Here is a 98,760-nt window from a genome sequence, read left to right as displayed (position 1 = left end):
CTACGGCTCGGCCGGACGGCCCTCGGTCGCCAAAAGCGACCGCATCATTCCGCTGCTGGTGCCCAAGTCGGGCGGCTAAGTATCACTGCCGAGACAACCTCCCATGTTCAAAGCTCCCCCAAACCTCCGCGAGAATGGCCAAGACAAATTGGCGCCTGGGTAGGCGCAAGCAGGGCAACCTAGAAATGTTCCCCGGCCCGGAAAGGTCCAACCCTGGTTCCGGCTGCTATCAGATAAGCGGTCGACCAGCCGATCAGCAGAAACCCATTGATCCCTTCAAGGGCAGCCAGCATGCGCCAGCCATTGGCTGGGACGATATCGCCATAGCCAATGGTCGAAAACGTGACTGTTGAAAAGTACAGCGCAGTCTCGAAATCGGGAAGAACGCCTAACAGCCTGTAGCATCCCGCCCACAGCCATATCTCCGCGGTGAGCACCGCAAACAGCCCCATCACGACAGTAATCATGGCGATCACCCGGCCCCGGCTGCCATGCATGCGGAAATGCACGACCAGCTTGGCCATTGCCCTCGTAATCGCCATCAGGCCGAAGGTGTGGATAAGCACGGTCAGACCGATGATGACCGTACCCGTTGCGAGATCCGCAAACATCGGCTCAGGAAGCGCGAGCCGGGTCCGGCCACCGCCAGCCGCTGACCTCAGGCATATCGGCTCCATGTTCGACTATGTATTGCTTGTGTTCGATCAGGCTGTCGCGGAATGCCTGCTTCGCATACGCAGCGGTCGAGCCCAGCGAGCCGACGCGATCGATGACATCCATCGCCAGATGAAAGCGATCGATGTCATTGCGCACGGCCATATCGAATGGCGTCGTGGTGGTGCCCTCCTCCTTGTATCCACGAACATGCATGTTTTCATGGTTGGTACGCTTGTAGGCCAGCCGATGGATCAGCCAGGGGTAGCCGTGATAGGCAAAAATGATCGGGCGGTCCTTGGTGAAGAGTTCGTCGAAGTCGGCATCCGAGAGACCGTGTGGGTGCTCGCTTTTGGGCTGCAGGGTCATCAGGTCGACCACGTTGACGACGCGAACCTTCAGTTTCGGCAGGTGCGTGCGAAGCAGGTCCACCGCGGCCAGTGTCTCCAGGGTCGGCACATCGCCACAGCAGGCCATCACGACATCGGGATCATCGCCACGATCGTTGCTGGCCCATTCCCAGATGCCAACGCCGGCGGTGCAGTGCTTGATTGCCTGGTCCATCTCAAGCCACTGGGGTTGCGGCTGCTTGCCGGCGACAATGACGTTCACGCGGTTCCAACTGCGCAGGCAGTGGTCCGTGACATAAAGCAACGTATTTGCGTCTGGCGGAAAATAGACGCGAACGATATCGGCCTTCTTGTTCACGACATGATCGACGAAGCCCGGATCCTGATGGCTGAAGCCGTTATGGTCCTGGCGCCAGACGTGGGACGTAAGAAGATAGTTTAGAGACGCGATCGGCCGCCGCCAGGCAATCTCCTTCGAGGCTTTGAGCCATTTGGCGTGCTGGTTGAACATGGAATCCACGATGTGGATGAAAGCCTCGTAACACGAAAAGAAGCCGTGCCGCCCGGTCAGCAGATAACCCTCGAGCCAACCCTGGCAGGTGTGCTCGCTCAGGATTTCCATCACCCTGCCTGTCGGCGAAAGGTGATCGTCATAGCTGAGTGTCTCGGCGTCCCAGGCTCGATCCGTCACCTCGAACAAATCCTGAAGTCGATTAGACGCCGTCTCGTCGGGACCAAAGACCCTGAAATTGCGCCACTCCGCATTGGCCTTCATGACATCGCGCAGGAAGGCGCCGGTAAGCCGTGTCGTCTCGGCTTCAGAGCCGCCTGGGCGCGCGACCGTCACCGCATAATTCCTGAAATCCGGCAATTGCAGCGGACGCATCAGCGCGCCGCCATTGGCATGCGGATTGGCGCTCATGCGTCGTTCGCCGGTCGGCGCCAATGCGGCTATCTCGGCACGTAGACGGCCGGCCTCGTCGAAAAGCTCCTCGGCGCGGTAGCTGCGCAGCCATTCCTCGAGCAGGCCGAGATGCTCGGGCTTGCCCATGGTGAACGGCACCTGGTGCGAGCGCCAGAACCCTTCGGCCTTTTTCCCGTCCACGGTCTTTGGTCCTGTCCAGCCTTTCGGCGATCGCAACACGACCATCGGCCAGATCGGCCGCCTCACCTCGCCGCCTTCACGTGCATTTCGCTGGATCTCGCCGATGTCGGCAAAGGCGTCGTCGAGCGCTGCCGCCATCTTCTGGTGCATATCGGCGGGTTCATCGCCTTCGACGAAGATCGGGCGATAGCCATAGCCCTTGAACAGCGCCTCCAATTCGGCAGGACTGATGCGCGCAAGGACGGTCGGGTTGGCGATCTTGTAGCCATTGAGATGCAGGATGGGGAGGACCGCCCCGTCACTGGTCGGATTGAGGAATTTGGTTCCGTGCCAGGAGGTCGCGAGCGGCCCCGTCTCGGCCTCCCCGTCTCCCACCACACATGCGGCAATCAAGTTCGGATTGTCGAAGACGGCGCCGAATGCATGCGACAGGGAATAGCCGAGTTCTCCACCCTCGTGAATCGAGCCTGGAGTATCGGGGGCTGCATGGCTCGGGATGCCGCCCGGGAAGGAGAATTGCCGGAATAGATGGCGCATGCCGGCTTCATCCTGCGAGACGTTGGGATAGAGCTCGCTGTAAGTACCCTCCAGCCAAGTGTTGGCGATCACACCGGGCGCGCCGTGACCCGGTCCCGCAATGAAAAGGACACTCTCGTCGCGCTCCTTGATGATCCTGTTCAGATGGACGTAGATGAAGTTGAGGCCAGGTGTCGTGCCCCAGTGGCCCAGAAGGCGCGGCTTGACGTCCTTCATGCTGAACGGCTCGTGGAGCAGCGGGTTGTCGAGGAGATAAACTTGTCCGACGGCCAGATAATTGGCCGCGCGCCACCAGGCATTCATGAGGTTCATCTGTTCCGGCGACAGAGACTTGGCACGCGCTCGGGTTCTGTTTTCGCTCGTCATTTGCGTTCTCCGTAGACACAATAGCCAGATGAACATGACCGTTGAGAGTCGGTTCCACTAAGGTTCGCCATTTGTGGAACTCCGTCCCGCCGATCGCCTTGATGTCGGTCAAGGATTGCAATTCGCGAGCCGGGCAGGTCGCGCATTAGGAGATCGAGACGATGGCTGACGCGATCCTGACGCTGAATGCCGGTTCATCCAGTCTCAAATTCGCATTGTTTGCTGACGATGGAGATCGCTTGGCCCCGGCGTTTCGCGGCGAGATTGAGGAAATCAACACCAGCCCGCGACTGAAAGTAACGGGCGAGGCTGCGGCCGTGTCGGCCAATCAGACCTGGCCCGACGCCGCCGGCGACTTCCAGTCCCTGTTGGAAAAGGTTATCGATTGGATTGAAGGCCATGCCGCCAACTATCGCGTCGTAGTGGTTGGCCACCGGATCGTGCATGGCGGGCCCGACCATTTGAGACCGGAGCTGGTCACTCCGGATCTTCTGATGGCGCTGGACGATCTGACCCCACTGGCGCCGCTGCACGAGCCGCAGAACATTGCGCCGATCCGAGCCATTGCCATGGTGCGTCCCGCCCTGCCCCAGGTAGTGTGCTTTGACACTGCCTTCCACCACACCATGCCAGCAGTGGCTAAGCGCTTCGCGCTCCCCCGTGAGTTTGAGGCAGCGGGCCTCAGGCGTTACGGCTTTCACGGCCTTTCCTACGAATATATTGCAGGTCGCTTGTCAGAGATTGCTCCGCAATTGGCCAAGGCGCGCGTCATCATCGCGCATTTGGGCAATGGCGCGAGCTTGTGTGCTTTGCGCGGAGGCGCAAGCGTCGACACCACGATGGGGTTCAGCACACTTGACGGCCTGATCATGGGAACGCGACCCGGCAGTCTCGACCCCGGCATTATCCTTCATCTGCTGCAACAACGGGGCATGGGCGTGAGCGATGTCGAGGATCTGCTCTATCGCCGGAGTGGCCTGCTTGGCGTTTCCGGCGGCATCTCCAGCGACATGCGCAAGCTGCTCGCCAGCACCGACGCCGCCGCTGCCGACGCGATCGAACTGTTCTGCTACCGGATTGCGCGTGAATCCGGAGCGCTGGTCAGTTCACTCGGCGGCCTGGACGGCCTGATCTTTACGGCGGGCATTGGTGAGCACGCGCCGCGCGTGCGCGAACTCGTCTGCCGGAGGCTGCAATGGCTGGGCATCGAACTCGATCTGGACGCAAACGCCCGCAATGACGGGAAAATCAGCACGCCGGCAAGTCGTGTCGAGGTTCGCGTGGTCGCGACCGACGAGGAAGCGATGATTGCCCGGCATGCTTTAGAGGCGATCCGGCCCGACTTTCATGCGTAGCCAAAACTTCGACTATAAGGCGGCTTGATTGCCGAGCTGCTTTGTGACCAGCACCAGCGTAGGGTCGTCCGGGTAGGAACGAACGACAAAGCCCATATTTCGCTCAAGCTCGATGGCGTCGTGATTGTCTCGGCTTTCGATCGACTCGATCGCTGCCAGACCGCTCCTCTCCGCCTGCTTGGCGACAAAGGACAGCATCTCCCATCCGATGCCGCAGTCCCTGTAGTCCGCGCGCACCGAGACGGCGACTTCGCCACGGCGGCCGTGCCGGTCGCAGGCCAGCATGGCCGTCGTGACCGCGAGCTTGCTGCCGGCGATAAAGCCGATATAGGTCTCGGTCGTGCGATGATCGACATCGATCATTGCATGGATCTGTTCGGGCCTGACAGCTTTTTGGCCAGACAGGAAACGGAAGTGCAGATCGTCATTGCGAACTTGATGGAAGAGTTGATCGAGAACGGCCTCGTCGCGTGCACCCGCGGTTCGCACATGCAGTTTGAGGCCAGTGCGCGTGGTGATTTCCCAAGATTGAGCGTCCATTTGAATAGCCTTTCGGTAGCGACAGCGCCCTTTGCAGATGGCGCGATAGAACCTCCCATAAGCCACCGCAGGCTTCGCTGCCTTGAGCTAGCGCAAAAGACAGGACCTTGGGTAGAAAGTTCCCTCTCAAGCCGAAGCCTGCCTCGAAGTCGATGCGCATGCGGCTCTCTTATGGTCTGGCGAACCTACCGACCAGGACGAGGACTAGCGCCATCTCCAACCCGGTTTGTAGACTCTCAGGTTCGGGTTCGCACGCCGCCCGAGCGTCGGCTTGCGATCGTCGTCAGCACCGCGGCCGCTATGATAACGGCACCGGTCGATGCCTGCACGTAAAAGGACGGAACCTGCGCCAACGTCAGCAAGTTGTTGATGACGCCGATCAGGAGCCCTCCGCTAATGACTCCGATGATCGTCCCACGTCGGGCCGGCGATGCAGCTCACTTTTAAGATGCCAGTGATGTAAAGGAGCTCAAGGATTGCTTTGAGGAACTTCCGGGGTGACGGGCGCACACTTGGCCAAAATTGTCTAGCAGAAGGTTGTCGACACGGCCCAAGGTGCCGCGGCCAATATCGATGGCGATGCAAGCGCCCGCTGCATGCCGTCAGTGGCTGAGCTTTGACCCAACATATAGTACCAGACCGGCCGAAGAGAGTCATTCTTAAGACTTGCATGGCATGCTCTTGGGGTGGACGAAGCAACAGAAACTGTCTCGAACGCGTCAAGCGTGACGACCTTCCGGCACGGCAAGGGCGAGGCGCTGCTGCACAATTTCGTAGAAAACGCCACGATCCCGACCTTCCTTTTCAATACTGACGGGAAGATCGTTTACGCCAATCGAGCCGGAAGCCATGTTCTTGGGTACGGGCCCGACGAATGTGTCGGAATCCACTTCACGACAATCGTTCATTCCGACGACCTGGCGACAGCGCGCACGCAGACCGAAGATTTGATTGCCGGAAAGATCCATGGATATCAGGCAGAGCGACGGTATATCCGCAAGGACGGCAAGATCATTTGGGCTTTGACATCCGTGTCACTGATGACTGGCGACGAGGATCAGGCTCGTTACCTCTCTGTACAGGCGGTGAATATCGACGGCCGAAAACGCGCTGAGGCCGCACTGAAGGAAAGCGAACGCCGCCTGCAAGTGGCGCTGGACGCCTCCCAAATAGGGGTGTTCGAGGGCGACCTGGCAACTGGGGAGCTGTTTTGGGACGACAGGGCGCATGACATTTTTGGCATTCCGCGCGAGCGGAAATCCCTTCACGCCGCCGATTGGGAGAATGCCCTACACCCCGAAGATGCAGCAAAGACCCTTGAGGCGATGTCACGCGCCATCAAGGAGAAGGGGACATTCAACGCGAAATTCCGCATCATCAGGGCCGACGGTGAAATCCGCACTCTTATGTCGCGCGCGACTTACTTTCAGGACGATCGCGCAACACCAAAATTCATCGGCGCAAACTGGGACATCACCGACGAAGTCGCCTTGGAACAGAGGCTCAAGACGGCAAAGGCACTTGCCGAGGCTCGCAACGTCGAACTGGAAGCCGCCAAGGTCCGGATCGAAACCCAGGCCCTCCATGATGCGCTGACCGGCCTCCCCAACCGGCGGTACCTTGACCAAATCTTGAACCAGTACCGCAACCGGTCGCGACTCCCAGGCGATGGTTTGGCATTGCTCCACATCGATCTGGATCGCTTCAAGCAGATTAACGATACGCTGGGACACGCGGCCGGCGATGCCGTGCTGGTTCACGTTGCCCGGCTTCTAAATGCCAAGGTCGGAGGGCAGCATTTCGTCGCGCGCGTCGGTGGCGACGAATTCGTCATAGTCTGTTTCAATGATGCAGACGCCCATCGCCTCGCCGGTCTTGCCGATCAGATCATCACCGAGATCCGACAGCCGGTGCCATACGAGGGGCACTTCTGCCGCTTGGGCGCAAGCATAGGAATTGCCCTTGAGACGGGCGCGGACTTCGATGCGCTTCGCGTGCTGATAAACGCCGACATCGCGCTCTATCGGGCTAAGGGTCGCGGCCGCAACCGCCATGAATTCTTTTCAAAGGCACTGCAAAGTGAAATTGAATCGACCAAGCATATGGCCGACGAAATTCTCAGCGGTATCGAGCGGGGCGAATTCCACCCCTATTATCAGCCGCTCCTCAACGCGACTTCCCTCGACATCATTGGGGTCGAAGCGCTTGTGCGCTGGCATCATCCTACGGAGGGCATCTTAGCTCCGATCCGGTTCCTCAGGATCGCCGAGGATCTCAATGTCTTGGCTGCGATTGATCGCAGCATCCTGCAGCAAGCAATGCTCGATCTCGACCAATGGCAATCCCAAGGCATTGCAGTGCCGACCGTATCGGTCAATGTCTCGTTCCGACGCCTGAGCGATGATCGCCTAATTCCAGGCCTTCGCGAACTCAATATTAGGCCGGGCGCAATTTCGTTTGAATTCCTAGAGTCAATTTTCCTCGACGAATTTGACGATGGGGTCGCATGGAATATCGATGCAATCAGGGATATGGGCATTGGCATCGACATAGACGATTTTGGCACCGGCCATACATCGATCGTCAGCCTGCTCAAGCTCAAGCCGCGCCACTTCAAGATCGATCGTCAGCTTATCAACCCCATCGCGCACATGCCGGAACAGCGGCGCCTGGTTGCCTCCATCATCGACATAGGACGGTCTCTTGGCATTAAAGTCGTCGCCGAGGGCGTCGAGACGATCGAGCAAGCCCGGATTCTGAGAGAATTGGGCTGCGACATCCTGCAGGGATACGCCTTCGCCCGGCCGATGCCCGCTGACCAACTGGTGAGCTGGATCGCCGGGGAAGGATGGCGAAAGGCCTCGTAGGCCCGGTACGCAGACGCTAGGTGGGTTGGCCTTCCTAGGCTGCAAGTCGCACGGGGTCGGTTGTTGGATGTCAGCCCTGGAAACGGATGGATGTCCGCTTTATCGGCACCAAGGAGACGTCTTTGCGACCTGATCGTGGTTCTGGATGGTTCACCAACCATGTGAGGTTCATAGAAAGTCGAGACTGCCTAAACGGGTCTTCATCAATACTTCACCATGGGGAAAACCTGTACGGAACCTTTCTGATTGCTGCGGACTTCTGGGATTCACTGTAAATTCGAATGAAGAGGTCCCCGCATGAAAGTCACCGCAGCAGGCATCGACCGCATTAAGATTGGCAATGCGGACGCGAGCGGCCAAGGCGCGCATTTCGTCGTTTGGCTTTATCTTCAGGTCGACGAGGGCGGTACACAGACCGGTCAGGAACTGGTGGTGTCGGTGCCGTACGATGCGCAGATGACGTTCGACGATCTCGCTACCCAGGCTTTCGAGAAGGCGCACGCGATGCTGCGCGCCTGCTGCGAAATAGATGAGGCCATGTGGTGGAAGCAGTTCAACCGCAGCCTGGCGCCGCTGCCCGAATGGACGCCCGGCGCCCAGTGATTGGCAGACGCCCGAACCAAGCACGGGATTGCCCGAACGCTGACCAATGCGAATCGCGGGGTTCGACTTCGCATCGTTAGCTTCTGGCGCACGAGGACCTTCAGCATTGTCACCTGAGATGTTGGTTCCGGCGGAGGCAAAGCTTGCCTCAATGGCCGACATGCATCGCGAAGCAGCCGTTCGCTTACGCTCGATTTCAAATCAAGCCCCGTCCAGATTGGATGTCTGAAATGGGGCCGACGAACGAACCCGCTGCGCGGGATGGGCGCGTGGGGGTGAGGTAGAGATCACGAGCCGGACGTCGCGCTCGCATTGAGGGTGGTTCGGCAGCGGCAGAGCATCACGGGCTTCTTCAACAAGGAGCCTGACTATGCCCTATCCTGTTCTTGATGCACCTATCAGTCCACTGCGTCAGCGGCTGATCGCCCACATGAACATGCGGCGTTTCTCACGGGAGACGCAGCGCAACTATCTCCGCGACATCGGACGCCTGGCGACCTTCCTCGGCCGGTCGCCGGATACAGCGACAACCGACGACCTGCGCCGGTTCCAGGTCGAGCAGCAGGATGACGGTGTTCCCGTGCCGACGATGAACAGCATCGTGTCGGCGCTGCGCTTCTTCTTCACGCATACGGTCGATCGTCCCGATCTGGCACGCAAGCTCGTTCGTCTGGCGCACCCGCGCAAGCTGCCGGTGGTACTGAGCCGCGACGAGGTCTCCCGGCTGCTCAATGCCACCACGTGTCTCAAGCACCAGGCCCCGCTGTCGGTCGCCTATGGCGCGGGCCTGCGCGTGGCGGAGGTGTCGACGCTGAAGGTCGCCGACATCGACAGCGAGCGCATGCTGATCCGGGTGGAGCGCGGCAAGGGCGGGCGATACCGCAACGCCATGTTGTCGCAAGACCTGCTCTTGTTGCTGCGCCAATGGTGGAAGGTCGGACGCCAGCAGGGCGTGATGCATCGCGACGGCTGGCTGTTTCCGGGGCAGCATGCGATGAAGCCGATCAGCACCCGGCAGCCCTATCGCATCGTCGTCGAGGCAGCGCAGGCCGCCGACATCGCCAAGCGGGTCGGGCCGCACACGCTGCGTCACAGCTTCGCCACCCACCTGCTGGAGGACGGCACCGACATCCGGATCATCCAGGTCCTGCTCGGGCACGCCAAGCTCAATAGCACCGCCTTCTACACCAAGGTTGCAACCCGCACGGTGCGCACCGTCACGAGCCCGCTCGACAAGCTTGGCCTCTTCAAGCCGGAAGCGATCTCACCCGACGGCTGAGCGTGCGCGCCTCGATCGAGGTCGCCGACATCTTCCGCACTGTAGGGCCCGCCTACCGGGCCGCCCATGCAGGGCATCTGACACTGCAGCAGCTCAAGGTCATGTCGGCGATCGAGCACTGCCGCACCGCGGCCCTTGGCGGTCACGTCGAGGCCTGCGAGGACTGCGGCCAGTGGCGCATCGCCTACAATTCCTGCCGCAACCGGCACTGCCCGAAGTGCCAGGGTGCGGCCGCGCGGACATGGCTTGCCGAGCGCGAGGCCGACCTCTTGCCGGTCGGCTACTTCCACGTCGTGTTCACGCTGCCCGCCGAGGTCGCCGACATCGCCTTCCACAACAAGGCGCTCGTCTACGACCTGCTGTTCAAGGCGGCGTCGGAGACGATGCTGACGATCGCGGCCGATCCGAAGCATCTCGGGGCGCGCATCGGCATCACCGCAGTGCTCCACACCTGGGGCTCGGCGATGACACACCATCCGCACGTGCACATGATCGTGCCGGGCGGTAGCATCGCGCCGGGCGGAAGCCGGTGGATATCGTCGCGTCCGGCCTTCCTGTTGCCGGTGCGCGTGCTCGGCAAGCTGTTCCGCCGCCTGTTCCTCTCCCGGTTGGTCGCGCTGCACGACGCTGGCCGGCTCGCCTTCTTCGGCGCAATTGCTCATCTCGCGGAACGGCGGGCATTCCTGCGCCACCTTGCTCCCGTCCGGAAGAAGCGCTGGGTGGTCTACGCCAAGGCGCCCTTCGCCGGCCCGGAAGCGGTGCTCGCCTACCTGTCGCGCTACACGCACCGGGTCGCGATCTCGAACAGCCGCCTCATCCGCCTCGACGAGAGCGGCGTCACCTTCCGCTACAAGGACTATCGTCGCGAAAGCGCCGACCGGCAGCAACTCATGACGCTCGCGACCGACGAGTTCATCCGCCGCTTTCCTGCTCCACGTGTTGCCAAAGGGGTTCCACCGCATCCGGCACTGCGGCCTGCTTGCCGGCTCTGCTCGCAAGGCCAGCGTCGCGCTTGCTCGTGAACTCCTCAACGTAGCCGTACCGTCCGACGATGACACCACGGACGAACCGGACAACTTCCGCCCGCCATGCCCCTGCTGTGGCGGCCGCATGATCGTCATCGAGGTGTTCGAACGATGGAGGCAGCCGCGCGGACCGCCACACGGTTCCCGGTCGACCGGGAGCAGCACGCCATGACCCGGCATGGAATGGTTCAGCCTTCAGCTGCGGGCACTCAGCCGCCGGGTGATGATCGACTCCGACAGAGCCGCGCCCAGCCGCCCACCGTTCCGGCAACACCGCACGGAGGCGCAACGAAGCGGTCTGTCCGCACTCACCCCAGAGCTCCCCGACGGCGGTCGCGCCATCGCCGACATCTGCCGAAATCCGAAATCCCCATAGCCATCACCTGTGGCCCGCGGGTTCCTTCTTCGGGGACTTTCGTACGCCTGCCGGCGCCCGAAACTCTTCACGTTTGCGGACCGGCAGCTTCTGGCGCTGGGAAGTGAGAGCGGACGTTAAGGTCACAGGGTGAGATGGCCGGAGTTGACCCAAAGACGACCTTAGCATCCAGCAAAACGAACAGCGGTTCAGTCGCATTTTAGACACTCTGGTGGCTCGGATTTGGCCGTCGGTAATTCGGCCGTCATGGCGGAGGGAATCGAACTGGCGCCCCAAAGCGCGTCGAAGCAACGTCAGTTCGCTCCTTGGCAGTCAGCCCATGTAGCGGCCGATGGCCATCATCGTGATCGTGACGGCCAGCATTGCGGCGATGACACGGCTGACGACCGTCACCCGGTTCAGCAGGCGCTCCAGACGTAACGTCCTCTCCTCATCGTGCTGCTCTTGTGCAAACCGAGCCAGCTGGCGGGTTGTCGGGGCAATTGCAAGAACGGCTAGGATGATACTTGCCTCGGCCAAATGACCACCCACCGAGTACCAGACCGCCGGTCCGGTGAAATCTGTGCCGGCCCAAAGCTCGGCGTAGAGAGCCAGCCCGGCAATCACCGAAATAAAGCCTGCGACGAGCGATGCTGTCATAAACCAGGACTTGGCCAGAAAGCGGGCGGCAATGGCGGCGCCGTCGGTGCTGCCCTTTCTCAGGGCAGGTAGGAGAAAGAAGCCCAACGTGACGGTTCCACCCATCCAGAATGCGCCGAAGACGATGTGGATGGCCCGCAGAAGGGCGATCATAGAGTTGCTCAAGGAAGCTTCCTGTACAAGTATTGGATTTGATACCATTCGCGATCAGGCGGACCTGGCGGGAAACCAGATCCGCCTCCAGACCGGTCGGTCAGAGTAGCTTGCGGCCATCGTAGGGCTGATCGGGCATAAACTCGCCAGCCACGGCCCGTTCATGCAGCTCCCAGGCCGATGCACCAGCCTTGCGCGCGGCCACCAACTTCTCGGGATCCACGAACGCAAGGTTGGACTGCGCATTGCGCAGGTGCTCGGTCGCGATCCACTCATCGCTGTAGTTGTTGACGTTGAGCTCGACGCTGTTCTGGTCCGGGTCGCAGTAGTAGAGCACCATCTGGATGCCTTGGTCGGCCGCCATCACCGGCAGGATGCCTTCTCCCTTCAGGCGGATGTAGGTGCCGAGGAGGTCGTCAAGCGTGTTGTAGGCAAAGGCCACATGCTGGATTCTGGCATGGCGCTTCTTGTCAGGGTCCACCTCCAGGTCCGGCATCTCGAACATCGCAATGCGGTGGTTGCAATCGTCATTGCTGACGAACGCGGCCGAAAACCACGGGCTGTTCTGCGGGCCGTCGATTCGCGCGCGGTGGTTGACCGTCATGCCCACCACCTTGCGATACCAGTTGATCATTTCGTTGAGATTGGAGGTGGTGAGGCCAAAGTGCTGGAGCTTCGGGTGGGCGATCTGTTCGGTGTTCATGGTCGTTTCCTTGGTTGTTAAAGATACGCTATCGTTGCATTTTAGGATGCAGGTCGCCCATCGGCAGGAGGCCCGGCGTGTTGTGCTCTGCATTCCCGGCCGGCAATCGCCGGCAGGGCCGCAGTCCTTGTCAGAGTGTCCGGAGCGCCTCCACGACCGGCAGCCGCGCGGCCCTTAGGGCGGGAAGCAGCCCGCCCAGAAAACCGATGGCGAGAGCCCAGCTGATACCCTGCAGCATCAGTCCTGGTGTCACTGTGAGACGGAACACCAACTGGGTGAAGTTCCCACCCAGGGCGTTGACGCCATGCCCGTTAAAGAGCAGCCAGGCCGTAACCGCTCCCGTCACGCCGCCGAGCAGCGAGAGCGCCATCGCCTCGGTCATGACGGAGGCGACGATCGGCACGCTACCGAAGCCAATGGCCCGCAACGTGGCGATTTCCCGGCTTCGCGCGCTCACCGCCGAATACATGGTGTTGAGCGACCCGAACACGGCGCCGATCGCCATGATGCTGCCCACCATGGTCGCGATCAGCGTCATCATTTTGGTCAGGTTCGCCGAGAGCTTGGCCAGGTATTCGGTCTCGCGGTGCACTTCGACCGAAAGCTGCGGATTGGCGATCAGGACGGCCTCGAGTTGCGGCATCGACCCCGGCGACTCGAGCTGGACCGTCACGCTCTGAAAGAGCGTGTGCTGGTAGGCTTCGAGCGCGGTCTCGGCGTCGGTGATGATCTCGGATTCATGGGCGTCACCGTCGCTTTCGAACGTGCCGACGACGGTCCACTCTTTGTCGCGCAAGGTAATCTGGCTGCCGACGTCGAGCCCTGCAAACTGGCGCTGGGCGCTCTTGCCGACCACCAACTCGTGCAGCCCCGGCTTGAACCAGCGGCCTTGCACAAGCTTGAGCTCCGGCCGCAGGGCGAGCCCCTGTGAACCAACGCCGCGCAGCGTGACGTTGGCGTCGGTGCCGCCGTTCCGCATGGGGCGGGTCAGGATCAGCACCACTTCCGGGGAGCCGAGGGTCAGTCCCGAGGCGCCACGACGGATGCCCGGCGCGTCGAGGATCATATTGACCGCATCGCGCGACAATGTGCTGGACAGCTCCGTGTCAGACCCGCCACGGAGGATGATGGCGCGGTCCTCACGGCCGGCATGGGCCATGGTCGAGCTCAGGCCGGTCACCATGGCAAGGACGGAGACAACCACGCCGACGACCCCCGCCACCCCGAGGATGATCACCAACGAGCTCCAGAAGCGCGTGGGCAGCGTCTTGAGGTTCAGGATAGTTACAGCAATTGCTTGTCTGAGCATGATCAGCGTCCTCCCAGGGCATCGACGAGATTGAGTCGCGCGACCCGCAGGCCGGGCAGCAATGTGGTCACCAAGGCGAGCAGAACGGCATAGAATAGCCCGAGCGCGAGTACGCTGGCCGGAAGGTGGGCAACGCCCACGACGCCTTCCAGGAGCGGAAATGCCGCGACTGAAGCTGCAAGCCCCAAGCCGGCCGCGACGAGCGAGAGCAGCAGGCCTTCAGCTACGACCAAGGCGAGGACCGTAAGGTTCGGGAAGCCGATGGTCTTGAGGATCGCGAATTCCGGGATCCGCTCGCGCACCGACTGCATCATCGTGTTGCCGGTCAGGAACAGGAGGGCAAAGAACACCGCCCCGATGATGGCGCTAACGATGAAGTTGATGTCGCCGAGCTGTTTCAGGAACGACTGGGTGAACTCCTTCTCCGTGACGGTCTTCGTCTCGTGGTCGGAGTTGGCGAACAGGTCATCGATGGCTTTGGACACCGCGCCGGCGTGCGCGGGATTGTCGATGTGGACGCTGTACCAGCCGATCAGGCCCTTATCGAAACCCCGGGCCTCGTCGAAATAGTCGTTGTTGAAAAACAGCCGCTGCTCCTGCGAGGTATCCTGAGGGTTTTCGAAGATGCCGACGACCTGGAATTCCCAGTTGGACGTGCCGTCCGCCTTGGTCCAGATCGTCGACTTGATGGGGATGGTGTCGCCGACCTTCCAGTTGTAGGTCTCAGCCAGCTTACGGCCGATGACCGCCCCGGTGCGTGTCTTTTGCAGCGCCTCGAGCTGCGCCTTCGGCAGGACGATCTCGGGGAACAGGTCGAAGTAGGTGGCTGCGTCGACCGGGAACGAGAAGATGCTGTTCTTGGTGTCCTGGTAGTAGCCGCCAAACCAGCTCGCGACGGTGATGCCAGTGACGCCCGGCACCGATGCGATGCGCTCGCGGTAAGCCAGCGGCAGCTGGTCGGCCATGTTGACCTTGCCCTGGACGATCAGGCGATCGAGGTGCGCGCCCTCCACACCACGGCTGAAGGAGGCGTTGACGCCCTGCAGCATGCCGAAGAGCAGGAACGCGACAAGGATGGAGAGCAGCGTGAACAGGGTGCGCAGCCTCTTGCGCATCAGGCCCGCCCAGATGAGGGGAAGGTATTTCATCGAGCCAACTCCGTCTTGGCCAGCTGGCCCTTGTCGACATGCAACTGGCGGGTCGCCGTGTCAGCCGCCCGCTGGTCGTGGGTCACCATGATGATGGTCTTTCCTCGGCGGAAGGTGAGCGCGCGCAGAAGTTCGAGCACCTCGGTCGCGGTGTCGCGGTCGAGGTCACCCGTGGGCTCGTCGCAAACCAGGATCGGCGGGTCGGAGACAAGCGCGCGCGCGATTGCGACGCGCTGTTGTTGGCCGCCGGAGAGCTCCGACGGCTTGTGGCGGGCGCGCTCTGAGAGTCCGACGGCCTCAAGGGCTGCAGCGACCCTTGCGCGGCGCTCTGCCTTTGTGAGCGACAGCAGCAACAACGGCAGCTCGACGTTGGCCTCCGCGCTCAAGGCCGGCATCAGGTTGTAGAACTGGAAGATGAACCCGATGTTGGCCGACCGCCAGCGGGTCAGTTCGCTACCGGACATCTGGTCGATTCTGTGCCCCGCCACCGTCACGGCGCCGGAGTTCGCGTGGTCTATTCCGGCGATGATGTTCAACAGCGTCGATTTGCCGGAGCCCGAGGGTCCCATGATGGCAACGAATTCGCCTTCCGGAATGGACAAATTGAGGTCGTGGAGGACCTCAACCGTCTCCCCGCCGCGGCGGTATGCCTTGACGACATTGACCAGTGCTATGGCTTCAGTCACTTGGTGATCTCCTGATTTCATTGTTCGGTTTTGACTTTGAGTCCGTTCGACAGCTTGTCGAGATTGGTAACGGCCACGGTTTCGCCGGCCGTGAGCCCGGACTGCACGATCTGGTTGCCGGCTGCCTGCGCCCCCAGCTTCACTGTGCGCCGTTCGGCGTGATCGTCGCGCACGACAAAGAGGACATTCTCGCCGCCGCTGGACAGGATGGCTTCGGAAGGAACTGCCACGCCGGACGGCGGAGCCTCTTCGGGTTGGGACTTGGCGTCGGCCAGAAAAGCCACCTTGGCGCCTATTTCCGGCAGGATCCGCGGGTCCTTGATGTTGAACCCGACCCGCACCCGCACCGTCGCCTTGGTGCGGTCGGCCGTTGGCACGACCGCGATGACATGGCCCGGGATCTGCCAGTCCGGATAGGCGTTGAGGGTGACCTTGCAGCCCTGGTCCGGACGAACACGGTTGATGAAGCTCTCGTTGACGTCGACCTCGACCTCGAGGGAGTCCATGTCGACAATCGTGGCGACGCCGGTACGTGTGAAGCCGGAGCCTGCCGACATCGGCGAGATAATCTCGCCGGCCTGGGCGGCCTTGACGGTCACCACGCCTGAAAACAGCGCACTGATTACCGTGTCGTCGAGGTTCTGCTGGGCAACCGCTACTGCCGACTGCGCCACAGCTACCGCTGTTGTGGCGTGATTGTAGGTTGCCTTCGCGGTCTCGAACGCCTCCTGGCTAGTCAGTCCCTTCGCAAGCAGGGCCCTGCTACGCTCGAATGCCGGTCGCCCGTCAGTTGCCGCGATAGTGGCCTGATCGAGTGTCGCCTTGGCCTGGTTGAGATCGGCAATGGCGTTGGAATCGTCCAGGTGAGCGATCACCTGTCCGGCCTCGACATGCATGCCTTCATCCACGAGCACATCCCGCAACCTGCCGGCGACCTTCGGTCCGACCGTGGCCGCCCTGCGGGCAACCACGTAGCCGGTGGCATTGAGGAGCGCCGTCCCTGCGGCCACGCCGCTCTGTTGCGCAAGTGGCTGCGCGGTGGCGACGCGGACGGAGGTTGTCTGCTCGAGCAGCGACGCGCCGGGCAGTTGCTTGCCCAGAAGCACGGACCAGCCCGTGCCCGCCGCCACCGCCAGAATGGCCGCGCCAAGAGCAATGGCGGTCCAACGGACAGCCTGACGCGGTGGCGTTGGCGGCGTCGGCGCCGCGCGATCGATGCGCAGCGCGTCGAGGAGATCAATCTTATCGTGTTTCATCGTTCGGACTCCTTCACCGGATGCCCGGCAGCTTGATTTCTTGGACCTGGCGGCAGAGCGAAAGCGAACCGAACTGCCGTTGCTCTCAGGGGCGACGTTGGTGCGGTTCCACCAGCCCCGCCGAGCGCCTGGAGCAGTGCCGCCGTGTCGCTGTAGCGGCGCCTTGGGCCTTCAGGGTGTCGACATCGGCTTCCAGGCCCGCAGGGCATTTCAGCATTGCGTCAGGTCCTATTTTTCGAGGCACCGCCATAATGAAACGGTTCCGTTGCATTATGGCTAACACGCATTCGGAGGGCCGTCAACAAAAATGCACGGTACCGTTCCTTTTCATTTACAACGCTTCTCCAGCGGGCTACAAAGGGCGTTAGGACACGGCGGCGACGTGCCGGCGTCAAAATGAAGATTTTGAGAGGTGATGATGGCGCAGGGGGTAGAAGGGGCAACAACGGCTTACGACGTGCGTCTGGGGCGACCACCACGTGATCTTGCGCACGAGGTCGACGAACGCATCCTCGATGCCGCCAAAACCGCCTTCCTTCAGTACGGGCTCGCCGGTGCGAGCATCGATGAAATTTCCCGGCTCTCGCGTGCCGGCAAGCGGACGATATACGCGCGTTTTCACTCCAAAGAGGAATTGTTCGCCGCGGTCGGGATGCGCAACGCGGCAACCGTGGTCGCGCGGTTCCAGGACTTTACACCATCCGGGTCCACTCTCCAGGAACGGCTTGTGAGCGTAGGGCTCGCCGTTCTTGAGCGCCTGCTCGATGATGACAATATCGCTTTCATGCAATTGTCCGCGGCCGAGGCCCGCCGGTTGCCGCAACTCTCAAACTTCGGACGCCAGGCCCGCACCCAAGGCGTAAAGACGATCATGGATGCGCTCGGGACTGTGGCTCGCTCCGACGAGATTCACGAATTTCCTCGTCTTGCCGCGGCCCTTCTTCCCTCAAGCGGTCGGTTCTTTGCGGATCTCGTTGTGGCCCGCCCGCTGATGCGCGCGCTCTTGGGCGAGCCGCTGGAAAAGCTGCGTGCGGAGCTACCCGCTCACGTCAGGGACGGCGTCGCTTTTTTCCTGGCAGCCTGCCGCCAACCGTTGGGCCGCGATGAACGGACGGCCACCTAAGATCAACCTATAAAGATGACGAGGCGACTCTAAGCGGCAATCTTCTTAGGGCGCGATTTCCATGAGCTCGAACCGACAGGCGTCCGTGAACTCCCGGAGAAAATCGTAGCGGGAGCCGTTCGGGTTATTGGGGTCGGGGGCATCCAGAGACGGGCAGCGATAGGCCAGCCCTATGGTTCCCATGACCCGGTCTGCCGCCTTCAGCGTCGTGTCTGATGCAAATAGCCGCAATTTTCCCAGTATGGCGTAAAGCTCGAACAGCGGGACAAATGTCTTGGGTTCGCCGACGACTGCATCGGCGTATCTCTTGGCGGCTTCTTCGATGAACTCCCCAAAGAGCTTCTCCCGCCGCGCATGCTCCTGCAGGAAGCGCTGGCTTCGGTTCTGCGAGGCCTGCGTTAGCCAAGTGGCGGCGATCGAGGCCATGGCACCAATGGAGGAGCCAGCCAGCGCAGAGACGGCGGATATATAAGCAGGGTTCATTCGGGGCTTCAGCATAATGGAACGATATCGTTCCATTATCTAGTTCGCATCTGGGCGACAGTCAAATAAAATGCAGGGACATCAATTCTTTTCAGCAGTAACTATCCGAATGCAGATCTGGGGCGCCCCCAACGAGGCGCAATCGGGGCCTTCACCGTGATCGCCGGCAATGTCCGCTTTCAGGCTGTGGCAAATCCGCTCTCTACGGCCGGCATCAGGCGCAAAACTGCCACATCGCGTGTCGAATTGCCCGCAAGTCTCATAATTCAAGGCTGAGCGTCTTAATCCATTTCAAGCCATGGTCGGTTGCGGCCCTGGGCTTGTATTCGCATCCAACCCAGTTCCGATAGCCAAGCCGTTCAAGCGCTGCAAACACGGCGAGATAGCTGATCTCGCCTTCATCGGGCTCGGCACGGCTCGGCACCGCCGCAATCTGGACGTGGCCGATCTTCGGCAAGTGACGGGAAAGTCGAGTCAGCACATCGCCTTGGCTAATCCCGACATGGTATATGTCAAACATGATCTTTAGGTTCGGCGCTCCGACTTGATCAAGCATGTCAGCGGCTTCCTCGATCGTGGAGTAAAAGTAGTTCGGTTTGTCGCGCTGGTTGATTGGCTCCAGCAGGATCGTCAGGTCTGGGGCAGCATTGGTGGCGAAGACAAGATTCTCGATGAACACTTGCTTTCCTCGCGCTCGTTGGTCCAGCGGAACGACGCCAGCCATCGCGTGGATCGAGTTCGCGCCGGCTTGGCGCGCATAGCCGGCGGACATCGCGAATCCCGTGCGAAATTCGCTCTGGCGTCCATCGATGGCGCCCAGTCCGAAATCGCCCTTATCGGTATCGCCCAGCGGCGTGTTGATCCCGAGAAGAGTTAGGCCGTGATTGATGCAACGCTGCTTCACCAATCCCGCTGGCGTCTCGTAGGGCCAATGCAATTCGATGGCTTTGAATCCAGCCGCCGCTGCCGCGTCGATGCGATCCACGAGCGGGCGGTCGGGCCACAAGAATCCTAGGTTTGCGGAGAAGCGGAGCATAGTCGATCCATCATTGGACGAAGTGTCCTGGGTTTTTGAATCCGAACGCTGTCTTGTTGATCAGGGTTTCATGGTCGCTGATTAGGATGGCGTTCGTGGCGGCCACCGGATCCGCCATCATCAGGCATCTTGCGTCGACCAATTGGAAGCGCGGTTTCCCGTGGACCACGCCCCAACGCTTCCCCCGTTGTCTTCACGAATGAGGTCGCTGCCCTTGGCACCGATCATAATCGATGCAGCATTGGTATTACCGCCAATCAGCTTCGGCATGATGGACGAGTCGATAACCCGCAATCCCTCGAGGCCACGAACCTTGAGCCTCGGATCGACTGTCGCGAGCTCGTCAACTCCCATCCTGCAACTGCCAACCGGATGGTAGTCGGTCTCAGCAGTCTGCCGGACGAAGTCGAGGATCTGCGCGTCGGTCTTGACGTCGGCTAAGGGGGCGTAGGGGCGAGACACATAGGGCCTGAATGCCTTGGACTCCATGATTTCCCTTCCAATCCTAACGCAAGCGATCATCTTGTTGGCGTCAATAGGGTCGGCCATGAAGTTTGGGTCGATCAGGGGAGCATCTAACGGGTTCGACGAGGTAAGTCTGACCTCGCCGCGGCTGACCGGCCGCATGTTATTATTGTGCAGCGTGATGCCATTGCCGGGCAATTTGGTGAACCCGTGGTCGATGACCCACGCCGGCAGGAAGTGGACAGAGATATCTGGCTCCTCGAGCCCAGCTTCGCTCTTGGTATAAGCGACAGCCTCGCATCCCGACGATGTGACCGGTCCTGACCTGAAGAGGAGATAGCGGGCGCCGTGAATATATTTGTAGGGGAAACGCGCCGCGTCATCGTAGGTGAGTTTAGTGGTCGCGTGCCAGATGGCCGCCGCGTCGAGATGGTCCTGCAGGCCTTTGCCGACACCGGGCAGGTCGTGCACTACTGTCACGCCGGCTTGCTTAAGCTCACTTGCCGGACCGATGCCGGAAAGAAGGAGGAGCTTGGGAGAATTAAAAGCTCCCGAGCTGACGATAACCTCGCGCGTCGCGCTCACCCTTGTGGTGCGGTTGTCATTCCCGACCAGTTCGATTCCCACGGCACGCCCTTTCTCAATGATGATCCGCGAAACGAGGGTGTTCGCGTAAACGTCGAGATTCGAGCGGGACTTGCGCGCCGGATGTAGGAACGCGCGGGCGGAGCTCATGCGCCGTCCGTCTTTCACGGTGTATTGGAAGTGACCGACACCGTGCTGGGTAGCACCGTTGAAATCCTTGCTGCGCGGTATGCCGACCTCCGTACAGGCTTCGATAAAGGTCGCGGTCAGAGGATTAAGGTAGGTGAAGTCGGTGACGTTTAGCGGGCCGTCGTTGCCGTGATATTCGTCGTGCAAACGGGTATTGGCTTCAAGGCGTTTATAGACCGGCAGAACGTCTTGGTAGCTCCAACCTATGCAGCCATCCTCTGCCCAACGGTCATAGTCCTGATGGCTGCCGCGTATATAAATCATGCCGTTGATTGAACTGCTACCCCCGATCGCTTTGCCCTGTGGGATGAACATTTCCCGATTGTTCAGGTGCTTCTGAGGGGCCGTACGAAACGCCCAGTTGTACTTGGTGCCTTCGATCAGGCTTTGGATGCCGGCAGGCATGTGGATCATCGGCGACAAGTCTCGGCGACCGGCCTCCAGGATCAGGACCCGGACATCTGGATCCTGGCTTAACTCGCTTGCGAGCACACAGCCTGCGGAGCCTGCGCCGATGATGATGTAGTCATAGTCTTTACGCATCTTGCGCACCAATCGTTCGGGCGAGGAGGTGGCAATGGCTTAGCGCCATTGCGCGATGAAGAGATGAACGGCCAACCCCGTTTGGAGCTGGCCTGGAGAGTGTGGTCGCTTCAGGCTGTTACCAGCCGAGGCCGCGCTGGATCCGCACCTGGGATCGGACGTAGGTCGGCGATCTGGGCTGCACGCCAGAGGCGATCCAGTTCAGCCGCCTGCATGCGCAGTTGCGGCGAACGCACCACCGGGCGGGAAATCGCGCCCACCATGTAGGCCACTTCCTTGTAACGGGTGTGCAGGTCCGCATATGGGAAGCCATAGATCGCATGGTTGAGCGGCGCGAGACGACGATGAAGGGCCTGCGCATTTAGCAGGTCGCCCTTTTCAACAAGACGCAGCATTTCCACGCACTCGTAAGGAGCGAGTGCCGCGAGCCCGGACAGGATGCCATCGGCGCCTGTCGAGAGGTTGTGGAAGAAGGTGGACCCGACCGAAGGCAGGCAGATGATCTTCTTCTTGAGAGATTTCAAGGCGTAGTAGTCACGATCATAACGTACGCAGTCCGCGGCCTGCGCCATCTTCACTCCGACCACTTGGTCGATCTCAGACGCCATCTTGATCAATGCTTCATGGGGATAGGAAAGCTGGTCGCCGGAGGCCAGCTGGAACAGCAGAATGGGCATGTCCAAGCCTTCCGCGACCTCCTTGTGGAAGTGGAAGGCGTATTCGGGGCTATGGTTAGCGTTGTAAGCCGAGAGGTAGGGTGAGCAGACCATGACTGCGTCGGCGCCCGCTTCCCGTGCCTCCTCGCCTCGACGTATCGTTGCCGGTGGCGCCCAATCGAATATCGCCGCGACGACCGCCTGACCGGGGCGGATGTTCTCCTTGTGCATGGCGACTGCGCGCTTACGCTCCTCTGTGGTCAGCGCAGGGGACTCCGCGGCAAATGCGTTGACGACAAAACCCTGGATCCCGGGCACCGATGCCAGGTCACGCGTGCGCTTGGCCATTTCGTCCCAGTCGACGTCAAGGTTGTCATTGAAAGGCGTTATATTGGCGATCAGCACGCCACCATCAAGCTTCATGGTTTCCTCCTATTCCGTGAGGGCGCCGACAACTTCGGCCGGACCCGAGACGATCTTCTTGGCAAAAAGGCGTTCTACATCGGCGTCCGACAAACCCATTTCATGCAGGATTTCGGAGGTATGTGAGCCGACTTCGGTCGAGAGCGTATGAAGTTCCGGCACCTGGCCATCGTAGCGTAGGGGATGGTTGACGAGCGTTGCCGTTTTCCCGTTGACCTCGACCTCGCGGAAGACGTTGTTAGCGGCGATCTGCGGATCGGCGGCAACAGCCTCATAGTCCTGGACGATCCCGTACCATACGCCGCGCGCATCGAAGGCTTTTGACAGATCGTCATACGTCCAGCTGCGAACGGCTTCGGCAACCGCCGCCGCCAGCACGTCACGGTCGTCGTAGCGATCTAAGTGTTGCAGCGCCCGCAGGGCATCGCTGTCTAGCGCCTCGGCGACGTTAGAAATGTCATTGGTCGGGATCACGACCTGGGCGTCGGCGATACGATAAACGCCGGTCGGAGCTTCGTGGAACCAGGTGATCAGATTTTCCTGGCGGTCGAATGCCTCTGTTCCGGGCCGGCTGGACATGTAGTTCGTGAGTGGCTCTGTTTGGAGGTCCAGGCCAGAATTCAAGAGGCTGCCTTGAACGTGGGTGCCCTTGCCCGTCTGCAGCTTCTTGATGTAGGCGGCCAGAACGCCCATGGCGAGCAAAGCGCCCCCGTGCTGATCGACGATAGCGCACCCTGCCGCCGTCGGACGATCGTGTGGGCCAGTGGCGGAAATGAAACCTGAACGGGCCTGGATGATCAGATCTTGCGCCGTTCGGCCGACCATGGGTCCATTCAGGCCCCAGCCCGTGCCGCTTGCGAAGATGATATCCGGCTTGCGCTTCTTCAGGTCCTCATAGGACAGGCCGAGTTTGTCCATGACGCCGGTGCGGAAATTCTCTACCACGGCGTCCGCCTGATCGATGAGCTTGAGAACCAGCTCCTTGCCCTCGGCCGACTTCAGGTCAACGGAAAAGCTTCGCTTGTTGCGGTTGGCCGCCAGGAAGAACCCGCTGACGCCGCCGACGAACACCTTGGCGCCGGACCAGCTCCTCTCGAATGGGCCCTTAGCAGGTTCGATCTTGATGACGTCGGCCCCCATGTCCGCCAGGTACTGGGTCGCAGCCGGCCCCTGCAGAAAGTGGCAGAAACTGACGATTTTCATTCCTTGCAGAAGCATTTGTGCATTTCCTTGTGCAGTAAACGGTAGTTCTAGGCCGCAATGACAGGGGTCGCAGCGCGTCGATCTTGATGGTCGGCGATGTTCTGTTGGGTCGCGGGGTCAAACACGTGGATCTCTTCAGTAGCGATCGACAGGTTGACGGCTTGAGCCGGTGACAGGCGCCGGAATGGGTCGACACGGGTCACTGTCACCTGCTTCTCGCCGAGACGTACCTGAACGAGTTGTTCCGAGCCAAGAAGCTCGGTGATATCGACGTTGCCGGATGCGAAACTGCTCGAGCCGGCGCCATCGATAACGATATGTTCAGGACGCAGGCCGAGAAGCGCGTTGCCACGTAGTGACAGAACTGCCGCTTTCAAACGATCCGGCACAGGCATCTTAAGGTCACCGGCCGTGAAGAACGAGCGGTCGCCGATCGAGGTAATTCCTACCTCGATGATGTTCATAGGTGGCGAACCGATAAAGGTAGCGACAAAAATGTTCCTTGGGCGGTGGTAAATGTCTTCGGGTGTTCCGGCCTGCTGGACCTCGCCGTTGGCCATCACAACGACGCGATCGCCGAGCGTCATGGCCTCGATCTGGTCGTGGGTGACGTAGATAGACGTCGCGGTGATACGGCTTTTGAGCCTTTTCAGCTCCTGCCTCATTTCCAAACGCAGCTTCGCGTCCAAATTTGAAAGCGGTTCGTCGAACAAAAAGAGTTTCGGATTCCGGACAAGGCAGCGGCCGAGCGCAACGCGCTGTTGCTGTCCACCTGATAACTGGCGGGGTTTGCGGTCCAGCAATTTTCCGAGGGCCAGTACATCGGCGGCGCGTCTGATCTCGCTGTCCACCTGCGCTTTCGGCATGCCGCGGTTTCGCAGTCCGAAGGCCATGTTGTCGTACACGTTCATGTTCGGATACAGGGCGTAGTTCTGGAACACCATGGCAACGTCCCGCTGGGCGGGACTGAGGTGGTTGGCATGCTGCCCCCTAATAGACAGCTTGCCGGACGTGATGGTCTCGAGGCCCGCGACCATGCGAAGGGTAGTCGTTTTGCCGCAACCAGACGGCCCGACCAACACGACGAATTCGTCGTGCCCAAGCGAGAGGTCGACATCCTTCACGACTTGAACGGCGCCGTACGATTTGTTTATTCCGACGAGTTCCACGCCCTGCATCGGCTTCCTCCTTCGCGAACTCAATTGCGCTTGACTACATAGGGCGGGGGTTGTAATCGATTACAAGCTGATTGTCTAGAGGCCGTCCATTGCCATTTCTCGATCGTATTTCTTTCAACCACGCAACATTCGGACCAGAGGCGTCGTTCCGTACGTTTTTGGAGACCGTTGCTGAGACAGGTGCACGAGGTGTCGGTATATGGACTGAACGGCTTGACGGCCTGTCGCCTACTGCGGCGGGTGAGCTCATCCGAGACCACGGGCTCGCGATCAGCGGCGTGAACCGCGGAGGCTTCTTTACAGGTTCGACAAAGGAACAACGCGACGCCACCATTGAGCGAACTCTGCGCCAGATCGAGGCGACGGCGGAATTGCACGCCGACACTCTGGTCATAGTTCCCGGCGGTCTGCAGCCCGATCTGAAGGATATTCGGGTCGCGAGGGATCAGGTGAAGGATGGAATAGCCCGCGTCGCGCCATTCGCGCGGGATCATGGCGTCCGTCTAGCAATCGAGCCATTCCATCCAGCTTTGTCGGCGCTGCGCGGCGTAGTGAACACACTCGACCTAGCTATGAACCTGTGTGAGGTTCACGGCGGCCACGTCGGGGTCGTCACCGACATTTTCCACCTGTGGTGGGATCCTGGTGTCTATCAAGCCATTAGCCGTGCCGGCACGCGCATATTCGGGCATCATCTCTGTGACTGGAAACTGGACGCCGTCGATCCGGTCGCCGACCGAGCGGTGATGGGCGACGGAGTTGCTGACATCCCGGGGATCACGGCCGCAGTAATGGATGCGGGCTACTCCGGCTGGATGGAAATCGAGATATTTTCCAAGAATGACCTATGGACCATGGCGCCGTCAGCTATTGCCTCGCGATGCCTCGAACGGGCGCGGGAGTGTCTTGATGAGGCGGAGAAGATGCGAAAAATTTGACCTTTCGGGCGCTGTCGCCTTTGAGTGGGCGATCGTTCGAAACGTGATGAGGTCGCTATGAGCGGGAGTGTCGCAGGGAAAATGGTGCGCAAGAGGGCGCCAAGGAACAACGGGGGGCAACAGCAACCTCGTTTGGCCGACGTCGCTAAGGCGGCGCGGGTAAGCACGGCCACGGTTTCGCGCGTCATGAATACGCCTGAGATCGTGACCGAAGAGATTAGGGAGCGGGTGCACAGCGCGATTCAGAAGCTCAAATGGGTGCCGAACGCGACAGCCAAATCGCTCAGGACGAGCCGCACACACACGGTTGGGGCAATTATGCCCACCCTGGATCACCAGAACTTCGCCCGGATCGTCCAGTCCCTCCAGACAACCATGGCGGTCGAGAAATATGAGCTGCTGGTGGGCGTCACCTACTACAACCGAGAGGTCGCGACACAGCAGGCCCGCGCGATGGTCGACAAGGGGGTGGAGGCTCTCGTCCTTGTCGGCGCCGATCATCCTGATGAACTGATGCAGCTGCTCGAGGAGAAAGGCATCCCGTTCGTGCTGTTGTATGTGGCGCCGGGCAGCGCGCCAGGCCGCAATGTCATCGGCTACAACAACTACCAAGCCTTTGTGACTATGACCGAGCACCTGCTGTCACTGGGCCACCGCACCTTCGGACTTATAGCCCAAGATACCTCTTTCAACGATCGAGCGCGCGCCCGTCAGGAAGGTGTTCGAACGACGCTTGCTGAGCAGGGCATTGCCATCCGTCCACGCCATTTCATTGAGGGCGAATGGAAATTCGAGGACGGCATGAAGGCCTTCGAGAAGATAATGCGCACTGATGATCCGCCCTCGGCCATCATCTGCGGCAACGACTATCTCGCTATTGGATGCATGCTCAAGGCGCGCGAGATGGGTATCGACATCCCTGGCGATGTCTCGATCACCGGATTTGACGATATCGATTTGGCGCGCCTGCTGCAGCCTGGCATCACGACCATGAAGGTTCCTGACGAACTGGTCGGTGAAATGGCTGGCCGATTTTTCATCGACGTTCTGCGTGGCAAGGGCGGGCAGCTGGGAGAGGTGCCGGCACCGGAACTCATCATGCGCGGGTCCACCTCTCGCCCGAAACCGAATTAATCAGGAGCACTACAGATGGTCTATAAACTTGCCTCGGATTTGGACCTGGGACCGCGCTTGCCGATCGGAATGGTCGGCGGCGGCCGGGGATCGTTTTTTGCACCCTATCACCGTGCGGCGCTTCGCCTCAGCGGCCGCTGGGAGCTTGTCGCCGGGGTGTTCTCGTCTGAGCGTTCTAGGTCGCTCGAAGCAGGCACCGCGCTCGGCGTGGCTGCCGATCGCAACTATGAGACAGTCGCGGATCTCGCCCGAGCCGAAGCGGCGCGCAGCGATGGCATCCGGGCGGCGTGCGTCGTCACGCCTAACCATCTGCATTTTGATGCCTGCAAGACCCTGATGGAAAACGGCATCGGCGTGATCTGCGATAAGCCGTTAGTAAATTCTTTGGAGGAAGCACGCGAATTGCAGCGGCTCGCCGCGCAGACCGGCGTCTTTTTCGGCATGACATACACCTATTGCGGCTACCCGATGGTGCGTGAGGCTCGCCAACTCGTCGCGGAGGGCGGGATTGGGCGCGTTAGGTTCGTGTACGTCGAGTATCTGCAGGAGTGGCTCGCCGACAAGCCGGAGAAACTCGGCGCAAAGGCCGGCGGCTGGCGAACGGATCCACAAAAAGCTGGACCGACAGGCACGCTCGGCGATGTTGGCACCCACGCCTTCAACCTCGCGGAATTTGTCTGCGGCGCGAAGGTCAACCAGCTGTCGGCCAATATGACGAGGATCGTCGAAGGTCGTGCGCTCGACGATAACGACATTGTGCAGCTGCGTTTCGACGCTGGCTTTTCGGGGCTCCTATGGGCGACCCAAGCTGCGCCCGGACATCGCAACGGTCTTCGTATTAAGGTCGTAGGGTCCACAGGGTCGGTCGAGTGGCGACAGGAAGCTCCGGAAACGCTTCGTATCGGCGAACTCGGCCAAGCAGACCGTACACTTCACAGGGGTCAGCGGATCATGACTGCAGCCGGGGCGACGCAAACCACACTCCCCGCCGGCAATCCTGAAGGCTACCATGAGGCACTCGCCATCCTTTACAGCGACTTTGCGGATGCCATCGAGGCACCTGTCTCAGTCCCTCTATTTCCGGCACCAGGGTTGGAGGAAGGTGTGCGTGGGGTGGCGCTGTGCGACGTCGCCATCCGCTCAAGTTCCACCAACGGAAGCTGGCTTCCATTAGACAATCAAGATTCTCATTGACAATGCTATGTAATCGATTACAGATACCGCCGACGAAACGGGTGATCCTGGTCCATGAATGCACATCCTTCCACGCTATACGCTCTTCCCGACTCGCCCCGCGATTTCAGCCTGCTGATAGACGGATCGCTGATACCCGTATCCGACCGCGAGCCGATTGACCGGACCAGTCCGGCGCATCGTCGTCTGGTCAGCCGGTATCCCAGAGCAACCACTGCCGACACTGATCGTGCTGTAGAGGCTGCCAAAACGGCCTTCCAGAAGACCGACTGGGCGACCATGCCGGGCGCCGCACGCGCAAGATTTATCCTCGAGGTCGCAGAACTGATCCGCGAGCACAAAGCTGAGCTCGCTCAGATCGAGGCTTTGGAGGGCGGCAAGCCCGTGTCTGCGATCGAAGGCGAAATCGACGTCTCGGTCGATCTTTGGGAGTATGCCGCGACCTTGGCGCGCCATGCCTATGGCGACACTTACGATACCCTCGGAAAGGACACGATGGGGTTGGTTTTGCGCCAGCCGATTGGCGTCGTGGCCATGATCACTCCGTGGAACTTCCCGCTTCTTATCCTAAGCCAGAAGCTGCCTTTCGCGCTGGCTCTCGGATGCACCGCTGTGGTCAAGCCGAGCGAGCTGACATCGGGCACGGCCCTGCTGTTGGGCGAGCTTCTTCAAAAAGCCGGCCTGCCTGCCGGGGTCGTCAACATCCTCGCCGGCGCCGGCTCTACGATTGGCATGCAGCTGTGCTCGCATCCCGACGTTGCGATGGTCTCGTTCACCGGTTCTACAGAGGTCGGGAAGACAATCAGCAAGGCCGCAGCGGACACGCTCAAGCGCGTCTCGCTCGAGCTCGGTGGGAAAGCCGCACACATCGTCTTTGCTGACGCTGATCTTGAGGCGGCTGCCGACAAGGTCGCGTTCGGCATCCTTCACAACGCGGGCCAGTGCTGTGTGAGCGGCACTCGGCTGCTCGTGCAGCGCTCCGTAGCAGAGCAGTTCAGCCAAGCCGTGGCTGCTCAGATCAAGTCCGTTCGTGTCGGCGATCCGCTGGACCCGGCCGTGAAGGTCGGCCCGGTCATTTCCAAGCAGCAATACGAAACTATCGGCAGCTACATCGCGATCGGCAAGGAAGAAAACGCGACCTTGATGTTGGGCGGCACTCAGAGCCTGCATTACGGCGGCGTAGATGGCTATTTCGTCGAGCCCACGATCTTTGCTGATGTCAGCCCAGATATGCGCATCGCGCAGGAAGAGATCTTCGGGCCGGTCCTTTCCATCATCCCGTTCGACACCGTCGACGAGGCGCTCGATATCGCAAACAGCACGATCTACGGCCTTGCGTCCGGCGTGTGGACCTCGAACCTCGACACGGCTTTCAGATGCGCGCGGGGACTGCGATCGGGGACCGTCGAGGTCAACACGTACATCGCCGGTGCACCTGAGCTACCCCTGGTGGGCCACCGTCAGAGCGGCGTGGGGCACGAGAAGGGTCGCTTCGCGATCGAAGAGTTCACCGAACTCAAGACGGTCCAACTGCAATTCGGCCCGCTGACCGATCGTTGGGTCTCCAAGGCTAACTCAATATGAAGAGCGCTGCGGCGCGAAAAAAGGAGGAGTGAACATGCACTGGAATGTCAACAGACGTTCGTTATTGAAGACAAGCGCCGCACTAGCGGCCACGGCCGCATTCTCAGGACTTGCCGGGCGGTCTGCGATGGCCGCCGACAAGCTCGAAATCTTCTCTTGGTGGACGTCGGGTGGCGAGTCAGCGGCTCTCCAGGCCCTGATCGACGGCTTCAAGGAGCACTATCCTTCCACGGAAATCACGAACGCTGCCGTGGCCGGCGGCGGTGGCACAAATGCACTGCCGGTGCTCCAGGCGCGCTTGGCTGGCGGTACCCCACCCGACACTTGGCAGGGCAACAGCGGCACAGCCTTCTTCAACTCCTATGCCGATCCCGGCTACATCGACGACGTTACGGACCTTTATAAGTCCGAGGGATGGGAAAAGACCATGTCGCCGGGCGTCCTCGACCTCGTCCGAAAAAATGGAAAATACTATGCCGTGATGGTCGGCGCTCATCGCTGTAACGAAGTGTGGTTCAACAAGCCTTTGCTGGCCAAGAACGGCGTCGAGATCGGCGACTCCCTGTCGTTCGACCAGTTCTTTGCCGCGGCCGAGAAACTGAAGGCGGCCGGCGTGAATGCCCTCGCGGTCGGCGACAACGGCATCTGGGCCAACATGCGGATGCTCGAGAACACATTCAACGGCGTGCTCGGCTATGACCAGACCGTGCAGCTTTGGGATGGGAAGCTGGCCTTCAACTCGCCGCAGATGAAGGAGGCCTACAAGACCCACCTTCGCATGCTCGATTACCAGAACCCGGACCACTCCGCACTGAGCTGGGACCAGGCCGTCAAGAAGGTGATCGAAGGCAGTTCCGCCTTCACCATGATGGGCGACTGGTCATACGGCGAGTTCGCCAAGGCTGGCGCCAAGGACGGTGTGGACTTCGGCTGGGTCAGCCATCCCGGCACGGAAGACATCTTCATCATCGTCACCGACGGTTTCCCGATTGCCAAGGACGCGCCGAATCCGGAGTCGGCCCGCAATTGGCTGAAGGTCATGGGTGACCCAAAGGTCCAGCTGGCCTTCAGCCTGAAGAAGGGCTCTGTCGCCACGCGCCTTGACGTCGACAAATCCACCCTGCCTGCGTATCTCCAGTGGTCGTTCGAGAAATTCGCGAAGAATAAGTTCACGGGCTCCAGCGTCAACGGCGAGCAGGTGCCGTCATCGTTCAACCAGAGCTCCTTTGATGCTTTGACTACCTTCGTGGTGGACAAGAACATCGATGCCTTCGCTGATAATATGCAGGCAGCGTTCGACGCTATTCCCAAGACGTAATGTCGCCGGGCCGAGTCCCTGTCTCCACCGGGACTCGGCCCCCCGCATTCCAGCAGCAACGACGCGAACAGTGCGGAACCCTACATATGAGCACGTTTGATACTTTCACGTCCGAATTCCAGGTTGCGCCGGGAAGACCCGCGCACCGGTGGACCGCCGTTGGCGAGAAGCTGCAGACTGCACTGCTGATCGCTCCGGTCATCGTGTCGACGCTGGTCTTCGTTTACCTCTTTATTATTCTGACCGTCCTGATCTCACTGTCGGACTGGTCCGTGGTGAATTTGGGCGGCGGCTTCAGCACGCCGTTGCTCAAGAACTATCATGCGCTTTTCGCCAATCCGCGTTTTCAGATTGATCTGCGCAACACCGTCATCTTCACCGTGCTGTTCCTAACGGGCTCTGTCGGCCTGGGGCTCATCTTGGCGCTCCTCATCAACCGCAACTTGCCCGGCAAAGGTTTCTTCCGCTCGGTCTTCCTGTTCCCGTATGCCATCTCGTTCATTGTCACGGGGGTGGCGTGGCGCTGGATCTTCAATCCGGAGACAGGCGTGAACGTCCTGATCAACCTGACGGGCATCAACTCGGTGCTGGCTGCGGCGGGCATCGGTCCCTTCAAGCCTGGCTGGCTGACCGACCCCACTGTCCTTGCCCCCCTGAACGACACACTGGGCGGCATCTTTCCTTTTCTTGGGACCATCCAGCTTAAGCTCGGCATCCCCGTGGCCTTGATCGCAGTCGCGATCGCCGCATCATGGCAACTCGCTGGCTTTGCCATGGCGACATTTCTTGCGGGGCTTGCGACCATCCCTTCGCATATCAAGGAGGCTGCGGCGATCGATAATGCTAGTGGATGGACCTACTTCCGGAAGATAACCTGGCCCATGCTGGCGCCATTCACCGTGATCAATCTGGTGATCCTCGGCCACGTTTCCCTCAAAATATTCGATCTGGTGTACGTCATGTCCGGTCCTGGGCCGGGCTTTGCGACGGACGTGCCAGGCATCTTTGTTTTCGAAACCACTTTCCGTTCCTTGAGATATGGCGTCGGAGCCGCCGGCTCGGTGGTCATGCTCGCAATGGTGGCGGTGATTGTTGTCCCGTACCTGATCCGCACAATGCCGGAGGACAAGTGATGTCAGCGCACGCACTTCAGACAGGGCAAGACAGCAACATTGCGCAGGTAGTCCGCCGTGGGCTCACGTATGCCCTCCTCATTGCGCTCTCGGCGTTCTTCCTAATGCCGGTCTACATGTTGTTCGTGAACGGCCTTAAATCTGCCCGCGATGTGTCCGTGTCCGACATGTGGTCGCTGCCCCGCACCATAGGCATCGGGGGATTTGCCGAGGCATGGGAGAAGCTCGGGCCGTCGTTCCAAAATAGCTTGATGATGACCGGGACCGCGACGATCGTCTCCTGCCTGATTGGCTCGCTTACCGCTTACATCCTGACCCTGTGGGGCGTGAGGTTCTCGCGCTGGATCACGGTGCTCATCATCTTTGGTATGTTTATCCCGTACCAAAGCATCATCATCCCGCTGACTTTCTTGGCGCAGAAGCTCGGCCTTTACGGGACCATTGCCGGACTGATCGTCGTCCACGTCATCTACGGGCAATCCGTCAATATCCTCGTGTTCGGAAACTACTACAGGACCATCCCGAAAGCCCTTATCGAGGCTGCAAAGGTCGACGGCGCCGGCGTCTTGAAGACCTACTTCAAGATCATTCTTCCACTTTCGGCACCTGGCTTCGTCGTGGCCGGCATCTTCCAATTCACGAACATCTGGAATGACTTCCTGTTCGGCGTGATTCTGGTACCGAACCCAGCGGCCCAACCCGTGACCGTCGCCCTGTCGAACCTGTCCGGTAACTATTCGGTCGACTGGAACGTGGTCATGGCGGGTGCGATCGTCGCGGCTCTGCCCACGATCCTGATCTACCTGGTGCTTGGCCGCTACTTTGTGCAGGGCCTGACGTCCGGCTCGGTAAAATCGTGAAGGATGCCGACATGCCAGGAATCGCAATTGTAACGGGCGGCCGGCGCGGGATCGGCCGTGCGATCGCTCAGTGTCTTGCGCGACGCGGACAGGGCGTACTCGTGGTCGATCTTGAGAACGACGCGTCCGCCGAAGACACGGTGTCACTGCTCAAGGAAAGCGGCGTCCCGGCCGCGTTCATGGCCGCCGACGTTGGCGACGAAGCGCGCCACGAGGCCATCCTGAACGCGGCCGGTGAACTGGGGACGCTCACGACCCTAGTGAACAATGCGGGAGTATCTTCCACGGTACGGGGAGACATGCTCGACCTTCCCGTCGAAAGTCTCGACCGTGCGCTGCGCATCAACCTTCGGGCACCTTTTCTGCTCAGTCAGGCGTTCAGTAAGCGGCTGATCCGGACCAGGGCCGCCGACACACACTTTTGCTCCATCGTGAACATCACGTCGGTCAACGTCGAGATCCTCGGCGTCAACCGGCCCGACTACTGTATCACCAAGACTGGCCTCTCCATGGCGACCCGCCTCTTCGCGGCGCGCCTCGCGGAGGAAAAGATCCATGCATACGAGGTAAGGCCCGGGATCACGACGACGGAAATGACCCAACCTTCACGCGAGAAATATGATCGCGTGATTGAGGAGGGCTTGGTTCCCATGCGCAGATGGGGCGAGCCGGAGGATGTAGGTGAAGCGGTGGCGAGCCTCGCGTCCGGCGCATTCAGGTTTTCAACTGGCGACGCGGTCTGGGTGGACGGCGGCCTCCACCTGTACAGGCTCTGACATGGACCAGCATCTGCTCGAAGAGACACCAACCGATGGAGTATTGCTCCTGCGGCTCAACCGGCCGCAGCGCCGGAACGCGCTCACGAAGCAACTCGTGGTTGATATCGCCCAGGCGCTTGCGAAGGCCGCGTCCTCCGGCACCATACGCGCGGTAATTATCACCGGCGACGAGCGTGCATTCTCGGCCGGAGCCGACATCCTTGAGGTGAACGACAGAGGCATTGCTGCCATTCTCGATGAAGAGAGGTTGGCGGCGTGGCGGGCGATCGAGACTTTTCCGAAGCCCTTGATCGCGGCGGTTCGTGGTTTTGCCTACGGCGCCGGCAACGAACTCGCGATGATCTGTGACCTTGTGGTCGCGGGAACCAGTGCGCAGTTCAGCCAACCGGAAGTCAAGATCGGGGGTATGGCTGGTGACGGGGGTACGCAGCGGTTACCTCGCCTCGTGGGCCGGCAGGTCGCCACCAAGATGCTACTGACCGGCGCCCCACTTTCAGCCCAAGAGGCCAAACAAGCAGGATTGGTCTGTGACGTAGTCGGGGACGACCTTGTCGTGCAGACGGCGATCGAGCTGGCAAATGTTATTGCTGCCAACGCGCCGCTCTCAGTCACCGTGACCAAGTCGCTGATCCGGCGTGTTGATGAGGGGGGATTGTCTGACGGTCTTCGCTGGGAGCGCGATGGCCTGCTTAGGGTCTTTCAGTCGGAAGACCGGGTCGAAGGCATGACGGCATTTGCTGAAAAGCGCCGTCCGACCTGGTCCGGGCGCTAATCATACGGGACGATGCCATGCATGTTTTGATCATCGGGGCGGCCGGCATGATCGGTCGCAAGTTGAGCGATCGGTTAGTCAAAGAAGGAGGGCTGGGCGGAGCCGCAATCACCCAGCTCTCCTTGGTTGACCTGGTGCCGCCGGTGAGCGTGGCACTCACCGGCGCAGCGGTAGATTGCATCACTTCGGATCTTTCGCAGGCTGGCGCGGCCGCAAGCTTGGCTGCGTCACGCCCGGATGTAATCTTCCATCTGGCAGCGATCGTCTCTAGCGATGCGGAAGCGAATTTCGAGAAGGGCTATCGCATCAACCTTGATGGCACCCGGTTCCTTTTCGAAGCGATCCGACTCGAAGGCGAGAAGCGTGCATACCGTCCCCGGGTCGTCTTCACATCTTCGCTCGCCGTCTTTGGCCAACCGTTGCCTGACGAGATTCCGGATGACTTTGTCCTTGCGCCGCTTTCCAGCTACGGGACACAGAAGGCGATCTGTGAGCTGCTTTTGGCGGATTATTCCCGGCGCGGCTTCTTCGACGGTATCGCGCTTCGTCTCCCGACCATTTGCGTCCGGCCCGGCAAGCCGAACAAGGCGGCATCAGGCTTCTACTCGGGAATCATCCGCGAGCCGTTGGCTGGCCACCCTTCAGTGCTGCCTGTGCCGAGAACGTTGCGGCACTGGTTCGCAAGCCCGCGTTCCGCTATCACCGCCTTGGTCCATGCCGCAGCGATCGACCTCAAGACGCTCGGAGCACGTCGAAGCATAAATCTCCCCGGCGTATCGGCGACAGTGGGCGACCAGATCGACGCGTTGCGCCGCGTCGCGGGGGACGGCGCGGTGGACCTGATCCGAGAAGAGCCAGACCCCACCGTCTTCGAGATCGTGTCGTCATGGCCTCGGGGTTTCACTGCAACCCGCGCGAAGGATCTGGGCTTCGCCGCCGAAACCTCGATGGACGAGATCATCCACGTTCATATCGAGGACGAGCTCGGCGGCACCTTAAACTGAACAGACTTCACTTCGGATATCTGGGAAATTTCATGCTTCTCGGCTGTATAGCAGACGATTTCACCGGTGCGACCGACCTGGCGAGCATGCTCGTCGAGGAAGGGATTAAGACCATCCAGTTCATCGGCGTGCCCACCAAAGCGCACCTGGACGCCGCGCGAGGCTATGATGCAGTTGTTGTCGCCCTGAAGTCGCGCACCACGCCGGTCGCCGAAGCGGTCGCCCTCTCTCGGCAGGCCCTGGATTGGCTGCGCGAAGCAGGTGCAGAGCAGATATTCTTCAAATACTGCTCGACCTTCGACTCTACGCCGGACGGCAATATCGGCCCGGTCGCGGACATGCTGGCCACGGAAATCGGCGCGTCGATTACCGTGGTCAGCCCGGCTCTGCCCGCAAACGGCCGGACAGTTTACAAGGGTCATCTGTTCGTCGGGGATCAGCCCCTTGACGAGTCGGGGATGCGCGATCACCCACTCACGCCTATGACCGATAGTAGCCTGATACGGCTCCTGGCGGCGCAAACGCCTGCGAGAGTTGACCTCGTCGATCACGGAACGGTGCGGCAGGGGAGAGGGGCCATCCGCGCTCGCCTCGACGCCATGGCCGACATCGGCGTTCGGTACGCGGTCATCGATGTGATTGTCGACGCCGACTTGGTTGAAATTGGAGCCGCCTGTACTGGATTGAAGTTCGTCAGCGGCGGTTCCGGTCTTGGCCTCGGTATCGCTCGCAACCTGTCGTCCAAGGGTTCTGGCGCGTTGAGGGTGTCGATCACCGGACCAGCTGCCGTGATATCCGGCAGTTGCTCGCTGGCGACCAATCGGCAGGTGGCCCTCATGCAAGCCAAAGGCCTGCCGACGTACCGGATCGACCCCATGGCCTTGGCGAACGACCCGGATGCAGTGGTCTCCCATTTTCTGGACTGGGCTGCGCCGCAGTTGGGTGACGCGCCCATATTGGTCTACGCAACTGCTACGCCGGATAAGGTACGCCAAGTCCAGCAGAAGTTGGGAGTTGCTGCCTCAGGGCAGCTGGTCGAGTCTACACTGGCGCGCATCGCGAAAGAGCTTGTGGAACGTGGTGTGCGCCGGTTGATCGTCGCGGGTGGCGAAACGTCTGGCGCTGTTGTAGGGGCGCTCGGGATCGACGCCTTGGCGATCGGCGCGACGATTGCCCCGGGCGTGCCGTGGACAATCGCAGATGTTAACGGTTCAAAAGTGGCGCTGGCGCTTAAGTCCGGAAATTTCGGCCCGGTTGATTTCTTCTTATCAGCTTGGGAGAAACTGTCATGAGCAGTGTTGTGCCATCTCGCGAACGGGCTCTCACTAACGCCCGCGACGGCATCATGAGCCATGCCCAGAGCCTGTTCACACGCGGCCTGACTGCGGGCAGCAGTGGCAATCTCAGCGTTCGCGTCGAGGGCGGCTACGTCGTAACGCCTACCAATGCTTCTCTTGGAGCTTTGGACCCGGCACGGCTCAGTGTCGTCGACTTCGAAGGTAAGCTGGTGGAGGGCGACGCTCCTTCCAAAGAGACCGTGCTCCATCTGGCCATGTACGGCGCGCGGCCGCAATCTGTGGCGATCGTTCACCTTCATGCGACACACTCCGCGGCGGTGTCGTGCATGTGCGGTCTACCGGAAGATGACTGCTTACCGCCGCTAACACCGTACTTTGTTATGAAAATCGGCAAGCTGCCATTGCTCAGGTATCGCAGACCTGGTGATCCCGCACTAGCCCCTGACATCCGGGCAGCCGCCACGCGCGGCCCGGCCGTTCTCCTCGCAAACCATGGTCCGCTGGTCTCCGGTAAAAGTCTTGAAGCGGCGGTTTATGCGATCGAGGACCTCGAAGAGACCGCCAAGCTTTTTTTGCTTTTGCGAGGGTCAGAGACTCGACCCCTCAATGCTGACCAGATCGGGGAACTCCGGGCGACTTTCGGCGAGCCCTGAAGGTGTTTGGTCCCGGCATTTGCTGGAGCGGAGTTTGAAACGTCCGGTTGTGAGACCCACGCCTTGCAGATGAACTCGTAGGGTGTGAGACCTTTGAGGGTCTTGAGCCTGCGGGCGAAGTTGTAGGCGGCGACGAAGTCGGCGAGATGGGTCCGGAGTTGTCGTGGCTCTCGTAGGAAACCGGAAGAACGCTGAGTATTGCAAGACACTCGAAGCACAGCTGGTGGATACTGCGAATTGGCGATTATTCGTGCCATGATTCGAGCCGGAAAGACGGGCTGAATCCGCCCTTAGGCGTTTGGTCGTGGGCCAGAGCCGCTTTAGGTCGTCGAAGGCATCATCCCGGACCGGCTAAACGCCACGGCGCCCTGCCGCCCATAAGGTTCATTAGAATTAACTAATTGTAGACCGCGCTGTCTCAGAATAGGACAGCGCGGTCCTGTTGCCGTACCGCGCCGGCGGCTCTGGCTTTCAGGCAACCCTACCCCAGGGCCGGAGCCGCCACGTTCTATTTAGCAGTAAATCGCTGAAGCAAGCCCTACCAAACATCGTTTCCGAAGTGCTTCTTCGATCCATCGACTTTTAACATTCGTCCTTCGATGGGTCACCGAGCGAGCCGCTTCTCAGTGTGACAGCAAGCAAACCTATTTCGGCTTCGGTGAACGCTATCTCATAGCGTTGTTTGGAGTTTCTTGTGTAGATATCATCGGCGATGATGGAAATCGTGACGGTATTTTCGCAACCTGCAATTCTTCAGTTTGCAGCGGCTCAGAGTATATTCTCTTTGGGGAACCTGGCTTTCGCCCAGGTCGAACGTTCAGTCGCATCGCCGAATCCCAATCGTTGCTACATGCAGTCCTTATGCAAGAGGGATGCCAGCACCCTTGTGTTGAAATCCGGTCATGGGCGCACGCGCTCCTTGCTTGCTGTTGCAGTTGCTGTTGCTTAGGTGGACCGGGCGGTGGCGCGGGCGAGGATCTCGGCTACCATCTCGGGGCGGTAGTATTCCTTGAGCTGGTCCTCGCTGGTGCCAGCCTCGGCCTCCATCTCGATCTCTTCGAGTTCTTGGTCGGTGAACTGGCTCGCGCTCCGGTCGCGGGGGTCGCGCCATGGTGAGTTGGGCGCGTCGTCAAACTTGTACCGACGCTCCCTGATCACCCTGAAGTGCTCGGGCTCGATGCAGTTCGGTTCTTGGCACAGGCTGGTGTTGCGCCTTATCTGGTAGTCGGGGTGCTCGGTCAGTCCAAGCAGAACACGGGCCGGGTTACCGACACGGCAGAGGTGTGGTCGACCGCCTCGCATCTGACCATTCCAGAGCAGGTGGTCGCCCTTGCGGGTTGACCGCGTGGCGATACGATCACGAAGTGCCGTTTTAGGCCGTGCCATGGGTGCTCCGATGAGTTTTGAGGGTATGAAAAGTTATCAATTCAAAATGTAAAATAAAAAAAATACTATAGGACAAGTTTTTCACAGTCAGAACCTAATTAGAAAATTTTTGATGCCTCATTACTCTTCCTCGCATTGGGGAATGGAGAGAGAAGAGAGTAATTAATATAGGAGGAAGCCAAACGTTTTGAACGGGCTTGCCCCGACTTTCTCGATCGATGTGTCAACACGATCGGTTCGAGCACTCTACCGGCCGGCCGACGAAGCTTGGCCTCTTCAAGGTAGCGAACGGCCTCAAGCCGGTTCCGTTCGATGGCTTCGAGCCGCTGCTCAAGCTTGGCCGGCCGGTAGTATGGGTGGACATCGTCCTTCCTCCGTGAGATTGGGCGCCCCTTGGTGGGAAAATCGAGGGGCGCGTAACCTAAAATTTCCGTGGCGCGCTGATTTACCCGCGCCAGCGCCGGCGCCTAAGTCCACCGCAATGTACAGTTGCAGCCACCCGCGCCAGACCACTACTTACAGTCGATCTGGCGCAGGCGCTTGTCCGGGGCATCGGAGCCCTTTTAGTCCGGGGCATGGGAGCCGGTGCTTATGACGCACACCAGCCTGGCGGCAGGGCTCTTCGTCCGCGCCTTGCATGAGCGGGATCTGGCTTTGGCCGAGCGATGCGTCGTGCTGCATACTGTGCCCTGACCGCCGTGAGGTGAACTGAGCATCGAGGCTAAGGAGGAGGCGCTGCCTCACTGCTTCACTAATGCCCGAATTAGGCACGCCTCGTTGGTCAGGGGCAAAGTGGTGGAGGTGGCAACCACTTCGGAGTCCAACAGGACGGCATGTCCACGCGAGCCAAGCACTCTGCCACCCCACAAGGGGGCCCAAGGGTTTTCCGGGCCTAATGCTTTACGGTCGGAGCTATAGCCACGTCTCCCAGATCGTATTGCCCCACCCACCGGTATCCCCACACGATTGAAGCTGGCTCGGGCAGATCTTCCAACCTGACCTCCGGGACATTTTCGTTCTGACACGAAAGCAGAATGTCCTGGTGATCGGGAAGATCGTCAACCATGTGGGTGAGCCAAGGGCGGATGTGAAGGCTTCCGTCCCAGAGCGTGAAGGCAGCGAATGGCCAATTCTTGTAAATTACCATGTGGCTGGCCTCCACCACCTTGTAGTAGAAAAAGTCCTCTCCCGCAGAGAGGTAAACGCCTGCAGAAGGGACAGCCTCATCCTCTTCCTCGCGTCGAAGCAAGATCGGCTCCTTTGGGAAGTGCGGCTTCCCATCAATGGTAACCGGCTGAGGCAGCAGGCCGTGCTGAGCCATTCGCAGAACATCTTCTTCGCGCATGCCAAGCAATTCGGCGACTTCTGTTACCCTCAAATATTCGTCGGACATGTGGTTCCTTTCATTACGTTGGTCCGACCGGGATGTGGCCCCGTCGCGCTTCACGCGCTAGGTACGTTCTTCGCAATACTATAGGGGAAGGCAATTCCTTCCCTCGCGATCGGCTCCGGATCGAGTGCGACCCCGCCAGCGCCAAAACCAGTGCCAAGCCCAAGGCAAAACCCGGAGTGTTCAACCGGAGCTGCAGTTACTGCGGCTACCCACAACACGCGCGAGGCGCAAGCGCCCCCTCCAGGTCAGTCGAGCTTCAGCCTCTGCGAGCCGATGGCCGTGAGGCACTGGGCTAGCCAAACGGCGGTGAAGCTTCCTCGGGAGAGCTTGTTGGCGATATTCACCTCTTTCTCGTGAACGCCGATGTCTGCCAGCTTTTCAACCAGGTCGGCGTAGCTGAGCCCCCGCAGCTTCAGTTCGGCCTTCACGAGCCCGCTGAGCAGCCGCTGCCATTCGGTCTCGGTCACCGGGACATTCTCCACGGAAAAAATATTGCTCGACCTATTGCGCGGCGCAGTTTCATATTTATATATCTCAAACCTCAAGTTTTATACTCAAAACGATATATTGCAGATCACTCAAGCCTGACTAGGAACCCACGACATGACCATCGACCAGACAACCGCAAAAGTGCTGACCGACCTCCTGCGCGAACTCTCCTCAGAACTGGACCTCCATTATGACGACGACAATTTCCACGCCCTTGAGCCGACGATCGAAACGTTGCGGCAGGCCGCTACCCTGATGATGGACGCCGGCCACGAGGCGCCCGAAGTCTACCACCATGTCATGGGCCGCTTCGAGCGGATGACTCGCTCCTAACATAGCGATGAAACGGCCGTATTTCACGGCACCCAGCCCCGCTCCTCCACAGGACTTTAAAAATGCTTGAACCCTTCGACCCCTCAATCTCTAGCTCCGGCTATCTGGCGCTTGCGCGAAACCGTCATCAGACCGGGACATCCAGGCTGAGCGAGGATCTGGCCTGGATGCTGGACGACGAGGCCTACAACTGCGGCCTTAACAAGGAGCACGTCGACATGCTGACAGACCCGGCCAACTGGAGCGCCACCTTGCGCGATGAGAACCGGAAACCCCGGGTGTTCCTCGACGCCCGCATTAACCAGAGGGGCTATGCGGAGATTAACTGGGCGCGCGGTGATTTGGAGATCCTGTATGACGAAGACTTTCTGGCGAATTACGCGGCCACAGCCCGCTCCCCCAACGCGGTTTCGGGGCGAGGACTAGGGGAGCTGATGTGGTGGAGGCGGTATGAACTGCTTGTCAGCAATGTCACGATCAACAGATCTCCCACGGCCCAAGCTCTGTTGTATGCCCATGGCGCCCGTCTCAACGAACTCACTTCCTTCCTCGCCTCGCGGGTAAACCTGGTCGGAGCAATGGCGCTGACCTTCACCTATCGGGCTGGCGCGATAGTCGCTGCGGACTTTGTACCGACCATCTCATTTGACCAACTGCATGACTTCGTCCAGGAGCGAGGCCAGCGGAAAGTGGTTAGGATGCGGGAGGCCGTCGAACGTATCGTGCCGAAAGAATGATCCTGGATCATCGTCCGGCGTTCCGCCTCACGTGGGTCACGCCCCCTCCTCAAGAAATCGATGATCGTTCCATTATGCTTCTCAGCGCCAACATTCACCGACCGATCTCGCCACCATTGCCGATCGCCAGCGGCTCCCTGCCGACGCCTACAAGGGCTCAGCGGGCGCCGTCTGCTCGAAAGGAATTCATGGCACGCTCCAGCGCAGCCCGATGGATTTTCCGGCGGCATTTCTGTCCTGCAACCTGCATGTTGGCCCGAGCATTTTGGAACAAGCTCAGCGCCCGGATCTTTCGATGGCTCGCGCGCCTGGGGGCAGCGTCGGAAGGAGTATACCTTTTTTCGAGAGAAAGGACTGGGTAGCGGCGGGAATAGTGCCGACCAAGGCACGAGTAAAAATTCGGATTTTTGACTAATAGCACTCGCGCTCGTAGTGCATCGGGCCGAAAAAGGGCTCTTGCCCTGTAGTATCGTACAGATTGCCCATCGGCACCCCGCGCCCGCCCCCTTAGATGCGGCCTACAAACGCGTTTAGGCACCAGGCGATCTGCATGACGTATGACACGATTTCTTACCCGCCCCGGGGGCTCTCGAGACATGAAGCTGCACGATATGTTGGTGTCGGATCAACACTCTTCGACGAGATGGTCGCTGATGGACGAATGCCTACGCCAAAGCACGTTAACAGCCGCACGATCTGGGACCGCGTTGCGCTTGACATCGCATTCACGTCCTTGCCCGACAAGAAGAGTGATCTACGGGCCCTTCTTGAACGGAGCAGCCGCGCGGCAAGGAAGACCTGAGGGCATAGAGCATCGGCTGCCGGCGCATAGTCAGAGACAAGGCCCTCGATCGACCGGAACGTCCGGTCGAAACACCGCGGCAACTGGAAGGATAATTGATGGCTAGGCCGTTCAAGAACGACCGATACCCCGGCGTTTCGTCGCGGGTCAAAAATGGAAAGGTCGTCTACCGCTACCGCGCCAAGAGCATGCCCGAGATTCGTCTTCCCGGGAAGCCCGGAGATCCGGAGTTCGAAGCCGAATACCAAAAGGCGGTCCAGGGCCTGGGTAGAAAAGCTGCGATCATCGACTTGCCAGGTCGAGCGCTGCCGAAGACCTTTGGTCATGCCGCAAGACGGCTTGAGGGCACGATGGAATGGCTGGACTTTGACAGTGCGACCCAGCAGAAGAACGCACGACTGATCGAACGCTTTCTGAACCTGAAGGTCGAGCCCGAATACCCTCTGACCTGGCGCGACACTCCGGTGGAGCATCTCGACGCAGATCGGCTCCGCGCTGTCATCGAAGCCATTTTCGCGACCAATCGCACCGTTGCAAAGCACATGTTGGTGGCGATCAAGAAGCTGCTGTGGATCGCGACGGAAGTTGAAAAATGGATCAAGGCGCAGGATGACCCGTCGCTGTCGATCCGAGTGCGCGTGCCCAAGTCCACGAGGAACCCAGCCTGGCCAGTCGCCGTCCGGGAGAAATTTGAGGCGCGACATCCGATCGGCACCCCTGCGCGCACATGCTACGCGTTGGGCTTTTGGCTCGGAAACCGGCGCGGCGACATCGCAGCGCTGGAGTGGAACGATCTTATGACCGAAGAGATCGAGCTGTTCGATGGCTCATTGGAATTGATCGAAGCCTTCGACTTCCGCCAGAAAAAGAACCGCAATCGACACGGCGGTCGAGAAATGTTCATTCCGGTCGTCGACAAGCTGGCAGAGGCGCTGGAGCCGCTCGACCGTTCCCAAGGCGGTACCGTCTTGAAGAATGCCTACAAAACGTCGTTCTCGGAAAAGAGCCTGACCGGGATGATGCAGCACTGGACCCGGCAGGCAGGAATTCCAGACGGCTACACCCTCCATGGCTTGCGCCGCACCTTCGGAACCTACCTCGCCGAATGCAACATCCAGGCGCGCGCCATTATGGAGGCTATGGGCCATTCCTCAATGACGGTGACTGATGACTATGTCCGCGAGGCTAACAAGAAGCGGATCGCGGTGGATATCGCTCGTGCCGTCAACGAACGGGAGGCTAAACGCGATGCGATGAAGCGCCGCACAGCCATTCAGGTCGTCAGGCAGCCATTAGACGGCTCACGCTGAGCGTTTGGGCTTAGCCAGCCAACTGCATGGCTTTGGGCGCGACGCGAGGTCACGCTGACGTCCGTCTTCACATTAAATTAGGCGCAAGTTAGCGCGGCTATCGTCCCGATCTGGTCGGACTACTGGCCCGGCCAGTCCCCAAATCAGCCCTTCAAGCTCATCTGGTGGGAGATGCAGAAGGGCCGCAATTTCGTGCTTTGTAACTTTCTCGCTCCACAGGTGAGCGAGAATTTTCCTCCAAACCGCTGATGTCTCGCGCTCGATACCGTTTGGCTCGCCACTTCGATAGCCCCGGCGGCCTAGCTCAATGCAGGCAGATTTGTATTGCCACTCGCTAAGCAAATCTAACGAACGAAGCCTGTAGGCCATCGCCATCGCCGAGACCCGCCAGCGGGCCTTTGCGCGAATAATAAGATCGACGGTGATGAACCGTGGCATACGTGAACGCACATCGTTTTCCGGCATCAAAAATGCCGAAGCGAATTGGTTCGCCTCGCGTTCGGCGGTTCTTGATAGCTGAGAGCCGGCGTGGCGGTGCATCACCAAGTGGCATAGCTCATGGGCAGCATCAAAGATGCTGTGTTCCGCAGTTTTGTAGTTGTTCAAAAAAACAAATGGACGTTCGTCGCGCCAGAATGAGAAGGCGTCCACCGAACTAGTCGCTTCCGAAAGGGAGAACACTCTAACCCCTTGGACTTCCAAAAGACCAAGCATGTTGCCAACAGGCTTTTCTCCTAGGCTCCAATAGGCGCGCAGAGTGCGTGCAGCTGCTTCTGGGTCTGTTTCGTAGCTGAGGTCCACCACGTTGGCGTCAGGCAGGCTAAACTGCCCCTCAAGCCAATCGCTCAATTGTAAGCCAAGGCGGCCGGCATTGATGGCGGCATCGCGTTCCTTTGAGCTCATTTTCGAGAGGCTTCGAAAACTGACAGCCGTAGTATCGAGTTCGTCAGGGTCATCAAGATAGAAGAAGGCCGTCGGATAGGCGAGCGCTTCCGCAAACCTATCCACTGTAGCCTCGTCGGGCTCATTCTCTCCATTCTCGACGCGCGACACAGTGATCGGCGACAAGCCGGCCGCCTCAGCGAGTCCCTTGCCGGTCACCCGCCGCCGTTTCCGGGCGAGGATGAGTCTTTTCGGATTGAATGCCATGACACTTTATTTCTTACGAGCAACCTGCGGATCGAAATCGGCGGCGTCATCGTCGTCAAGCGACAACTTCGGCTCTTTGTGGAGGTCGCTGCCGTCAGAGAGGTAAAGGCGCTCCACAAAGTGTTGGAAAGTGCCGTTCTTAAGGAGCGGGCAGCTGAGTTCCACTGCCCCGTTAGGGGCCACCATCAAGTAGTAGACGGTCCAGCCGGCCTCGGCGACGGCGGGGGCATAGTGCGGGAGACCGCCGAACAGATCGTTGCCGACGCACAGACGCTCGGCGCCGGCACCTTTGGTAGAACGCGGCTTGGGCGGGTGGTCGTCGTTGCAAGCAATGTCCACATTGGCGAAGACTATTTTGATGCGCTTGGCCTCGTTCTTAATGGTCTCGACGCCGTTGGTGCGATCAAGCACCCAGACCTTGCCGACAAACTCATTCCTGAGAGCGAAAGTGCCGAAGTGATAGGACAGAGTGCCGGCCGTGTTCGCGGGATGGTAAGGCGTGGTATCGGCTGCCGCGCCGACTGCCGTAGCGCGTATGTTCAAGAGCTTGGCCTTATCAAGCTGAAGCTCTTCAAGGCGGGGCAGAACTTGCCAGTCCTCCCTAAGGATACGGGTCGGAACCATTTTGGGCATTTCAGGCACAACGGTTCTCCGTGTTAACGAATCTTCCCCTACGGTATGGTAAAAATTCTTAACACGCAAGCGCTATGCAACTTTTCCCCAAAGCTTGGCGCCGCCTTCTCAGCGCGCCGGTGACATATTGGCGGCGCGCTTCCTGCCGCCCTTCGGACCAAATTCTCTGGCGGCGGCGTTCTTACCGTTGTCGGCTTCGTCGCCGGTGTCGCAATGCGCATGACGCGGACGGTGTTCCGATCACGTCGGTCGGATACGTCTGGCATTTGGGTCCGGTCGGCAGCTTGCAGGCTGGTCGGTACCCGGCTTCTCATCCGCGCCACATGGTCAGGTGCCAATGCGAGGGTATTCGTTCTGATCGCTGGCATCGCCCTCTCGTACAGTTTTGCAGGAACAAAGCGAGTTTGCCCCGTTGTGCGGGCCCATAATGGGCCCACAACGTTATGGGCCAACGGCAATTTTCAAGAAAGAAATCAATAGTTATGGTGGGCCCGGAGGGACTCGAACCCCCAACCAAGCGGTTATGAGCCGCCGGCTCTAACCATTGAGCTACAGGCCCCACGCGGGCTGGATTAATGTTTTTCCTTCGACGGCACAAGGCTTTCCCTGCGGGCTTTCACAGATCGCCCAAATCAGCCCATATTCGCGCCCTAGTTGAGCATCCGCGACAGGATCGCGGACCAAGGAGATTTTCATGACCAGACACCTTTTGCCTCTCGCGCTCGCCGCTGCAATCGCTTTTCCGGCGATGGCTGGAGCCGCCGATTTGCCGACGCCGCCCCGCATCATCGTGTCCGGCGAAGGCGAGGCAACCGTCGCTCCCGATCTGGTGGTGCTGACGCTCAGCGTGATGCGCGAAGCCAAGACCGCGCGCGCGGCGCTCGATGCCAACAACGACGCCATGGCCGCGGTGATCGCGGCGATGAAGGCGGCCGATATCAAGGATCGCGACCTGCAGACCGCCGGCATCCAGATCAATCCGCGCTACAACTACACCAACAAGCCGGACGGCAGCCAGGAGGCCGAGCTCGTCGCTTACCAGGTCACCAACACGCTTTCGGTGCGCGTGCGCGACGTCGATAAGACGGGCGATATCCTCGACAAGGCGGTTTCGCTCGGCGTCAACCAGGGCGGCGGCATCGCCTTCACCAACGACAACCCGTCGGCCACCGTCAGCGAGGCCCGCAAGAAAGCGGTCGCCGACGCCATGGCCAAGGCCAAGACGCTGGCCGAGGCCGCCGGCGTCAGCCTCGGCCGGGTGCTTGAAATCACCGATCAGAACATCAGGCCGATGCCGATGCCGATCAACGCCAAGGCTTTCGATGCCGCGGCCGGCGCGGCTCCGGTGCAGGCCGGCGAGAATTCCTACAACGTCCAGGTCACCGTCACCTTTGAACTGAAGTAACGGCGACGGAAGCAACGGTCTCCATCGCCGGCGCTGACCACGACGGATGATCCACGGCCGATGCGAAAAACCCCGCGGGATCGCTCCCGCGGGGTTTGTCGAGCCACACCCGTCCGATGAGAAAGGGGCTCTGCTACCAGAGGCTTCAGCGATCGATGACGGGGCAACCGCGCTCATTGGCGAACACGATGACGACGCGGTCGCCGTACTGACGGCCCATGACCTTGACCGTGCGACGGTTGACGTCGACGATGCGGGCACGGCGCAGTCCCATGCGGTCGGCCTTGTCGAGGGCACGTTCGGGCGAACAGCCGCGGCGCCAATCGTCACGGCGTTCGTCACGGCGGTAGCGATAGCCGTCGTCGCCGGCATAGACGCCGAACCGCGGATCCTGGTTGTTGCCGAAACCAAGATAGAGGCTGTCGGCATGGGCGGGGATGGCGGCCAGCGTGGCGAGCCCGACCAGCGCCGAAAGGGCCGCCGTCTTGATCGTGGTGTTCATGGTTCTCTCTCCTTGTTGCGGGCTAATGCCCGTCCTCGTGAAACCGATGGTGGGAGAATGCACTCGCCTGTCTGAACTATTTACGAACCCGCCGTTCATCTGCGGTTCATGTGGCGGGAAAGGAAACCTCCGCCGGTTTTCGAACAATGCGCCTCAAACGGCCTGCCCTGCGTGGTTCCGGCGCGCCTTGCCGACGCCAGCCTCAGGGCTCGTCGTCGAGCATATAGTCAAAATAATCCTCCGGCTCGGCGAGGTCGGTTTCGCTCGCCTTGACCCGGCCGCGCATCGAGATGCCGGCCTCATGCACGGTCTCGGCACTGCCCGACACCAGACGGTGCCACCAGTAGAGATCGCGGCCCTCGGCAACCAGCCTGTAGGCGCATGTGCTGGGCAGCCAGCTGATGGTACGCACGTTCTGCGGCGTCAGGCCGACGCAATCGGGAACGCGCGCCAGCCGGTTGGCGTAGTCGGCGCAGCGGCAAGTCCGCGCATCGAACAGCCGGCAGCCGACGCTGGTCCAGTAGATTTCGCCCGTATCCTCGTCCTCGAGCTTCGACAGGCAGCATTTGCCGCAACCGTCGCAGAGCGATTCCCACTCGGCCGGGCTCATCGCCTCCAGCGTCTTTGTTTTCCAGAACGGTGTTTCCATCCCGGGGATGTGGCCCCAGCAATCGCCAAGGTCAAGCATCGCAATGGCCGCAATGGGGCTACACCCCAGCCGAATGACACGAAGTTGCCTCCAAAAGGCCGGCCAATCGCCCTGTACGGCCCCTACCCATGGGCGGCTGGAACCAATTTCGTTAAAATCGGTTTTCGGCAAGGATGGGACCCCACAAGGAGAATTTTCAATGAAACGCCAACCACGGATTCTGGCAGGCACCGCACTTGGCCTGTTGATGGCATCCGCGCCGTTAGGCGCATCCCCGCTGCAGGGAAGTGCTGCGTTCGGCTCCATGCAACGCGGCGCCCTGCCAATCATCCTGGCCCAGGCGGCGTGTGCCGAGGGCGAATCAGCCGAAGCCTGCGCACAGAAGCAGCAAGGAGATCAGAAACCCGAGCGCAAGAAGCGTGAGCAGCAACAGACCGAACAGGCGCCCGCCAGCCAGGCCGCCCCCGCGACCGAGGAGCAGCAGCCGCGCAAGAAGAAGCGCGACCAGCAACAGCAACAGACCCAGCAGGCTCCCGCCGCTGAGGCCGCTCCTGCGACCGAGGAGCAGCAGCCACGCAGGAAGAAGCGCGACCAGCAGCAGCAGCAGCAGCAGACCCAGCAGGCTCCCGCCGCTGAAACTGCTCCCGCAACCGAGGAGCAGCAGCCGCGCAGGAAGAAGCGCGACCAGCAGCAGCAGCAGACCCAGCAGGCGCCCGCCGCTGAAACCGCTCCCGCCACCGAGGAGCAGCAGCCGCGCAAGAAGAAGCGCGACCAGCAGCAGCAGCAACAGACCGAGCAGGCGCCCGCTGGTCAGGCGGCACCCGCCAATGACAACCAGCCGGTCGAGAACCCGCGCAAGAAGCGCAAGCAGGACCAGCAGATCGAGGCTGCGCCCGCCGAGCAGGCACCGGCCGCCGAACCCGGGCAGAAGCCGGACAAGCACAGGAAACCGGCTGGGACGAACCAACCGACGCCGGAAGCCACACCTTTGCCGACCAACAAGGAAGCCCCGGCTGAGCAGCCGGCGCCGAAGGCCGAGCAGGCTCCTGCCGGCCAGGCTCCCGCCCAAGGCGAACAGCCGCAGGACGAGACGAAGAGGAACGGCAGGAAACCGGTAGGCGAGCAACCGGCGACCGGCGAGCAGCCTGCCACCGGCGAACAGCCGCAGACCGGGAAACAACAGCCGGCGACGGCTGAACAGCCCGCCACCGGCGGCAAGGCCGCGCCTGCCCAGGGCGAAAACCCCGTGCAGGGCGAGGCGCCCGCCGACAAGAACGCCGCTCCCATTCTCGACAGCCAGAAGGATGCCGAGCGCAAGGGCGGCAGAAAGCCCGCCAACCAGAATGGCGGGCAGCAGAATGGTGGCCAGAATGCCCAGCAAGGCACCGAGCAGGGGCAGAAGCCCGCAGTCGCTCCGGTCGACCAGGGACCGCCTCCAACCGACGACAAGGCCGCTCAGCAGGAGATCAGGACCGAGAAGATCGTCCCGGTGACGCAGGAGAAGGGCAAGCGCCTCGATCGCGCACCCGACGAGAACATCCGCGACCGCCGCCGGCCCAAGGGCGTCGATGTGCTCAAGGAGATCGGCGACCGGGTCATCATCCAGCTCAACGACCAGACGTTCGTCCAGCACAATGATCGCCCGCGCCTGACCCGCGGCGCCAGGGATGTCTATTACGAGGACCTGCCGCAAGGCCGCACCCGAGAGACGGTCGAGCGAGACAATGGCATCCGGATCGTCACCATCCGCAACCACTACGGCGACATCCTGCAGCGGTCGCGCATCACGCCCGACGGCCACGAATATGTGCTGAGCTATGTCGACGAGAGGAGCTATGAGGATGAAAACGACTGGCGCGATCCCGGCGATGACCTGCCGCCGATGCGGCTGACCATCCCGCGCCGCGATTACATCCTCGATTCCGAGGATGTCCAAAGTCCGGACGACTACTACACCTTCCTCGAGCAACCGCCGGTGGAGAAGGTGCAGCGCCTCTATTCGATCAACGAAGTCAAGCGGTCGGCCCGCGTGCGTGATATTGCCCGGCGCATCGACCTCGACACGCTGAACTTCGAATTCGGCTCGTCCTCGATCTCCGACACCGAGGTGCAGAAGCTCCAGGGCGTCGCCGACGCCATGGAGAAGCTGTTGAAGAAGAACCCGGCCGAGACCTTCCTGATCGAAGGCCACACCGACGCCGTCGGCACGCCCGAGGCGAACCTCGCTCTGTCGGATCGCCGCGCCGAAGCGGTCGCCGAAGCGCTGACCAATGCCTTCGGCATCCCACCGGAGAACCTGACGACACAGGGCTATGGCGAGGAGTATCTGAAGGTCAACACCTCGGCGCCCAATCGCGAGAACCGGCGCGTCGCCATTCGCCGCATCACCTCGCTGGTGGCGCCGGTGGCGAGCAACAATCAATAGTTCAGCTGTTTCCAGGGCTTGAGACAGCACCTGGACTCAGATTGACAAGAAAGACCCCACCCCGGCGAACCGGGGTGGGCCAGAGTTCAGGTCCCTCGCGCAAAAGAAGTTTTGTAGCGGCATAAGAGCCGCCTCATTGAATCGGAGCGGGGCAAACCCCAAATTCTGGACCGGGCGTTCCCTGCCCCGTCCCGACTCCAGCGGGACGCATTGAGCCCCGCCGGTCCCCTCGCCGGCGGGGTTTTGCTTTGACGGAGTGAGCCAGGCCGTTCTCACCGCCGCTGTACAGACGGTGACGGAATTGGATGAAGGCAGCGCTGCCGGCGCGCGATTTCCCTCAATAAATGCTTTTCACCTTCGTATCCGAATGCGCAAACACCTCGTCCGGCACGAAGAAGTCGCCGGCCAGCGGTCCGGTCGCGCCCGGCGCGTAGGCCGAAAAATCCGTCACGCCTTCGGCCCGCAGCACCTCCTCGTCGATGTAGAAATTGCCCGATGTCTCGCGTGAGGGCCGCAGGAAGATCGCATGCGCTGCATCGGCCATGATGTCGGGCGAACGGCTCATCGCCGCCACTGTGTCGCCTCCCAGGAGATTGCGCACCGCCGCCGTGTCGATGGTTGAGATCGGCCACAGCGAATTCACCGCGATGCCGTCCCTGGCGAACTCGGCACTCATGCCCAGCGTGCACATCGACATGCCGAACTTGGCCATGGTGTAGGCGACATGGTTCTTGAACCACTTGGCCTTCATGTCGAGCGGCGGCGCCAGATTCAGGATGTGAGGGTTTTCAGCCAACTTCAGGTGCGGAATGCACATTTTGGAGACCAGGAACGTGCCGCGCGTGTTGATCTGATGCATCAGGTCGTAGCGCTTCATGTCGGTTTCCAGCGTACCCGTAAGCTGGATGGCGCTGGCATTGTTGACGCAGATATTGATGCCGCCGAATTTCTCCACTGTCCTGGCAACCGCCTCGGCCACCTGCGCCTCCTCGCGGATGTCGCACAGCACCGGCAGCGCCCTGCCGCCGGCCTGCTCGATTTCTTCAGCCGCGGTAAAGATGGTGCCCGGCAGCTTCGGGTGCGGCTCGGCGGTCTTGGCGGCGATCGTCACATTGGCGCCGTCGCGCGCGGCGCGCAACGCGACCGCCAGCCCGATGCCGCGCGACCCGCCGGAGATGAACAGCGTCTTTCCCTTGAGCGACATTTTCTCTCCGCTTCCCTGCAATCCTTTTCGTCGGCGCGATCCTTGCCCGTGGCGGCTCCGGATACAAGAGCTTGGCCTCCCAAAGGATGATGACGCAACGGAGGGCGGTATCGCCAAACGCCTGTTGGATGCCGCGGCCTCATGGTATATATTCTATACACTGAGGTAGATTATAGAATGGCATTGTCGATCAAGAACCTGGAAGTCGAACAACTGGCGCGCGAGTTGGCGCGCCGGCGTCGGGTGTCTGTGACTGAGGCGATCCGCCAGAGTCTCGAGCGCGAGGTTGCCCGCGAGCGGCTGGTGCCGCGTGACGAACCCGATAGTCTCTTCCAGCGCCTGATGGCGATCGCCGACAAGGCCGGCAAGATTCCAAGACGCGAGAATGCGATGACCGAAGATGAGATCCTCGGTTACGATGAACTTGGAATTCCGACGCGATGATCGTCGATTCATCGGCGCTCGTCGCGGTTCTGCGCGCCGAACCTAGCCATGATCAATTTGTGCGCGCCATCACCAACGCCGGGAGACGGCTGATCGCGGCGCCAACGCTGCTTGAGACGACGATGGTGCTGGTCGGCGGCCGGCAGGACGAGATAGCCGATCGTCTTGACGCCTTCCTGAGCGCGGCTTCGATCGATACGATCCCGTTCACGGCGGACCATGCGGCGGTAGCCCGTCAAGCCTTCCTGCGCTATGGCAAGGGCAGACATCCGGCCGCGCTTAATTTCGGCGACTGCATCGCCTATGCCGCAGCTCGGCTCGAGGCCATGCCGTTATTGTTCAAGGGCAATGATTTTCGACTGACCGATATCGAACCCGCCATCTGACTGAGGCGTTAGACCAGCACCAGCCCCTGCCGCATCGCGATGGCGATGGCGTCGGTGCGATTGGCCGCGCCGAGCTTGATCAGGATCGCGGCGACATGGAATTTCGCCGTGTGCACGGAAATGTTGAGCCGCCGGGCGATCACTTTGTTGGGCGCGCCTTCGGCCAGCAGCGCCAGCACTTCCGCCTCGCGCGGCGACAGCGTTGGGCGTACGGCATGCTCGTCGGAGGCTTCGTCCTCGAAAGACTGGCCCTCGCTTGCGTGGAAATCCTCATGGCGCCCGCCGCCACCGCCCGAGACGCGATATCCGGCTGTCGCCAGCCGTGCCGCCGCGGCAATCAGCAGATCGTCCGCGCCCGCGGGCATGACGGCAAACACCTCGCCGGCCGGCCGCTCGCCGCCGGCACGTCCCGACAGCAGCACCCGTGGAATTGAAACCGGCACGGTATCACCGCTCCTGTCATCGACGATGGCAACGTCGGCCCTGCCGCCGCCGGTCACGACCGGCAGCAGGTCATCGCTGGTGGCAAGCGAGGCCGCCAGGCGCTCGGCGCGGGCCGCATCGCCAAGCGCAATCAGCACCACCAGCCGCCGCGAGGCGGCGCTGTCGGTCATGATCCGTTCGCTGGCGAGCATATCCATCTGGCCTCTCAGGAAAGTGGCTTTTCGCCGATGGTGAGCTGGACATCGCGCTGTTCGCCGCCACGCACCACGCCGAGCGTCACCGATGCGCCGGCGCTGTCGGGCCCGAGCCTGCGGATCAGTTCGCGCGGACCATGCACGGCCTCGCCGTTCCAGGCCACGATGATGTCGCCCAGCGACAGGCCGGCGCCCTTGGCCGGACCATTGTCATCGAGGCTCATCACCATCGCGCCGCGCGCATCGCGGTCGCGCACGGGATGCAGGCCGGCACCGAGGTAGCCGCGCGCGACATGGCCTTTCTCGCGCAGCGTCGCCACCGCCCGTTCGATCGTCTCGTAAGGCATGACCAGCGCACGGCCGCGCGGCCCGAACAGAAGCATGCCGATGAGCGCCCCCTTGGCGTCCAGCACCGGGCCACCCTCGAAGCGGCCGCCGGCGCCGACGGCCAGATGGATGCGTCGATCGATGGTGCCGCCGCGCATCGAGCGCCAGGCCGGGCCGACTTCGCCGACCGAGCCGGATACGGCCAGTGCCGAACCCTGGCTGCTGCCGATGGCAATGGCGACATTGCCCGGCCGGACCAGATCTGCCTTGACAAGCACAGGCGCGCTGACCGCATCCGCGGGCTTCAGCAGGGCAACCCCCGTGGAGGGATCGCGGCCGACGAGTTCGGCCTTCACCGTCCCGCCCGAGGCCAATGTCAGTTCGATCTCCTCGCCGGCCTCGACGGCCTCCTCGGCGGTGACGAAATAACCGTCGCCCCAATGGAAGGCGCTTGCCGTGCGGTGATGATGCGTGGCGAAGCTTGCCGTAGCGGGCGCCGCCTTGGCGGCGAGATCGGCGATGGCCTCGGAAAATGCATTCAGATTGAAGTCGCTCATAATGATCTCCTGGGTTTTCTCATGCCCCAGATATCGCTCGGCGGTGCGTCCGGAGATACTCGCCTGACGGCTAGTTGTCGGTTCGACTGGCCATCTGGTCAGGTCGCGGCCGGTCGGGCTGCTCCGCACATATAGTTACGAAAAAGCCTGAAAACACGGAGCCCGTTCATGGCCCTTGCCGCCCGGAAATTCGAAACCGATGAAACACTGCTCGATGCCTATTCGATGACGGTCGCCGACGCTGTCGACCGCATCGGCCCGGCTGTCTGCCGCATCGAGCGCATCGGCGGCCAGGGTGGCCATGGATCGGGCTTCGTCATTGCGCCGGACGGGCTGGTCGTCACCAATTTCCATGTCGTTGGCGATGCCAAAACGGTGCGCGTCTCGATGCCCGACGGCGCCTCCAGGGAGGGTCGCGTGCTTGGCCGCGATCCCGACACCGACATCGCGCTGGTGCGTGCCGACGGCAGCTTCGCCGATGTGGCGCCGCTGGGCGATTCCAAGCGGCTGCGGCGCGGCCAGATCGCCATTGCCATCGGCAACCCGCTGGGTTTCGAGTGGACCGTCACCTCGGGCGTCGTCTCGGCGCTCGGCCGCTCGATGCGCGCTTCGACCGGCCGGCTGATTGACGACGTGATCCAGACCGATGCCGCGCTCAATCCCGGCAATTCCGGCGGGCCGCTGGTGTCGTCGGCCGGCGAGGTCATCGGCGTCAACACCGCCATGATCCATGGCGCGCAAGGCATCGCCTTCGCGGTCGCCTCCAACACCGCCAATTTCGTCATCTCGGAGATCATCCGCTTCGGCCGCGTGCGGCGCGCCTTCATCGGCATCTCGGCCGACACCACCAATTTGCCGCGCCGGGCGGCCCTTCTGTCGCAAGTCTCGACCAGCACGGCGGTACGGCTTCGCACCGTCGAGAAGAACGGCCCGGCGGCCGAAGCGGGTCTCAAGGAAGGCGACATCATCGCCGCCATTGACGGGCGCCCAGTCACCGGCGTCGACGATCTCGTGCGCATACTCGACGCCGAGCGCATCGGCCGCGAGACGCTGTGCACGGTGGTGCGCCGCACGGGCGTCAGCCAGGTGATGGTGACGCCGGTGGCGCGGGCAAGCTGAGACTGTCGCTCAACCCCCGGCCGCACCCTGCGCGTACCGCGCCAGAAATTCCTCGCTGGGCGGGATCGGCTTGATGACATCGATCAGCACCCCATTGGGGTCCGTGGTGATGAAATGGCGTTGGCCGAAGGGCTCGTCGCACAGGGAACGCAGGATCGGCAGTCCGGCGGCGGTGGCGCGCGCATAAGCGGCGTCGGGATCCGCGACCTCGAAATTGATCAGCAGGCCCGAGGCGCGGCCCCGTCCCTCCTGCGGGATCGTCTCATGGTCGCCCTGGACGATGCCGAGATTGACGCGCTTGCTGTCGACCGATTGCAGATGCACGTACCAGTCGCTCGTAAACAGCGGCTGGAAATCAAAGTGCTCGACATAGAAGGCGGCTGTACCGGCGACGTCGCCGGTCATCAGCACGGGGTAATAGCTTGACATCTTCATCTTTCGCTCTCCTGTCGATTAACATACAGTTTGCAGGTAAACGCAAATAACATACAGGCTGTATGTATGCAACAGGAATCCGGACGCCGCTCCAACCGCGACCGCACCGAAGCGACACGCGGCGATCTCATCGCGGCGGCGCGAAGGCTGTTTACGGAAAAATCCTATGCCGAGACCGGCACGCCGGAGATCGTCGCCGCCGCCGGTGTGACGCGCGGCGCGCTCTATCATCACTTCGCCGACAAACAGGCGCTGTTTGCCGCCGTGGTCGAGCAGGAGGCGCAGGCGGTGGCCGAGGAGATCGACCGGGCATCACCGTCCTCGCTCAGCGCCCGCGATGCGTTGATCGCGGGTTCGGATGCCTATCTCGCCGCCATGCGCGTGTCCGGCCGCACACGGCTCTTGCTGCTTGACGGGCCGGCCGTGCTCGGCCGTGCCGAGATGGATGCGATCGACGACCGTCACGGCAGCCGTTCGCTGCGCGAAGGCCTGGTCGCGGCAATGCGCGAGCGATCCATGAAGACGCTGCCGGTGGAGGCGCTTACCGCCCTGCTCGCCTCGGCCTTTGACCGGGCGGCTCTCGCCATCGAGGCGGGTGGATCCGACAAGGACTACCGGGTCGTCCTTCTGGCGCTGATCGACGGTCTGTCCCGGGCCTGACGGGAAACAACCTCCCTTAATGGGAAGGTCGGACCGCAGGTCCGGGTGGGTGCTGGCCCCGACACGGCGAGATGTCGCGCTTCCGTCAAAGAAGACGAACCTCAACTCTGCGCGTTGCCAATCTCGGGCTCATCCTCCGGCACCTCGCCCGGCTCGAATTCGTTGAAGCAGCCCAGCTGTCGCTTGAACTGGTCGATCAGCCAGGCCGCCGCCGGCTTCGGGCTGCGGTCGACGCGATGCATGGCATAAAGCGGCGAACTCACCTCCCTGTAGGGTTCGAGATCGAGCTCAACCAGCCGGCCATTGGCCAGATCCTCGGCGATCAGCCATCGCGGCAGACCGCCCCAGCCCAGCCCCGCGCGCATCAGCGTGTGCTTGGTGCGCATGTCAGTCAGGCGCCAGGTGCGGTAGGCGAAGACACCGTAGTCGCGCCCCTTGGTGCGCTCGGACTGGTCGATGACGACGAGTTGCGTGTGTTCGCGCACATCCTCGAGCGCCACCGGCTTCGGCAGCAGCGCCAGCGGATGGTTGGGTGCCGCGGCCGGCACCATGGACATGAAGCCGATGCGCACGAGATGCACGTCGACGTCGCCCAGAAGACCGCCGATGCCGAGATCGGCCTGTCCATTGACGACGTAGTCGGGAATAAGGCCGAGCGAGCCGATATGCAGGCGCAGCATCACCGCGGGGAACTGCGCCTCGAACGCCTTGAGCACCCGCACCAGCACCGGAGACGGCAACGCCACGTCGACCGACAACGCCACCTCGGCCTCCAGCCCGTGATGGTGCCCGTCTACCCGGGAGCGAATGCGCTGCAGCATGCCGATCATGCGCCTTGCATCCTCCAGCGTCGCCCGGCCGATCTCGGTCAGTTGTGGCTCACGCGTGCCCTCGCGTTCGAACAGCTTCAGCCCAAGCTGCGCCTCGAGATTGGCGATGCCGTAGCTGATGACGGATTGCGCCCGGTTGAGCTTGCGGCCGGCAGCCGAGAAACTCCCGGTTTCGGCAACGGCGACAAGGATCTGAAGCTGGTCGAGCGTCGGGTTGGGCTGCATCATCGTATCCATTTTATGGATGGATCGTATATGAAATATACCAGTTTATTTGATTGGTTGATAGCCCCATATCTGGCGGGACAATTCATCCCACTGGAGAAACCCGCTATGTCCATTCTTCTCGTTACCTCAAGCCCGCGCGGCGCCGCCTCGCACTCGACCCGCATCGCCACCGAATTCGCGGAAAAGCTGCTTGCCGCGGATCCGTCGAACACGCTCGTCGTGCGCGACCTCGTCGCCAACCCGCTGCCGCACATCGACGCCGACTATTCGACCGGCATCTACACGCCGGCCGAAGCCCGCACCCCGCGCCAGGCTGAAGTCGTCGGCGTTTCCGACGCGGCGCTGGACGAACTGTTCGCCGCAGACACGGTGATCCTGGCCACTGGCTTCATCAACTTCAACATCTCCTCGACGCTGAAGTCCTGGGTCGACCACGTCGCCCGTTCCGGCAAGAGCTTTGCCTATGGCGAGAATGGTCCCAAGGGCCTCGTCACCGGCAAGAAGGTCTATATCGTGCTGGCTTCCGGCGGCATCTATTCCGAAGGTGCTGCCGTGCAGATGGACCACGCGATCCCCTACCTGCGCTCCGTGCTCGGCTTCATCGGCATGACCGATGTCGACGTCATCCGCATCGAAGGCGTCGGCATGGGCCCTGACGCGGTGACCGCTGCTCTCGCCAAGGCGACCGCCAAGGTCGACGCGGTGGTGGCCGCCAGCCAGCAGGTCGCCGCGGCTGCGTAAGGCACCTCGCCATCTGAACCGAAAAACAGGCGTTCGCGCCTGCTTTTTCGCCGTCCAATAACGGCCTTGCTGCTTGCCGATGCCCCGGCAGCGCGAAAACAGTAAGCGACCGCGCTCTTAGGATATGGCAACCTTGACCATTCACCTTGGTTCACAAATAATCACAGTGAACCAGGGTGAATCGCAACTATGACCGCTTTTACAGTACGCCTTTCCGACGACACGACAAACAGGCTCGACCGGCTTGCCGAAAAGCTCGATCGCTCGCGCTCCTATATGGCAGCCCAGGCCATTGAGGACTTTGTAGCTCGCCAGGAATGGCAGCTCGCGGAGATAGAGGCGGGATTGGCCGAGGCCGAGCGCGGTGAATTTGCCAACGAGCAAGAGTTGGCCGCCGTGATTGCGAAATACGTCAAACCCACCGGCTGACGATGAGCCGCAGGACAATCCGCTGGACCAAGCGGTCCTTACGCCGGCTTGACGAAATCGGCGCGCACATTGAAAAGGACAGCCCCGAAGCGGCCGCTCGTGTCATTGCGCGCATCTTGTCGGCGGCGGAGCTGCTCGCCGAGCAGCCGGCCATGGGGCGCGTTGGGCGTATCAAATCGACGCGAGAACTCGTTTTGGTCGATATTCCCTATATCGTCCCTTATCGCGTAGGTAGAGATACCGTTGAGATACTGACAGTCCTACACGCCGCCCAACAGTGGCCGCAGACCCTGTGAACTAGCTAATGCTGGCCGAGGGAACTGAAATCTGAGCGATGACGGCCTCGCGTGAGTCGCGCGAGGCCGTCATCGCTTCGGCGAACTGTCGTCGTCCACCGTCCAGCGACTGCGGCCCGGCGGCGGGCTGGAGCAGGCGGTGGCCACCAGCAAGGCCTCCTCCTTGCCGGAAAGCTGCGCGCCTCCCGGAGCGCGGCTCCTCGCTGAGCGCTGCCTCCAGTGCCGTCAATCAGATTGGTTTATTACGGTGAACGGCGATTGCTATCTACAGCCGCGCCAATTGTGTTGTGGTCAACAGCCCGCCTCGGCTTGACCGCCGGGCAGCTCGCCCGACGGTCGGTATCCATTACCGATCGGCGCTTCAGCGTGCCACATAGACGATGCGGCGCGTCGATGGCTCAACCAGCACCGGGCGGTTGTTCACATAGACATATCGGTACCGGTAGTTCGGGATCTTCTGTAGGGCCACCGTGTCAGGCAGGGTCGCGCCGGTCACAACCTTGCCTTGAAGGTAAACAGGCTTGACCCGATGCGCGCTGATGTAAGTGCGCACCTGTTCCGGCGGATTGATCACGGTGCCGGCTGCACCGCCGCCGACGACCCCAGCCGCGCCGCCCACAGCAGCGCCAACTGGTCCTCCAATGATAGCGCCGGCGATTGCTCCGGTAGCGCCGCCGGCGATGGCTCCGGCATTACCGCCTTGATCGCGAGGAGGTTTCACAACCGCGATGCCGGAATCGGCCGGCCGCTCGGTTAAGACCACCCGATTGCCGCCGAATTCTGCGGTGACGTAGTCGGAATAGACCCAGCCTTGACCACCGGCCTCGGCGATGGTGCACCATTTCGAGTTTTGCAGGCAGCCGTTCAGTGTGGCCGTCTGGCCCGCCCGCAGCACGCCGATGACCGGATACTGCGAGCCCGGCCCAGCTCGAACGTTAAGGTTGGTAGCGGCGGATACGGGAGTGTCGGCAAAAGCTGCGCCAGACAGGGCAACAAGCGCGCCTGTTATAACGGGTAACAAAAGCCTTTTCATCGTTCTCTCTCCGTTTCATGGTTCCCTCAGAGCCAAAACGAGGAAGAACCGTGTGCGTTCCGGCTAAAATTCCGTGCGTTTTTCATTAATTGTTCCCGTTTCTCGCGAACTTGGTGGATAGGCCGAGAGAGATGCTGCTAGTTTTCCGCGTGGCTGAAGACAACAGCGCCGCTGTCCCTGGACTTCGACGCATGGGCACTGGAAAACGACCACTTTTACAGGCGCATTGCGCCTGACGGGCATGACTGCGCCGATGGTCCTCGACGGACCGATGACGGGGGAATGGTTCACCGCTTATGCCAAGCAGGTACTGGCGCCTACGCTTCGAACTGGTGACATCGTCACCCTCGACAACCTGCCCGCTCACAAAGTCACCGCCGCCCGCCAAACGATCGAAGCGGCCGGCGCGCGAATGCTCTTCCTGCCACCTTATAGCCCCGACCTTAACCCGATCGAAAATGCCTTCTCGAAGCTGAAGTCGATCCTCAGGAAAGCCGCCGCCCGCAACATCCCCGAGCTCTGGGACACTATCCGCGACGCGCTGCCCCGCTTCACCGCCGAGGAATGCACCAACTACTTCAGCGCCGCAGGTTACGAGCCAGAGTGATCAGGTCTGCTCAAACCGGCAGCTGCCTTTCTATCCAATGAAATGCCTCAGCAGCCCCGCCGCCACCACTCCGATCAACACGGTCGGCAGCATGGAGAGCCGCGTCGCGGCGACCAAGGTGATGGCCAGCGCCAGGAGATCGGCCGGATTTCGTGACACAAAGGCTGGTGCGATGACCGAAATCAGCACGCAGCCGGGTGCTGCCTCCATCACCGCCGTGGCACGGGCGCCGAGCACGCGGTTGCGCAGCACGACATAGCCGCCAATCCGCGTGAGATAGGTGACGCCGGCCATCAGCACGATGGTGAGAAGGGTCGTCATGTCGATCATGCATCAACGGCCATCAGCCAGGCGGCAATCAGCCCCGACACCGCGCCCGCCGCGACATACCAGGCGCCGGGAATGAAGAGATAGACAAGTGCGGCCACTACGAGGCTCACCAGCCAGGGCCGCGCCGCTTTCATACCCTTCCACATGCCGCGCATCAGCACCAGGAAGACGGCCGGGAAAGCCATGTCGAAGCCGTAGGTCTCGATATGGTCAAGCATCGGACCGAGCAAGGCGCCGAGCGTGGTGAAGGCCACCCAGGTCACATACATCGCCAGCGCCGCGCCCATATAGTAGCGCGGGCTGAAGGCCGGCCTGATCCCGGCGGCGGCACGTTGCTTGGCGTCGGCCAGGCACAGCGCCCAGCTTTCGTCGCACATGAAGAACAACGCCGGGAACACCTCGCGCCGCGGCAGGTCGCGCAGGAACGGCGCCAGGGCCGCTCCCATCAGCAGGTGGCGGCTGTTGACCAGGAAGGTGATGGCGACGATGAGCAGGATGTGCGGCGGCGACGTCCACAACTGGATCGCCGCGAATTCCGATCCGCCGGCGAAATTCAGCCCCGTCATCATGGACAACTCGACCGTGCTCAATCCTTTCTGGGTGGCCTGGGCACCAAGCACCAGCGCATAGGGGATGGTGCCCAACAGCACAGGCGCGCAGGATGCAACGCCCCGGCGGAGTTCCGATCCCGAGCCATCGCCCGCTGTTTCGATTGTCTGCGAAATGCTCATGCCTTGCCACCGGCCGGCCTCGCGGCCGCCGCTTCCCTGGGTTTGAACTCTCGTGATACCGGCGCCAAACATACCCACACTTCTGCGCAATTTGGTCGCGAAGATCGTTGTTTCTCACCCGATTTCGGCATTGAATGCTGCAAACCAGAAAGAAAATGGAATTCAACGCCATGAAGCTTGACGACATCGACAAACGCATCCTGCGCGCGTTGCAGCGAGACGGCCGCATGGCCAACAACGACCTGGCCAATGAGGTCGGCCTGTCGCCCTCGCCTTGCCTGCGCCGCGTAAAACTCCTGGAGGAAGCCGGCGTCATCGATCGCTATGTCGCCGTGCTCAACCCGGCCAGCATCGGCAAGGGCCTCACCTTCTTCACCCGCATCTGGCTGAAGGCGCAGGACGAGGACACGATCGAGCATTTCGCCACCGAGGTGGCCAGGCTGCCCCAGGTCATGGAATGCTATCTGATGCTGGGCGACTGCGACGCCATGGTGCGCGTGGTGGCGGCCAGCATCGACGACTACCGCCGCTTCCAGTCGGAGCATCTGAGCCGCATCAGGGGCGTCCAGAACGTCAAGACCGACGTCCCCAGCCAGACGATCAAATACACGCTGGAACTGCCGATCTGACGAGCGCTTGCAAGAGCAGCCCCGAGCGGCCGAGATTGTAGGACGGATCGAGTGCCAGGTTGAGGAATGCGGTGGCATGACGCCACCGCCTGGCCTGTCGCTACGCGGACTTGAGAACCGGAAATGCGCGTTTCTGGATGGCCCGCTTTGCCTGGAAATTCGCTGCCGGAATGGGGCGACCAACATGAAAGCCCTGGACCTTGTCTATGCCGTATTCGCGCATGAGGCCCATCTGCTGTTCGGTTTCCACCCCTTCGACCAGGATCTTGTGGCCGCGATTTCGGACCAGGGCGATGATGTCCTGCAGCATGGCCATGCCCTTGGGCGTGGCGCAGTCGTGAAGGAACGAACGATCGATCTTCACCGTATCGAAATCGATCAGACGAAGCCACGAAAGGCCGGCGAAACCGGTCCCGAAATCATCAAGCCATATCTTGATGCCCAACAGCTTCAGGTCGCTGATGCACCGCAGGATGTCCGAGTGCATCTCCATTTCCAGCCCTTCGGTGATTTCGAAGGCCAGCCTGTTGCCGGTTACGCCGGTCTCGCCCAGGATGGTCGCGACCGATGCAGCGAAGCCGGGCGTTTTGAGCTGGATCGGCGAGACGTTGACGCTGACGACACGGACGTGATCGCCAGCCAGAAGCTCGGTGCACACGGTCCTTATTGCCCAGCGCCCGAGTTCCAGGATCGCGCCAGTGCGTTCCGCGACGGGAATGAACAGGCTCGGCGGAACCAGGGTGCCGTCCAGCATTTTGAGGCGCATCAGCGCCTCCACGGCCTCGAGCCTTCCCGATTTGACATCCTGGATAGGTTGATAGACGAGCGAAACCAGATCCTGGCCGATCGCGATCTTCAGCAAAGCCGCAAGATTCTCGCTCTCGTCGCTGCTCTGGGGATCGGTTGGATCGAACAGCCGGGCACAGTTTCGGCCGCTGGCCTTTGCCAGATAGAGCGCGCGATCCGCCTCGTGGATGATCTTCTCCAGCTTGGCGCCGGACTGCTTCCTGGTGAAGGCAGCGCCAACGCTCGCCGTCACGATCGAAATACCGTCCCGCCGCAGTTCGTGGGTAAGCGCCAAGTTCTCCACCGTGCGGCAAATGGCTTCCGCGAGATCCGCGACCTGGTCCTTCTTGTCCATGCGCGCCAGGACGATGAATTCTTCACCGCCATAGCGCCCGATCGAACCATCATAGCCCTTGATCAGATCGCTGAGGGCGTTGGCGACATGGATCAGGCAACAGTCGCCCTCCTGATGGCCGTAGCAGTCGTTGAACTTCTTGAAGAAGTCCACGTCGATCAGGATCGCAGCAAAACCTGCGCCAAGCTTCTGCCAGTCGCTCCAGTAGTCCCGCAGCTTCTCGTCGATCGCCCGCCGGTTCTCCAGACCTGTAAGCGGATCCGTCCGCGACAGCCTGAGCAGCGCCTTGCCGCGCTCGGTGGCCTCCCTGTGCTGAATTTTGGCTTCCAGGGCATTCAGGAAGACGTTGTAACGCTCTTCGTTCAGCTTCCAGTTCACATATGAGGTGAACGTGAAGCATGAAATATAGAAAATAGCTAATATTAGCTTGTACGTCGGAGTAGAAGGAACGAAATAATTAACAATGAACAGTAGGAACAATATTATAGCGGAAGTTACAATAGACAGCTTAAATCGAAATGTAAAGAAAAGGTTTGCGCCCATCATGAAAATGGTGCCGAAGACCATATAATAAGAAACGCTCTCTTTCTCTGCGGACAAAATCGTTGGACATAACCAACCAAGGTAGCCAAATATAATGGCCGCAGCGCAAGTTACATCAAGCCATTCTGCTCCGACTCCCCGGCGAAGCTGCGCCTCCAAGGTCAAAAGTGCTGCCAATCCGACCGCAAAGCGCGCCTCGATCGTGTAGGCTGCCACGTCTGGAATGAGCAGCAGATCCATTGCCGAAAACAGCAGATAGATGGCAACGGCGATCCAAAGCCCTGGCCTGGCTTCCACTCTTCGCGTTGCTTCAGCTTCCTTGCGGTAAAGGATACGAAGTTCGGCCGCCCCCAACTCCTGGCGCGGATCGTGCGGTTCCGAATCCACCGCATCGGCCACTCGGGATGACACGCGCTCATTCACAAATCCCGGCTGAAGGGGATTTCGCGATCCGAATTCTTTTGCAGCTTCTGCCCCCAACGCAGACCGACTCCTTGGGTGCGACATGTTTTGCCCGCGCAGTCAAATGCAATGATGCAGGACAAGTTTCCGTTAACTCGAACCCGGAATCGCTCCTTAAAAACCCCAAAGAATTGACATGGTTAGCGGGAAATTAATCATATCGATAGAATGCTCGCGAGCCGACATTGGCAAATGGAGCATTCTACGCAATAAGTTAACTAACTGTTAACTATGGAGCATCCGTGTGCAAACTGTCTTTGACGGCAAAAGCCTGATTACTGCCGAGCTGATTGCCGACGGGCTACCTCGAGGAAAGATCGAGCATTACGGCGAAGCTTTCGAAACCGCTCGCGCCGAGCTTGCACTCATACTCCACGCGACACAGCAGCAGATCGAACAACACAAGGACCCCGCCGAGATCATTCGTCGTCTGACGTCGTACCTCAGCGCGACGCGCTCCAAGGTTCATCGCGACGTTTGGCAAGCGTTGATACCGGTGGTGCAGAACCACCCAGTCGTGAAATATTTCCTCGAGGATCCGCTTACGCGCTGGTCCTTCACCAAGCCCAGAGGTTATTCAGGCGACGCGCAGTTGCTCGACTACATCTATTGCGATCCGCATGTGGCCGAAAGCGTGGCGAACGCCTCGGAGATCGGCAAGGCACTCTACAACCATACCAAGGACGTGCCCTCCTCCATCGCAGCACGGGAACGGCGCGATCTTTTGACGCGCTATGTCGATGAGATTGCAGACAAAAATGGGCCGCAAACGGAGGTTCTCGCGATCGCGGCCGGCCATTTGCGGGAGGCCAATCGCTCGGCTGCCCTGGCCGAAGGCCGCCTCAAGCGCTGGGTCGCGCTCGATCAGGACCCCCAGAGCGTCGGACTGATTGCGCGCGACTTCCAGGGCACCGCCGTCGAGGCTATCGACGGTTCGGTGCGAACCCTGCTCACCAGGGGCCACAAGTTGGGCAAGTTCGACTTCATCTACGCCTCCGGCCTTTATGACTATCTCCAGCACAACGTCGCGGTGAAGCTCACCAAGACCTGCCTGCAGATGCTGAAGCCGAACGGGACATTCCTGTTCGCGAACTACGCCGAAGGCGCTTCCGGCGCGGGGTATTGGGAGACGTTCATGGACTGGGTTCTGCTGCTGCGCACGGAAACCGATATGTGGAACATCATCAATGCCAGCGTCGACCGCAACACGGTCGATGCGCAGGTGTACTTTGGCGAGAACCGCAACGTGCTGTATGGCGTCATCAAGAAGCGCGGATAACAGGAAGCACGCGCAAAAGGGGGCCTTGCGGCTGAGCTCGAATTGGCCTTGTCGACGCGCAAGGCTTCCGACGGTTCGTAGAAGGCGCCGGTCGGTTTGGGACCGGAAAGAAACTCGCGTCCACCTGGGCGATCCTGTTGGCGCTGAACTTGATGCAGCACGATCCCGCTCCCGGATTCCTGGCCGTGGGCTCCTCGTGGCGGAGCTTGGCGATCAGAGCACGGGTCGCGATACATGGACCCCGAGTAAGAACGCGAGCCCTGCATGTGTCTGCCACAACAGGAACCGCGGATTCGTGGCCCGGCCTCCCCAGGCGAAGACGATCGTGCTTGGCGACGAGAGCGGGGCCATAGCCGCGACCGGCCACACCTATTTCCCGCACAACACGCACAGCCCGTTCCGGCACCATGTCTGGATCGGCTTGCTCGCCGTTGCCGACTCCTGGCGCGGCAAGGGCCTCGGCCGCCTGCTCAATGGGCTGCTCGTCGATTACGCCTTCGGCGAGCTCGGCGCGCATGCCGTCTACGAGATGGTCGCGCCCTCGAACGAGATATCCCGGCGCATGGTCCAAGGCAGCGGCTTGCGGCTGGCGCCCGAGCTTCGCTGCGGGGTTGCCGTGCCGGCAAATACCTCAAGGTTCACGCGCTGAGCTGAATGAGGCGTCGAGGAGTTCGACAGCTCAGGAATCCTGAAGACGTACCCGGCGATGCCGAACGCCGACTAGGAAATGGTGGAGCGCCAAATGATCGCCGCGTGGCCCGAAGCTGCAGTCCGCTTTCGGGCCAAGCCGGTCGTCACCAGGCAAGTGCGAGAATGACTCCTACCGACACGGCATAGACAATCGTCGCCTCGGCCCGCCCCGCCTACCCAAACATCCGATCGCCCTGTTCATCCACCAGCTGGATACCCTTCTTGATGGAGCTGTCGACGGCGTCGTCGAGCCACACCGTCGATCTCGTTTGAGGAGCAGGTCTGGTACTGACCGTTGGCCTGGTAGGGCGTGCCGCCGATGGTGAAACCCTCGTGCTCGAGCTGCTTTATTGTCCGCAAAGGCACTAACCCCTTGTACTGACGCCAAGGCATTCTCTTTTACGCATTTGATAACTGGATCTGGAAAATAGCTTTTCCGCACCATTGGTTATTCCACGCGGCTGCGTTATCGCTCGCGGATGTTTCTTTCAATTGCCACCACCCATCGTCCGGCCACGGATCTCGGCTTCTTGCTGCATAAACATCCCGATCGCCTGCATGAGACCGACCTGTCTTTTGGCAAGGCATGGCTGTTCTATCCGCAGGCAAGCGTTGAGCGTTGCGAGGCCGTACTTTTACTGGATGTCGATCCGATCGGGCTGGTGCGGGGCAAGGGTCGGGCGGAAGGCTTGCTGGACCAGTATGTGAATGACCGGCCTTATGCGGCGTCGTCCTTCCTGTCCGTGGCACTCAACAAGACGTTGCGGACCGCAATGACCGGCATATCGAAGGAGCGCCAGCAACTGGCCGACAGCGACTTGCTGCTGGAGGCCGCTGTCGCACCTTTGCCGATGCGCGGCGGCGAGGATTTGGTGCGGCAGCTGTTCGAACCTTTGGGCTGGACCGTCGATCTGACACCGATCGAAAATGTCGGCTCTGATGCAAACGGCTCACGCTACTGCCACCTGAAATTGTCTGGCTCAGCCAAGCTAGGCAACCTGCTCAACCACCTCTATGTTCTCATTCCGGTGATGGACGACGCCAAGCATTATTGGGTTGGCGAGGCTGAAGTCGACAAATTGCTTTCCAGTGGCGAAGGCTGGCTGGAAAACCATCCCGCCAAGAACCTGATCGTGCGCCGATACCTGCGCAACCGCGCAGTGCTGACCCGCGCCGCCCTCGAACGATTGGCTCCCGAGACGGCCAGCGAGGCGCTGCCCCCCGAAGCCCGCGTCACGCCCGAGGAGGCCCTCGAGGCGCCGGTCCGGCTGAACGACCTGCGCCTGGATGCGGTGGTGGACGCCATCAGGGCGAGCGGCGGAACTGTCATCGCGGATCTGGGATGCGGCGAGGGCAAGCTGCTTTACCGGCTGGTTCGAGAACGATGGGTCCACAAGCTGTTCGGACTGGATCCCGCGGTCCGCGAACTGGAATGGGCCGCCAAGCGTCTCAAACTGAACGAATTCGGCGGACCGCCCGAAGGCCGGGTGACGCTGCTGCACGGGTCACTGACTTACCGGGACAGCCGCTGGGCCGAAGCCGAAGTCGCCGTATTGGTCGAGGTCATCGAGCATGTCGACGAGGACAGATTGCCGTTGATCGAGCGGATCGTCTTTGGCGAGACCGCGCCCAGGACTGTGATCGTGACTACCCCAAACGCAGATTACAACGCGCTCTTTCCCAAATTGGAAGTCGGCGCCTTTCGCCACCCGGATCACCGGTTCGAATGGGGCCGCGCCGAGTTCCAGGCCTGGGCAGCCAAGATCGGCCAGGCGTATGATTACACCGCCGCCATCAGCGGCATCGGTGCCGAGGACCCCGTCCTCGGCTCTCCCACGCAGATGGCGGTGTTCACACGATGAGAGCGCCCGACAAGACCGATCTCGGCATTCCGGACTTCGCCCTCGTCGTGCTGATCGGCTCGACCGGATCGGGCAAGACGAGCTTTGCCGCCAAGCATTTTCTCCCGACCGAGGTCGTCTCGTCGGACCGCTGCCGCGCCCTTGTTTCCGACGACGAGACCAATCAGGACGTTTCGACGGACGCGTTCGAGTTGATGCGCGAGATTGTCGGCAAGCGGCTCAAGCACCGCAAGCTGGCTGTCATCGACGCGACCAACGTGCGCGCCGCTGACCGCAAGGCGTGGATCGAATTGGCGCGCAAGTGGCACGCCTTGCCGGTCGCCGTCGTTATCGACCCTGGTGTCGACGTCTGCGTTGCGCGCAACGCGTCTCGGCCGGACCGGCCCTTCGGGGCCAGCGTCGCCCACCGCATGACGGACGAAATCCGCAAGGGTCTCGGCGGCTTACAGCGAGAAGGGTTTCGCCAGGTATGGACGTTCGCCAGCGAGGCCAGCATCGACGCCGCCAAGGTGTCGCGCCAACCGCTGTGGACCGACAAGCGCGACGACGCCGGCCCATTCGACCTCATAGGCGATGTGCATGGTTGCGCCGAAGAACTTCAAGCCTTGCTCGGTCAACTCGGATACAGTCTTGCCTGGTCGCAGGATCGGGGCGAGAGAAACGTCACCGTCACTCCGCCGCAGGGTCGCAAGATCGTGTTTGTCGGCGATCTTGTCGACCGCGGTCCCAACTCGCCCGACGTGTTGCGGATTGCCATGAGCATGGTCGCGGCCGGGACCGCCTACTGTGTCCAGGGCAATCATGAACGCAAACTTGGCCGTTGGCTGGAAGGCCGCAAGGTCACCGTTGGCCACGGCCTTCAAGAAACCATCGACCAGTTGGACACCCAGGATCGAGGCCTCCGAGAGGCTTTGCCGGCCTTCCTCGGCGGCCTGCGCAGCCATGTGTGGCTGGACGGGGGACGCTTGGCCGTCGCCCATGCCGGTCTCAAGGAAGAGATGATTGGACGCGGTTCGGGCGCCGTGCGCGAATTCGCCCTCTATGGCGAGACGACAGGCGAAATCGACGAATTTGGCCTGCCGGTCCGCGCCGACTGGGCCACGGCCTATCGCGGCAAGACGACAGTGGTTTATGGGCACACGCCGATGCTGTCGGTCGAGTGGGTCAACAACACGATATGCATCGACACCGGCTGCGTGTTCGGCGGCAAGCTGACCGCCCTTCGCTGGCCGGAACGCGAACTTGTCGAAGTCCCAGCAATCCAAACCTGGGCCGAACCGGTGCGCCCGCTAGGCGCGTCAAGTCCAGACAAGTCAGCCCAGGCCGATGCCGACGGTGTGCTCGATTATCAGGACGTTTCTGGCCGCCGTTGGATCGAAACCGAGCTGAAAGGCCGGATTGTGGTGGCCGAGGAGAATGCGTCGGCCGCGCTGGAGGTGATGAGCCGCTTTGCGCTGGCGCCACAATGGCTGGTTTACCTGCCGCCGACCATGTCGCCACCCGAGACAAGCAGCCAGAGCGATTGGCTCGAACGCCCCGAAGAAGCTTTCGCGTACTTCCGCGAGCGTGGCGTCGCTCAGGTCGTGTGCGAGGAAAAGCACATGGGTTCGCGGGCAATAATAGCGATGTGTCGCAATACAGAGACGGCGCGTGGCCGCTTTGGCGTCTCAAGTGATGAAAGAGGCGCAATCTGGACCCGGACCGGGCGCGCCTTTTTCAGTGACGCCGCCATGATGGAAGCCCTCCTCGACCGCCTTGGTTCCAGCATCGGCGCAGCGGGTCTGTGGGAAGAATTGCAAAGCGACTGGCTGCTGCTGGACGCCGAAATCATGCCCTGGTCGGCCAAGGCAAGCAGTCTGATCGAGAGCCAGTATGCGCCCGTGGCGACCGCGTCCACAGCCGGTTTGCAGGTAAGCCGCGAGGCTTTGGCTCGGGCAACCGCACGCGGCGTCGACGTGACAGCTCTTCGCGCGCGATTTGATGACAGAGCTGGCCGTGCGGCCAAATACGCGACCGCCTGGGCGCCCTATGCGTGGCCGGTTTCTGGAGTGGATGACCTGCGGGTCGCGCCATTCCACCTGCTCGCCAGCGAAGGGCGCGTTTGGTTCGACCGCGACCACATTTGGCACATGAAGCTGGCAGACCGCTTGGCCAACGATCAAAGCGTGATCACGCGAACGCGCTGGCGCACGGTTGATCTGATTGACACCACTGCGTGCACGGAGGCCATTGCCTGGTGGGAAATGCTGACCGGCTCTGGCGGCGAAGGCATGGTGGTCAAGCCATGCGACTTCGTCAGCCGGGGAAAAAAGGGGCTGATCCAGCCGGCGCTGAAGGTGCGCGGCCGGGAATATCTGCGCATCATCTATGGTGCCGAGTACGACGCGCCGGACAATCTTGCGCGCCTGCGGGAGCGGAGCCTGAACGGCAAGCGCAGCCTGGCGCTCAACGAGTTCGCTCTCGGCCACGAGGGGCTGAAACGGTTTGTCGCCAGGGAGCCGCTTCGCAGGATTCACGAATGTGTTTTCGCCGTGCTGGCATTGGAGAGCGAGCCGATCGATCCCCGGCTTTGAGGATCCCTACCCGAACATCCGATCGCCCTGTTCATCCACCAGCTGGATGCCCTTCTTGATGGAGATGTCGACAGCGTCGTCGAGGCCGGCGAAGCGATCGGCGCGGATGAATTTGTGTTCCTTCATCATGCCGTCGATCTCCTTGGAGACGACGCCGCAGGTCTGGTACTGGCCCTCGGCCTTGTAGGGCGTGGCGCTGATCAGGAAACCCTTGTGCTCGACCTGCTTGGCGGGTGCGGCACTTCTGGGCTCGGCCGCTTCACCGCCGCCGCCGCCGAAAAGACGCTTCAGAAAAGACATGGCTCAAATCTCCTTGTTCGCCCCTGCAAACCGCTTCTTGTTGGCGATTCACGACGCTGTTGGCCCAGCATGCGCGAATGTACCGCCGCGTTCCAGCCCCCTGATGAAGACGGTCACCAGGAGTTCCACCTGCCGCTCGATCTCGTCCGCCTGCCGTCGCACGGATCTCGCAGCGTAGCCGCTGGTGACGATGCCGTGCACGCTTGACCACAATGTGCGCGCCGCCACCCGGCGCGTATCGTCATCGAGGCCGAAGTCGCCACCGGCAAGCACAGCGGCGATGATGTCGAACAGCTGGTCGAGCCGCGCTTCATAGGCATCCGGCTCAGCCAGCGTCGGGCGGCGCCTGTTGAAGGCGAGCAGCGCCGGCCAGCTGCCGGGATGCGCCTCGACAAAGCGCATATAGGCCCCGGCCAATGCCAGCAGGCGCTGCCGCACGTCGGTGATGCCGCGCTTGGTGAGGTCGGCCATCGCCGCCGCCCCCGCGGCGCCCAGGCGGTCGAGCAGCCGCATGTTGACGGCACGATGCACCCCCTCGAGATCGGCAAACAGATTGTAGACCGAACCGACCGAGATGCCCGCCTGCTCGGCGATGGTCCTCGCCTTCAGATTGTCCCTGCCGCCCTCGTTGATGAGCGTCTCGGCAATGGCCAGCACCCGCTCGCCCGTCTCTTCCTTGTCCAGTGCCATGCTTTTCCCTGTGAATGCGCATCCTTGCCGGACGGAACGCTGTTACGAACCACCCAGCCTGCTTCCGTTTACCATACCCTGCGTTTCGTGAACAGCGTTCAAAACTACTTGAACAATGTTCATTTCCTGCTATGTTGGCTTTGTGAACATTGTTCACGCAAAACTTCGAAGGGAGAAGAACATGCTTAGCCTGATCAGAACATTGCTCGACGGCGCCAGCGCGCGTGCCGAGGACGGCCTGAAGGATCGCTTTGCCATCGACCTTCTGGCGCAACGCATCCGCGACGCCGAGGCGGGACTTGCCGCCGCCAAGCAGACCCTTGCCACCTTGATCGTGCGCCAGCGCGCCGAGCAGGCCGGCCTCGACCAGCTCGATCGCCGCCACGCCGATCTGGAAACCCGCACGCTGACCGCGCTGGCCGCCGGCAACACCGGATTGGCCGAAAGCGCTGCCGCGGCCATCGCCGAGCTGGAAAATGAACGCGAAATCCGCCGCGCCACCGTGCAGAGCCTTGGCGAAAAGACCTTGCGAATGCGCGTTTCGGTGGAGCGGGCGCATCGCCGTATCATCGACCTCAACCAGGGCATGATCGAGGCCCGCGCCATCGATGCCGAGCGCAGGGCACAGTCACGCCTCGTCAGGTCGATCGGCCATTCGGCAAACCTTAACGAAGCGGAGGAACTTCTGGCTCGCATCAAGGGCGCCAGCGACCCGTTCGAGGAAGCCGGTATCCTCGACGAGATCGACGGCGAATTGCGTCACGAGGCAATCCGCGACCGCCTCGCCGATGCCGGTCATGGCCCGGCGGTGAAGGTGCGTGCCAAGGACGTGCTCGAACGGCTGAAGACCATCAACTGAAACCGCTTTCCCGGACCTGACTTCCATCAACCCAACTCTCGTCAAATCAACGGAGAACTCCAATGAACGCCAATCAGACCTACATCATGTTCAACACCATCTCGGTCGGCGCCGCCTATTTCATGCTCGGCCTGTCGCTGTGGCTGGCGCCCGTCGACCTGTCGACCAAGGGCTACTGGGCCATGGGCATCCTGCTGCTCACCGGCAGCCTTGTGAACCTTGTGAAGTATCGCACCGACGAGCGCATCTCGGCCGAGACCACTGCCAAGATCGAGAAGGCGCGCAACGAAAAGCTGATCAGCGAATATGTCGGCAAGGAATGACGCCGGCATGCCCCGGCGCAGAAAAGCCCGGGCCTCCCCGGCTTTTGGTATCCGCCGCTTCCACCTCCCCCTTGTGGGGAGGTCGGACCGCAGGTCCGGGTGGGGGTACTGGCGCCGGCTTAGCAGAACGTAGGTTCCTCGCCCCCGCAAGGCGGGGGAGAGGTGGCCGCGAAGCGGTCGGAGAGGGGCTGCGGCGCTGGCGATTTCACTCTGAATCCATCCAGGGGCCGCGCCATCCCCCTCTCCGTCTCGGCTTCGCCGAGCCACCTCTCCCCATTTCATGGGGAGAGGAACCCAAGCCTTTGCATGCCAGGCACCCTCGCCCTACTTGCGCGACAACGCTTCCAGCGCCTCGGCCGCAGCTTCGAGGATGCTCATGGCCTCGGCCTGCTTTTCGGCCGGGGCATCGACGATGTCGCTCAGCGCGGCGCGCAGCCGGTGGCGGATAGCGCGGAACTCGTCGCGCGCCTCCGAACGGTCGCCACGCCCGCCCCGGCCCCCGCGACGATCCTCGCTATCGTCATTCCAGCCGAACCATTCCCGGGCCTTGGCCATCTTGCGGCCGAAGCGTTCGAGGTGTTCGAGCACGCTGTCGATCATCTCGCGATTGTCGGCGAGATGCGCCTGCCCGGCCTCGGTGATGGAGAACACCTTCTTGTTGCCTTCGCTTGACGACACGGCATAGCCGGCCTCTTCCAGGAAGGTCAGCGTCGGGTAGACCACGCCCGGACTCGGGCTGTAGATGCCGCTGGTGCGCTCTTCCAGCGCCTTGATGATGTCGTAGCCATGGCGCGGCGCCTCGGCCAGCAGCGACAGCGTGATCAGCTTGAGATCGCCATCAGCCAGCATGCGCCCGGCGCGGAATATGTCGCCCGGGCCGCGTCCGCCGCCGCCCCGGCCTCCGAACGAACCGAAACCGCCGCCGCGGCCGCCGAACTTGCCGGCCATGTGCATGAACATGCGCTCGCTGAAATGGCCGCGCCCGAAATCTTTGTGCATTGATTGCTCCTTGAGTTCTATCTTGCGATATATCTTAATTAGGCGCACACCTGCGCCAAGTCAAGATATATCTTACGATATATCTGAATGCCGCGGCAGAGGAGCTTTTGCTGCGGGCCTCGTAGCGGCCGGTTCACTCGTCTGGTGCTGGCGGCCAATTGGCTTCCGGCGCGAGCGGCGCTTCACGAAGACGTGCTGGCATGGGGAGAATTCCAAGAAACAAACGATCCGACACCGGCGAACCCTTGGGCGGGCAATGCAACGAGGTCGTGCCATGCCATCAGGAACAGACAAGGTCGCGCTGGTGCTCGCGGGCGGCGGCAGTTTCGGCGCGGTACAGGTCGGCATGCTGAAGGCGCTGGTCGCCGCCGGCGTGACCGCCGATTTCGTCGTCGGCTCCAGCGTCGGCGCCATCAACGGCGCCTACTACGCCGCCGCCGGCACAATGGAGACCGTCGCGCGGCTGGAGGCCCTGTGGCGGGGCATCACCCGCAACGACGTGTTTCCCGTCAGTTGGCGGTCGATGCTGGGCTTTGCGGCCCGGCGCGATTTTCTGTCCGCCTCGCACGGCATCCGCAATCTGATCGAGCGCAACCTGCCCTATCGCGACCTCGAGGAGGCGCCGATCCCGATCCACATCATCGCGACGGATCTCTTCTCCGGTGACGCGGTGGTGATCTCGAAAGGCAACGCGGCCGAGGCGATCGCCGCCTCAAGCGCCATTCCGGTTGCGTTCGCGCCGGTGCGAGTCGGCGAGCGGTTCTTGATCGACGGCGCGGTGACCTCGAATACACCGGTCGGTGTTGCGATCAGCCTCGGCGCGCGCCGGCTGATCGTGCTGCCAACCGGCTTCGCCTGCAATCTGCGCGCGCCGCCGCAAGGCGCGGTTGCCAACGGCCTGCATGCCTTGACACTGTTGATCGCCCGGCAATTGGTGCGCGAACTCGACACCATGCCGGCCGAGATCGACTACGCGATTGTCCCCTCGCTCTGCCCGCTGGTGGGCTCGCCCTACGATTTCACCCGCACTGGCGCGCTGATCGACGACGCCGAAAAATCGACCCGGGCATGGATAGAGGCGGGCGGACTGTTTGAACGCGTCATCCCGAACCAGATGCGTCCGCACCGCCATCATTGATTTCACCCGATTTCACAGCAGGGCGCTACCACCGCCCCTTGCGCCGGTTCCAGGCATAGAGCAGGTCGGCGAAGCGATCATAGGCAAGACGGGTCAGCGGCAAGGCGATCGGATTGCCAAACAATCCCGCCAGCCAGCCCTCGCCAGGTGTCATCGCCCACACTGCAATCGCAACGTCGGCGCCGACCAGCAACCGGCCTTGCGCATCGGTGGCATGCAGCCGCCGGCGGATGTCCTCCAGCGAGGCGCCATGTCCGGCAAGCGCCGCCGGCTCGAGGTTGATGTCGCGAAACTCGATCCGTCCGGCCTTGACCGCTTCGATCAGCCGCCGCTTCTGTCTGCCGATGCCCGCATCGCAGACCGGACAATGTGTGTTGTACCAGACAGTCAGCAAAGGCGTAATCCTGTCAGGGCTCACTTGCCGCGCATCGCCGTCTTCGGCCCGACGCGTTTGTTGTCGCGAAACAGCGCCCGCTCCCCACACAGGCGTCCGTTGGGCAGGCGGCAAAATCCATATTCATTGCCGGCCCTATCCTTCCTCATCGCCAGGCGCCCGCCGACCCCGCCGCAATGGACGGATGCCGGATTGGCCATGCCGACCGGCTTTTGCACGGCAGCGCCGACGTCGATCGGCACTAAGGACAATGCGGCCAGGCCGGCAGCCGATATCTTCATCGCGATCCCCCCTCGGCCGCACCCTGTCACGGCGAAGCGCCTTGTCTTGCGGCAAGGCGTCGCCAATGACCATCGACTTCGAGAACCTGCCGATGGATTCATCCGAGCGAGGAGATGATCTCGCGGTAAGCAAATTCCGGGAAGGCCTTGAGCGTGCGCGTCTTGACGCTGCCGCCCGAGCCCAGCATCAGCGCGAAACGGGCGAGCACCGCATCATCAGGCGCTTCGACCACCGACACCATGTCGAATTCGCCCATGGTCAGGTAGAACGACTTGAACGATCCACCCATCTCGCCGAGCTGCTTCTTGGCGGCGTCCAGCCGCTTGGGCGAGTCGCGCACATTTTTCGCGCCCTGCTCGGTCCAGTTCATCAGCACGATGTAAGTCGTCATGGCACACCTCTCTCCGGGCCACGGAGCACGGCATTGAGACCGCTAAAAAAGGACGGCCTCGACCGGGGCGGGCTTCCGGGGTTGACGCCCAGAAAATGCATCCGTCACCAGATTATCCTCCCGCTGCCAGCGTCCCGCAAGCACTACCGCGCCGGCACCGTATTGCCGAGTCCTCGTGCCAACCGACACGCGGGCGCTGGCATGGCGACGGCCACAAATCAGTCGGCGGCGATCAGGCAAAGCCGGTTTAAAAACCCGCCTGATTGCGGCAGTCTCCGCCGTGGCCGTCGGACACGGCAAACACCGGCCAACATCCGAGGCCCAGTCCAGCCGCAGGAGAGCTTCATGCGCGAAACAACAGACCTGCCGCCGGAACGGATCGAAATTCCCGCCGCGTGGACCGGCGAGGACATGGCGAAGCATCCTGAACGATGGCTGGTCGAACTGGACCCGAAGGACGTCGCGGAGCTGGAAGCCGCCGCAACCGGCTTTCTTGCCGGTTCGCACGATATAGGCGGTCTGACCAAGGCTGATTTCCCCTTGCCCCGGCTTGCTGGCCATCTTGCCGCCCTTCGCGAAAAACTGATCGCCGGCATAGGGTTCGAGGTGCTTCGCGGTCTCCCGGTCGAAGGATACTCCGCGCAAATGGCGGCAACGATCTTCTGCGGAGTTGGCGCCCATCTGGGAAGCGCTCGGTCCCAGAACGCCCAGGGCCATATACTCGGTCATGTCCGCGACATAGGCGCCGACGCGAAGGACGCCACGACACGCATCTACCAGACCTCGGAGCGCCAGACGTTCCACACCGACTCCGCCGATGTCGTCGGCCTGCTCTGCCTGCAAGATGCCATGCAAGGCGGCGAGTCCCTGCTGGTAAGCACGGTGACGATCTACAACGAGATGCGCAAAAGGCGACCTGATCTGGCCCGGCTGCTGTTTGATCCGATTGCCACCGACCGGCGCGGCGAGATACCGGAAGGGCAAAAGCCCTACTTCGAAATCCCGGTCCTCAACTGGCATGCGGGGCTGCTGACCGGAATCTATCAGCGCCAGTACATCGACAGCGCGCAGCGCTTCCCGGATGCCATGCGGCTGAGTGCTGCGCATGTCGAAGCATTGGATCTCTTCGACAGCCTTGCCAATGAGCCGAAGATGAACCTGTCGATGCGGCTCCGGCCCGGCGACATGCAGTTCGTCTACAATCATTCGCTGCTTCATGACCGCATGGGTTTTCGGGATTGGCCGGATCCGGACAAGCGGCGCCATATGCTGCGCCTGTGGCTGTCAGTGCCCGGCGACCGCCCGCTGCCCGATTGCTTCAGGCAGCGTTATGGCTCAATCAAGATCGGCGACCGGGGCGGCATCGTCGTCAAGGGGACGCGGCTGAACGTGCCCCTGTAGAAGCAAACCCGCTTGAAACGAAAAAAAGGGCACCAGTTGGCGCCCTTGATTTTCGTGACAGACAGAACCCTCCTCAGCTGTCGAGGAAGCTTCTGAGCTTGCGGCTCCGGCTCGGGTGCTTGAGCTTGCGCAGCGCCTTGGCTTCGATCTGGCGGATACGCTCGCGGGTGACCGAGAACTGCTGGCCGACTTCTTCCAGCGTGTGGTCGGTGTTCATGCCGATGCCGAAGCGCATGCGCAGCACGCGCTCCTCGCGCGGCGTCAGAGACGCCAGAACGCGCGTGGTGGTCTCGCGCAGATTGGCCTGGATCGCCGCGTCGATCGGCAGGATCGCCATCTTGTCCTCGATGAAGTCGCCGAGGTGCGAATCCTCCTCGTCGCCGACCGGCGTTTCGAGCGAGATCGGCTCCTTGGCAATCTTCAGCACCTTGCGCACTTTTTCCAGCGGCATGGCGAGCTTCTCGGCCAGTTCCTCCGGCGTCGGCTCGCGGCCGATCTCGTGCAGCATCTGGCGCGAGGTGCGCACGATCTTGTTGATCGTCTCGATCATGTGCACCGGAATGCGGATGGTGCGCGCCTGGTCGGCGATCGAACGCGTGATCGCCTGCCGGATCCACCATGTCGCGTAGGTCGAGAACTTGTAGCCGCGGCGGTATTCGAATTTGTCGACCGCCTTCATCAGGCCGATATTGCCTTCCTGGATCAGATCGAGGAACTGCAGGCCGCGATTGGTGTACTTCTTGGCGATGGAGATGACGAGGCGCAGATTGGCCTCGACCATTTCCTTCTTGGCGATCGCGGCTTCGCGTTCGCCCTTCTGCACCTGGTTCACGATCTTGCGGAATTCCAGGATCGAGATCGCCGTTTCGGTGGCCAGATGCTGGATCTCGGCGCGCAGGTCCTTGATCGCGTCCTTCTCGTTCTTGGTGAATTCCTTCCAGCCGCGCGAGGTCAGATTGGCGATCGAGCGCGTCCAGTTGGGATCGAGCTCCGAGCCCTGATATTCCTTCAGGAACTCCTCGCGGCGCACGCCATAGCTTTCGGCGAGGCGCAGCAGCTTGCCCTCGTTCTGCACCAGGCGCTTGTTGATGTCGTAGAGCTGCTCGACCAGCGCCTCGATGCGCGCCGTGTTGAGCGACAGCGACTTCACCGCTTTGATCAGCTGGTCCTTCAGTTCCTTCAGTCGGCGGTCCTGGCTGGGCGACAGCGTGCCGGCGGCGGCCAGACGGTTCTCGACCTGCTGGTCCTGCAGCTTGCGCAGCTTCTTGTAGGTGTCGGCAATGACGTCGAGCGTCTCCATCACCTGCGGACGCAATTCGGCTTCCATCGCCGCCAGCGACAGGCTGGCCTCGTCCTCGTCTTCCTCGTCGTCGTCCCCGATGCCGCGCGTGTCGACACCGACATTGGTGATGTCGTCTTCATCGTCGCGCCCGCGGCGCGGCTTCTCGTCAGCCTTGGGCGCTTCCTCGACGCGCTCGACCACCGGCGCCTGCTTGGCCTCGGGGCCGGCATAGGTGGCTTCAAGATCGATGATCTCGCGCAGCAGGATCTTGGATTCGTTGAGCTCGTCGCGCCAGATGATAATCGCCTGGAAGGTCAGCGGGCTCTCGCACAGGCCCGCGATCATCGTCTCGCGGCCGGCCTCGATGCGCTTGGCGATCGCGATTTCGCCCTCGCGCGACAGAAGCTCGACCGAGCCCATCTCGCGCAGGTACATACGAACCGGATCGTCGGTACGGTCGGTCGGTTCTTTCTTGGTGGTGGTAGCGGCTACCGCGGTGCCGGTCTGCTCGGCCAGCTCGTTGGCGTCTTCCTCGGCATCCGCCGCGGTGTCGCCGGCCTCGGCCTCCTCGCCCTGCTCGTCATCCTCGACGACATTGATGCCCATGTCGGACAGCATCGCCATCGTGTCCTCGATCTGTTCGGAGGTCACTTCTTCGGAAGGCAGCACCGAATTCAGCTCGTCCATCGTCACATAGCCGCGCTTCTTGGCGGCCTTGATCATCTTCTTGACAGCATCATCGGAAAGGTCGAGCAGAGGCCCATCGGTGGCGCCTTCGCGTTCGGTCTCGACCTCTTCCTTTTCTTTTGTCGCCATAGTCTTTATCTTCTCCTAGCGGCCGGGCATCGGGCCACGTAAGCTGTCGGACCAGTCAAATTGGATATGCTCGTTTTTCTAAACGCGCTTCACCCGGCCACGAACTGCATCCACTCTTTTTTTTGGTGCATGTCGTCGCCCCAAAACCGGTTTCCACTTTTGGGCGACATGCATTAAGTCCAGATTAACCCTGATATCTGTGGCAGGCTGTCTGCCTGTCCAGTGACCAGGACCTCTTATCGCTGCACTTCCCGTCGACACGGGTGCGGGTTAACGTTTCGAATCGTCCTGATTCCGCCATTCTGCCGGAAGGTCAAGCGGCTCTGGCATGATTCGCATGAAAAAAGCGAATCAATTACCCGACTTAGCGCGCCCGGCTTCCTTGGGAAGCCCGGCCACACCTCATTCTGTACCCGCTTGCACTTAGGCTCGCCCGGCCCTGCCCGACGATACGCCGAACCCTTCGATCAGCGCTTCCGTCGCTTGTACATCCTGAAATTGCGCCTGAATTTCGATCAGATGGCGGAAGTTTTCGTCCGAAGGATCCGCTTCGAGAGCCGCTTCCGCCTGTTTCAGCTCCTTATGTAAGGTGCGCGCGCTACGCTGCAAGTGCAGTGCCTGGTTCAGAGCGTCGCGGGCATCCTCGAGCGCCGCCGTCTCCAGCGCCGGCCATTGCCGCGCTCGCCGGATCAGGCTTACGGCGCGTTCCCATATCTCGGCGCAGCCGGCGCGCTCGATCGTCGCCACCACGGCGTGGCGGTCATTGGCCATGTCATGCGCCATCGCGTCGAGGATGGCCGCGTGCAGCCGGTTCAGGTCGGAATTGGCGAGATCGAGAAACTCGACATGCGCGAAATTCTCGTCGATCAGCGCCGGATGGTTGACCAGCGCCACGATGATCGTCGCCTCGCGCACCGACATCCCCTCGCCGCGCTTGACCAGCGCCGACTGGCCGAGACTTTCGGTGATGGCGATGCGGCCGCCGCCCTTGGCGAACTGTCCGCCGGGCGCGGCCGCCTTGCCCTGGCCGCGCGCTCCTGGCCGGCCGCTGTTGTCGCGGCCCTGGCGGGAACCGCGCTGGGAGCCGAAGAAGCTCAGCACCCGCTCGCGCATCTCCTGTTGGTAGTGGTAGCGCAGGCTTTCGTCGCGGATGCGACTGGTCAGCTCGCGCAGCGTCTTTTCAAGTTCCGCTCGTCGCTCCGGCGTGTCGAAGACGCCGCCCGCCGTCTCGCGCATCCACAACAGGTCGACCAGCGGCCGCGCCTCGGCAAGCACGGCGCGGAAGGCGTCCGGCCCTTCGGCCTTGACCAGATCGTCGGGGTCCTTGCCTTCCGGCAGCAGCGCAAAGCGCGCCGAGCGCCCCGCCTGCACCGATGGCAGCGCGAGATCGGCGGCCCGCCACGCCGCTTTCAGCCCGGCCTTGTCGCCGTCGAAACACAGAACCGGTTCGCTGGCCATGCGCCACAGAAGTTCGAGCTGGTTCTCGGTGAGCGCGGTGCCGAGCGGCGCGACCACATTCTCGAAACCGGCCTGCGCCAGCGCGATCACGTCCATATAGCCTTCGACCGCGATGACCGTGCCGCCCTTGGCCAGCGCCTTGCGGGCGCGGGCGAAATTGTAGAGCACATTGCCCTTGTGGAAGAGCTCGGTGTCGGGCGAGTTCATGTATTTGGCCGGCGCATCGGGCGCCAGCGCACGGCCGCCAAAGGCGATGATCTTGCCGCGCGAATCCGAAATCGGAAACATGATGCGGTCGCGGAACCAGTCATAGGACACCGGGATGTCGTCGCCGTGCCGCACCAGCCCGCAGGCCTCGATATCGGCCTTCGGCACGCCCTTTGCCGCCAGATGCTCCTTCAGCGCATTGCGGCTGTCCGGCGCGAAGCCGAGCCGGAACGAATGCTGGGTCGCCGGCGTCAGACCGCGGTCGCGCAGATAGGCGCGGGCTTTGGCGCCTTCCGGTCCTTGCAGCCGCTCCTGGAAGAAAGCCGTCGCCATTTCCATGACATCCGTCAGACTGGCGCGTTCCTTCTCGCGCCGCTCCTCCTGCGCGTCGCGGACCGGCATCGGCACGCCGGCCATGTCGGCGATCTTCTCGACCGCCTCGGGAAAGCTCAATCCTTCGAGTTCGGTGAGGAACTTGAAATGGTCGCCCGAGGCCGAGCAGCCGAAACAGTGATAGCGCCCCTTCTTGTCCTCGCAGTGGAAGGATGGGCTCTTCTCGCCATGAAACGGACAACAGGCCCAGTAGTCGCCGCGCGACGCATTGGTCTTCTTGCGATCCCACGCGACGCGCTGGCCGATGACCTGAGAAATCGACACGCGGTCGCGTATCTCGTCGAGGAAGGCGGGCGGAAAGCGCATCAGGAAACTCGTTTCCCCACCATATAATCATGCCCGCGGAATCCGACGACCCCCAATAGGCGCCATACCCGGTTTCCACAGGCCAGGTCTTCTAACAGGCTAAGAGATGGCAATTGCGGCGATTGCCGATCAATCGCCTTCGTCGACCAAACTTTCCACCGGCACTTCAAGTGCTCGGGCCAGTCGCAGCCAAAGCGCGACGTCGCCGCCACGTTTTCCGTTCTCGATGTCCGAAAGATAGTTCTGAGTGACACCGACAGAAGTCGCGAGAACGGCCTGGGTCTGCTTGCGATATTTGCGCCAGAAGGCAAGCGGAGAAGTCGCCGCCACCAGAGCCCGCGCTTCATCCGCGGTCAAACCTGGTATCTGGCCTGCGCGAAAGCTACCCAACGCCTGTGCGTGGTCCAATGATTCCCGCAACGCCTCAAGCTCGCTGCGCGGCAGGATGGCCAATTCCTCGCCACCGGGCGTCGTGACATAGGCAATGTTGTTCATCCTCGCATCCCTTCAATCATAAACAGATCCGCGTGGCCCAATCTTGGTGACGATGATCTCCTGGTCTGTCTCCTCGAAAATGACCCGATAGTCACCGACCCTCAAACGCAGAGCGGTCGATCCCTGCAGAGCCTTGACACTGTTTGCAAGCGTGCTCGCGTCGTGGGCATAGGTTTCGATCTTCGACAGGATCCTCTCGGCATCCGCCCGATGCTTCCGCAGCGCCTTGGCGGCCAGAGGGAGAAGAATGACCCGCTTCACCTCAAAAATATCGCATATTGTGATATTTTGTGCAAGCAGTTCGGCCCATGGAGACGGGTCGCAAAGGGCATGAACGCCAAAAAGAAGGCGGCCATTGCGAACCGCCTTCTTGTCACATCCGGCAAGCTGCCGTGGAGCTGGAGCCTACTGAGCGGCGATGGCGCCGAAGATCACGCCGGAGAGAATGCCGACGAGCACGTAGTCATTGCCGACGCGGATCCATTCCTGGCCGCGGCCGGGACGACGCAGGCCATAGCGGCCATAGTCGCGGATCGGCTGGTGGCGCTTCCAACTGGAATATTTCTGGCCATTGCGCCAATGGTTGCGCTTCACGACGACCTTCTTCTTCACGACACGCTTCTCGACATGCCTGCCGGGCTTCTGCCAATCGGCCTTTGTGTAGGTCGACTGCGGCGCGACCGGTGCGTTCATCGGCGCCGCCTGGCCGGTGAGCGACGTAGCGGCCAGCATCGAGAAGGCGAGGCCGGAAAGGATAATGCGTTTCATAAGAAGTCTCCTTGGTTGTCGGATGCCCGAGGAGTAGCCGCCAGCGGATGAACTGAAACTGAACGCCTCCATTACAATTGCGTAATGAATTCCTTCATTTACGCCGGCGAGTTGAACATTATCGCAAAGGCAACAGCCAGAAGCCCGGCAAACCCGGCTGATGCCGTGGACCGGCATGCAACCTTGCGCACCCCGTCCATTTCCCGACACGGCCTGTCGCGCCGCGACAGCCCTTGAAATCGAAATTTTATTATCCGGCTAAAGTATCCCGGCTATTATTCACGGCTGCCATGAACATGATTCGTACTCCCACTTCTCCGCCCGATCGCCGCGTCGTCCGCACCGCGCGCCCTGTCCGCATGTAGGCATCGCAATGAGCGGCTCCGTCGTCCTGCTGCATCTGGCCGGCGCCGTGGCGCTGATGCTGTTTGCCACCCGCATGGTGAAGACCGGCGTCGAACGCGCCTATGGTGATGTGCTGCGCCATCGCCTGCGCGCCACCATGCGCAACCCGCTCATGGCCGTGCTGGCCGGAACGGGCCTGGCGATCGCGCTGCAGAGTTCCACCGCGGTCACTCTGGTGGTCGGCTCCTTCGCCGGTTCAGGCATCGTCTCCGGCGCCGCAGGCCAATTGGCGGTGCGCGGCGCCGAGATCGGCTCGGCGCTGGTGGTCAAGCTTCTGACGTTCGATCTCACCTTGCTGGTGCCGCTCTGCCTGATCACCGGCACGGTGATGTTCATGGCCACCGAGCGGCGCGACTGGCGCCAGACCGGCCGCATCCTGGTCGGCATCGGCCTTTTGATCCTGTCGCTGGAAATGATCGGCCAGGCCTCGGAGCCGTTGCGCAACAGCCAGCTCATGCCGGTCATCATCAACTACTTCTCCAGCGATTCCATCACCGCCTATCTGCTGGCGGCGCTGATCACCTGGCTGTTCCAGTCGAGCATCGCGGCAGTCCTGTTGATGGCGACGCTGGCTGGCCGCGGCCTGATCACGCCCGAGCTCGGCATCGTCCTCATCCTCGGCGTCAATCTCGGTTCCTCGATCATCGCGCCGATGCTGACCCGCTCGGCCAGCCCCGCCGTACGCGTCGTGCCGATCGGCAATCTCCTGATGCGCGGGCTTGGGTCGCTGGTCATGCTGGTGCTGTTCATGATCTTCAGGCCGCATGTCGGCTTTCTCGGCACCATGGCGGCCGACCAGATCGTCAACGCCCATATCCTGTTCAACGTCATCATCCTGCTCGCCGGCCTGCCGCTGGCCAGCTTGGTCTACCGCGCTTCCGAGAAGATCGTGGCGCTCGGCGCCAAGCCGGCGCCGGCGGCCTCGCTCGACGTCATCGAACTCTCGGCGCTCAACGAGAGCGCGCTCGAGGTGCCGAGCCAGGCGCTGGCCAACGCCACCCGCGAGGTGGTGCGGGTATGCGAGACGGTCGAGATCATGCTGAAACGCATCATCGAGCTCTATGAGGACGCCGACACCGACAAGATCAAGGCGCTTGCCGCCCTCGACGACCGCGTCGACCGCAAGCACGCGGCCATAAAACTCTACCTCGCCAAGGTCACCAAGAAACCGCTGACCGAGGACGAGTCGCTGCGCTGCCAGGAGCTGATTGGCGCCTGCGTCAAGCTCGAGCAGGTCGGCGACATCATCGTGCGCAACATGCTGGTGCATGTGAAGAAGAAGTTCGATCGCGGGCTGGAATTCACCGACGAAGGCTGGAGCGAATTGTGCGCCTTCCACAGCTCGGTGCTGGCCAATGCGCGGCTCGCCTTCAACGTTCTGGTCTCGCGCGACCCCGAAACGGCCCGTCAGCTGGTGCTGGAGAAGGACCAGCTGCGCGACCGCGAGAAGGAAACCAGCGCCAGCCATTTCCTGCGGCTGCGCGAAGGCACCGCCAAAAGCGTCGAAACCAGCTCGATCCACCTCGACACCATCCGCGATCTCAAGCAGATCAACTCGCTGCTGGCATCGATGGCCTATCCCGTCCTCGAAGAGCGCGGCCTGCTCACCGGGTCGAGGTTGAAGGCGAGCTGAGGCGCAAGCTTTTGTCGCAAAGGCATCAACTTGGAACAAGGTTGCGTCATCCCGGCTTCAACGGCAAAATTAGTCTTTGCTCATCCTGCCATCCGTCGGCTAAGCATCTGATGCCACCGGGAGGAAATCGATGGATACCCATTCGCGCAGTTTCGCCAAGGCGCTTTCCTGGCGCGTGACCGGCACCGTCGACACGATAATCATCTCGTTGGTGGTGACCGGAAGCGTCAAGCTCGCGGCCGCCATAGGCGTAACAGAGGTCTTCACCAAATCGCTGCTCTATTATTTTCACGAGCGAGCGTGGCTGAAGATTCCCTACGGGCGCAGGAACGCGACATAGCGGCCCGTCCGCTGCCGGCCGGCACCGCCCCGCCCGGTTGCCACGCCACTGGCCGACACAACGGAACCGGTCAAGAAAAGCTAAACCGGCGACAAAAAATTCTGGATTGCCGGCAACGCCCATCCGTGGTTTGAGGCCTGCATTCGAGGATCCCATTTCCGGCCATGTCGCTTCCGCTGATTGCCCTGTTCATCGCCGCCTTCGCCTTCGGCACCACCGAGTTCGTCATCGCCGGCGTGCTGCCGCAGGTGGCGCAGGGCCTCGGCGTTTCGGTCCCCTCCGCCGGCTATCTCGTTTCCGGCTATGCCTGCGGCATCGCCATTGGCGGGCCGTTGCTGGCGCTCGCCACCAAGTCGCTGTCGCGCAAGACCCTGCTGCTCGGCCTCGCCATTGCCTTCACCATAGGCCAGGCGGCCTGCGCGCTGGCGCCCGACTTCACCTCGATGCTGCTCCTGCGTATTGCCGTCGCTGTCGCGCATGGCGCCTATTTCGGCGTCGCCATGGTGGTCGCGGTCGGCCTGGTGCGCGAGGACCAGCGCGGCATGGCCGTTGCCGTCATCCTCTCGGGCCTCACCGTTTCCAACGTCATCGGCGTGCCGGCCGGCACGGCGATCGGCAATATCTGGGGCTGGCGCGCCACCTTCTGGGTGATGGGCGGGCTGGGCGTGGCGGCGGCCCTTGCCATGGCCGCCCTTTTGCCGCGCGCCGCCGGATATCAGGCTAAGCCCGCCGATCTCGCCAGCGAGGTCCGCGTGCTGGCGCGCCAACAGGTCTGGACCTCGCTGATCCTGATGTTGATGCTGATGATCGGCCAGTTCGGCCTGTTCACCTACATCACGCCGACCCTGCTGGAGGTCACCGGCCTCGACGAGAACCTAGTGCCCTGGGTGCTGCTGCTCAACGGTGTCGGCGCCACGCTGGGCGTCTTCCTTGGCGGCAAGCTTTCCGACTGGAAGCTGATGCCCTCGCTGATCGCCATGCTCTTCCTGCAGGCGGTGACGCTGGCGGTGATCTACGCCGTCAGCCCCTACCCCTTGCCGATGATCGTGGCGATCGTCATCTGGGGCGGACTCAACTTCGCCATCGGCACGCCGATCCAGACCCGCATCCTGGCCTGGACGGCCGACGCAGCCGGTCTCGCCGCCTCGCTCATCCCGTCCGGCTTCAATATCGGCATCGCGCTGGCCGCATCGCTGGGCGCCGCCATGCTCAATGCCGGCTATGGCTATCGCAGCCTGCCATTGCTCGGCGCTTTTGCCATGCTGGTCGCTATCATCGTCGCTATTGCCTCGCATGCTTGGGAACGCCGAAGCGATGTCAGGCCGCCATTGCCAGCGGCGGCCGAGTAGATCAGAACCGACGCGACCCTGGCCGCGTGTCATCCGCGCCGTGCCGGCCCGCATGACGGCACGAACCGTTTGTGAAACCGGAGCAGAGATGGGAAGAGCCAGCGATTTCGGCCTGACCTGCGGCAGCTTGCCGACGGGCACGCACAATGCGATCACCGACGTGCCCGGCATACGCGTCGGCCACTGCACGCTGCGTGACGGCGACATCAACACCGGCGTGACGGCCATCCTGCCGCATAGCGGGAATCTGTTCCGCAAGAAGGTGGCCGCGGCGAGCCATGTCATCAACGGCTTCGGCAAGACCGTCGGCCTGGCGCAGGTCCAGGAACTCGGCACCTTGGAAACGCCGATTCTCCTGACCAACACGCTCTCGGTCGGAACCTGCGCCACGACGCTGATTCGCGACGCCGTCCGCCAGAATCCGGATATCGGCCGCACCACCGGAACCGTCAATCCGGTGGTCGGCGAGTGCAATGACGGCCCGCTGAACGACATCCAGGCGCTGGCGGTGACCGAAGAGCACGCGCTTGCTGCGCTGGCGGACCCGCAGGAGGGACCGGTCGAACAGGGCAATGTCGGCGCCGGAACGGGAATGAGCTGCTTCGGCTTCAAGGGCGGCATCGGCTCGGCGTCGAGAACGATCGCGCTTGGCGGCGGCCATCACCTGGGCGTCCTCGTCCTGTCGAACTTCGGCAGGGCCGGCGACCTCGTGCTGCCCGATGGGCGTCGGCCCGACCCGAGGCGGCCGGCCGAGGCCGAACGCGGCTCGATCATGGTCGTGCTGGCGACCGATGTTCCGCTGGAACACCGTCAACTCGAGAGGGTGGCACGCCGCGCCGGAGCCGGCATCGCCAGGCTCGGTTCCTTCTGGGGCCATGGCAGCGGCGACATCGCCATCGCCTTCAGCACCGGCAATCTGGTCGACCACGATGAGACCCGCGATCTGGTGCCGCTGCTCGCGCTCAACGAAGCGCGCATCGACATGCTTTTCCAGGCGGCGGCGGACGCCACGCAAGAGGCGGTGCTGAACTCCATGCTGTCCGCCGAGGCCTTCACCGGCAGGGCCGGCAAGCATCGCGCATCACTAGCCGACTGGCTGCGCGATCAGGCCGAAAAGCGGTAAGCCGCTCTACAGATCGATTCGGAATCGCAGGCTCTCCATCCCGCCATAGGCGGCATCTTCGAAGAAGCGCTCGACGAGCTTGCCGCCATTGGCCAGGATCACCTTGTGTGAGGCTGGATTGCCCGGCTTGGCGGTGATCTCGACATAGGGAAGGCCGATCGCCCTCGCCTCGTCCAGCATCAGCCGCAACGCCTCGGTCGCATAGCCGCGCCGCCGTTTCCACGGCACCACCGCATATCCGATATGGCCAAGCACATGGGACGGCAGTTCCGCCCTGCCCTTCTGCCAGCGAAAACCGATAGAGCCCGATGCCTCGCCGTCCCAGATCCAGCGCCTGAAACTCGGCAGGCGCGGCACTTGTCTGCCGTCGGGCAAGGTGATGGATGGGCCCTTGGCCTCGGGATCGTCGAGGCTGGCCAGGAAGGCCACGGGATCCTCGTCTATCGCCGCAAGCTGCTCGCGTGTCGCAACCTCCAGCCGCACATTGTCCGGCGACCAGCCGCGATCGAGCGCCGCCTTGTAGGACGGCAGATGCTTGAGCGCGGGTTTGACGATCTCGATCATGATCCAGGCATAGCTTTGCCCGGTGGAACGCTCAAGCCGCCTGGAAGCGGATCTCGCCCTTGTTCAGGAAACACACCTTGCTGAACAGCGACAGCTCCAGCGGGTTCGGCAATCTGACGTCACTGATATCAGGAAACGGTTTTGTCGAGGGATCGTAGGACCGGTCGATCTGCGAGATGAAGACCAGTATAACGCCCCTGTCGCGTGCGAAAGCCTTCAGCGCACGGACCTGATCCATCAGGGCCGGGTTTTCCCGCTTCTGGTCGAGCAGTTGCAGATAGTCGATGACCGCCAGCGTGCCGCGCGGCGCCGATCCCAACGTCCTGACGATATAGTCGGCGCTGATGGCATCGGAATTGTCGAACTCGAACAGTTTGTCGAACCGGGCCGGATCGACCCCGATGGCGCGAAACCGCTCCAGCACGTCGTGCTGCGTATATTCCAGCGTGAAGAACACACCGCGATGGCCATGCTTCATCGCTTCGACCGCGAGTTCGAGGCTCATCAGGGTCTTGCCGTGGCCCGGCCGCGCACCGACCAGAACAAGGTCGCCCGGCGCCAACCGCGAGAACAGCCTGCCGGCCGGTGTGGCTTCAGAGGCATTGGCCGCAAGCAGGCTCCAACTCGCAAAACCTTCCTGTGCCGCAATATGATCAAGCGCCTGATGCAGCGGGATTTTTGCTTCCCGGGACAACAGCCTGGCCTGACGCTTCAGATGATAGACGGACGCGGATAGCCTCATCGCAAACCTCCTGGTGCGAGCAGTTTTCGCAATCCCTCCTTATGCCTTGTGCTCGAACAGTCGGTTCGGTGATGAGTTCGCCCCGCATGAACGATGCTTTCCCGGCGGAGGGAGGAGGCGTGGGCCACGCCAGAATCAGATCATAGCGCAATCCCAGCGGGTCGAAAATCGGCGGATCGAAGGTCGCGAATGCCAACCGATGCGAAGACGCGCGCCGCAAGCCTTGAGCCAGCATCCCGGCCTATGGACATTTTGCGCGCCGACCTGGTTCTTCGTGCAGGTTTCCCGGCACACTAAACAAGATGTGTCTCGCCGATTGTCACGCGGCATTTTATGATCGCCCCGGTGATTCACCGTGCGAAGTAAAAACGGTTCGGCAGGAGAATGGGTCTGGTGCGGTTGAGATCTGTCCCGTTGGGTGTTGCTGCGGCCTTCGGCCTCCTTGTCATCGTTGCCTTGATGGCCTCGGTCCGATCCTTTGCCGCGCCCTCGGCCATCCCGGCCTGGCTGCAGGCCCATGTCGGCGACAGCGACGGCCAGATTTCGCAGGTGGTCCTGGAACGCGCGCGCGCGCTCTATCTGAAGAAGGTGGCCCAAGGCGCCGTCACGAACCCCTGTTATTTCGCCATGGACGCCACCCGTCCCGGCGATCTCGGCAATGGCGTGCTCGGGCGCCGATACTACGTCATCTGCGAGGCCAGCCAGTCGTTTCACGCCATCGCATCGGGCCACGGCGGCGGCCGGAACCTGAAAGGCAGTGTCGATTTTTCAAACGGCAGGCGGTGCTCCAAGAACTTCGGCAACGCCATGGATTCGGAGTTGACCGCCGGCGGCGCCTATATGACCCGCGAGGCGAAGACATCCTTCAAGGGTTTTTATCGCGCCGGCGCCAAACAGGATGCCGCCTTCCTGCGCACCTTCATACAATTCGATGGCGAAGGCGAAGCCGCCAACGCCAGGCAACGCGTGATCGGCGGCCACGCGGCGCAGGTGCTGCGCACCATGTGCATGCGCAAAACGCCCAACAGCTCCTATGCCGACCATGATGGTCTGGTGCCGTTCGGCAAGCTGGTGGAATATGCCGGCGGCCGCAGCAATGGCTGCACCAGCTGGTCGCCGGCGGACGCGCGGCAGATCATCTCGATGGTGAAGGACAACCCGACGACGCTCTACATCTATCCGGAATCACGCGACATCGCCGCCGTCGCGCAGGCGACGGCAAAGGGCCATCCGCTATCCAGCGACGGACCCTATTGGAACGTATCCTGCCTGAAGGAAATCGGCGCGCCGAAATTCTGGCCGCGCAAAACCCTCGAGCCGATCATCGCCCAGTACAAGAAGGATCATCCCGCGCCGCCCGCGCAGCCGCTGCCGATCTGCAAGGAGCCGTGAAGCCGTTCGATCGGCGCCGTCGTGGCCGGAAAGGCCTACTGCAACAGGCCCTTGACGATGCCGCTTGCCTTGCCGAAATCCATCTGGCCGGCATATTTCTGCTTCAGCGCGGCGATCACCTTGCCCATGTCCTTCTGGCTGGCGGCACCGGTCGCGGCAATCGCTTCGCGCGCCGCGGCCGTGATCGCCGCATCGTCGAGCTGCGTCGGCAGGAAATCACGGATGATCTCCATTTCGCCACGCTCCTGCGCGGCCAGTTCCGGCCGCTTGCCGTCCTCGAACGCCTTGGCCGATTCCTCGCGCTGCTTCACCATCTTGGCCAGTATCTGCAGGATTTCCTCGTCGCTGGCCGGTTCCTTGCCGGCGCCGCGATTGGCGATGTCGCGGTCTTGGATGGCGGCCTGGATCAGCCGCAATGTCGGCAGCCGGTGCTTGTCCTGCGCCTTCATCGCGCTCTTCAGGGATTCGGCGATTTTCGCGCGCATTGTGCTTTCTCCTTCGGTCGGCGCGGACAATAGCGCCGAGGGCAGGCCAACGCAAATCCTGATGTGGCGGGGCAAGCCTATGATATTACTCAATGAAATAATTCGGAGCCGCAATCCGCATCGTCATTGACCGGCCTGCCCCCTTCCCCTATGTACTGGGCCTTGCATGAACTGAAGCTTGGGTGCGTGGAGGCCGCGAATTCGCCGCTCCGCGCCATTTGCTGCGCGGATGGCCGGCTGGGCCTGTGAAAGCGCGCAGCCTGATAGGAGTGCCGACATGGCCGAGATGACGCCCGCCTGGGCAACCGAAAAGCCGACCGCCCTTCTGGTGCTGGCCGACGGCACCGTCATCGAGGGCCGCGGTCTGGGCGCCACCGGCTCCGCCGTCGCCGAAGTCTGCTTCAACACGGCGCTCACCGGCTATGAGGAGATCCTCACCGATCCCTCTTATGCCGGCCAGATTGTCACCTTCACCTTCCCGCATATCGGCAATATCGGCACCAATGGCGAGGACATCGAGGACCTCAATCCGGCCGCGCGCGCCGGTGCCGTCGGCGCCGTGTTCAAGGCCGATGTCACCAACCCGTCCAACTACCGCGCCGCCGGCCATCTCGACCAGTGGCTGAAGAAGCGCGGCATCGTCGCGCTGTCGGGCATCGACACGAGGGCGCTCACCGCGCTGATCCGCGAAAAGGGCATGCCCAACGCCGTCATCGCGCATGCGCCCGACGGCGTCTTCGACCTCGACGACCTCAAACAGCGCGCCGCCGCTTGGTCGGGCCTGATCGGGCTCGATCTCGCCAAGGAGGTCACCTCGGGCCAGTCCTCGGTCTGGCGCGAGACGCCTTGGGTGTGGAACGAGGGTTTTGCCGAGCAGGACGCGCCGACCATGCATGTCGTTGCCGTCGACTATGGCGTCAAGCGCAACATATTGCGCCTGCTCGCGGGTCTCGGCGCCAAGGTCACGGTGGTTCCGGCCAAGACTGGTTCGGAAGAAATCCTGGCCATGCAGCCGGATGGCATCTTCCTCTCCAACGGTCCCGGCGACCCGGAAGCCACCGGCGACTATGCCGTGCCGGTCATCCAGGACTTGCTGAAGACCGACATTCCGGTGTTCGGCATCTGCCTCGGCCACCAGATGCTGGCCCTGGCGCTGGGCGGCAAGACCGCCAAGATGCACCAGGGCCATCACGGCGCCAATCATCCGGTCAAGGACCACACCACCGGCAAGGTCGAGATCGTCTCGATGAACCATGGCTTCGCCGTCGACGCGGACTCGCTGCCATCAGGCGTCGAGGAAACCCATGTCTCGCTGTTCGACGGCTCGAACTGCGGCATCGCGCTCACCGGCCGCCCGGTGTTCTCGGTCCAGCATCATCCCGAAGCCTCGCCCGGCCCGCAGGATTCCCACTATCTGTTCCGCCGCTTCGTCAACCTGATCCGCGAAAAGCGCGGCGAGGAGTTGCTGGCCGAGCGGGCCTGATCTTTCCTGGATCGGCAACAAGCGATAATATCGCTTAATACCAACAAGCGATAATATCGCTTAATACAAAACGATAAATCTGCGATACCGCTGTTGTGAAGACGATTATCCTTTCGGTATCGGCGGCTCGCGATCTCGACAACCTGCCCGCTGACGTCCGCGAGCAGGTCTCCGAAGGTTTGATCGCCTACGCAGTCAGCGGCCGTGGAGATGTAAAGCGTCTTTCCGGCAGGGGCGGTTACAGGCTGTGGATTGGCCGCTACCGCGTCATATTCGATGAAGATCGCATCACGATCCTTGCAGTCTACATCGGCAAGCGTGAAACGACGACTTACAGCCGGCCATAGGACAGAATGCCATGAACGCCCCGCAAATCATAAAGACTTCAACCGGCGAAGAACTGGTCGTTATCCCGAAGGCTGACTACGAGGCCTTGCTGCATGCCGCCGAAGAAGCCCTCGAAGACGCAGCGGATGTCGCCATCTACGACGAACGGAAAGCTGATCTCAAAACGGAAAAAGCCCTGCCCGCCGATGTGACCATGGATATTTTGCGAGGCTCCGGCCGCCTCAAGGCGCTCCGCAATTGGCGCAAGCTGACACAAGCCGAGTTGGCGAATGCCATCGGTGTCAGTCAGGGCTTCCTGTCGGATATCGAATCCAATCGCCGCAAACCGTCTGCGCAAACCACGGCGATGCTGGCAAAGGCGTTGGATGTCCCTGGCGAATGGCTTGAATCCTGATTTCCGACCTCACGCCACCGGCCGGCCTTCACTCGCCTCCAGTATGGCAAACCATTGCTGGCGGTCGAGGCTGATTGCCAGCGCCTTGACCATGGCGGCCAACCCTTCTCGCTTCATTGGACCGAGTACCGGAACCAGCCGGGCCGGAGAACAGCAGCCAAGCGATGGCGACGGTGGCGAGATCGCCGGCATCGATGCGGTGCCGATCAGCCGGGCAACCTGATCGGCATCCGGACGGGCGCCGCCATCGAGCAGGCGCCAGCGCCGAAGACCAGCCGCGACAGCGACACTCCATCCTTGGTCAGCGCGATGCGGCGGTCATGGCTCATACCTGCGCTCCATCTTCGGCGACGTCGGTCGTGACGGTCCTGGCCACTGCCGGCCTCGCCACCTTGGTGACGAAGACGATGAGCGCCAACACCAGGAAGCACGCTCCGACCAGATAGGGCGCGCCGCCGAAAGCCACGGGTGCGCTGGGCCCGGTGAACCAGGAGAAGATGGCCGTGTAAAGCAGCGGCGTGATGATTGAGGTGATCGAGAAGATCGAGGTCATCGCGCCCTGCAGTTCGCCTTGCGCCGAAGGTGGCACCTTGGCGGCGGCGAGGCTCCTGAGCGGCGGATCGGCCAAGGCCTCCAGGCAACCGGCTACGATCACCGCATAGATCATCCAGCCCTGCGTGGCGAAGGCATAGCCGAAGGCGCTGGCCGCCGTGAAGGTCAGGCCGATCACTGCTGTCTTCCACTCGCCAAGTCTGGGGATCACGCGCGGAAGGACGGTACCCATGATGATGGCACCGCACAGGCCGAAAGCGCCAAGCGAGAAGCCGATCTGTTGCTCACTCCAGCCATAACGATAGTTTGAGACGAACGACCAGACGGCCGGATACATCATGTGGCCGAGCGTCATCAGGAAGAAGACGAGCCCGATCCAGCCGATGCCCTGATACTGGCGCATCTGCAGCAGCGTGCCGACCGGGTTGGCGCGCTTCCATTCGAAGCGGCGGCGGTGCTTTTCATCGAGCGTTTCCGGCAGGAAGAACATCGCGATCAGGAAATTGACGAAGGCGAGCCCGGCGGCGAAATAGAACGGCACGCGCGGCCCGAACGTGCCGAGCAGCCCGCCCAGCACTGGTCCGATGACGAAGCCGACGCCGAAGGCGATGCCGAGCAGGCCGAAATTCTTGGCCCGGTTCTCATCGTTGGAGATGTCGGTGATGAAGGCCGACGTCGTCGAATAGCTGGCGCCTGAAATGCCGGCCAGCACGCGGCCGATGAACAGCATCGGAAAGGACCAGGCGACCGCGCAGATCAGATTGTCGATGGAGAAGGTCAGCACCGAGGCGAGCAGGATCGGCCTGCGGCCGAACCGGTCGCTCAGACCGCCCATGATGGGCGCGAAGAAGAACTGCATGGCGGCATAGACGAAGAACAGCCAGCCGCCCTCGATCGCCGCGCCGCTGATGCTGACACCGGACAACTCCTGCAGATAGGCCGGCAGTACCGGCATGATGATACCGAAGCCGATAATGTCGAGCAGCAGCGTGGTGAAAACGAGCGCAAGGCCCCGCTTGGCGGTTTTGGGGTCGATCATGACGGGTCAAGCTCCTCTGATCGCCCTGGGCGGGGCGGACGCACCTTATAGGCGAGCCCGCCGAAAGGAACAATGAGGGAACAGGCAGGAAGCTTTAATCCTGACACTCCCTGACGGCGTCATTTCCGTCATTGTATCGCCGTGGAATCAGTGCTCAGAGCGGGCCGCTCATCGTGTTGCAGTCCGACAGTTTGCCGTTTTTGTAACCGCGCGCCAGCCAGGTCTGCCGCTGCTGGGAGGTGCCATGATTGAAGCTTTCCGGCACGACATAACCCTGCATCTTCTTCTGCAGCGTGTCGTCGCCGATCTGCTTGGCGGCATTCAGCGCGCTTTCGAAATCGCCCGGTTCCAGAATGCCCTTCTGCGCGGTGTAGTGGGCCCATACGCCGGCGAAGCAGTCGGCCTGCAGCTCGATACGCACCGACAGCTGGTTGGCATCGGCTTCGCTCATGCCCTGCCGCATCTGGTTGAACTTGGACATGATGCCGGTGAGGTTCTGCACATGGTGGCCGACCTCATGCGCGATCACATAGGCGCGGGCGAATTCACCGGAGGCGCCGAACTGCTGGTCGAGCTGCTGGAAGAAGGTCATGTCGAGATAGACCTTGTGGTCGCCGGGGCAGTAGAACGGACCAGCCGCCGAGGAAGCGAAGCCGCAGGCCGAGCGGATTTGGCTGGAAAACAGCACCAGCTTGGGATCCTCATAGGTCAGGCCTTGCGACTTGAAGATGCCGGTCCAGGTGTCTTCGGTCTCGGCCAAGACGGTCGCCACGAACTGCTTCATCTCGTCATTGGCGGGCGCGGCGCCGTTGCCCTGGCCGCCGCTGTTGTCCGATATCTGGCCGCCGCCGCCCGGCAGCAGCGCGCCGCCGTCCCCGTTCAGGAGTTGCAGGGGATTGATGCCGAAAACACCCCAGGCAATGAGCGCGACAACCGCGAAGATGATGAGGCCCGAGAGCGACATGCCGCCACCGCCCGCGCCGCCGCCGATGGGGATGCGGAACTGGCCGGGGCCGCCGCCGTCAAGCCCGCCGCCGGAGCCGCTGTCGCCGCGGTCGTCCTCGACATTGTCACTCTGACGACGACCTCTCCAGAGCATGGCAACTCCTCGCACTGCGAACTTCGCGTTGTTCCGGTATGGCCGGCCCAACCCAACAAACAATTATCCCAATGGTTGCGCCAAGTCACAGCATTTTTCGGTAGTGCATCAGTTTGAAATCTGCAAACTAGCCGGCGCTTCACGAGATCGCATGCGGGACTATGTTCAACCAAGCCAACGATGAGCCAGCCACGCGAGAGACAAGCCGCCTATGGCCGCATAGATCAAGCCGATCGGGCCTTTGGGGAAGGGCTCGTGGTGCACCACGCGTGGCGACGGCGGCCGATAATAGGATAGCAGTTGCCGTTGTGAGACGATTAGCATTTGCTCCAACTCGCGGCGCCCTTCCTCCCTTGCCCGTTTTGAGTCCAGGCGCTCCTGAGCGTAGAGCTGTCTCGTATGCTCCGTGGCCGAAAATGAGTTTTCGTCTAGCCACGCTTTGAATTTGCCAGGCCTGACGAGGACTTTGGCATGGGTGAAGTCGCGTCGGTGGAGTCTCTCCGCCTTGGAAGCTTCAAAACCCGTATGCCACTCTTCCCAACTCGCCGGCATGGCATCGGCGCCGGCAAGCTGGCGGATACGAGGATAATCCTTGGCAGTGTAAACTGGAATAGCCCTGATTTCGCTGGTCATTGCAAGCCTTCCCCTTCTCCCAAGAAAAGGATGCGACTCCTAGGACTCGCTGTCCAGATGGCGCTACCCAGCTATCATAAGCCACTTGGTCTCCACCCCGCGCAGCCGGTATAGCCGTAACAGAAGAGTGCTCAGTCTTTTTGCTTGGCGCCGGCGCTCTTGCCGTCGGAGCTTTTCGAACGTTCCTCGAACCGCTCCGCTCCCTTCTTCAAGGGGTGGCCTGTCTCGGCTTCCGTCTTGCGCTCATCTCTGGCCGCAGCCTGCTTCAATCCCTTCGCCGCCTGCTTGCCCTTCGCGGTCGGTGCTTGTTCGACGCCCATCGTCTTCTCCCTGGCGCGACAATCGCGCGATCTCGGAAGCAACGTGCGGTGTGGTCAGGCGGTTCCGCCCGCTGGTCCGTCCGGGGAAGTCGCCCCACCAGGCTCAGCCCACCGTCATCGCCTTGCGAAACGCCTCCAGCGTCTCGGCGCTGACATGATGCTCGATGCCCTCGGCATCGATGCGCGCCGTCTCGGCGCTGACGCCGAGCGAGCGCAGGAAGGCTTCCACCGTTTGGTGGCGGATGCGGCTCTCCTCGGCCACCTTGCGGCCGGCCTCGGTCAGGAACACACCGCGATAGGGTTTTCTCGACACCAGCCCGTCGGCGCACAACCTGGTCAGCATCTTGGCCACTGTCGGCTGGGCGACGCCGAGCCTAGCCGCAATATCGACTTGGCGCGCCTCGTTCCCGTCCTCGATCAGGTCGGCGATCAGCTCGACATAGTCCTCGACAAGTGCGCTGCGGCGGGCTTCGCGCGTCTGCCGGAACCCTTCCGAATGGACGTCGGCGTCAGGCAATGGCTCACGCGGGACCGGTTTGTTCTTCAGCGCCAATGCGCGCTCCTCCTGGGAGTTTTGCCGTCTCTGTTTTTATAGCACGGGCTTTGATTCTTCAGGCCGTTTATTTGGAGGCATGTTCGCCGATCGGCAAGCAGGTCGTTGCGCGTCGGGACGACGTTCCTCCGCCAGCCTATGCCCTCGATGGGACGGCAGAAACCGATCCAGTGCCATTGTCCGTGACTCCTGGGGCCATATTTGGGTGTTGCTGAGCTGAAACCGCCCGACTGCAATCGCCGCCAGGGAGAAAGCCATGACCCGCAGTGACGTTCTGATCGTAGCCGCCGGCCCAACCGGCCTGGTGCTGGCCGCCTTCAACGATATCCGCCAATAGCGTTTCCAACTTCGGGCAAAGAAACTATTCTTCTTGCCGTACCAAGCGATCGCTGTTCGTGTCCTTGGCATGATCCCCATGCCGCATCATGCGTCGAAAGCTCATTGAGATATGCGCGCGCCTGATGTGCCCGATCGACTCCCAGTCGCCGATCTCCGCTGCGGCCAGGACTTCCTCCATCTCACGTCGAAACGCCGTGAACTCTTCCACAAGTCCTAGTTGAGGCATCATCTTCAGGACGACACGCGCCACCTGGAAATAAAGTCTCTCGCTGATCTCGCGCAATGGCTGGTTCCCGGTCATGGCGGTCAGTTCAGAAAAGAAGTCCATGTTCAGCTGCAGGAAAGCCCGCTGATCCGGATTGAGCATGTCGGAATCACAGCGCGCGATGAGCGTCCGGATTCGATCCAGGTCGGCCGCCGTCCGCGGGATCGGCGAAAGCTTGCCGACCAGAAGCGCCAATTCGAGGCGCAAGTGATAGACCTGCTGCAGTTCCTCGATGTCGACATCGGTGACTATGGTGCCGACGCCGTGCACGGATTGAACCAGACCTTCGGACTCAAGACGTGCCAGCACGC

General features: G+C 61.6%; 99 protein-coding genes, 1 tRNA gene and 4 pseudogenes (1 of these 104 cut by a window edge). 49 read left to right on the top strand and 55 right to left on the bottom strand.

From position 1 onward, the window contains the following. Positions 1 to 179: 179 nt before the first annotated feature. Entirely contained in the window at positions 180 to 611 is a 432-nt protein-coding gene (locus FJ938_RS07475; protein WP_140610695.1) for a potassium channel family protein, read from the bottom strand. Positions 612 to 615: 4 nt separating this feature from the next. Next, positions 616 to 3,012 (bottom strand): phosphoketolase family protein, encoded by a 2,397-nt coding sequence (locus FJ938_RS07470; protein WP_140610694.1) that lies wholly within the window; start codon positions 3,010 to 3,012, stop codon positions 616 to 618. A 161-nt stretch (positions 3,013 to 3,173) separates the two neighbouring features. Between FJ938_RS07470 and FJ938_RS07465 the strand changes: the two genes are divergently transcribed. Beyond that, on the top strand, positions 3,174 to 4,367 hold the full coding sequence (locus FJ938_RS07465; protein WP_140610693.1) for an acetate/propionate family kinase: 1,194 nt from the start codon (positions 3,174 to 3,176) through the stop codon (positions 4,365 to 4,367). Positions 4,368 to 4,379: 12 nt separating this feature from the next. On the opposite strand, the gene FJ938_RS07460 is transcribed toward FJ938_RS07465, so the two are convergent. After that, positions 4,380 to 4,973: a GNAT family N-acetyltransferase gene (locus FJ938_RS07460; RefSeq protein WP_140692473.1), complete on the bottom strand. Its 594-nt coding sequence runs from the start codon at positions 4,971 to 4,973 to the stop codon at positions 4,380 to 4,382. Positions 4,974 to 5,593: 620 nt separating this feature from the next. Between FJ938_RS07460 and FJ938_RS07455 the strand changes: the two genes are divergently transcribed. From FJ938_RS07455 to FJ938_RS07440, 4 genes and pseudogenes are all read left to right on the top strand, one after another. Beyond that, entirely contained in the window at positions 5,594 to 7,774 is a 2,181-nt protein-coding gene (locus FJ938_RS07455; RefSeq protein WP_246671533.1) for an EAL domain-containing protein, read from the top strand. A 297-nt stretch (positions 7,775 to 8,071) separates the two neighbouring features. After that, positions 8,072 to 8,377, top strand: coding sequence for a hypothetical protein (locus FJ938_RS07450; protein WP_140610691.1), 306 nt, complete (start codon positions 8,072 to 8,074; stop codon positions 8,375 to 8,377). 370 nt (positions 8,378 to 8,747) lie between these two features. After that, the gene (locus FJ938_RS07445) at positions 8,748 to 9,656 is read left to right on the top strand and encodes a tyrosine-type recombinase/integrase (protein WP_140610690.1); all 909 of its coding nucleotides are present in this window, start codon (positions 8,748 to 8,750) and stop codon (positions 9,654 to 9,656) included. 2 nt (positions 9,657 to 9,658) lie between these two features. Further along, positions 9,659 to 10,853 (top strand): annotated as a pseudogene (locus FJ938_RS07440) (IS91 family transposase). A gap of 516 nt (positions 10,854 to 11,369) precedes the next feature. Here the strand turns inward: FJ938_RS07440 and FJ938_RS07435 are convergent. The 6 genes from FJ938_RS07435 to FJ938_RS07410 all read right to left on the bottom strand — a co-directional run bounded on the left by FJ938_RS07435 (position 11,370) and on the right by FJ938_RS07410 (position 16,951). Further along, the gene (locus FJ938_RS07435) at positions 11,370 to 11,849 is read right to left on the bottom strand and encodes a DUF2269 family protein (protein ID WP_181169026.1); all 480 of its coding nucleotides are present in this window, start codon (positions 11,847 to 11,849) and stop codon (positions 11,370 to 11,372) included. Positions 11,850 to 11,949: 100 nt separating this feature from the next. After that, positions 11,950 to 12,552: a VOC family protein gene (locus FJ938_RS07430; protein WP_181165646.1), complete on the bottom strand. Its 603-nt coding sequence runs from the start codon at positions 12,550 to 12,552 to the stop codon at positions 11,950 to 11,952. Between the two features lie 130 nt (positions 12,553 to 12,682). Then, on the bottom strand, positions 12,683 to 13,861 hold the full coding sequence (locus tag FJ938_RS07425; protein ID WP_140610686.1) for an ABC transporter permease: 1,179 nt from the start codon (positions 13,859 to 13,861) through the stop codon (positions 12,683 to 12,685). Positions 13,862 to 13,863: 2 nt separating this feature from the next. Next, positions 13,864 to 15,009: an FtsX-like permease family protein gene (locus FJ938_RS07420; protein WP_140610685.1), complete on the bottom strand. Its 1,146-nt coding sequence runs from the start codon at positions 15,007 to 15,009 to the stop codon at positions 13,864 to 13,866. Continuing rightward, positions 15,006 to 15,695 carry an ABC transporter ATP-binding protein gene (locus FJ938_RS07415; RefSeq protein ID WP_140610684.1) on the bottom strand — a complete coding sequence of 230 codons (690 nt, stop codon included), beginning with the start codon at positions 15,693 to 15,695 and terminating at the stop codon, positions 15,006 to 15,008. Before FJ938_RS07415 ends, FJ938_RS07420 begins: the two co-directional genes overlap by 4 nt. A 17-nt stretch (positions 15,696 to 15,712) precedes the next feature. Next, positions 15,713 to 16,951: an efflux RND transporter periplasmic adaptor subunit gene (locus FJ938_RS07410; protein ID WP_140610683.1), complete on the bottom strand. Its 1,239-nt coding sequence runs from the start codon at positions 16,949 to 16,951 to the stop codon at positions 15,713 to 15,715. Between the two features lie 415 nt (positions 16,952 to 17,366). Between FJ938_RS07410 and FJ938_RS07405 the strand changes: the two genes are divergently transcribed. Then, positions 17,367 to 18,074, top strand: coding sequence for a TetR/AcrR family transcriptional regulator (locus FJ938_RS07405; protein ID WP_140692468.1), 708 nt, complete (start codon positions 17,367 to 17,369; stop codon positions 18,072 to 18,074). Between the two features lie 45 nt (positions 18,075 to 18,119). Here FJ938_RS07405 and FJ938_RS07400 read toward each other — a convergent pair whose 3' ends face one another. The 6 genes from FJ938_RS07400 to ugpC form a co-directional block, all read right to left on the bottom strand. Next, complete coding sequence (locus FJ938_RS07400; RefSeq protein WP_140692465.1) at positions 18,120 to 18,557, bottom strand: hypothetical protein; 438 nt, start codon at positions 18,555 to 18,557, stop codon at positions 18,120 to 18,122. Positions 18,558 to 18,816: 259 nt separating this feature from the next. Continuing rightward, complete coding sequence (locus FJ938_RS07395) at positions 18,817 to 19,542, bottom strand: TIM barrel protein (RefSeq protein ID WP_246671532.1); 726 nt, start codon at positions 19,540 to 19,542, stop codon at positions 18,817 to 18,819. A gap of 171 nt (positions 19,543 to 19,713) precedes the next feature. Beyond that, positions 19,714 to 21,375, bottom strand: a complete 1,662-nt coding sequence (locus tag FJ938_RS07390; RefSeq protein ID WP_140610679.1) for a choline dehydrogenase — start codon at positions 21,373 to 21,375, stop codon at positions 19,714 to 19,716. Positions 21,376 to 21,485: 110 nt separating this feature from the next. Continuing rightward, on the bottom strand, positions 21,486 to 22,454 hold the full coding sequence (locus tag FJ938_RS07385; RefSeq protein ID WP_140692462.1) for a dihydrodipicolinate synthase family protein: 969 nt from the start codon (positions 22,452 to 22,454) through the stop codon (positions 21,486 to 21,488). Between the two features lie 9 nt (positions 22,455 to 22,463). Then, on the bottom strand, positions 22,464 to 23,672 hold the full coding sequence (locus tag FJ938_RS07380) for a CaiB/BaiF CoA-transferase family protein (protein ID WP_140692460.1): 1,209 nt from the start codon (positions 23,670 to 23,672) through the stop codon (positions 22,464 to 22,466). A 32-nt stretch (positions 23,673 to 23,704) separates the two neighbouring features. Next, positions 23,705 to 24,835: a sn-glycerol-3-phosphate ABC transporter ATP-binding protein UgpC gene (ugpC, locus tag FJ938_RS07375; protein WP_140610676.1), complete on the bottom strand. Its 1,131-nt coding sequence runs from the start codon at positions 24,833 to 24,835 to the stop codon at positions 23,705 to 23,707. 89 nt (positions 24,836 to 24,924) lie between these two features. On the opposite strand from ugpC, the gene FJ938_RS07370 reads away from it, so the two are divergent. The 12 genes from FJ938_RS07370 (at position 24,925) to otnC (ending at position 37,502) form a co-directional block, all read left to right on the top strand. Further along, positions 24,925 to 25,773 carry a sugar phosphate isomerase/epimerase family protein gene (locus FJ938_RS07370; RefSeq protein WP_181165645.1) on the top strand — a complete coding sequence of 283 codons (849 nt, stop codon included), beginning with the start codon at positions 24,925 to 24,927 and terminating at the stop codon, positions 25,771 to 25,773. A 132-nt stretch (positions 25,774 to 25,905) separates the two neighbouring features. Beyond that, positions 25,906 to 26,907 (top strand): LacI family DNA-binding transcriptional regulator, encoded by a 1,002-nt coding sequence (locus tag FJ938_RS07365; protein WP_181165644.1) that lies wholly within the window; start codon positions 25,906 to 25,908, stop codon positions 26,905 to 26,907. Positions 26,908 to 26,922: 15 nt separating this feature from the next. Continuing rightward, complete coding sequence (locus tag FJ938_RS07360) at positions 26,923 to 28,101, top strand: Gfo/Idh/MocA family oxidoreductase (RefSeq protein WP_140610673.1); 1,179 nt, start codon at positions 26,923 to 26,925, stop codon at positions 28,099 to 28,101. 54 nt (positions 28,102 to 28,155) lie between these two features. Then, complete coding sequence (locus tag FJ938_RS07355) at positions 28,156 to 29,685, top strand: aldehyde dehydrogenase family protein (RefSeq protein WP_140610672.1); 1,530 nt, start codon at positions 28,156 to 28,158, stop codon at positions 29,683 to 29,685. A 127-nt stretch (positions 29,686 to 29,812) separates the two neighbouring features. Further along, positions 29,813 to 31,003, top strand: a complete 1,191-nt coding sequence (locus FJ938_RS07350) for an ABC transporter substrate-binding protein (RefSeq protein ID WP_246673221.1) — start codon at positions 29,813 to 29,815, stop codon at positions 31,001 to 31,003. Positions 31,004 to 31,089: 86 nt separating this feature from the next. Continuing rightward, positions 31,090 to 32,136: a sugar ABC transporter permease gene (locus tag FJ938_RS07345; protein WP_140610670.1), complete on the top strand. Its 1,047-nt coding sequence runs from the start codon at positions 31,090 to 31,092 to the stop codon at positions 32,134 to 32,136. Then, positions 32,136 to 32,996 carry a carbohydrate ABC transporter permease gene (locus FJ938_RS07340; RefSeq protein WP_140610669.1) on the top strand — a complete coding sequence of 287 codons (861 nt, stop codon included), beginning with the start codon at positions 32,136 to 32,138 and terminating at the stop codon, positions 32,994 to 32,996. The genes FJ938_RS07345 and FJ938_RS07340 overlap by 1 nt, the downstream gene beginning before the upstream one ends. Next, positions 32,993 to 33,772 (top strand): 3-ketoacyl-ACP reductase, encoded by a 780-nt coding sequence (locus FJ938_RS07335; protein WP_246673219.1) that lies wholly within the window; start codon positions 32,993 to 32,995, stop codon positions 33,770 to 33,772. The genes FJ938_RS07340 and FJ938_RS07335 overlap by 4 nt, the downstream gene beginning before the upstream one ends. Position 33,773: 1 nt before the next feature. Beyond that, on the top strand, positions 33,774 to 34,547 hold the full coding sequence (locus tag FJ938_RS07330; RefSeq protein WP_140610667.1) for an enoyl-CoA hydratase-related protein: 774 nt from the start codon (positions 33,774 to 33,776) through the stop codon (positions 34,545 to 34,547). A 17-nt stretch (positions 34,548 to 34,564) separates the two neighbouring features. Next, complete coding sequence (denD, locus tag FJ938_RS07325) at positions 34,565 to 35,551, top strand: D-erythronate dehydrogenase (protein WP_140610666.1); 987 nt, start codon at positions 34,565 to 34,567, stop codon at positions 35,549 to 35,551. Positions 35,552 to 35,583: 32 nt separating this feature from the next. Further along, positions 35,584 to 36,843, top strand: coding sequence for a 3-oxo-tetronate kinase (otnK, locus tag FJ938_RS07320; protein ID WP_140692457.1), 1,260 nt, complete (start codon positions 35,584 to 35,586; stop codon positions 36,841 to 36,843). Then, a complete protein-coding gene (otnC, locus tag FJ938_RS07315; protein ID WP_140692454.1) occupies positions 36,840 to 37,502 on the top strand; it encodes a 3-oxo-tetronate 4-phosphate decarboxylase in 663 nt (220 codons plus the stop codon). Before otnK ends, otnC begins: the two co-directional genes overlap by 4 nt. Here the strand turns inward: otnC and FJ938_RS07310 are convergent. The 4 genes and pseudogenes from FJ938_RS07310 to FJ938_RS07295 form a co-directional block, all read right to left on the bottom strand. Further along, positions 37,453 to 37,663 (bottom strand): annotated as a pseudogene (locus FJ938_RS07310) (hypothetical protein); the annotation flags it as partial. The gene otnC and the pseudogene FJ938_RS07310 overlap by 50 nt on opposite strands. Positions 37,664 to 38,447: 784 nt before the next feature. Next, positions 38,448 to 38,888, bottom strand: a complete 441-nt coding sequence (locus tag FJ938_RS07305; RefSeq protein ID WP_140610663.1) for a hypothetical protein — start codon at positions 38,886 to 38,888, stop codon at positions 38,448 to 38,450. Between the two features lie 892 nt (positions 38,889 to 39,780). Next, complete coding sequence (locus FJ938_RS07300) at positions 39,781 to 40,281, bottom strand: helix-turn-helix domain-containing protein (RefSeq protein ID WP_140610662.1); 501 nt, start codon at positions 40,279 to 40,281, stop codon at positions 39,781 to 39,783. Positions 40,282 to 40,526: 245 nt separating this feature from the next. Continuing rightward, entirely contained in the window at positions 40,527 to 40,748 is a 222-nt protein-coding gene (locus FJ938_RS07295; RefSeq protein ID WP_140610661.1) for a DUF6471 domain-containing protein, read from the bottom strand. 136 nt (positions 40,749 to 40,884) lie between these two features. On the opposite strand from FJ938_RS07295, the gene FJ938_RS07290 reads away from it, so the two are divergent. The 4 genes from FJ938_RS07290 (at position 40,885) to FJ938_RS07275 (ending at position 43,952) form a co-directional block, all read left to right on the top strand. After that, on the top strand, positions 40,885 to 41,103 hold the full coding sequence (locus FJ938_RS07290; protein ID WP_140610660.1) for a hypothetical protein: 219 nt from the start codon (positions 40,885 to 40,887) through the stop codon (positions 41,101 to 41,103). 62 nt (positions 41,104 to 41,165) lie between these two features. After that, the gene (locus FJ938_RS07285) at positions 41,166 to 41,840 is read left to right on the top strand and encodes a hypothetical protein (RefSeq protein ID WP_140692452.1); all 675 of its coding nucleotides are present in this window, start codon (positions 41,166 to 41,168) and stop codon (positions 41,838 to 41,840) included. A 550-nt stretch (positions 41,841 to 42,390) separates the two neighbouring features. Continuing rightward, the gene (locus FJ938_RS29835; protein WP_140610658.1) at positions 42,391 to 42,642 is read left to right on the top strand and encodes a hypothetical protein; all 252 of its coding nucleotides are present in this window, start codon (positions 42,391 to 42,393) and stop codon (positions 42,640 to 42,642) included. A 98-nt stretch (positions 42,643 to 42,740) separates the two neighbouring features. Next, positions 42,741 to 43,952 (top strand): site-specific integrase, encoded by a 1,212-nt coding sequence (locus tag FJ938_RS07275; RefSeq protein ID WP_140692449.1) that lies wholly within the window; start codon positions 42,741 to 42,743, stop codon positions 43,950 to 43,952. Positions 43,953 to 44,024: 72 nt separating this feature from the next. Here the strand turns inward: FJ938_RS07275 and FJ938_RS07270 are convergent, their stop codons facing one another. From FJ938_RS07270 to FJ938_RS07260, 3 genes are all read right to left on the bottom strand, one after another. Next, complete coding sequence (locus FJ938_RS07270) at positions 44,025 to 45,101, bottom strand: XRE family transcriptional regulator (RefSeq protein ID WP_140610656.1); 1,077 nt, start codon at positions 45,099 to 45,101, stop codon at positions 44,025 to 44,027. A gap of 6 nt (positions 45,102 to 45,107) precedes the next feature. Next, positions 45,108 to 45,734 carry a hypothetical protein gene (locus FJ938_RS07265; protein WP_140692498.1) on the bottom strand — a complete coding sequence of 209 codons (627 nt, stop codon included), beginning with the start codon at positions 45,732 to 45,734 and terminating at the stop codon, positions 45,108 to 45,110. 483 nt (positions 45,735 to 46,217) lie between these two features. Then, positions 46,218 to 46,293: transfer RNA gene (locus FJ938_RS07260), tRNA-Ile, on the bottom strand. 135 nt (positions 46,294 to 46,428) lie between these two features. On the opposite strand from FJ938_RS07260, the gene FJ938_RS07255 reads away from it, so the two are divergent. Beyond that, positions 46,429 to 47,139: an SIMPL domain-containing protein gene (locus FJ938_RS07255; protein WP_140692446.1), complete on the top strand. Its 711-nt coding sequence runs from the start codon at positions 46,429 to 46,431 to the stop codon at positions 47,137 to 47,139. Positions 47,140 to 47,284: 145 nt separating this feature from the next. On the opposite strand, the gene FJ938_RS07250 is transcribed toward FJ938_RS07255, so the two are convergent. Together FJ938_RS07250 and FJ938_RS07245 are read right to left on the bottom strand one after the other, a co-directional pair. Further along, positions 47,285 to 47,641, bottom strand: a complete 357-nt coding sequence (locus tag FJ938_RS07250; RefSeq protein WP_140692443.1) for a hypothetical protein — start codon at positions 47,639 to 47,641, stop codon at positions 47,285 to 47,287. Between the two features lie 202 nt (positions 47,642 to 47,843). Continuing rightward, positions 47,844 to 48,290: a YcgN family cysteine cluster protein gene (locus FJ938_RS07245; protein ID WP_140692496.1), complete on the bottom strand. Its 447-nt coding sequence runs from the start codon at positions 48,288 to 48,290 to the stop codon at positions 47,844 to 47,846. A 199-nt stretch (positions 48,291 to 48,489) separates the two neighbouring features. On the opposite strand from FJ938_RS07245, the gene FJ938_RS07240 reads away from it, so the two are divergent. Further along, positions 48,490 to 50,715 carry an OmpA family protein gene (locus FJ938_RS07240; RefSeq protein ID WP_140692440.1) on the top strand — a complete coding sequence of 742 codons (2,226 nt, stop codon included), beginning with the start codon at positions 48,490 to 48,492 and terminating at the stop codon, positions 50,713 to 50,715. Between the two features lie 337 nt (positions 50,716 to 51,052). Here FJ938_RS07240 and FJ938_RS07235 read toward each other — a convergent pair whose 3' ends face one another. Then, complete coding sequence (locus tag FJ938_RS07235) at positions 51,053 to 51,919, bottom strand: NAD(P)-dependent oxidoreductase (protein ID WP_140692438.1); 867 nt, start codon at positions 51,917 to 51,919, stop codon at positions 51,053 to 51,055. A 177-nt stretch (positions 51,920 to 52,096) separates the two neighbouring features. Between FJ938_RS07235 and FJ938_RS07230 the strand changes: the two genes are divergently transcribed. Together FJ938_RS07230 and FJ938_RS07225 are read left to right on the top strand one after the other, a co-directional pair. Beyond that, positions 52,097 to 52,363 (top strand): type II toxin-antitoxin system VapB family antitoxin, encoded by a 267-nt coding sequence (locus FJ938_RS07230; protein ID WP_140692436.1) that lies wholly within the window; start codon positions 52,097 to 52,099, stop codon positions 52,361 to 52,363. After that, positions 52,360 to 52,749 carry a type II toxin-antitoxin system VapC family toxin gene (locus FJ938_RS07225; RefSeq protein ID WP_140692433.1) on the top strand — a complete coding sequence of 130 codons (390 nt, stop codon included), beginning with the start codon at positions 52,360 to 52,362 and terminating at the stop codon, positions 52,747 to 52,749. The genes FJ938_RS07230 and FJ938_RS07225 overlap by 4 nt, the downstream gene beginning before the upstream one ends. An 8-nt stretch (positions 52,750 to 52,757) precedes the next feature. On the opposite strand, the gene FJ938_RS07220 is transcribed toward FJ938_RS07225, so the two are convergent. Together FJ938_RS07220 and FJ938_RS07215 are read right to left on the bottom strand one after the other, a co-directional pair. Continuing rightward, the gene (locus FJ938_RS07220; protein ID WP_140692431.1) at positions 52,758 to 53,390 is read right to left on the bottom strand and encodes a helix-turn-helix transcriptional regulator; all 633 of its coding nucleotides are present in this window, start codon (positions 53,388 to 53,390) and stop codon (positions 52,758 to 52,760) included. An 8-nt stretch (positions 53,391 to 53,398) separates the two neighbouring features. After that, the gene (locus FJ938_RS07215) at positions 53,399 to 54,271 is read right to left on the bottom strand and encodes a S1C family serine protease (RefSeq protein WP_140692428.1); all 873 of its coding nucleotides are present in this window, start codon (positions 54,269 to 54,271) and stop codon (positions 53,399 to 53,401) included. Positions 54,272 to 54,439: 168 nt separating this feature from the next. Here FJ938_RS07215 and FJ938_RS07210 point away from each other — a divergent pair, with 168 nt between their 5' ends. Beyond that, positions 54,440 to 55,390: a trypsin-like peptidase domain-containing protein gene (locus FJ938_RS07210; protein ID WP_140692425.1), complete on the top strand. Its 951-nt coding sequence runs from the start codon at positions 54,440 to 54,442 to the stop codon at positions 55,388 to 55,390. A gap of 9 nt (positions 55,391 to 55,399) precedes the next feature. On the opposite strand, the gene FJ938_RS07205 is transcribed toward FJ938_RS07210, so the two are convergent. Continuing rightward, positions 55,400 to 55,825 carry a VOC family protein gene (locus FJ938_RS07205; RefSeq protein WP_140611727.1) on the bottom strand — a complete coding sequence of 142 codons (426 nt, stop codon included), beginning with the start codon at positions 55,823 to 55,825 and terminating at the stop codon, positions 55,400 to 55,402. Between the two features lie 66 nt (positions 55,826 to 55,891). On the opposite strand from FJ938_RS07205, the gene FJ938_RS07200 reads away from it, so the two are divergent. Further along, positions 55,892 to 56,485, top strand: a complete 594-nt coding sequence (locus tag FJ938_RS07200; protein WP_140611725.1) for a TetR/AcrR family transcriptional regulator — start codon at positions 55,892 to 55,894, stop codon at positions 56,483 to 56,485. A 101-nt stretch (positions 56,486 to 56,586) separates the two neighbouring features. Here FJ938_RS07200 and FJ938_RS07195 read toward each other — a convergent pair whose 3' ends face one another. After that, positions 56,587 to 57,540 carry a LysR family transcriptional regulator gene (locus FJ938_RS07195; RefSeq protein WP_140611751.1) on the bottom strand — a complete coding sequence of 318 codons (954 nt, stop codon included), beginning with the start codon at positions 57,538 to 57,540 and terminating at the stop codon, positions 56,587 to 56,589. A gap of 108 nt (positions 57,541 to 57,648) precedes the next feature. Here FJ938_RS07195 and FJ938_RS07190 point away from each other — a divergent pair, with 108 nt between their 5' ends. The 3 genes from FJ938_RS07190 (at position 57,649) to FJ938_RS07180 (ending at position 59,009) form a co-directional block, all read left to right on the top strand. Continuing rightward, a complete protein-coding gene (locus FJ938_RS07190; protein ID WP_140692423.1) occupies positions 57,649 to 58,284 on the top strand; it encodes an FMN-dependent NADH-azoreductase in 636 nt (211 codons plus the stop codon). Positions 58,285 to 58,473: 189 nt separating this feature from the next. Then, positions 58,474 to 58,713, top strand: coding sequence for a CopG family ribbon-helix-helix protein (locus FJ938_RS07185; protein WP_140611721.1), 240 nt, complete (start codon positions 58,474 to 58,476; stop codon positions 58,711 to 58,713). A gap of 2 nt (positions 58,714 to 58,715) precedes the next feature. Next, on the top strand, positions 58,716 to 59,009 hold the full coding sequence (locus tag FJ938_RS07180; protein ID WP_140611719.1) for a type II toxin-antitoxin system RelE/ParE family toxin: 294 nt from the start codon (positions 58,716 to 58,718) through the stop codon (positions 59,007 to 59,009). Positions 59,010 to 59,105: 96 nt separating this feature from the next. Here FJ938_RS07180 and FJ938_RS07175 read toward each other — a convergent pair. Further along, positions 59,106 to 59,229 (bottom strand): annotated as a pseudogene (locus tag FJ938_RS07175) (IS630 family transposase); the annotation flags it as partial. 141 nt (positions 59,230 to 59,370) lie between these two features. Next, entirely contained in the window at positions 59,371 to 60,042 is a 672-nt protein-coding gene (locus FJ938_RS07170) for a DUF1236 domain-containing protein (protein WP_140611717.1), read from the bottom strand. Positions 60,043 to 60,220: 178 nt separating this feature from the next. Between FJ938_RS07170 and FJ938_RS07165 the strand changes: the two are divergent. Continuing rightward, positions 60,221 to 60,649 (top strand): annotated as a pseudogene (locus FJ938_RS07165) (IS630 family transposase); the annotation flags it as partial. A 30-nt stretch (positions 60,650 to 60,679) separates the two neighbouring features. Here FJ938_RS07165 and FJ938_RS07160 read toward each other — a convergent pair. Next, positions 60,680 to 60,979 carry an AzlD family protein gene (locus FJ938_RS07160; protein ID WP_140611713.1) on the bottom strand — a complete coding sequence of 100 codons (300 nt, stop codon included), beginning with the start codon at positions 60,977 to 60,979 and terminating at the stop codon, positions 60,680 to 60,682. Continuing rightward, the gene (locus FJ938_RS07155; protein ID WP_140611711.1) at positions 60,976 to 61,710 is read right to left on the bottom strand and encodes an AzlC family ABC transporter permease; all 735 of its coding nucleotides are present in this window, start codon (positions 61,708 to 61,710) and stop codon (positions 60,976 to 60,978) included. The genes FJ938_RS07160 and FJ938_RS07155 overlap by 4 nt, the downstream gene beginning before the upstream one ends. A gap of 170 nt (positions 61,711 to 61,880) precedes the next feature. On the opposite strand from FJ938_RS07155, the gene FJ938_RS07150 reads away from it, so the two are divergent. Further along, complete coding sequence (locus FJ938_RS07150; RefSeq protein ID WP_140611709.1) at positions 61,881 to 62,339, top strand: Lrp/AsnC family transcriptional regulator; 459 nt, start codon at positions 61,881 to 61,883, stop codon at positions 62,337 to 62,339. 100 nt (positions 62,340 to 62,439) lie between these two features. Here FJ938_RS07150 and FJ938_RS07145 read toward each other — a convergent pair whose 3' ends face one another. Beyond that, complete coding sequence (locus FJ938_RS07145) at positions 62,440 to 64,503, bottom strand: EAL domain-containing protein (protein ID WP_246671575.1); 2,064 nt, start codon at positions 64,501 to 64,503, stop codon at positions 62,440 to 62,442. A gap of 226 nt (positions 64,504 to 64,729) precedes the next feature. On the opposite strand from FJ938_RS07145, the gene FJ938_RS07140 reads away from it, so the two are divergent. From FJ938_RS07140 to FJ938_RS07115, 4 genes are all read left to right on the top strand, one after another. Then, positions 64,730 to 65,764: a class I SAM-dependent methyltransferase gene (locus FJ938_RS07140; RefSeq protein WP_140611707.1), complete on the top strand. Its 1,035-nt coding sequence runs from the start codon at positions 64,730 to 64,732 to the stop codon at positions 65,762 to 65,764. A gap of 295 nt (positions 65,765 to 66,059) precedes the next feature. Continuing rightward, a complete protein-coding gene (locus FJ938_RS07130; RefSeq protein WP_181165697.1) occupies positions 66,060 to 66,413 on the top strand; it encodes a GNAT family N-acetyltransferase in 354 nt (117 codons plus the stop codon). 520 nt (positions 66,414 to 66,933) lie between these two features. Next, positions 66,934 to 68,316, top strand: coding sequence for a 3' terminal RNA ribose 2'-O-methyltransferase Hen1 (locus tag FJ938_RS07120; RefSeq protein WP_140692420.1), 1,383 nt, complete (start codon positions 66,934 to 66,936; stop codon positions 68,314 to 68,316). Continuing rightward, positions 68,313 to 70,889 (top strand): polynucleotide kinase-phosphatase, encoded by a 2,577-nt coding sequence (locus tag FJ938_RS07115; protein ID WP_140692417.1) that lies wholly within the window; start codon positions 68,313 to 68,315, stop codon positions 70,887 to 70,889. Before FJ938_RS07120 ends, FJ938_RS07115 begins: the two co-directional genes overlap by 4 nt. 6 nt (positions 70,890 to 70,895) lie before the next feature. Here FJ938_RS07115 and FJ938_RS07110 read toward each other — a convergent pair whose 3' ends face one another. Together FJ938_RS07110 and FJ938_RS07105 are read right to left on the bottom strand one after the other, a co-directional pair. Continuing rightward, a complete protein-coding gene (locus FJ938_RS07110; protein WP_140692415.1) occupies positions 70,896 to 71,189 on the bottom strand; it encodes an HlyU family transcriptional regulator in 294 nt (97 codons plus the stop codon). A gap of 48 nt (positions 71,190 to 71,237) precedes the next feature. Then, positions 71,238 to 71,879 (bottom strand): TetR/AcrR family transcriptional regulator, encoded by a 642-nt coding sequence (locus tag FJ938_RS07105; protein ID WP_140692413.1) that lies wholly within the window; start codon positions 71,877 to 71,879, stop codon positions 71,238 to 71,240. Positions 71,880 to 72,060: 181 nt separating this feature from the next. Here FJ938_RS07105 and FJ938_RS07100 point away from each other — a divergent pair, with 181 nt between their 5' ends. Together FJ938_RS07100 and FJ938_RS07095 are read left to right on the top strand one after the other, a co-directional pair. After that, positions 72,061 to 72,738: a PspA/IM30 family protein gene (locus FJ938_RS07100; protein WP_140692410.1), complete on the top strand. Its 678-nt coding sequence runs from the start codon at positions 72,061 to 72,063 to the stop codon at positions 72,736 to 72,738. A 62-nt stretch (positions 72,739 to 72,800) separates the two neighbouring features. After that, positions 72,801 to 73,061, top strand: coding sequence for a YiaA/YiaB family inner membrane protein (locus FJ938_RS07095; RefSeq protein WP_023770145.1), 261 nt, complete (start codon positions 72,801 to 72,803; stop codon positions 73,059 to 73,061). A 324-nt stretch (positions 73,062 to 73,385) separates the two neighbouring features. On the opposite strand, the gene FJ938_RS07090 is transcribed toward FJ938_RS07095, so the two are convergent. After that, positions 73,386 to 74,060 (bottom strand): PadR family transcriptional regulator, encoded by a 675-nt coding sequence (locus FJ938_RS07090; protein WP_140692407.1) that lies wholly within the window; start codon positions 74,058 to 74,060, stop codon positions 73,386 to 73,388. A 274-nt stretch (positions 74,061 to 74,334) separates the two neighbouring features. Here FJ938_RS07090 and FJ938_RS07085 point away from each other — a divergent pair, with 274 nt between their 5' ends. Then, positions 74,335 to 75,198 (top strand): patatin-like phospholipase family protein, encoded by an 864-nt coding sequence (locus tag FJ938_RS07085; RefSeq protein WP_140611694.1) that lies wholly within the window; start codon positions 74,335 to 74,337, stop codon positions 75,196 to 75,198. A gap of 25 nt (positions 75,199 to 75,223) precedes the next feature. Here FJ938_RS07085 and FJ938_RS07080 read toward each other — a convergent pair whose 3' ends face one another. The 3 genes from FJ938_RS07080 to FJ938_RS07070 all read right to left on the bottom strand — a co-directional run bounded on the left by FJ938_RS07080 (position 75,224) and on the right by FJ938_RS07070 (position 76,265). Continuing rightward, the gene (locus tag FJ938_RS07080; RefSeq protein WP_140692404.1) at positions 75,224 to 75,592 is read right to left on the bottom strand and encodes a DCC1-like thiol-disulfide oxidoreductase family protein; all 369 of its coding nucleotides are present in this window, start codon (positions 75,590 to 75,592) and stop codon (positions 75,224 to 75,226) included. Positions 75,593 to 75,612: 20 nt separating this feature from the next. Then, positions 75,613 to 75,873, bottom strand: coding sequence for a DUF333 domain-containing protein (locus tag FJ938_RS07075; RefSeq protein WP_140692401.1), 261 nt, complete (start codon positions 75,871 to 75,873; stop codon positions 75,613 to 75,615). 98 nt (positions 75,874 to 75,971) lie between these two features. Continuing rightward, entirely contained in the window at positions 75,972 to 76,265 is a 294-nt protein-coding gene (locus FJ938_RS07070) for a GYD domain-containing protein (protein ID WP_140611690.1), read from the bottom strand. A gap of 345 nt (positions 76,266 to 76,610) precedes the next feature. Here FJ938_RS07070 and FJ938_RS07065 point away from each other — a divergent pair, with 345 nt between their 5' ends. Further along, positions 76,611 to 77,666, top strand: coding sequence for a TauD/TfdA family dioxygenase (locus FJ938_RS07065; RefSeq protein WP_140692398.1), 1,056 nt, complete (start codon positions 76,611 to 76,613; stop codon positions 77,664 to 77,666). Positions 77,667 to 77,739: 73 nt separating this feature from the next. Here the strand turns inward: FJ938_RS07065 and rpoD are convergent, their stop codons facing one another. The 5 genes from rpoD to FJ938_RS07040 form a co-directional block, all read right to left on the bottom strand. Next, on the bottom strand, positions 77,740 to 79,764 hold the full coding sequence (gene rpoD, locus FJ938_RS07060) for an RNA polymerase sigma factor RpoD (protein WP_140611686.1): 2,025 nt from the start codon (positions 79,762 to 79,764) through the stop codon (positions 77,740 to 77,742). A 423-nt stretch (positions 79,765 to 80,187) separates the two neighbouring features. Next, positions 80,188 to 82,128: a DNA primase gene (gene dnaG / locus FJ938_RS07055; protein ID WP_140692395.1), complete on the bottom strand. Its 1,941-nt coding sequence runs from the start codon at positions 82,126 to 82,128 to the stop codon at positions 80,188 to 80,190. A gap of 129 nt (positions 82,129 to 82,257) precedes the next feature. Beyond that, positions 82,258 to 82,623, bottom strand: a complete 366-nt coding sequence (locus tag FJ938_RS07050) for a helix-turn-helix transcriptional regulator (protein WP_140611682.1) — start codon at positions 82,621 to 82,623, stop codon at positions 82,258 to 82,260. A gap of 12 nt (positions 82,624 to 82,635) precedes the next feature. Beyond that, complete coding sequence (locus FJ938_RS07045) at positions 82,636 to 82,884, bottom strand: type II toxin-antitoxin system RelE/ParE family toxin (RefSeq protein WP_140611680.1); 249 nt, start codon at positions 82,882 to 82,884, stop codon at positions 82,636 to 82,638. 144 nt (positions 82,885 to 83,028) lie between these two features. After that, positions 83,029 to 83,391, bottom strand: coding sequence for an RcnB family protein (locus tag FJ938_RS07040; RefSeq protein WP_140692393.1), 363 nt, complete (start codon positions 83,389 to 83,391; stop codon positions 83,029 to 83,031). A 373-nt stretch (positions 83,392 to 83,764) separates the two neighbouring features. On the opposite strand from FJ938_RS07040, the gene FJ938_RS07035 reads away from it, so the two are divergent. The 4 genes from FJ938_RS07035 (at position 83,765) to FJ938_RS07020 (ending at position 88,241) form a co-directional block, all read left to right on the top strand. Then, complete coding sequence (locus FJ938_RS07035; protein WP_140692390.1) at positions 83,765 to 85,429, top strand: Na/Pi cotransporter family protein; 1,665 nt, start codon at positions 83,765 to 83,767, stop codon at positions 85,427 to 85,429. A gap of 130 nt (positions 85,430 to 85,559) precedes the next feature. Continuing rightward, positions 85,560 to 85,769: a DUF2061 domain-containing protein gene (locus FJ938_RS07030; RefSeq protein WP_140611674.1), complete on the top strand. Its 210-nt coding sequence runs from the start codon at positions 85,560 to 85,562 to the stop codon at positions 85,767 to 85,769. A 164-nt stretch (positions 85,770 to 85,933) separates the two neighbouring features. Continuing rightward, on the top strand, positions 85,934 to 87,118 hold the full coding sequence (locus FJ938_RS07025) for an MFS transporter (RefSeq protein ID WP_140692387.1): 1,185 nt from the start codon (positions 85,934 to 85,936) through the stop codon (positions 87,116 to 87,118). Positions 87,119 to 87,206: 88 nt separating this feature from the next. Next, a complete protein-coding gene (locus FJ938_RS07020) occupies positions 87,207 to 88,241 on the top strand; it encodes a P1 family peptidase (protein ID WP_140692384.1) in 1,035 nt (344 codons plus the stop codon). 6 nt (positions 88,242 to 88,247) lie between these two features. Here FJ938_RS07020 and FJ938_RS07015 read toward each other — a convergent pair whose 3' ends face one another. Then, positions 88,248 to 88,805 carry a GNAT family N-acetyltransferase gene (locus tag FJ938_RS07015; RefSeq protein ID WP_140692381.1) on the bottom strand — a complete coding sequence of 186 codons (558 nt, stop codon included), beginning with the start codon at positions 88,803 to 88,805 and terminating at the stop codon, positions 88,248 to 88,250. A gap of 31 nt (positions 88,806 to 88,836) precedes the next feature. Next, positions 88,837 to 89,547 (bottom strand): DNA helicase, encoded by a 711-nt coding sequence (locus FJ938_RS07010; protein WP_140692378.1) that lies wholly within the window; start codon positions 89,545 to 89,547, stop codon positions 88,837 to 88,839. 384 nt (positions 89,548 to 89,931) lie between these two features. Between FJ938_RS07010 and FJ938_RS07005 the strand changes: the two genes are divergently transcribed. Further along, positions 89,932 to 90,939, top strand: coding sequence for a hypothetical protein (locus FJ938_RS07005; protein ID WP_181169024.1), 1,008 nt, complete (start codon positions 89,932 to 89,934; stop codon positions 90,937 to 90,939). A 35-nt stretch (positions 90,940 to 90,974) separates the two neighbouring features. On the opposite strand, the gene FJ938_RS07000 is transcribed toward FJ938_RS07005, so the two are convergent. Next, on the bottom strand, positions 90,975 to 91,424 hold the full coding sequence (locus FJ938_RS07000; protein WP_140611665.1) for a GatB/YqeY domain-containing protein: 450 nt from the start codon (positions 91,422 to 91,424) through the stop codon (positions 90,975 to 90,977). A gap of 277 nt (positions 91,425 to 91,701) precedes the next feature. On the opposite strand from FJ938_RS07000, the gene carA reads away from it, so the two are divergent. The 3 genes from carA (at position 91,702) to FJ938_RS06985 (ending at position 93,649) form a co-directional block, all read left to right on the top strand. After that, a complete protein-coding gene (carA, locus tag FJ938_RS06995; RefSeq protein ID WP_140611663.1) occupies positions 91,702 to 92,907 on the top strand; it encodes a glutamine-hydrolyzing carbamoyl-phosphate synthase small subunit in 1,206 nt (401 codons plus the stop codon). A gap of 95 nt (positions 92,908 to 93,002) precedes the next feature. Beyond that, positions 93,003 to 93,254, top strand: a complete 252-nt coding sequence (locus FJ938_RS06990) for a plasmid stabilization protein (protein WP_140611661.1) — start codon at positions 93,003 to 93,005, stop codon at positions 93,252 to 93,254. 11 nt (positions 93,255 to 93,265) lie between these two features. Beyond that, a complete protein-coding gene (locus tag FJ938_RS06985; protein WP_140611659.1) occupies positions 93,266 to 93,649 on the top strand; it encodes a helix-turn-helix transcriptional regulator in 384 nt (127 codons plus the stop codon). Between the two features lie 206 nt (positions 93,650 to 93,855). Here FJ938_RS06985 and FJ938_RS30240 read toward each other — a convergent pair whose 3' ends face one another. The 7 genes from FJ938_RS30240 to FJ938_RS06950 all read right to left on the bottom strand — a co-directional run. Continuing rightward, the gene (locus tag FJ938_RS30240) at positions 93,856 to 93,978 is read right to left on the bottom strand and encodes a hypothetical protein (RefSeq protein ID WP_281407618.1); all 123 of its coding nucleotides are present in this window, start codon (positions 93,976 to 93,978) and stop codon (positions 93,856 to 93,858) included. Then, positions 93,975 to 95,240 (bottom strand): TCR/Tet family MFS transporter, encoded by a 1,266-nt coding sequence (locus FJ938_RS06975; protein ID WP_140611657.1) that lies wholly within the window; start codon positions 95,238 to 95,240, stop codon positions 93,975 to 93,977. Before FJ938_RS06975 ends, FJ938_RS30240 begins: the two co-directional genes overlap by 4 nt. A 154-nt stretch (positions 95,241 to 95,394) precedes the next feature. After that, the gene (locus FJ938_RS06970; RefSeq protein WP_140692372.1) at positions 95,395 to 96,339 is read right to left on the bottom strand and encodes a neutral zinc metallopeptidase; all 945 of its coding nucleotides are present in this window, start codon (positions 96,337 to 96,339) and stop codon (positions 95,395 to 95,397) included. 165 nt (positions 96,340 to 96,504) lie between these two features. After that, complete coding sequence (locus FJ938_RS06965) at positions 96,505 to 96,972, bottom strand: hypothetical protein (RefSeq protein ID WP_140692369.1); 468 nt, start codon at positions 96,970 to 96,972, stop codon at positions 96,505 to 96,507. A gap of 131 nt (positions 96,973 to 97,103) precedes the next feature. Next, the gene (locus tag FJ938_RS06960) at positions 97,104 to 97,292 is read right to left on the bottom strand and encodes a hypothetical protein (protein ID WP_140611651.1); all 189 of its coding nucleotides are present in this window, start codon (positions 97,290 to 97,292) and stop codon (positions 97,104 to 97,106) included. Positions 97,293 to 97,395: 103 nt separating this feature from the next. Continuing rightward, positions 97,396 to 97,845, bottom strand: a complete 450-nt coding sequence (gene mntR, locus FJ938_RS06955; protein WP_140692366.1) for a manganese-binding transcriptional regulator MntR — start codon at positions 97,843 to 97,845, stop codon at positions 97,396 to 97,398. A 361-nt stretch (positions 97,846 to 98,206) separates the two neighbouring features. Continuing rightward, positions 98,207 to 98,760 carry the 3' portion of a GntR family transcriptional regulator gene (locus FJ938_RS06950; protein WP_140611647.1) on the bottom strand. The gene runs 196 nt beyond the window's last position, so only the last 554 of its 750 coding nucleotides appear in the window; its start codon lies off the right edge, out of view — the gene reads right to left on this strand; the stop codon is at positions 98,207 to 98,209.

Origin of the sequence: Mesorhizobium sp. B2-4-14, from assembly GCF_006442155.1 — a bacterium.
Classification (GTDB): Bacteria; Pseudomonadota; Alphaproteobacteria; order Rhizobiales; family Rhizobiaceae; genus Mesorhizobium.
The sequence above is the reverse complement of the archived record's forward strand: the minus strand, read 5'-3'. Positions and strand labels throughout refer to the sequence as shown.

What these genes read in the sequence shown, in the direction of transcription:
- FJ938_RS07475 (WP_140610695.1), bottom strand. Translation starts at nt 611, where the DNA reads ATGTTTGCGGATCTCGCAACGGGTACGGTCATCATCGGTCTGACCGTG.
- FJ938_RS07470 (WP_140610694.1), bottom strand. Translation starts at nt 3,012, where the DNA reads ATGACGAGCGAAAACAGAACCCGAGCGCGTGCCAAGTCTCTGTCGCCG.
- FJ938_RS07465 (WP_140610693.1), top strand. Translation starts at nt 3,174, where the DNA reads ATGGCTGACGCGATCCTGACGCTGAATGCCGGTTCATCCAGTCTCAAA.
- FJ938_RS07450 (WP_140610691.1), top strand. Translation starts at nt 8,072, where the DNA reads ATGAAAGTCACCGCAGCAGGCATCGACCGCATTAAGATTGGCAATGCG.
- FJ938_RS07445 (WP_140610690.1), top strand. Translation starts at nt 8,748, where the DNA reads ATGCCCTATCCTGTTCTTGATGCACCTATCAGTCCACTGCGTCAGCGG.
- FJ938_RS07435 (WP_181169026.1), bottom strand. Translation starts at nt 11,849, where the DNA reads ATGATCGCCCTTCTGCGGGCCATCCACATCGTCTTCGGCGCATTCTGG.
- FJ938_RS07430 (WP_181165646.1), bottom strand. Translation starts at nt 12,552, where the DNA reads ATGAACACCGAACAGATCGCCCACCCGAAGCTCCAGCACTTTGGCCTC.
- FJ938_RS07425 (WP_140610686.1), bottom strand. Translation starts at nt 13,861, where the DNA reads ATGCTCAGACAAGCAATTGCTGTAACTATCCTGAACCTCAAGACGCTG.
- FJ938_RS07420 (WP_140610685.1), bottom strand. Translation starts at nt 15,009, where the DNA reads ATGAAATACCTTCCCCTCATCTGGGCGGGCCTGATGCGCAAGAGGCTG.
- FJ938_RS07410 (WP_140610683.1), bottom strand. Translation starts at nt 16,951, where the DNA reads ATGAAACACGATAAGATTGATCTCCTCGACGCGCTGCGCATCGATCGC.
- FJ938_RS07405 (WP_140692468.1), top strand. Translation starts at nt 17,367, where the DNA reads ATGATGGCGCAGGGGGTAGAAGGGGCAACAACGGCTTACGACGTGCGT.
- FJ938_RS07400 (WP_140692465.1), bottom strand. Translation starts at nt 18,557, where the DNA reads ATGAACCCTGCTTATATATCCGCCGTCTCTGCGCTGGCTGGCTCCTCC.
- FJ938_RS07390 (WP_140610679.1), bottom strand. Translation starts at nt 21,375, where the DNA reads ATGCGTAAAGACTATGACTACATCATCATCGGCGCAGGCTCCGCAGGC.
- FJ938_RS07385 (WP_140692462.1), bottom strand. Translation starts at nt 22,454, where the DNA reads ATGAAGCTTGATGGTGGCGTGCTGATCGCCAATATAACGCCTTTCAAT.
- FJ938_RS07380 (WP_140692460.1), bottom strand. Translation starts at nt 23,672, where the DNA reads ATGCTTCTGCAAGGAATGAAAATCGTCAGTTTCTGCCACTTTCTGCAG.
- ugpC (WP_140610676.1), bottom strand. Translation starts at nt 24,835, where the DNA reads ATGCAGGGCGTGGAACTCGTCGGAATAAACAAATCGTACGGCGCCGTT.
- FJ938_RS07360 (WP_140610673.1), top strand. Translation starts at nt 26,923, where the DNA reads ATGGTCTATAAACTTGCCTCGGATTTGGACCTGGGACCGCGCTTGCCG.
- FJ938_RS07355 (WP_140610672.1), top strand. Translation starts at nt 28,156, where the DNA reads ATGAATGCACATCCTTCCACGCTATACGCTCTTCCCGACTCGCCCCGC.
- FJ938_RS07350 (WP_246673221.1), top strand. Translation starts at nt 29,813, where the DNA reads ATGGCCGCCGACAAGCTCGAAATCTTCTCTTGGTGGACGTCGGGTGGC.
- FJ938_RS07345 (WP_140610670.1), top strand. Translation starts at nt 31,090, where the DNA reads ATGAGCACGTTTGATACTTTCACGTCCGAATTCCAGGTTGCGCCGGGA.
- FJ938_RS07340 (WP_140610669.1), top strand. Translation starts at nt 32,136, where the DNA reads ATGTCAGCGCACGCACTTCAGACAGGGCAAGACAGCAACATTGCGCAG.
- FJ938_RS07330 (WP_140610667.1), top strand. Translation starts at nt 33,774, where the DNA reads ATGGACCAGCATCTGCTCGAAGAGACACCAACCGATGGAGTATTGCTC.
- denD (WP_140610666.1), top strand. Translation starts at nt 34,565, where the DNA reads ATGCATGTTTTGATCATCGGGGCGGCCGGCATGATCGGTCGCAAGTTG.
- otnK (WP_140692457.1), top strand. Translation starts at nt 35,584, where the DNA reads ATGCTTCTCGGCTGTATAGCAGACGATTTCACCGGTGCGACCGACCTG.
- otnC (WP_140692454.1), top strand. Translation starts at nt 36,840, where the DNA reads ATGAGCAGTGTTGTGCCATCTCGCGAACGGGCTCTCACTAACGCCCGC.
- FJ938_RS07305 (WP_140610663.1), bottom strand. Translation starts at nt 38,888, where the DNA reads ATGGCACGGCCTAAAACGGCACTTCGTGATCGTATCGCCACGCGGTCA.
- FJ938_RS07300 (WP_140610662.1), bottom strand. Translation starts at nt 40,281, where the DNA reads ATGTCCGACGAATATTTGAGGGTAACAGAAGTCGCCGAATTGCTTGGC.
- FJ938_RS07290 (WP_140610660.1), top strand. Translation starts at nt 40,885, where the DNA reads ATGACCATCGACCAGACAACCGCAAAAGTGCTGACCGACCTCCTGCGC.
- FJ938_RS07285 (WP_140692452.1), top strand. Translation starts at nt 41,166, where the DNA reads ATGCTTGAACCCTTCGACCCCTCAATCTCTAGCTCCGGCTATCTGGCG.
- FJ938_RS29835 (WP_140610658.1), top strand. Translation starts at nt 42,391, where the DNA reads ATGACGTATGACACGATTTCTTACCCGCCCCGGGGGCTCTCGAGACAT.
- FJ938_RS07275 (WP_140692449.1), top strand. Translation starts at nt 42,741, where the DNA reads ATGGCTAGGCCGTTCAAGAACGACCGATACCCCGGCGTTTCGTCGCGG.
- FJ938_RS07270 (WP_140610656.1), bottom strand. Translation starts at nt 45,101, where the DNA reads ATGGCATTCAATCCGAAAAGACTCATCCTCGCCCGGAAACGGCGGCGG.
- FJ938_RS07265 (WP_140692498.1), bottom strand. Translation starts at nt 45,734, where the DNA reads ATGCCCAAAATGGTTCCGACCCGTATCCTTAGGGAGGACTGGCAAGTT.
- FJ938_RS07255 (WP_140692446.1), top strand. Translation starts at nt 46,429, where the DNA reads ATGACCAGACACCTTTTGCCTCTCGCGCTCGCCGCTGCAATCGCTTTT.
- FJ938_RS07250 (WP_140692443.1), bottom strand. Translation starts at nt 47,641, where the DNA reads ATGAACACCACGATCAAGACGGCGGCCCTTTCGGCGCTGGTCGGGCTC.
- FJ938_RS07245 (WP_140692496.1), bottom strand. Translation starts at nt 48,290, where the DNA reads ATGGAAACACCGTTCTGGAAAACAAAGACGCTGGAGGCGATGAGCCCG.
- FJ938_RS07240 (WP_140692440.1), top strand. Translation starts at nt 48,490, where the DNA reads ATGAAACGCCAACCACGGATTCTGGCAGGCACCGCACTTGGCCTGTTG.
- FJ938_RS07235 (WP_140692438.1), bottom strand. Translation starts at nt 51,919, where the DNA reads ATGTCGCTCAAGGGAAAGACGCTGTTCATCTCCGGCGGGTCGCGCGGC.
- FJ938_RS07230 (WP_140692436.1), top strand. Translation starts at nt 52,097, where the DNA reads ATGGCATTGTCGATCAAGAACCTGGAAGTCGAACAACTGGCGCGCGAG.
- FJ938_RS07225 (WP_140692433.1), top strand. Translation starts at nt 52,360, where the DNA reads ATGATCGTCGATTCATCGGCGCTCGTCGCGGTTCTGCGCGCCGAACCT.
- FJ938_RS07220 (WP_140692431.1), bottom strand. Translation starts at nt 53,390, where the DNA reads ATGGATATGCTCGCCAGCGAACGGATCATGACCGACAGCGCCGCCTCG.
- FJ938_RS07215 (WP_140692428.1), bottom strand. Translation starts at nt 54,271, where the DNA reads ATGAGCGACTTCAATCTGAATGCATTTTCCGAGGCCATCGCCGATCTC.
- FJ938_RS07210 (WP_140692425.1), top strand. Translation starts at nt 54,440, where the DNA reads ATGGCCCTTGCCGCCCGGAAATTCGAAACCGATGAAACACTGCTCGAT.
- FJ938_RS07205 (WP_140611727.1), bottom strand. Translation starts at nt 55,825, where the DNA reads ATGAAGATGTCAAGCTATTACCCCGTGCTGATGACCGGCGACGTCGCC.
- FJ938_RS07200 (WP_140611725.1), top strand. Translation starts at nt 55,892, where the DNA reads ATGCAACAGGAATCCGGACGCCGCTCCAACCGCGACCGCACCGAAGCG.
- FJ938_RS07195 (WP_140611751.1), bottom strand. Translation starts at nt 57,540, where the DNA reads ATGCAGCCCAACCCGACGCTCGACCAGCTTCAGATCCTTGTCGCCGTT.
- FJ938_RS07190 (WP_140692423.1), top strand. Translation starts at nt 57,649, where the DNA reads ATGTCCATTCTTCTCGTTACCTCAAGCCCGCGCGGCGCCGCCTCGCAC.
- FJ938_RS07185 (WP_140611721.1), top strand. Translation starts at nt 58,474, where the DNA reads ATGACCGCTTTTACAGTACGCCTTTCCGACGACACGACAAACAGGCTC.
- FJ938_RS07180 (WP_140611719.1), top strand. Translation starts at nt 58,716, where the DNA reads ATGAGCCGCAGGACAATCCGCTGGACCAAGCGGTCCTTACGCCGGCTT.
- FJ938_RS07170 (WP_140611717.1), bottom strand. Translation starts at nt 60,042, where the DNA reads ATGAAAAGGCTTTTGTTACCCGTTATAACAGGCGCGCTTGTTGCCCTG.
- FJ938_RS07160 (WP_140611713.1), bottom strand. Translation starts at nt 60,979, where the DNA reads ATGATCGACATGACGACCCTTCTCACCATCGTGCTGATGGCCGGCGTC.
- FJ938_RS07155 (WP_140611711.1), bottom strand. Translation starts at nt 61,710, where the DNA reads ATGAGCATTTCGCAGACAATCGAAACAGCGGGCGATGGCTCGGGATCG.
- FJ938_RS07150 (WP_140611709.1), top strand. Translation starts at nt 61,881, where the DNA reads ATGAAGCTTGACGACATCGACAAACGCATCCTGCGCGCGTTGCAGCGA.
- FJ938_RS07120 (WP_140692420.1), top strand. Translation starts at nt 66,934, where the DNA reads ATGTTTCTTTCAATTGCCACCACCCATCGTCCGGCCACGGATCTCGGC.
- FJ938_RS07115 (WP_140692417.1), top strand. Translation starts at nt 68,313, where the DNA reads ATGAGAGCGCCCGACAAGACCGATCTCGGCATTCCGGACTTCGCCCTC.
- FJ938_RS07110 (WP_140692415.1), bottom strand. Translation starts at nt 71,189, where the DNA reads ATGTCTTTTCTGAAGCGTCTTTTCGGCGGCGGCGGCGGTGAAGCGGCC.
- FJ938_RS07105 (WP_140692413.1), bottom strand. Translation starts at nt 71,879, where the DNA reads ATGGCACTGGACAAGGAAGAGACGGGCGAGCGGGTGCTGGCCATTGCC.
- FJ938_RS07100 (WP_140692410.1), top strand. Translation starts at nt 72,061, where the DNA reads ATGCTTAGCCTGATCAGAACATTGCTCGACGGCGCCAGCGCGCGTGCC.
- FJ938_RS07095 (WP_023770145.1), top strand. Translation starts at nt 72,801, where the DNA reads ATGAACGCCAATCAGACCTACATCATGTTCAACACCATCTCGGTCGGC.
- FJ938_RS07090 (WP_140692407.1), bottom strand. Translation starts at nt 74,060, where the DNA reads ATGCACAAAGATTTCGGGCGCGGCCATTTCAGCGAGCGCATGTTCATG.
- FJ938_RS07085 (WP_140611694.1), top strand. Translation starts at nt 74,335, where the DNA reads ATGCCATCAGGAACAGACAAGGTCGCGCTGGTGCTCGCGGGCGGCGGC.
- FJ938_RS07075 (WP_140692401.1), bottom strand. Translation starts at nt 75,873, where the DNA reads ATGAAGATATCGGCTGCCGGCCTGGCCGCATTGTCCTTAGTGCCGATC.
- FJ938_RS07070 (WP_140611690.1), bottom strand. Translation starts at nt 76,265, where the DNA reads ATGACGACTTACATCGTGCTGATGAACTGGACCGAGCAGGGCGCGAAA.
- FJ938_RS07065 (WP_140692398.1), top strand. Translation starts at nt 76,611, where the DNA reads ATGCGCGAAACAACAGACCTGCCGCCGGAACGGATCGAAATTCCCGCC.
- rpoD (WP_140611686.1), bottom strand. Translation starts at nt 79,764, where the DNA reads ATGGCGACAAAAGAAAAGGAAGAGGTCGAGACCGAACGCGAAGGCGCC.
- dnaG (WP_140692395.1), bottom strand. Translation starts at nt 82,128, where the DNA reads ATGCGCTTTCCGCCCGCCTTCCTCGACGAGATACGCGACCGCGTGTCG.
- FJ938_RS07050 (WP_140611682.1), bottom strand. Translation starts at nt 82,623, where the DNA reads ATGAACAACATTGCCTATGTCACGACGCCCGGTGGCGAGGAATTGGCC.
- FJ938_RS07040 (WP_140692393.1), bottom strand. Translation starts at nt 83,391, where the DNA reads ATGAAACGCATTATCCTTTCCGGCCTCGCCTTCTCGATGCTGGCCGCT.
- FJ938_RS07035 (WP_140692390.1), top strand. Translation starts at nt 83,765, where the DNA reads ATGAGCGGCTCCGTCGTCCTGCTGCATCTGGCCGGCGCCGTGGCGCTG.
- FJ938_RS07030 (WP_140611674.1), top strand. Translation starts at nt 85,560, where the DNA reads ATGGATACCCATTCGCGCAGTTTCGCCAAGGCGCTTTCCTGGCGCGTG.
- FJ938_RS07025 (WP_140692387.1), top strand. Translation starts at nt 85,934, where the DNA reads ATGTCGCTTCCGCTGATTGCCCTGTTCATCGCCGCCTTCGCCTTCGGC.
- FJ938_RS07020 (WP_140692384.1), top strand. Translation starts at nt 87,207, where the DNA reads ATGGGAAGAGCCAGCGATTTCGGCCTGACCTGCGGCAGCTTGCCGACG.
- FJ938_RS07015 (WP_140692381.1), bottom strand. Translation starts at nt 88,805, where the DNA reads ATGATCGAGATCGTCAAACCCGCGCTCAAGCATCTGCCGTCCTACAAG.
- FJ938_RS07010 (WP_140692378.1), bottom strand. Translation starts at nt 89,547, where the DNA reads ATGAGGCTATCCGCGTCCGTCTATCATCTGAAGCGTCAGGCCAGGCTG.
- FJ938_RS07005 (WP_181169024.1), top strand. Translation starts at nt 89,932, where the DNA reads ATGGGTCTGGTGCGGTTGAGATCTGTCCCGTTGGGTGTTGCTGCGGCC.
- FJ938_RS07000 (WP_140611665.1), bottom strand. Translation starts at nt 91,424, where the DNA reads ATGCGCGCGAAAATCGCCGAATCCCTGAAGAGCGCGATGAAGGCGCAG.
- carA (WP_140611663.1), top strand. Translation starts at nt 91,702, where the DNA reads ATGGCCGAGATGACGCCCGCCTGGGCAACCGAAAAGCCGACCGCCCTT.
- FJ938_RS06985 (WP_140611659.1), top strand. Translation starts at nt 93,266, where the DNA reads ATGAACGCCCCGCAAATCATAAAGACTTCAACCGGCGAAGAACTGGTC.
- FJ938_RS30240 (WP_281407618.1), bottom strand. Translation starts at nt 93,978, where the DNA reads ATGAGCCATGACCGCCGCATCGCGCTGACCAAGGATGGAGTGTCGCTG.
- FJ938_RS06975 (WP_140611657.1), bottom strand. Translation starts at nt 95,240, where the DNA reads ATGATCGACCCCAAAACCGCCAAGCGGGGCCTTGCGCTCGTTTTCACC.
- FJ938_RS06970 (WP_140692372.1), bottom strand. Translation starts at nt 96,339, where the DNA reads ATGCTCTGGAGAGGTCGTCGTCAGAGTGACAATGTCGAGGACGACCGC.
- FJ938_RS06965 (WP_140692369.1), bottom strand. Translation starts at nt 96,972, where the DNA reads ATGACCAGCGAAATCAGGGCTATTCCAGTTTACACTGCCAAGGATTAT.
- FJ938_RS06960 (WP_140611651.1), bottom strand. Translation starts at nt 97,292, where the DNA reads ATGGGCGTCGAACAAGCACCGACCGCGAAGGGCAAGCAGGCGGCGAAG.